This is a genomic window from Domibacillus indicus (assembly GCF_023715895.1).
GTDB classification, from domain to species: domain Bacteria; phylum Bacillota; class Bacilli; order Bacillales; family Domibacillaceae; genus Domibacillus; species Domibacillus indicus_A.
The window spans coordinates 228,418-343,760 of the sequence record NZ_JAMBOO010000003.1; the positions used below are offsets into that span (position 1 = coordinate 228,418).

Here is a 115,343-nt window from a genome sequence, read left to right on the forward strand (position 1 = left end):
GTAGCTGCCCGGATAAAGCTTTACATTGGTGAAGCCCGCCTGCTGCAGGGCTAAAATATTGGGTGTTGCGGATACGCCTGAACCGCAATACACAATAACCGGCTCATCCGGCTCTATTCCGGCAAACCGTACCTGCTGCGCTTCGGCAGGCTTCCACTTGCCGTTTTCCATCGCTTCGGCAAAAAAACGGTTGATCGCACCTGGAATATGGCCTGGCACCCGGTCAAGCGGCTCGGCTTCTCCTAAATAGCGTTCGGGTGCCCTCGAGTCAATTAAAAGCGCTCCCCCTTCTGCAACTTCTTCGGCAGAGGCGATCATACCCGGCTGAAGCTGAAGGGTGAGCTCACCTGTTTTGCGCGCCGGCTGCTTCTTTGTTACCGGCAGTCCTTCGCTTGTCCAAGCAGAAAAGCCGCCGTCTAAAATGCAGGCATGTTTGTGGCCGGCATAAGTCAGAAGCCACCAGAGACGGCCGGCAAACATCGATACGCCATCATCATAAGCAACCACAAACGTGTTATCCGATACACCGCAGCTTTCCATAAACGCCGCAAAAACCGTCATATCCGGCAGCGGATGGCGTCCGCCTCCCTGCCCTTTTTCACCGGATAGATGATGATCTAAATGCGCATAATAAGCGCCTGGAATATGGCTTTCTTCATATAAAGCAGCTCCTTTTGCCGGGCCGGCTAAATCAAACCGGCAGTCAATCACTACCACTTGATCCGGGTTTTGATTCTGCTTCTCTCTCAGCCACTCCGTTGTGACGATCATCCAATCACTCCTTTTTCATTAGCTTTTTTACATGCTCCTTCGGGTCCCAGCAGTTAAACCGGTAATCCGGCTTCGTCTCGAACCCGAGCCGGCTGCATGTATATTTCATTCCGCCTGGCTGTCGTGAGGCTTCGAAATGCCGGCACGTGGCACAGGCGTGAAACCGTGAATTAAGAAATGTCACGAAGAACCTGCTCCCACTCTTCGATATTGCCTGTTTGTTCGAATAGGAGAAGCCACGCGTCAAACTGCTCCGTTACATCAAGGTGCATCGCTTGTTTTAGTTCCTCGGTTTCCTGTTCAATAAACTCGTTCGCACTCATGAACAGCCGGCTTTTTTGTTCGGATAAGTAGCCGTCTGCCAGCTGTTCGATTTGCTCCTGCAGCTTTTGCATCATCATCTGCTTTTCATTTTTCTCAAAAAAGGCTTTTGCATTTTTAAACAGGGACAGCGTACCGGAAAACGGCTCAAGCGGCTGATCCTCAAAAGCTGTTTTAAAATCGGGTACGATAAGCTTTCCAGTTTGAACGTTTGAGAGCAGCAGTTCCGGTTCAATCATGCTGGCTTTGTTTGTCAGCCGTACTTGCTTATCCTGCATCAATTTCGCGCCATGATTTTCTACGCGGATGGATGTGGCACGCATTTCCTGTGCAAGGTCATAGCCGACTGATTGAAGCAGTTCTGCGAGTGCCCGCTGAAGCGCTTTTTTCGTTTCATGCTGGCCGCTCAGCGTAGCTGGATTAAACGATTCCTTGAAGAAATCTGAGAACCGGTAAAAAACACGCTGTTTCACATAATGAACCAGTTCATCGAGCTCCTGCGCCAAGCGTTTTTGTTCTACCTCTGTTGTCTCAGCGTCGATCGCTGCGGTCATTTTGGCCTGCTTCGTTGTTAGTTCTTCCCGCTTCTGCTCTCCTTGATGGACACTTTCTTTGGCAGCGGCAATCAGCTTTTGAAGCTGGCTGACTCCCCGCTCGGCTTCCGCTTCAGCGGATTGAATGGCCATCTGGGCAAGATCGCCCGTTAAAAAGGCACGGAATGATTCTTTAAATGGCTTCATGCCTGACTGCGGATGATCCCACTCGCCTCGCATGGCTTCTTCAACCGCCAGCATGCTTGAGACACCATGCAGCCTTGGAAACCGGATTCCATACTGAAGCAGCTGATCCTGAACATACGCTTTTACATCGTTTAGTTCTTCTTCGTCTGCTGCCAGGTCGATCGCGTTAATCACAAAAAACATCTTATCAAGCTCGAACGCATCTTTTACACGGCCAAGCTGAATTAAAAACTCGCGGTCTGCTTTTGAAAAAGCATGATTGTAATACGTAACAAACAAAATCGCATCGGCATTTTTAATGTATTCAAATGCCACACCCGTATGACGGGCATTGATTGAGTCTGCTCCCGGCGTGTCTACTAGTGTAATGCCAAGCCGTGTAAAATCACAGTCATAATATAAATCGATCGAATTTACAAAACAGCTTTTTTGCTCTTCGGCTACGAACTGGCGGAACAAATCAAGATCAACGCGGAGCGTTCCATCCGGCTGTCCCTTATAATCGTCAAAGCCTGCTGAGAAAGCCCGCAAGAAAGATAAGTGAATTTTTTCTTTTCCTTCTCCTTCATTCGCAGCGAGAACATCCGGCACCATTTGAACCGCTTCTTCAAGAGACGCAGCACTCCGGCCAAACAGGCCAAGAGAGGCATTAACGTCTTGAAGCATCATTTCTTCCGGCTTTAAGTGCACATCGGCTGTCCGGTGGTGATGCTCACTGTCTACCGGGTGAATACGGTTCACAGCGGCCGTTGTCGGGTTGGGCGATACCGGCAGTACCTTTTCACCGAGCAGTGCGTTCGCAAACGATGATTTTCCGGCCGAAAAAGCGCCGAACAGGGCAATCGTATACGTTTGGTTTTCAAGGCGGGCTGCTTTTTGCAGAGCACCATCTACAAACCGGGCAAACCCCGGTATATGATGAAGGCGCTTTGCCATTTGGCGCAGCCTGTTTACAACCGCTTCTTTGTCGCCTGCTGCCAGAAGCTGAGGCTGTTCGGACGCCTCAATGAACTCTACACTGCTTCGTTCTTCTGTCTGCCACTGCTCCACACCGTCATATAAAACCGCTTCTGCATCTTCTGCCCGCCACTTTTCCTGCAGTGTCTGCACAATACGCGGCAGAATCGGATCTTCTTCGGATACGATGCGGCGAAGCAGTGCTTCTCTTTCTTCCCGCTGCTTTTCAAGCTCCTCAAGCGTTTGCTTTGCCTGTAGCCGCTTCGCCCACACTTTATACTCTTTTTCATATTGCCCATATTCACTGTTGAATTGCGCTGTAAGGACAGGCGCTGCTTCTTCTTTCCACGCCTCTGACACAGCGCGAGCACGCTTTTTCACAAGAGACGCAACATCCTCGGCATAATTCAAAACGGCATCTCCCGTTACACCGGCTCCCGGCTTTACGGCATCCACTGCCAAAGAGGCATCTACCGGTACGGAAAGCTCTTCTGCTTTCAAGGCAAGTGCAGAGTCGTCCAGACGGCTTTCTTTCATCCAGGCCGCGCTTACCTGGCGGATGGCCCATTCAAGCTGCGCTTCCGTTTGTTTTTGGATATCTTCTACAAATAAACGAAGGCGCTGCTCCCGCTCTTCTTCCGTTTTCTTTTTCGCAAACAACAAGCCGACTTTAAAGTCCGGACGGGTTGATTCAAGATAGCTGCGCGCCTTTTCACGTGTGGCAGCCGGCATTAAAATCGCATTTTTTAATACATCGTCACGGCTGGCTTCATATTGCTTGAGCCAAAGAGAGGCGTCCCGCTTTTCCATTTCTGAGCGGATGGCTGCTTCTCTTTCCTCAATCGACTGGGAGCCTGCTTCGGCTACAACCGCTTCGAGCGGCTCAGCCGTTTGTTTTTGCTGCTCGGCCAGCCATTCCATATGCTCATGCACCAGGCGGTTCATCATCGTTTCCGCTGACTGCTCCGCCAGCTGCTCCCGGTTTCGGATACTGTCCTGAATCAGTGTCTGCACTTTCTCAAAGTCGTTATACGGAAGAGAACGGTTGCGCAGACTCGTAAAATAAAACGCTTCCGGTTCTACATTCCACGTCGCAAACGAGTCTTTCACTGACTGGCGGAATGCATCAAACGACAATTCTTCTTCCTTGTGCTTATCAATTTGGTTAATAATTAAAAACAGCTTTACGCCATGTGACAAAAGTTCTTTCGTATAAATGAAATTAAGCTCGGATTGAACGTGATTATAATCCATCACATAAAAAACCATATCAGCCAAGTGAAGCGCAGATTCCGTGGAAATACGGTGGGCGTCGTCAGTAGAATCTACTCCGGGCGTATCCATTACCGTTACATCCGGCGGCAGGCTGGAGCCGGCATGCCCGATTTCGATTGAAGCCACTTCATCGCCATCTTTGGCGAACTTTTTAACATGTTTCATATCATAAGGCGCTTTGAATAGGAGCGGCCGCCCATGATGATAATGAATTTTCGCAAAATTTTCTTCAGACGGCTTGATTTTCACGACATTGGCGCTCGTCGGGATCGGACTGGATGGCAGAAGCGCTTCTCCTGTCAGTTCATTAATCATCGTTGATTTTCCAGCTGAAAAATGCCCGCAAAACGCTACAATCAATTCTTTTTCATGCAGCTTGCGCAAAAACAAAGCGGCTTTATCAGCACGCTCCGTGTCCCCATTATGTAAAAACTGCTCATACAAACCGGCGGTGCGTATGCGAATCCCTTCCAGTGTCCGTTCAGCTGTTTGCGTTCCCATATGAACATTCCTTTCGATGCAAAGCGTTTTCTTTTTATTGTATACGATTTTGGCCCAATAAAAAAGGATACAGAGCCCAGCTTCTGCCGGTTTTCTGTACCCTCTGCCACTTTATTTTTTTAAGACAAGCGCTTTGCTTCCTTTTCCAGTATGATCAAGCACATATTTCATCACACCGCCATATGTAACGACTGTTGCGGTAACAAATAACCAGATCATGCAAACGCCCACTTTCTTAATTGATAATAATTTTCATCCTCATTTATATGGTATCACCTTTTAAAAAAGAACTCAACAAAAAAAGATGCTTCTTTAAGCACCTTTCAAAGTCTTTCGCTTTTAGAAAAAAGACGATAAGTGAAACCTGCCGGACTTCGCGTTCCGCGGGCAGTGCGGGAGCCTCCTCGGCTGCGCCTGCGGGGTCTCCCGACTCACTGTACTTCCCGCAGGAGTCTTCGTCCGTCCGGCTTCACTAAGTAGTGTTGAAGATCCATAAGCAAGAACTGAATAGAAATTCTCTCTTTTTAAACAGAAAGATACAACTTTGTGAGCTCTATTCAATCTTGTCGCAAGCCACTTGGCGGTGGGAGGGCAGCTGAGACCAGTGGAGCCGCCAGGCGAAATTCGGCTCAGCGCCTGCCCCATGGAAAGCGGAGCTGCCCGGACGCCGCCGGTCCACCCCATTCATGTGCACGTTCATCAATTTAATTTTTCTACAGTTTGAAAGATGCTTCTTTAAGCGCCTTTTTCAATATTAAGCACAAGCCGGTAATCGCCCGCTTCTTTAAACGAAAGCGGCAGTTCAATGGCCTGTTTAAATCCTGAAATTTTCGAATCGCCTACAATGATCGTTGGCGGTGTAATATCGATCTTGATTCCTTTTGCAGCCAGCGCCACACCCATATTCCCAGCAATCATGTTTACGACTTCGCCCGCAAAGGACTCCACCATTTCACCTTCAATCGGCATACCAAACATTTTCTCGCCAAGGCAGGCAAACGCGTTTTCCGGTCCGTCTAAAATAATACGGCCTGGCAGATCACCGGTAATGCCAATAAATACCCCAATCGCATGGTGGTTAAAAGATCCGTTTAAAAGCGCCGGCCGGCCTACTGTCAGCTCTAATGGAACAATCCCTTTAATTGATTCTACTGCACAGTTAAGCACTTCTTTAATAATCGTATTTTGATCTTGTTGTATCTGCACCACTTTAGCACCCCCATGTGTTCTTTTTATTTCACAAGAAAAGCCATATTTCATCACTTTTTCACCAAGCCATCAGTACTATCGGTCTATTTTTTTATTTGTTTAGACAATTTTATAAAAATAATGTGCATCATCTTAACTTTTGGAAAAAAAAGACGATACACTACTTATATACTATTCATCTAGTCATTATATCTTAAGAATTTGGAGGAATTTAGCATGCGTTTCTTTTTTTGGGCTTTTTACAGCCTCCTGATTTGCTTTGCTGCAAACGGGCTTTTTGTACATCCAGTCAATGCGGCTTCGGTTGTAAAAGGCACTTTTGTGGAAGCAGTCTATGAGTACGTGCAAATGGACGATGAGACAAGTGAAAAACGGCTCACAGGGGTAATTATACAAAATGATCAGGGAAAAACCGCCACATGGGCAATTGATTCAACAGCGGCCTTATCTGTTAATTCAATCGGCGTGACCATTGACGCTTTTAAAACGGGGATGGCCATCGAAGCGACAGTGAACCTTCGCCGGATTAAATCAATGAGCGGCAAGTCTTATGAGGCTCCTGGAGCCATTGACACCCGCGATCGAGCAGTCACCGGCACTATTAACCGGATCGACCCGAATGGAGGGTTTCTTTCAATCCGTTTCGACAACGGCCAAACCAAAACATACTATCTTAACGGCCAGACAGAAGTTTACAAAGGAGCCACTCTTGTTGACTTAAGTGTTTTATATGAAGGTGACCGGGTGAAATTAACCTTTTCTTCTTATAACACTTCTTATATACAGTCCATTGATGTCAATACACAAGGAATCAAAATCGAGCGTTTAGCCAAAGGAACGATTCAAGCGATAGATCCGATTCGCCGTAAACTGACGATTAAGAATGAAACGACATTTAAAGACTGGAAATGGGATGACAAACTTCCACGCCAGACGAGTTATACATACACAGCGAAAACGCCAATCTATATCGGCAATCAGCCGATTGCCATTGATAAAGCCCGCTATTATCAAAACAATGAAGCGTATTTTGTTACCGTGCGGCAGTTTAATAAGGAAGTGGTAGAACGAATTGTGATTAAGAAAACCAATGAGCGGACTTTTTATGAGCCTCTTTCTTCTGTCACTCTGGCTCAAAAAAAGCTGACCCTTCAAAAATCAGGTTCTGTTTCGTATCACACAGGTACCATTCTTATTCGAAACGGACGCATTGTTGATCCCAACAGCCTGCCGTTTAAGGGAGCTGCTTTTGTCGTAACAGACGGGCGGCAAAAAAGCGAATATGCGAACGTTATCCATATTACGAACGATGGCTTTGAAAGTCCGAATCTTGTCAATCATGCTCTTTATTTTGGTCGTATTCATTGGACAAGCGGTTACCAGCTGACTTTATCCAATGCACAAAAACTATCGAAAAATAAATGGACACCTGCTTCAAGCCCTTCTCTTGCATTCAGCAATGACACAGCAAGCGTTGAAGATTTTGGAAAAGGCGTTCTTAAAATTGTGCCGCAGCAGGATGAAGTAAGAGAGCATCTCGGTTCTTACGGATACTTTTATGTAGCAGACGGCCACATTGTCGGCATGCACCTTATTAGTGAAACTGCATTATCTGCAAATCTTGTTTCGGTTGGACGGCTGGAAGCGATAAAGGATCATAAAATAATTATTGTCCGTAACGTAAGCCGCTGGACAAATGGTGCATGGGATCAAGCAGGATTAATTTCAAATATGAACATTGAACAAACGACCTTTATCCGTGATGGACATGTGATTTCAGCAGATGAATTGAACATCCATGACCGGCTGTATATCGTTCACGAGTCCATTGTAAAAGGACGGATTATTCTTGTTAATTAATGATTTTTCAATGAAAGGATGTTTCGATGAATAAGCTATTTGCTTTTACCGCAGCAGTTCTGTTTTCTTTAGCTGCCTCTGTTCTTTTTTCTGGAGCCGCCTCGGCCGCTCCGCTTGATTATAACGGCGGTGTATACAATGAGTATACGTATGAAGAATATGTATTTGTATCCGGCCAGCCTGTTCAGTTCAGCGGAAAAGTAACGATCTCCGAGCGTGAAACAGCCACCCAGCGGACTGAAACGTACCGTTATACCTTAACAGGCCCAGGAGATAAAGATAAGCTGACCCGCAGTGTTTCTTACGTGACGGATATGAATGTAAAAACAGAAAAAAGCCAGACAACGTCTCAAACGTCTGTTAAAAGTTATTCTGAAAAAATCACGATTGGCAGTGAAACATATACACTGGATGATTATCAGCTCTCGCAGGGAACCGTTACCGATAACCGCCCTGCCTCAGACTACTATTCTGGAAATATGGCTGGGCGCAAAACATATAAACTAAAAAGCAATGAAGCGCTCGTCACCATTCATTTCAGCGGCAAAAATGTCGGTTATGAGAATTTCTGGGGTGCGACTGAAACGCAAATGATCGATTCTGAGATTGTAACGAATGAAGGTACTTTCTTTATAACGAGCAAAGTATCCGACAGTAAAACAAAATTTTTGCAATATGAACCGCATGATCCGGACCTATCGAGTTTCACCGGCGGCTACGCTCGTATTAGCGAGCAGTCGATGATCGGTGAATACGCCTATACCCTTCCCGGCAGCAGTATTGAAAAAACCGTTCAAGTCGGCCAGGAAAGAGTTCCGTTAATTGAACGGCTGATTGTGCCTAAATTCCGGGACTTAAATGGACACTGGGCAAAGGAAAATATTGAACAGCTTTATGCCCTCGGTGTATTTGATGATTCAAGTTCCTTTTTCTCGCCAGGCACACAAATGAACCGTTATCCATTTATTGTCGGGGTCATGAAAGCGGCGGATATCCGTGTCCTAGAACAGCCGAAAAAACAAAAAACACCGAGAAAAGCGATTTTCACTGATCTTGACCCGCAGGAAAAAGACTATTTATACATCGAAAGTGCCGTAGCAAAAGGGATTTCTAAAGGATACAGCGCAACAAAGTTCAGCCCAAACAGCGCACTTACCCGGGCCGAAGCAGTGGCCATTTTAATTCGTGCCCTTGGTCTTGAGCACCGTGCGCCAGATCCGGGTTACCATACTGGTTACGTGGATGATTCCTCTATTCCAAAATGGGCCAAGGACAGTGCATATGTCGCAACAGAAATTGGTCTTGTGTATGGTGATTTAAACAACCGTTTTAACCCGGCCAAGCCGATGACAAGAGCAGAAGCATCTGCTCTGACCATTCGATTTCTTCATTTTCTCGAAAAAGATTTAAAGCAGAATTACCGGGATGATATGTTATTTTTCCAATAAGCAAAAAGGTGGCTTTTATGAAGGTATTCACTCAAACCAAACGATTCGTTTTCTTGCTAGCTTTTATCATGATCGGCCTTGTTTCATCCGGATCCGGACAAGCAGCCGTCCCTTTTTCTGATATCAGCTCCAATCACTGGGCCTATACATCTATTAACTGGGCTTATACAAATAAGATTATATCCGGATACTCAAATGGAACATTTGGGCCAAAACGGACTTTGACGGAAGCGGAGTTTCTCGTCATGCTGACCCGGTATGACTGCTCGGATGATACATGGCCGAAAAGCCAGCCCGGCGACCGCCACTGGGCCGCTGCGCAATATGCGTATGCCAAAAGCAAGCATCTTCCGCTTAAAGGCTACAACGATTCAACACTTCGGGACAAGCCGGTTACCCGTGGGCAGGTTGCCCGAATCGTGGCGGCTTTTCATGGTTTCGACTTAAACGAGTATTATGCTGTTCAATATATGTATATAAATCAGCTTTCAAGCGGAAAAACAGGCATTAAAAACTTTGCAGATTATGGAGCGGGCGAGTCATTAAACCGTGCCGAAGCAGCTGTTTTTCTGCATCGCCTTGCTAAGCAGGGCAAATGTGAAATGAAGGGCACAAATGCCAGCCCTTCAGGTAAAGACAACAGTAAATATCCGCTGCCTGCCGATTTTCTCCCGGAAGGAACGGTCACGTTTCCAAATCCTGAAGGTGAAACGCCGCCATCAGGCGGATCTCCTGCTGGCGACTCGCGTCTCCAGGCAGCAGACATTGAAAAAAGAACACTTATTGCCAATGGCATTGATTCAACGTTCATCACCTTGTCGCTCAAAGACTGTTATGGCAACCCCATTTCTTATGATGAGTCTCTTTCTTTTCAAGCTTCGTCAAAATCAGGCGGCATGATTTCTAATGAAGACTATTACGAGCACGAATATTGGCCTGAAGAACCCTACTATTCGGCCGCTTCTTCATCCGCTTACGTACAGACTGACGGTCCGGACGTAACGGTAAAAGTGACAGCACCTGCTTTACCAACAGGAAAAAACGACACCATTTCATTACAGGCTACTGAAGGAACCTCGGTAAATGAAAGAATGGCGTGCTATCGGACGCCGGTTACAGTTGATTTGTCATATGTACCAAAAGCCGAGCTGCAAGTATCTTCAAGCCAGTCTAAGATTGCAGCAAACGGCAATTCAACGGCATACGTAACAGCGAAAATCGTAAAGCCGGGCGGACAGATTATCTCCGATTACAATGGACAGGTCCGCTTTTATTCAGCAAAAGGCGCTCTTTTATCAGCGAGCAATGTTTCATTCTCAAACGGAACCGTGTCCGCATGGGTGACTTCACTGTCTTCTTCTTCACCAGTTGAAGACACCATTTATGCAGAATTGATTCAAACGGACTCGAGATATCAAGCAGTAAACAGCGAAATTAAGTCGACAAAACACAGCATATCGATTTTATATGATCCAGGCCTTTCAACCGTTGAAGGATGCGCAAGAGAAGACTTGGAAGTGGCATTCATTATTGATTCGTCGGGCAGTATGAAACGAAGCGATCCCGAACGGCTGCGTGTGTCTAAGTCACAGGAATTGCTTTCAGTACTAAAGCCCTCATGGAATATAACAACTCATTTTAACAACCGGGGCATGCATTTATACGGGTCAGATCGTTCATGGACAGCTGCAAGCAATAGTTTATTTAATGTTTTTCAATCAGGCGGCACCAATATCGCAGATGGGATGGATGAAGCCTTCAGCCGATTTACAGCCGGCACAAGAAAAGTAGCCATTCTCGTTACAGATGGAAAATCAAATAAACAGCAGGTTCTTAACCAAATAGCTGAAGCCAAAAGACAAGGTATCACAGTTTATACTGTTGGGCTCGGTTCAAAAGAGCAGCTCAATGAAACATTGTTGCAGCAAGTCGCACAGGAAACCGGCGGCCGCTATTTTCATGTAGAAAAAAGCAGCAAGATCAGTACCGCTTACCAGACGATTTTAAGTGATTTGTCCTGCGGCGAGCTTTATCTTGGCTGTTCGCCGTCCGGCACGGTTTTTGCTTCACCGTCACTTCGCCTGACCAAGGATACATTTTATATGGATACGTTTATTGACGAAGGCTGCAGTGAGGTCGAGCGTGTTATCGTCCGCTTCCACGCAGCGGACGGGGACGTCGATTATGACTTGATCTACAGAGGGCAGCGGTATTTCGCTTTGAAAAAAGACAGGTCCGAAATTGATCCGTTAGCATTAGAAGACGAAGGTACTTTTCTTGCCTTTGATAAAGACGGCAATTTGATTGGCAGCCGGACGATCCCAATAATATTAAAATGATAAAAAGGATGCCTTCCTGATGGAGGGCATCCTTTTTTGCTGACTGCTGTCAGCTTTGGTAGTTATGCTGTTTTTCGATTTGTCCATCTTCGTCGTGAATAATAGCCATTGTTCCAGCTTCTTCTGCCATTTTTTTCGCTTCGTCTACTGCTTCGGATTTTGAACCGAACGTGTCATTGGGTTCGTCTTTCCCTTCTGTTTTCACAGCCCATTCACCATCACTGTGAGGAACAACATGAAATCTCGCCTCGTCTGTACCAGCCCGCTCTTCAAAATATTCATTGCGCTCATGGTTCTCAGCCATAAGGAATCCTCCTTTTTGAGATGGTATTTGTATCACGGTATCTTTACCCGGTTCATCAGCTTAAAAACACAAAATATTTCTCTCCGTCACCAAACTCTTCTGTACTTATAGCGGTCTTTAATAAACGCGGCATGATATTTGCCGTGTGAATCTGCTCTCATTAAACTTCTGTAAATATATTCAGGCACCCCTTCATAGTCATAAATACTTTGGTCCTGAAACTCGATTCGAAGAATTTGGTGAAAAGGATTGTATCCGACTCGTTTTAAATGAGAAGAAAAGACATGGGCCATTTCCATTTTCTCTGCCTTCCCTCCTTGCTTTTTTCATCTTAAATAAACGCTGTTGGTTTCTTTAGACTTTCCTTTTTAACGTTTTGTTTAAACAAAAAGCGGCTTCTCTTACTGTTCCATATAAAAAAAGAGCCATCCCGCTCAGGACCGCTCTTTATGCGTTGTAGGCTGCCAGGTATTTTTCTTTCAGCAGGGCGTAACGGCCTATGCTTTCTACAGACCCTTCGGCGCGGGCTGCGTCAAACAACTTGGCAAGCTCATCAGCATTTACACGAATGCCGCTTACATTGATACCATCCAGACTCTTTCCTTTAATTTTCGCCAGTAAAGTTTCGTCACCTTTAATGACCATTTCTTCACCCGTATACAAAATTTCCATTTATCTCTCCCCCTTTTTTAAATTTCAAAAAGCCGGCGAAACATGAAACGCCGTAAAACTGTTTGTTTAATGCAGGTATATCACACAATATCTTCTGCCGTACTGCTCTTTCCAGCGCTTAACACCTGATGCTATTATTGTTTCACCAGCGGCTCATTTCATTCTACATATTCTCCTCGCTGTCACCTTCTGTTTTTGTTTGTTTTGAAAGCAAAAACGAGCCGCCCGCACGGGGCCGCTCAAAAAGATCTGTTATTTAGTTTTTTGTTAATCAGCCATGTCGTCTTATTCAAAATACGCCTATTTTTGACTTGATCATTATCTTATATGATTGTGAGCGTGTTCGTCGTCAAATACATGATTGTCTAGGTACTTATGGAAGAACCATTCACCCGCTGCAACAAGAATGGCTGAAATAAATGCAGCTGTTAAAACATCCCCGCCGTTAATTAAAAGTGATCTGCCCATAAGCGACACAACAAAAAAAGCTAGTATCGCATCTGACACAGAAGCAAGGACGTTTCTTTGAACGTGATCTTCCTTACGCTCGTAGTCATCGCCTTCTTTGTGGAATATAAGCAAATCACCGATGATATACGCGACAACTGAAAGAACGGCACTAATAAGGAGGGTATCACTGAGCTCTCCCTGATAAAATCCAGTAAGTACGATTCCTAAAGTAATCGCAATCATCACAAATTTAATCATAATCGCTTTAACGTGATCCAAAAACATTTCCTCCTTTTTCTTCAATGCTCAGTTAATACCCTCTATAGAAATAATAAACATAGAGTTAATGTTTTTTAATGTTTATGTAAAAAAGTAACAATTTGTCATTAAGCTGTTATCTTTCTCTTCATGCTTTATATAAACTGCAGGTGTTAATGACGTTTCAAGCCGGCATATAAGCTGCGTGCTTCTCGTATATAAACATGCTAGTTAACTACGTTTATATATTTTTATTTTGAATTTTACACATTTTGAGTTTTGTTAATATTTTGTAAAGTTGTGGCAGTCTGGCTTTGACGACGGTTGCTTGAACACTTAAATATAAGGTTTTTTCAGGCAGTCCTCAATCAATAGCTTCAAAGCCAAGCCCATTCTGCTACCGCATTTTCTCTTAATCGGCTGTACAACAGTAAAAGGCCATCCGAAATGCGACTACTTAAATCGTGATTTTATAAATTTTTTCACATTAAAAATTAAATCTCTTCTTCATTGACCGCGTGCATGTGATTTATTCGCTTGATCTTTTTACCACACCCTACTAATCGCTTTTCTGATTTCGTCTTCAAATACGGTATACTTTGAACCGTCTGCTTGATCATCGTCACGGCAATACCATGCAATATCGCGCAGATTTGGCAGGTCCAGCGCTTGAAAATCGTTTCCAACTTCACGTCCGGCTTCGATAATCTTTTGATTAACGCCTTTTTTCAGCGCTGAATAAGACGCAATAGCATAAAGATAATGCGCTTTTGCGGCTTCAATCTCCGCAAGAACTGCCGGCAGCTTCTCCTCATAATCCACAACGGCTTCCTCTTTCGCCCGTTCAAAGATTTCTTTTGCACTGGCTCTTAGTTCCGGCGGAGCGACTGCTTTATCCTGATGTTCCTTCTGTTTCGCTCGATGCTCCGTGATTAAAATGTTCAATGATTTTTTCTCCATATTAAAACTTCTCCTCTATTTATCATTTTCGCAGGTGGAGACCTCTGCCAATGCCCTGCACCTGTATGTACCTAATTGATCGGGTCACTATTCTGCTTTATCCGATGCTTTTGCTTCATTTGGACTTAAACAGCCGTTGATTTCTGTTTTAATTTGCACAAATCCATGCCGCTCAAAACATCGGTCGCCGCTCATATAAACGCAGCACCCTTAGGATTTCTTTGCTGAGGAAAAATAATCGAAAGCCGGCTGAAACGAAAAGGTAAACTCCTTTCATCGTTTAACGTTTTTTTGCATACAAAAAAACGCCACCTTCATTTCTTTTAATCGAAAGAAATGAAGATGACGTCTTTAAAACATGAGAGTTTTTTATTACGAAACTTTGTTTTCTACTACAGAAACCGATGCTTTTTTACGGCCTAATTCGTTAAATACGATATTAAGGATGATCGCCGTCATACTGCCGGCTACAATGCCGTTGCCTGTCAGGATTTGAAGGCCGCCTGGCAGACCTTTAAACAAGTCCGGCACTACTGTTACACCAAGACCCAGACCGACCGAACAAGCAATAATAAGCAAGTTTTCCTGCGCATTCATATCAACGCGGCCGAGCATTTTAACGCCCTGCGCAACAACCATTCCGAACATCGCGACCATCGCGCCGCCTAATACGCTGGATGGAATAATCGTTGTGAAAGCGCCGATTTTGGGTACAAGTCCAAGGATGATTAAAAAGCCGGCTGTATAGAAAATGACGCTGCGTGATTTCACGCCTGAAAGCTGCATAAGTCCGACGTTTTGTGAAAAAGCTGTATACGGAAATGCGTTAAAAATGCCGCCAAGTACAATTGCCAGTCCTTCTGCACGGTATCCTTTGGCTAAATCTTTTTCTTCTACTTTTTTATCACAAATATCTGAAATAGCAAAGTACACGCCTGTTGATTCAACGAGGCTGACCATCGCCACTAAAATCATCGTTAAAATGCCTGTCCATTCAAATGACGGGGTTCCAAAATAAAACGGCTGAATCAAATGGAACCACGAAGCATCCGCGACAGCTGAGAAATCGACTTTGCCCATAAAGAATGCCAGGAGCGTTCCAAACAGCAGTCCAAGCAAAACAGAGATCGACCGGGCAAATCCTTTGAAAAAGCGATACATCACAATAATGACAGCAAGCGTTGCAAACGCAAGCGTAAGATTTTCGGCAGAGCCGAAATCAGGGCTTCCCTGTCCGCCGCCCATATTGTTCATCGCTACTGGGATAAGGGTAACACCAATAATCGTTACAACGGAACCCGTTACGACCGGCGGGAAAAAACGGACAAGCCGGCTGAAAAATGGGGCAATGACCAATACGAAAATACCAGAAGCGATAATCGCGCCGTAAATAGCGGAAACGCCATTTGCCGTCCCGATGGCAATCATCGGGCTGACAGCGGTAAAGGTACAGCCGAGTACAACTGGCAGGCCGATGCCGATCCATTTGCCGCGGTATACTTGAAGAAGCGTGGCAATTCCGCACATAAAAATATCAATTGAGACAAGGTACGTTAACTGAGCCGGCGTCATACCGACCGCTGCGCCTACAATCAGCGGCACAATCACTGCTCCTGCATACATCGCTAACACATGCTGAATACCGAGCGAAGCGGTTTTTAAACGTGTCGGTTTCATTGGTGTACCTCCACTTTAAATTGAATTTTTCCATCATGAAGAGATTCGATTCTGGCAAGTGACTCTACCCGTACGCCTTCTTTTTCCAATAAAGCTCGTCCGTCCTGGAACGACTTTTCAATCACGATGCCGATTCCGGCAATCTTGCTTCCTGCCTGCTTTACAATATCCATTAAGCCAAGCGCTGCCTGGCCGTTTGCCAAAAAGTCGTCAATAATCAGCACTGTATCGTCTTCGCTCAAGAAAGATTGAGAAACCGCAATCCGGTTGGTTGTTTCTTTTGTAAAAGAATATACATCCGCCGTCAGCAAATCATCCGTCATTGTTAAAGACTGGCGCTTGCGTGCAAACACAACCGGCACCCCTAACACAAGGCCGGCCATCACAGATGGAGCAATCCCGCTCGATTCCAATGTGAGAATTTTTGTGATTCCTGCTCCCTCGAACAACCGGGCAAATTCTTCTCCGATTTCTTTCATTAACTGCGGATCAATCTGGTGATTCAAAAACGAATCTACTTTTAAAACGTGCTCAGAAAGCACGCGTCCGTCCTGTTCCATTTTTTCATGAAGACGCTTCATGGTGTAGGTTTCCTCCTTTGATTCGTCTTCAGGCATAAAAAAAGCCTGAAGCGCAACGTATTCCTCAAAAAAGAGTGAACAATGCCTTCAGGCTTCGAACAGACGGGTCCGTTCTCTTGTTCACTCATAGTCGGAGCATTTACGGTGTCCGGTAGAAACTTGCAGGCCGATTCCTGCGATTATATGAGTGAATATGTTTAGTTGATAATCATTATAATAGCATATCATTTGAGAAAATCAATACAAAACACGAACATTTTATTTTTTTGTTTTCTGATTATTCGTTTTCTTTTCACGTACTCTCACCGCAAGGCATTTTATAGAGCAGAAAAAGCCTTTGACCGCAAAATAGTCAAAGGCTTTTTCGATGATTAACTTTCGTGGCGAGGCGGACGTTTGCCCCAGTATTGATAGTAATCACAGCGGATAAATCCGTTAAACAGCTTGCGTTTTTTCGTAGCCGGACGGCCATATACTTCTTCAAATCCTTCATGAGACGTTAATACATAAATGGACCACGTATCGAGCGGCTTAAAAGCACGTCCTAAATCAGCATACAGCTTTTCAACGCCTGGACGGTCGCTGAGGCGTTCTCCGTACGGCGGATTGCCAACAATTACACCATATTCCTTATCGGTTTGAAATTTCGTTGCATCTTCTGTGCGGAACCGGATCAAGTCACCAAGCCCTGCTTCGAACGCGTTCGCTTCGGCAATCCGGGCCATTTTCGGATCTACATCCAGCCCTTCGATATCAAGCGGCTGATCGTAATTCGCTTTATCTTCTGCTTCCGTTCGTACCTCATCCCAAATACTCCCGCCGATCCAGTCCCATCCTTCGGAAATAAATTCTCGGTTAAATCCTGGAGCGATATTCTGGCCGATCAGTGCTGCTTCAATTGGGATGGTACCAGAGCCGCTGAACGGGTCTACAAACGGCTTGTCAGGGTACCAATTTGTCAGCTGGACAAGGGCAGCGGCCAGCGTTTCTTTCAGCGGCGCTTCTCCCTGCCCGGTCCGGTAGCCGCGCTTATGCAGGCCGGCACCGCTTGCATCAATTGTCAAGGTTACTTTATCTTTTAAAAGAGCCACTTCAAGCGGAAAACGCGCTCCTGTTTCAGCCAGCCACGTTTCCACGTGATAAGCGGATTTTAACCGCTCTACGATGGCTTTTTTCACAATCGCCTGGCAGTCAGAAACACTAAACAGGGTAGATTTAACGGACTTCCCTTGTACAGGAAACGAGGCGTCTTTTGGCAGGTAGTCCTCCCAGCGAAGCGCTTTTGTTTTCTCAAAAAGCTCATCAAATGTTTTGGCGTAAAATTCAGCCACAACCACTTTTACACGGTCAGCTGTACGCAGCCACATGTTGCAGCGTGCAATCGCAGAGGCATCTCCTTCGAAATACACTTTTCCATTTTCTGTTCTCGGTTCGTATCCAAGATCTTTTACTTCTTTGGCTACGATGGCTTCAAGTCCCATCGCAGCAGTTGCGATTAATGTATACATAACATCCTCTTTTCGTATCGATTCATTTCGGCCCATCATTTTGTAAAAAAGTGATCAGCTCGGATAAAGAAATCGGTTTTGAATAAAAATAGCCTTGAACGATATCACATGACTCTTCCTGCAGCAGCTCAAATTGACGCTCGTTTTCAACACCCTCGGCCACAACCTTCAAATGAAGGCGATGCGCCATCGTAATAATGGCTTCCACAATTGAAGCATCATCCTCGTCTTCATCCATCAGCTGAATAAAGCTTCGGTCGATTTTCAGCTGGTCAATAGGAAATCGGCGCAAATAACTGAGCGACGAATACCCTGTCCCAAAATCATCAATGGATAACCGAAAGCCGTGCCCTTTTAACTGATCCAGCTTTTGGATTGAAGACTGTGCGTCTGGCATAACGGTACTTTCCGTTAACTCCAGCTCGAGACGCTCCGGCAGAATATTTTCTTCATATAAAATAGCTTGGACGGTTTCCACAAATCCATCCTGTAAAAATTGCAAAGCCGATATATTTACCGCAATCGGTAAATCGGTAAACCCATGTCGGCTCAATGTATGTAAATCACGGCATACCTGCCTTATAATCCATTTTCCAATCGGAATAATCAGGCCGGTTTTTTCTGCCAGCGGAATAAAAACTGCAGGCGGTATATCGCCGTAATGCTTATTATGCCATCGAAGCAGCGCTTCTGCACCCGCTGCTCTTTTAGAAACTGCATCAACCTGCGGCTGATAATGAAGCATCAATTCATTTCGCTCAATGGCACGGCGCAGCTCCATTTCCATGGTCAGGGCTTCTTTCGTTTCCTCATTCATCTCTTCACGGTAAACCGAAAAACGGTTCCGTCCTGTTTGTTTAGAATGGTACATTGCTTTGTCTGCATGCCGAATTAACGTTTCCACGTCACGGCCATCTTCAGGAAAAAAACTGATGCCTATGCTCGCTGAGATATAAATATCCTGCCCTGCAATATGAAAAGGAGTTGAAAAAGAAGAAATAACCGCTTCCGCCAGCTGAAAAGCTTCACGTTCGTGACGGATATGGGTCAGCGTAATAGAAAATTCATCTCCCCCGAGCCTGGCGATCATATCTTTATTGCCAAGCAGCCGTTTCAGGCGGCTGGTTAAATCCATCAGCAGCTCGTCTCCCGCTTTTTGACCGAACGTATCGTTAATTTGTTTGAAACGATCCAAATCAAGTAAAAATACAGCTAATTTTTGATTGTATGTTTGAGAAGTTTCTACAACAGAAGCCATTCGCGTATAATAAGCGTAACGGTTGGCCACTCCCGTTAAAGCATCTTGATGAGCCAGTCTTTGTGCTTCTGCTTCTGCCGAGCGCTGATCGGAAATATCGGTAAAAACACCAATATAGTGTTCCGCTTTTCCCTGGTCATCATGCACGGCCAAAATGGTCAGCCACTCTGGATAAAGCTCACCGTTGCGGCGCCGGTTCCATATTTCACCGCTCCATTGTCCTTTTTGTGTGATGGTTTTCCACATTTGTTCATAAAATGAGCGATTGTGCAGACCCGACTGTAAAAAGCTCGGCTGTTTTCCAATCACTTCTTCTGCTTTGTAGCCAGTCACTACTTGAAACGCTGGATTTACAAATAAAATGGCACCCGTTTTATCCGTAACCATCACGCCTTCACGGATGTTGTGGATGATTAATTCATTAATTTGTTTTGGATAATCCTTCATAAAAAGGAGTCAGCTCCCCCGCCAAATAGAACAAAAGCTCCCCTATAAAGGAGAGCTGTGTTAGTTAGATTTCATAAACCCTGAATAACGTTCTGTAAGCCATGTTTTGTACCATTGTACTACAAACGGCCAGGGTATGGCCTCGTACTCCGGTGGCAATCATCTATCTGCGAAACACCTATATGTTTCACCTTTCCATTCGTTCGTTTTCGTCCGGAAAGTGCCCCTACCAAAATTTGGGTTGCTCACTCACGGGGTTTACCTCGTTCCACCTTTGCCATTTCTAGCAAAGCTACGTCACTGTGGCACTTTCAAGGTATTCACACCATATCCAAGAAGGACGTAGGTGTTTTCCCTGCCGTCAGCAAACTAAATTGCTGCCCTGGCTTATGGTTTCGCCAGGCGTGATCACTACAGGCATCACAGCACTGTGTGAGCATGGACTTTCCTCTGCGAGCTCAAGACTCACAGCGATTACCCAAACGTTATTCGATTTCGTTCCTTATTATAAAAGAAACCGCGAGATTTCGCAATGGTAATTTATTCATTATGGAGACGGTCGCCAAAAACGTGGCGTTCCAAATTCGATAAGCGTTTTAAAATATCGAAATTGGTTGATCCCGGAGCCGGCTGCTGCTGGCGAATTGGCGCTTCCGGAATCGGCTTCCGGGCTGAAATCGTGCTGTTTTCTTTTTTCAAGCGCAAGTTTTCCTGCTGCAGCTCTTCAATTGCCTGCTGAAATACTTCATAGTCTTTTATGACAAGGTCTAAAAATTGATCTACTTCATCCGGGTTATAGCCCCGCATCGATGTTTTAAATTCTTTTTCCAGGATATCTTTTCCTGTTAACTTAAGTTTATCCGACAACATTGCCTTGCACCACCTTCATCGAATCCTGCCTATTTTTTCATTAATTGTTTCAAAAACAGGGTCGTTTGTCAATCGGAAAGCAGGCAGCCAAGAGGTTTTTTCTTTCCTTATAACAATGCGTAAAAACTATCTTTTAAGTTTGTTAATACGAATGCAGTTAAGCCGACAAACACGAAAAATAAAAATAGAATTGCACGATACAACCTGTCATTCACCCCATATTTATAGTTTATCTCAAAAACAACCATTTATCATTTTACGGTGTTTTTAAAAAAGTTACAACTATATGACAGTCATTTTCGGGTTATTTCGACAACTTTTTTTCAAGCCGGCACAAACGGTGTAACAGCGCGGCTTCGACTGCCGGATTTTCCTGCTTTTGCTGCAGGGCCCATTTGGTTTCTCTTACCGCCATCGGAATATCTTTCCACTTATGCTCATACAGCTTGGCCAGCTCAACGGCTGCCTCGATGGAGCGGTCCGCCCCAGCCTGACGGACACGGGTAAACAGCTGCACCGCTTCTTCAAAAGAATGTTCCTTTTTCAGCTGTATCGCAAGCCGGAACGCCGCATCTAAAGCGACGTCATCCCGGCTGCTCTTCGCAGCGTTTTGAAAGGATTCTTTTGCTGCCGCACGGTTTCCCGATGCTTCAAACCACTTCCCTACCTCAAGAGTCGTTTGGTCATCACTTCCTCCTTCTTCATCAAGCACGAGACGGCTGATATGCGTATATAAAGTAATTAAGCTTAAAATGTCGCGCTCGTTGTGCTTCATCACCTGCAGGACACCCTCTGGATCTCCCCGATCGATAAAATCAAAATAAATAATCGGTGCCAGATGGCCGGGAACATCATTCACCCGTTGGAGTCCGAGGTGCTCTTTTTCTACGTTGACAAGCTTAACGGAATCCATTGTATGCTTAAAAAGCCGGCGGGATGCATGATAAAGGTCAAAGTGTCCAAAAGCCGGCAGCGCCGGCACCCGCTCGCGTACAAACGTATGACGTGACTTTACCTGCGGCCAGTCAAATGATTTTCCATTGTATGTGACCAGGGTTGTATAGTCGGTTTCCTGTAGAAATTTCGCATACAGTGCCGTTTCATTGCCTGGAGAAGGAAGAAAAAATTGCTTAACCGTCACTTGATGGTCATGAATGCGCGCGGTTCCAAGTAAAAAAATAACACTTCCTGAACCGCTGAGCCCGGTCGTCTCAATATCAAAGAAGTATAAATCAGATGGATGAAATCCTTTAGCCGACAGTGGATGATGTCCACTAAAAGATGACCACTGTGCTATCGTTTTTTGCGCCTCACTAAATGTATACAAGCCGTGGAGCGTGTCGAGCGGATGGTGCGTTTCACGTGTGATGCAATATTCCCCTTCAAATTCAAACAGCTCGGCTCCCGCTGCCTTCCACGTCTCCCAATGCCGAATCTCTTTTGGTGCTTCCACTTTTTTGGCAGCCGGTTTTTCCCCATCACGTACAATATGCTTTTTCTGCCGCTGCAGCTTTTTCATTAAACTCATTGTTAGCCCCCCTTAAAACCGGTTGAGCAGCTCAATGCTTTTTTGCTTCACATTCATTCCCTCAAACCCCATGCCAACGCAGGAAGGACAGCCGTTTTCACACGGACATCTGCGAATCAAATCAATGGCCGCCGCCTTGACACTGTCGAACCGCTTGTACACATCTTCTGCAAGACCGATGCCGCCCGGATAATGATCATATAAAAAAATAGTCGGCAGTCCTGTATGGGCCGCTTTAATTTGTGAAACGACGTGAATATCACTCCGGTCGCACATTGTGTGGATGGGAACTACATGATGCAGAACGTTCGCAATGCCCATGAGTAAATGTTCCAGTGATTTTTCAGGCTCATCGATTTTAAGCTCTAGCCAGACTGCACTCGTATGAATTTCTTCTTCCGGCAGTGTAATCGGCCCGGAGCCAATGTTTTCGAAAGTCGTCAATTTAATTTTCTTAAAGATGGTCGGCAATATATTCACCGTGACGTCACCGTAATGAACAGAGGAAAGCGACTGCTCCCGCGTCCGGTCTATTTCCAGTACTTTCAGCTGAACCGCCAAATTAGCATCTGTATAATATTCCACATCCACCTGGCGGACGTATGCTTTTTTGTGCTCCCAATCCAGCTTTTCTACTTGAAACTGCACTCCTTCGTGCAAATAAATCGCTTCATCGTGCAAAAGCGTCATCGCGCTGAGCCGGTCCATTTCGCCGATAATCTTTACATTAGCTGTTTCAGTCTGATCAACAATAACGACATTTTCCTGTGCAGCCGAGCGAAGAGAAATATTGGTCGCCGGAAATGATTCATGAGACCAGTGATATTTGCCTCCATTGTAATGAAGAACCCGCTCCTCCTGCAAATATTCCAGGATTTCGCCTACCTCCATCGGGCCGAACAGTTCGTCTTCCCGAAACGGCAGCTCGTACGCTGCGCACTTTAAATGATCAACTAAAATAATTAAATTTTCGGCATTAATGCGGGCTGATTCAGGATTTCGCTCAAAGAAATAATCGGGATTTTGCACGACATACTGGTCAATCGGCGCCGAGCCTGCCACCATAATGATAACTGCTTCCCCATGACGCCGCCCGGCACGGCCGGCCTGCTGCCAGGTGCTTGCAATACTGCCCGGATAGCCGGTCATCACGCAGACCTGCAGCTGTCCAATATCGACACCAAGCTCCAGCGCGTTCGTACTGACCACGCCTAAAATGTCTCCACTTCGAAGCCCCTGCTCAATCGCACGCCGCTCCTTCGGCAAGTAGCCGCCCCGGTAGCCGCGAATCGTTTTCGGGCCGATCTCCCGCTTCACCAGTTCCTGAATATGACTTAAAATCACTTCAACCCGGACCCGGCTTCTCGCAAACACAATCGTTTGAATGTTATTTTTTAAAAATTCCTGCGCCAGGCGGTTTACTTCAACCGTCGCACTACGACGAATATTCAGTGGTTCATTCACAACCGGCGGATTATAAAAAACAAAGTGCTTCCGCCCCCGTGGTGCTCCATTGTTGTCGATCAGCCGCATCGGCCGGTTCGTTAACGCTTCAGCGAGTTCTTTCGGATTGGCAATCGTGGCAGACGTACAAATAAACTGCGGGCTGCTTCCGTAAAAAGCACAAATACGCAGCAAGCGGCGAATCACATTCGCAACATGGCTGCCGAATACACCGCGGTACGTATGCAGTTCATCAATGACGATATATTTTAAGTTCTCAAACAAACTGACCCATTTTGTATGGTTTGGCAAAATAGCCGAATGAAGCATATCCGGATTGGTCATCACAATATGCCCCGCCTGCCGGACTTTTTGGCGGATCGTCGGCGACGTATCTCCATCATAAGTAAAGCTTTTAATATCGGCACCCATTTCGGCAATCATTTCGTTTAATTCACTTTTTTGGTCCTGTGCCAGTGCTTTCGTCGGAAACAAATAAAGAGCCCTGCTTGTTGAATCTTCCGCAATTTTTTGCAGGACCGGCAAATTATAGCAAAGCGTTTTGCCCGAAGCGGTCGGGGTCACTGCTACAATATTTTCTCCTTTTTGCACAGCTTCTAAAGCTGAATATTGGTGGGTGTATAACTCGCGCACTCGGCGTGCTTCCAGTGCCCTTTTCAGCCGTTCATCCAAAAAAGCCGGCATCGGACGTGTTTTTGCTTCTACTGGCTCCAATTCATGCCAGTGGATGACATTTTCATCCTGCCGCAGCTCTTCAATCATCTCTACAAGTGTTTTTTTCCACATTGCCCTGCTGGCACCTCTTTTCCTGCTGCTTTCGATCCTAAAAATCGGTTCTTTTCCTTCTATCTTATCGAACAAACGATCTTTTTAAAAGCAAAAAAAAGAGCGCTTGAACGCGCCCTTTATTCTTCTAAGTTATAATAAAGCGATTCAAGCACATACAGGGCTGAATCTGCCGATTGAATAAACTTTGCCCTTCCTGTCTCAAAAAAGTGGGCGTGAGCACCAACCCGCCGGGCGTTATCAGCTGCCTGGACAATCTGGGCAGCATGCACGTATTTTTGCGGATGCTCTTTTAAATACGAAAGCGCCGCTTGTTCCCAAGCGTCCGCTGCAGCATCTACCTCGTCTGCAAACGGCTTTACGGTTTTGAAAAAATCAGCCGATTCCTTTGTTTGGCGGCCTGCTTCAAAAATAGCTTTCGCTTGTTCGATTAATTCCCGTAATTTTACTGTTTGATCACCTAAAGACACGTTCTACCCTCATTTCATATTGAGCCGGCTGCTGGCTTCAGCGGCATCACTACATCCCCGCACAAAAAGCGTGCTCCTTCTTCCACTAGAAGCAAACGGTTATGAACGCGCTCCGCGTGGATGCGAAAGCCGGCAATTTTGCGGCTTCGTTCGTCTGCCACCCTCATTTTCAATCGCTGCTCAAGCTCCATTGTATCTTTTTCCAATTGTGCCAACTGTTCCATCCACTCTTGCTTTGTCATTCCCGTCACCCCTTTGCTTTGTTGACTAGTAAAATTCGCCGCTGGGAGGAGATCTCCTTCCCGCTTGACAAAACTAGTGAACACACGGCAAAGAAAGCGGCAATCCGACAATTTACGCAAAAGTCATGCCTTTTTTCTTCATTAAAAACTGAAGCGCGCGACGGAACGTTAAGAATGTATGTAAATCCGGACGAATCCGCATGCCGCTTCGCATAAGCTCCTGTGTGAACGCTGGTGTAAATCCGACTAAAAATGTTTCAGCACCCATCAAGTTTAACGAATCAACGAGCTGATCGATAGACTGCCCAAGCAGCTCGGTTTCTTCAATTTCTTTTTTAGTAATGGCCGTAAAGTCAATAATGACGGTTTCTATTTCGTTTTCGTAGCATGCATCCATCAGTGCAGAAATAATAAGCTCAAATCGTTCCTGCGACATTTTCCCGGTCAGCGGTACTAATATCGTTTCTGGGATAATAGACGGAATAATCGGAGCGGACACATCCTTCACTAACTGCTTGTATTCGGCCAGCTCCTTTTTTAAAGCTCGTATTTCTTCTTGAAGAGCTCCAATCTCTTCGGCTTCTCTTTTCATTGCACATCCCCTGCTTTTATCATGATTCTATTTATCTTAATATACTAGCCGAATGACCGTCGCTTTTCAATGTTCTGCTCCCGGAAAAAGGCATAAAGGAATATGTCTTTTCAAACAGGCGATTTGTTCGCTCATGTGGTATGATATTGATTGGATTCAAGAGGAGGGAATGAGATGGCGATCCGCTATCCGAATGGAAAAGAATATACGCAGCCCGCTCAATCGTCCCACGCGAAGCAGCAGAACAAGAATCCTGTTTTTTCAAACCGCGGCATGACGCTTGAAGACGATATTAATGAAACGAATGCGTATTATTTGAGCCAAAATATGGCGGTCATTCACAAAAAACCTGTTCCCGTTCAAATTGTACGGGTCGACTATCCAGCCAGAAGTGCGGCTGTCATTAAGGAAGCTTATTTCAGGCAGGCTTCTACAACGGATTACAATGGGGTTTATAAAGGAAAGTATATTGATTTTGAAGCGAAAGAAACGAACAGTGAAACGTCGTTTCCGCTCAAAAACTTTCACGCCCACCAAATTGCCCACATGAAACAAGTGGACGAGCATGGCGGTATCGCTTTTGTAATTATCCGTTTTTCTAAAACGGACGAGCTCTTTTTTCTGCCGTTTCATGCATTGAATGCTTTCTGGGAACGTATGCATAACGGCGGCCGCAAGTCTATTACAAAAGCAGAGCTCACCAGCTGCAGTACCAAGCTGAAACTGGGCTTTTCTCCGCGCATTCCATTCTTGGATGCCGTGGAAGATGTATACTTTTAATTTTGAAAGTGAGGAAAAGAGACAAATGTCTGGCGAATACAAATCAAGAACTGAAAAGCGGAACCAGCAAAAGAAAAAGCCGGCCCGCGCACAACGAAAAGCAAAACCAGCCAAATCACCTTCGAACAAAAAACGTTCGATTTTCAAACGGGTTTTTCTCGGCCTGCTTTTAGTTGCTTTACTCGTTTTGATCGGTGGTGCAGGACTGTTTGCTTATTACGTAAAAGATACACCGGAAATTGATGAATCACTTTTAAAAGATCCGATTTCATCAAAAATTAATACGGATGATGGCAAACTGCTGACCAATGTTGGTGCAGAGCGCCGTGAATATGTGAAATATGACGATATTCCTGCTTTGGTCCGTGATGCCTTTATCGCAACGGAAGACAGCCGATTCTTTGACCATCACGGAATCGATCCGATGCGCCTTGCCAGTGCAGCAGTGAAAAACGTGACAAACGGCTTTGGCTCACAAGGGGCCAGTACGATTACCCAGCAGGTTGTTAAGATGTCTTTCTTGACAGCTGATAAAACCTTGAAGCGGAAAGCCCAGGAAGCTTATCTTGCCTTTAAACTGGAGCAAAAATACTCCAAAGAAGAAATTTTTGAAATGTATGTTAACAAAATTTATATGTCGGGTACACCTGCGGTAATGGGTGTTAAAGCAGCGGCTGATTACTACTTCGGTAAAGATTTAGATGAATTGACCCTGCCGGAAGCGGCTTATCTTGCGGGAATGCCGCAAAGCCCGAATAATTACAATGCCTTTAACCATCCGGAAAACGCTGAAAAGCGGAAAGACGTCGTTCTCTCTCTTATGAACCAGCATGACAAAATTACTGAATCCGAAATGAATGAAGCACAATCTGAAAACATTACTGATTTCCTTGTTGAAAAACCAGTAAACAAATCAGGTGTCGACAAAGAATATGACGCTTTTGTTGACCAGGTGATTGAAGAAGTCGAAGACATGGGCTACAACGCCTACACAGATGGATTGACGATTGAAACAACGCTTGATAAAGAAGCGCAGGACTTTATGTATGAGCTCTTAAACAGCGATGAGTACATTGACTACCCGAGTGAGCTGTTCCAGGCCGGTATCGTTTTAACAGATACTGAAACCGGCGAGATTCGGGCGATTGGCGGAGGCCGCAACCAGGAAGTCGAGCGCGGCTTCAACTACGCGACCGATAACCGGACACAGCCAGGCTCAACGATTAAGCCTATCTTGGATTATGGCCCAGCAATTGAATATTTAAAATGGTCAACGTATGAACAAGTGGAAGACAGCCCGCTTCAATATACAAATGGCGGTTCTGTTGGAAATGCCGGCGGCTCTTACGCAGGTATGATGTCTATGCGTGATGCGCTCGCCCGTTCAAAAAATACACCGGCCGTCCGAACGTTCCAGGAAGTCGGTTTTGACGATGCTTATGAATTTGCCGGCAAGCTCGGCATCAATTTAAAAAATGAATTTGAATCCTATGCGATTGGCGGAATGGATGGCGACGAAGGTATTTCACCGCTGCAAATGGCCGGCGCTTATGCTGCATTTGGAAACGGCGGTATTTACAACAAACCGCATACGGTTAAACAAATTACACTCGCAGACGGCACAGTCGTCAAAAATGATATTAAATCCGAACCAGCCATGAGCGATTACACGGCTTATATGGTTACGGATATGTTAGAAAGTGTTGTAGACTATGGAACCGGAACGGCAGCGAATATTCCTTCGCTTCATATGGCCGGTAAAACCGGAACAACGAACTACACGCAGGACGAGCGTGAGAAATACGATATTCCGACCAGCGCTTCTCCAGATTCATGGTTTGTCGGCTATACAACGAAATATACAGCGTCCGTTTGGACAGGTTATGAAAAACGCAATGAGTACTTGTCCAAGGAAAGCCAGCAGATTGCAAAACAGCTGTTTAAAGAATTGATGACAAAAGTATCTGAGGACGTAGATACACCTGATTTTGAAAAACCAGACAGCGTCATTGAACTGCCAATTGTCAAAGGATCGAATCCAGCAGTTGTGGCAGGAAGCGGCGCTTCAGACAGCGATGTAACATATGAATTATTTGTCCGCGGCGAACAGCCGAAGCGTTCTGCTCCGAAAAAGGAAGAAGAACCGGAAGAAGATGAGCAGACAGAAGAGGAAGAACAAACTGAAGAAGAAACATCCAGCGGTGAGGTAACGGGCTTATCGGCGACCGCAGACGAGAGTGGAAATATGTCTGTTTCATGGTCCTACAGCGGTGAGGGCAGTCCATCCTTCAGCGTATCAAATGGATCGGAAACACAGTCTATCGGCGGCTTCTCAACCGTCTTTGGCGGCGGACAGCCGGGACAAACATACTCCATCACGGTCACAGCCATCGTAGACGGCCAAAGTGTTGATTCGGCTTCTACATCTGTAACCGTTCCAGGCGGTGAAGTAACAGAACCGGAACCAACAGAACCGGAGCCGACAGAACCGGAACCAACAGAACCGGAACCAGCAGATCCGGAACCAGCAGATCCTGAGCCAGCAGATCCTGAGCCAGCAGATCCTGAGCCAGCAGATCCTGAGCCAGCAGATCCGGCTCCAGTGGATCCTGAGCCAGCAGATCCGGCTCCAGCAGATCCTGAGCCTTCTACTCCACAGCCAAGCACGCCTGCTACAGGTAACAATGGAAATGGAAACGGCAATGGGAACACGAATGGTAATACAAGTGGAAATACCGGCGGAACCGGCACAACGCAAGGCAATGGTTCAGCTGAACCAGCACCTGACGTTCAAACCGAAACCCCATAAAAAATCCCCGATGAGTTTAAACTCATCGGGGATTTTTTATGGCGTAAACAGCGGCGGCTTTTTTCAGCTCTGTCATCAGCTCGATCAGCTGGCGATAAGCCATGTACGTGTAAGGACGGTTATCAATGTAAGTGAACCGCTCCAAAAAATTAATCGGCTTTACCGCAAAATCCGCTTGTTTTTCCTTCCAAAGCGCTGGGGCTGCCGGCTGTCCGTTTACCCAAAACAGCGCCATAAAAAACATGGCCAACAGCGCATCCACTTCTTCTTTTACATCTTTACTGCGTATACGCTGTTTTTCATCAAGTGCCTGTTCCATCTTTGTCCAGGCAGACTCAAGCAGCGGGAGACCACTTTTTTCACTCTCCCACGGTTTTTCTCCGCCCAATTCATATTTAAAATACGGATATACACAAACGGATTCGGGCAGTTCTGCTTCCCTTTCAGTTGAAAAATACCGAAGCTCTTCAGGGATCCTTACTGTCATACACGCGTGCCTCCAAGCTTCATACGTTTTTTTCCTTCCCGGCATATATCAAGCAGCGGACATTCCGGACAGCGAGGTGCCTGCGCTTTACAGTGATAGCGGCCGAAGAAAATCATTCGATGATGTGTATCCGACCATTCTTCCTTTGGAATTTTGCGCATAAGCGTGTTTTCCACTTCGGTTACATTGTCCTTCCAGCGGCAGAAACCGAGCCGCTTAGACACCCTCTCTACATGTGTATCAACCGCGATAGCGGGAACACCAAATGCAACAGAAGCCACGACATTGGCGGTTTTTCGGCCGACACCCGGCAGCTTAACAAGCCGATCCTGTGTGTCAGGGACAATACCACCAAAATCCTCCAGCAGCATCCGCGACATTTTTTGAATGTTTTTCGCTTTGTTTCGGTACAATCCAATGGAGCGGATATCCTGCTCCAGCTCTTCAAGCGGAACCGCTAAATAATCTTCCGGCGTCTTATATTTCTCAAACAGCCCTTTGGTTACTTTGTTGACGAGCGCATCTGTACATTGCGCTGACAGTGCGACTGCTACGACCAGCTCAAACGGATTTTGGTGATTTAATTCGCAGTGTGCGTCCGGAAACATCTCGGCAAATGTATCCAGGCAGCGGCGAATTTGGATTTTGTTCAGCATATTGATCTGTTCTCCTTACTGCTCCAGCCAGTTGTAAAACGGGACGGCATGCTCAGAACGGGAAATTTGTTCGGTTCCAGTTGGTTTACGAAACTTTTTCCCCTGCTCTCGCGCCTGCTCCACCGTTTTAATCCCTTGCTTTTTCCATTCAAATAAAATGCGGTCAATATAGCGGAAGCTCAATTTCATAGACAGAACTGCTTCTCTGAGCGCTGCTTTGATCACAGGCGGCTCATGGCCATCCTGGTCAATCCAGAGCGCCAATGTTTCACATTCAATGGAGGAAAGCGGCCGGCCGAATTCTTCTTCAAATAAACTGTACAAGTCTTTTTCTTCAACCATAGCCTGCTGCACCGACTGGCCCCTCGCATCTGATTCAAAAATGGAAGCCAGCTTGTGCCAAAGAGGTTCCAGCGAATAAAACTCATAGCCGGTCTGGCTGCCCTGTTCGATCGCGACGACCTGCTTTTGAATCAGCTTTTTCACGCAGCCTGCACAGTCAGAAGACGACATCGACATACGGTTCGACAGCTCTTCAAAGCTCGGGAAAGTAATGCCTTTTTGCGCATATGCGTAAATATGCAGCAGTACCATCATTTCCTGTTCATTTAAGGACAGCCGCTTGTAGTTTTCCAACAGAACGTTCGGAATGCTTGTTGCACCCTGTTCCATCCAGCGAATCATCATTTCTTTTTCTTTCATGTTCATTCCACCTCGACCCTTTGCAATGCTTCATATTATACTAGGACACGGAAAAAAAGAAAAGCCGCCCGAATGGACCGCTTTTCTAATCGATATTACCCTTTTTGGTTTGATTTTACATAATCCGCAATGCGCTCAACTGCTTTTTCAAGCAATTCAAGTGATGTCGCATAGGAAAGACGGATATTATCCGGTGTGCCAAAGCCGCTGCCTGGCACTACCGCTACATTTGCTTCTTCAAGCAGTGCTGTCACAAAGTCATCCACATTTGCATGACCTGTCAGGGCCGCTGCTTCTGTTACATTCGGGTACAAATAAAAAGCACCTTGCGGCTTTAAGCATGTAACCCCTGGAATTTCATTTAATTTCGCATGAATAATATTTAAGCGTTCTTCAAACGCTTTTTTCATCACTTCTACAGGCTCCTGCGTGCCTTTATAAGCTGCAATCGCACCGTATTGAGCTGTTGACGTCGGATTAGATGTTGAATGGCTCGCAAGGTCTGTCATCGCTTTGATCACTTGCGCATTACCGGCTGCATATCCGATGCGCCAGCCTGTCATGGAGTGAGATTTTGATACTCCGTTAATCACAATCGTCTGCTCTTTTAATTCAGGAGACAATTGGGCGATCGATACATGCTTGTTGTCGCCGTACACAAGCTTCTCGTAAATTTCATCAGATACGATCCAAATATTATGGCGGAGGGCCACTTCTCCTAACGCTTTCAGCTCATCCGCAGAATAAAGCATGCCTGTTGGGTTAGATGGGGAGTTGATAATCACAGCTTTTGTTTTTTCTGTAATAGCAGCTTCAAGCTGATCCGGTGTAATTTTAAAATCGTTGGATTCTTTTCCGTCAATATAAACCGGAACACCGTCTGCAAGCTTTACCTGCTCCGGATAACTTACCCAGTAAGGTGTCGGGATGATCACTTCATCGCCTTCATTTAAAATCACCTGAAATAAGTTGTAAAGAGCGTGCTTTGCGCCTGTTGTGACAATAATTTCGTTTGCTTTATATGTAATGCCCTGATCCTGCTGGAATTTCTCAATAATCGCATTTTTTAATTCCGCTAAACCGCCAGCCGGTGTGTATTTCGTCTGGCCGCCTTTTAACGATTCATAGGCTGCTTCAATAATATGATCCGGTGTATTAAAGTCCGGCTCCCCCGCTCCAAGGCCAATCACATCTTTACCCTGTGCTTTCAATTCCTTCGCTTTTGCTGTAATCGCCAAGGTTGTTGAAGGGGTTAATGCTTTTACGCGTTCTGCTAATTGTACATCCATGAATCCATTCTCCATTCTGTTAAATGTTTTCAACCTTTTTCCACCATGTACCATCTGTAAAAGACAAATAGTAATAATTCAAGCGGCCGTTTTTATTTTCAAACGTAAACAGCCAGACAGGGGTTTTGCCTTCTAAGCCAAGTGTCAGCGATAAAATGTCTGCATCGCCCGCTTCCTCCTTGAAGAGAGCGCGTGCTTCCTTTTCCGTTACATTGCCTTTGAGCGGCTGGACGATTGGATCGGACTTGCCGTTTTGCTGGAGCCAAACCGCCACATCTTTTCCGCTTTCATCCTTCCCTGTACCCGTATAATACGCTTTTGTGCCGTTATATACGTACACATCGTCGATTTGCGAAAGAGACGCTTTTTCCTGAAGCTGTTCTAAAGCAGCCTCTCTGGCTTTTTCATACGGTTTTTGTGCATTATTATACATTATTGCGACAATAATCGCAATTAGAAGCAAAGGAATTCCGATTATTAATAACCACTTTTTAAAATTTGTTCGCATATTCACCACATCTTCATTACGTTCGGTAAATTGTAAAAACAGCTTTTGTTTGATCTTCCGCATCCAATGCAAGGCCGAACATTAAGTTCTCCCGTTTCAGCGTCCGGTTCAACGTATCGACAAGCTTATACAAATCCCCGTTATTCTCTACTTTCACCGTGGAAAGTACTTCGATCTTTGACTCCATTAAAATCCCTCCTGGCTCAAATTATAGCAGGAATAATAAGCCTTCATACAATTATTTTTCTCCTGGAAGCCACTTTTCGATCAATTCCATTGTGCCGGTGATATCGAGCTCTTTCGCTGGAACATCTGGAATCGATTGAAGAAACGCTTTTCCATAGCGGCTTGATAGGATACGACGATCAAACAGGACTGCTACTCCCCGGTCTGATTCCGTGCGAATCAGCCTGCCAAATCCCTGTCTGAACCTGATGACAGCCTGCGGAAGCGAGTAGGCAGAAAATGCATTTTCCCCTTCCCGCTTCAGCTGCTCGTTTTTCGCCTCGACAAAAGGATCATCCGGCGGAGCAAATGGAAGACGCACGATAAACAGAACAGATAAATCCTCTCCCGGAATATCGATGCCTTCCCACAGAGCGCCGGTTCCAAGTAGAATTGATTTATCATACTGGCGGAAATTTTTAGCCAGACGTGTTACACTGCCGCCTGTGATACCCTGTGCAAAAATTGCGTATTCAGCCAGCAGCTCTGTTTCCCGAATAAAATCGTGTGTTTTCTTTAAAATATCAAACGAAGTAAACAGAACAAGCATGCGTCCGCCTGCTGTTTCTGCGGCCGCAATAATATAATCAGCGACAGCCTGCGCGTATGTGTCCTGATCGGTTTCTTTCACCTCCGGCACATCGTTTGGAATGACAATCCGGCAGTGGTTCGCATAATCAAACGGTGAAGGAATCACGTGTTTCCGGTACGAAAAAGCTTCCAGACCCATTTCCCGTGCAAAGAATTGGAAAGACTGCTCAACTGTCAGCGTAGCGGAAGTAAAAAGGATGTGATGCCGTTCCAATAAATACGACTGAATAAGAGCACCCGGCTGAACGGGCTGTGTCCGCATGGTCAGCGTATTGGACAGTGAGCGTACATCGCCCTCGATCCACACTACTTCTTCTTCATCAGGACGAAACACGAGTTCAAACAGCTGTTGATTCCAGTTTCGGCACCGGTCTAAAAACAAAAGGGCATCATCCACATATAGTTCATCCCGGGCGGAAAGCTGCTTGCGAATATCTTCAATTGGAAGGACTTTCTCTTCTACCACTTCCACTAAACGGGACACCTTATTGTATAAACGTTCAGCGCCATACTCGATTTGCTGCCAGCCGGCCATATTCCGGCTTTTTTCTGTGATGGCGAGCTGGCGCTTCGCATGGTTTATCCGGGATGTCTGCCGTTCAAAAAAAGCAGAAACAACGCCAAGCCATTCTTCTGCCTCCGTTAAAACGGCGGATATAGCAGTCATTATTTTTTCCGACGGCCGCTCTGTAAGACGCTTTGATTCAATTCGATTTAAATGATACAGAAGCCGCCTTTCCTCCGTTGCACCGATTTTTCCCATAAAAAACTTTAAGTCTGCTACTGAAAGCTCCCGGCCAAGCCGTTCTCTTGCCGCTCGTTCGAACCGGTGCGCTTCATCGATTAAAATAAAGCTTCCCGGCACCAAAATCGGCTTTGCCGCCTTCATATCGGCAATTAAAAAGGAATGGTTTGTAACAATAATATCTGCACTGGCCGCTACTTCCTTTGCATACCGGGCAAAGTCATGCTTTCTCCATGCCTGCTTTGCTTTATTCATATAATCGTCTGCCTGGCATACTTCTTTCCAAAATAGGGCGCCGCCTGAAGATAAATTTAATTCATCGCCGTCACCGGTTTCAGTTTCAAGCAGCCAGACAAGCATTTGCATTTTTGTAATAATCCGGTCATAATTCCGCTCTTTTTCACGCAGCGACCGAACAAAGCGGGACAGATCCAGATAGTGGCGCTTTCCCTTTAGTACGGCGGCTTTCACATGAAAAGGCAGAAGGATTTCAAGCTTTGCAAGCTCCCGTTCAAGCAGCTGATGCTGCAGCAGAACCGTATAAGTGGATACAACAACCGGCCGGCCGCTTCGCCGGCTTTCATAAATAGCCGGCAGCAAATAAGCCAGCGACTTGCCGGTCCCGGTTCCGGCTTCAATGACGGTATGCTCTTTGTTTTGAAAAAAGTGCTGCACCGCCTCCATCATTTCCATCTGGCCGGGACGTCTTTGCATGCCGGGAGCACCTGCAAGCAGCTCCCACTTTTCTTCCTCAGTTTGAGGAAACGAGATCGACTCGTCTGCTTTGCGTTTTTCCGGCTGTTTTTTTGTGCGCAGTGCAAGTCCCCGGTACACAGTCCATTCCTCTGGCAGCATTTCTACACGCTGCTTTTTTTCCGCTGCGATACGCGACAGCAGCAAATGAATATCACTTTTCAACCCCGTTGACAGCTTCAGCAATTGTTCAATTGTGACGAGCGGAAGCTCTTCCAGACGGTCGACAAGGTAAATAAACAATTCCGCTGTTGCGCGGGCATCGCTGTCCGCTCGATGCTTCTGCCCGTGGCTCAGACGAAATTGATCGGATAAATCCCCCAGTTTATAGCTGTCCGAGACAGGCAGGACAATTTTTGCAAGCTCTACTGTATCAATAAAAGAACCGGTAAAAGGCGGATAACCAGCCGCCTCCAGTTCGCTGTTTAAAAAAGGCAAGTCAAAAAAAACATTATGGGCCACAAAAACCGAATCGGCCAGCCAATCCCGAAAGCGCTCTGCTTCTTCCTGAAAAAAAGGCGCCTGCTGGACCGCTTCATCCTCAATGCCAGTCAACTCCTGAATAAAAGGAGGAATCGGCATTTCCGGGTTTAAATACGTGCTGAACTGACTTTCAATCCGGCCATTTTCAACTGCCACAAAAGCAGCCTGCATAATACGGCCGCCGCTTGCGTAAGAATGGCCCGTTGTTTCAAAATCTGCCACGGTAAATCGTATATCATTGATCACGGCAAACACACCTTTAAGTAAATTCTTTATCAGTTTACCATAAGAAGAGCAAAAGGTGCCTGCTTATCGGCATCAATTCAAACAAAAGCATCCGCCAGGCGGCTTTTCTCCAACACAACGGAAGCTCACAGGATAAAAGCATCAAATTTGATAAAAAAAAGACCGCTGGATAACCAGTGGTCAATATCCTTACATAATGGTGGAAGCCGGTTCTTGATGAAGCATGTCGGCAATCCGGTTGTCAGCGTCCATAATGAGTACTTTTGGTTTATGCTCTTTTACTTTTTCTTCCGCTACTAGCACATAAGAAATAATAATAACGGTATCACCGGGCTGAACAAGACGCGCCGCTGCACCGTTTAAACAAACGACGCCGCTGCCGCGCTCACCTGGAATAATATATGTTTCCAGACGTGCACCGTTATTATTGTTGACAATCTGCACTTTCTCATTCGGCAGCATGCCTGCTGCATCAAGCAGATCCTCATCGATCGTAATACTGCCGACATAGTTTAAATTGGCCTCGGTCACCGTTGCACGGTGGATTTTTCCGTTCATCATTGTGCGGTACATGGCGCACTTCCTTTCACTGGTAAAATCACATTATCAATTAAACGCGCCTGCTTGTACTGCACAGCTGCGGCTGCAATGATTGTTTTGTTGACCTTCTCAATCGGCTCAAGGGCAGGATAAGATAAAATCTCAAGGTAGTCGATCACTGCTCCTGCCTCTTCTTCCAATACGTAACGCGCTTTTTGCTTTAAGGAAGCGACATCGGTTTCTCCTGCTTCAACGGACTGCTTGATCAGCCCAAGCGCTTTATAGATGGCTGGCGCTTTTTCCCGTTCTTCCGGAAGCAGATATACATTCCGTGAACTTTTTGCGAGGCCGTCCGGCTCTCTCACAGTATCCACACCAATAATTTCGATTGGTACGTTCAGCGCATCCACTAAGCCATGAATCACAGCAAGCTGCTGGGCATCTTTTTTCCCAAAATAAGCACGGTCTGCTTCGGTTAAATGAAACAGCTTCATGACTACCGTTGCCACTCCGTCAAAATGGCCTTCTCGTGAAAGACCGCACAGCGCATTCGTCCGTTTATGAACGGTCAGCGTCACCGCTGGCTCTTCCGGATACATTTCTTCTACTGACGGCAGAAACAAAAGGTCCACGCCCACTTCCCCTGCAAGCCGCGTGTCTCGTTCTTCATCACGGGGATACCGCTCAAAATCTTCATTTGGCCCAAATTGAAGCGGGTTGACAAAAATAGACATCACCACAACCTCATTTTGGCTGCGTGCCTGTCGGGCAAGCGTCAGGTGGCCTTCATGCAAAAAACCCATCGTAGGCACAAAACCAATGGACTTTCCGGCCGATTGAGCCTCCCGTATTTCCTTCTTCAAACCGGAGATCGTACGAACAATTTTCATGAATGGACGCCTCCGTACAAACGATCCAGCTCTTCTTCCTTCATCGTAAAGGTATGCTCTTTGGCTGGAAATGCGCCTGCTTTCACATCTGCTACGTAAGAAGAAACAGCTTGTATGCCGGCTTGGTCAAAATCCGCATAACTTTTCACAAACTTAGCTGTCCGGTCTACTCCATAACGTGTGATGTCATGATACACAAGCACTTGCCCGTCTGTTTCCACACCCGCCCCAATGCCAATAACCGGAATGTGAAGCGCTTGTGCAACCGACTGCGCTACTTGATGCGGTACACATTCAAGCACCAGCATGAACGCTCCGGCCTGCTCCATCGCTTTTGCATCGGCTAACAGCTGCTGCGCGGCTTCAGCTGTTTTCCCCTGTACCTTATAGCCGCCGAGCACACCGACGGACTGCGGCGTAAGCCCCAGATGTGCGCATACCGGCACCCCGGCTGCCGTTAATTCACGGACGCGATCCACAACTTCGCCGGCACCTTCAAGTTTAACGGCGTCGGCACCTCCGTCCTGCATGATGGCACGGGCTGTATTTAACGTTTGTTCTTTGTTTACGTGGTAAGTCATAAACGGCATATCTGTTACGACAAATGTATTGCGGGCGCCCCGCTTAACAGCTTTTGTATGATGAATCATGTCTTCAATTGTCACGTAAACCGTAGATTCATACCCAAGCACGGTCATGCCGAGAGAATCACCTACTAAAATAATGTCTGAACCGCCTGCTTCCGCCTGCTTGGCTGACGGGTAGTCATACGCTGTAATCATCGCGATTTTTTCCTGACCGGCTTTCATCTTAATAAAATCTGCTGTTCGCTTCACGCTGTTTCCTCCTTTTGATCAGAGGAGACGAAACAATAAAAAAGGGTCCTTTTGCTGGAAAGAAGCAGAAGGACCCCGCTGTAAACGGAATAATGTTTCGACCCTCTGTCCCTGTCCATTCGGATCAAGGCAGTGTTTGTCTTGTTATAAAATATGTTTCACTTTCGGAACGCGGTGCAGTTCAATCACATGATACCACCCTTGTTCACGATTATTATAGCAGGCATCCCCTCATTTGACTACCGTTCAATTTCAATGTCCGCTGAGTAGATCGAGTGAATGATGCCTTCTTCATCCTGCAGCTTTAATACGCCTTCTTCTGTAATCCCAATTGCCTTCCCTCGAATCGAGCCGTTCACGGTTCGGGCCGTAATATGACGGCCAATCGAAACGGCAAAGGATTCCCATTTTTCTTTGATCGAGGCAAACCCGTTTTCCACATACTCTTTATAGTAGGTTTCCATATTTTTAAGGATAGCCTGTACAAGCTTAGCGCGGGAGATGGTTTCTCCTTTTTCAATGGCGAGTGAAGTAGCAATGTCTTCAAGCTCAGCCGGAAATGCCTGCTGGTTTACATTCATGCCAATCCCAATAATAATGGAACGGATACGGTCAGCATCCGCTTGAAGTTCTGTTAAAATACCGGTTATTTTTTTTCCGTTCATCAAAAGGTCATTGGGCCACTTGATTTCCGGCGTCAGCCCGGTTACATCTTGAATAGCTTCTGCAACGGCCACAGCCGCAATCAACGTAAACTGCGGCGCTTTCACAGGCGGAAGGTTTGGCTTTAAAATAAGACTCATCCAAATCCCTGTACCCTTAGGAGAATGCCATGCTCTGGTCATGCGGCCGCGCCCTGCTGTTTGCTCTTCCGCAATGACCAGCGTTCCTTCCTCTGATTCTTCCGCGATTTTATGTGCTTCTTTCTGCGTAGATTCTACTGTTTCTTTAAAAATAATTTGTTTACCGAGCTGGTCCGTTTGAAGACCGATTAACAATTCATTTTCACTTACTTTATCAGGCTTCCCTGTAATACGGTAGCCTTTGTTTCGTACTGCTTCAAGCTCAAAGCCTTCCTGCCGCAGTGATTCAATATGCTTCCAGACAGCGGTTCGCGAACAGCCAATGTAGTCAGCCAATGCCTGGCCGGATACAAACTCACCATCTGCTTTTGAAAACACCTCGAGCAGCTTATGCTTTACAGAAGATTGCATGCATGCAGCCACCTTTCAATTTCCGTTCGCTCGTTTGGAACGTCGCGTGCAATGACAGCCCGCTCCGTTCGTTCAAGCACTTCTTTTATCCATGGACCTCTTGGCTTGGACGCCCATTGGATCAAATCATTTCCTGTAATGACGAGATCGTGACGGCTTTTTATCGGAAGCGATTCGAAACGGCTGGCTGCACTTCCGGCATCCAGCTCTTTTCCTCCGGTCAGTGCGTACCCTACAGCCGCGGCGTCAACAGATGACTGGAGTCCGCCTTGAAAAAGCTGCCAATCGGTAACGCCTTTCGCTAAAAACTGAATTAACGTTCGAACACTTCGGCTGATGCTTTTAATTCTTTTTTGCGGAAGCCGCCATTGTGTTAAAAATGGGACCGGATCTTCCTCTGCACACAAGTAAGCTGCCGCTGTCCAAACCTGATCTGCTGTCAGCCCTTCAATCGGAAGGCCTGCCAATCGGGTAAGCGCGGGCTTTTGTCCATCCAGCCCCGGCAGAAATTGATAAAGTCCTGTTTCAATTAATACAGCCACCGCCTGGCGCTTATCGCACCCGCTAAACAGTTTATCCATTTCGTTCAGCTTCCGCTCAACGGCGATGTGACCGAGCAGCGGCGCATGCTCGGTCATCGCTTCCTTCGTATCGTTATCCAAATAAAAAGACAACTGGCTAACGAACCGGGCAGCACGCATCATTCGGAGGGCATCCTCTGAAAAACGTTCGCCTGCACGGCCTACAGTCCGGATTTTTCTCGTTTGGATATCTTCTTTCCCGCCAAAGGGGTCAATCCATTCGCCATTTTTATTCATCGCCATTGCATTCATCGTAAAATCGCGGCGTTTTAAATCCTCATACAGGGAACGGACAAACCGAACCTCGTCCGGCCGCCTGAAATCGGTATAGTCGGATTCAGTCCGAAATGTGGTCACTTCGAATCCAATACCATCATGCAAAACGAGAATGGTCCCATGATCAATACCGACATCGACCGTTTTCCTAAACACTGCTTTTACTTCAGTCGGCACTGCTGATGTGGCAATATCTACATCATGAACAGGACGGCCCAGAAAAAGGTCCCGGACCGCTCCGCCGACAAAAAATGCTTCGAAGCCCGCTTCTTCCAGGCGTGCAATAACCGGCAGCGCCTGGCGAAAAAAAGGATGGTCAATCATAAATGGCTTCCTCCAGCAAGCTGTAATAAATACGTTCATATTGCTTTACAATATCAGATGAATGAAACTGCTCCTGAACGGTTTTTATTGACCGCTGCTTCATCCGTTCATATAAGGCTTCATTTGTCAGCAATTCGATCGCTGCCCCGCTGATCGCTTCGATGTCACCAATGGGGCGGACAAAGCCGTTTTCACCGTCCTCAATCACTTCCGGAATGCCGCCTGCATCCGTTCCAATACACGGCACGCCGCATGCCATTGCCTCAAGAGCGACGAGTCCAAAGCTTTCTTTCTCTGACAGAAGAAGCTTCACATCACTGATCGTGTATAATTCCGCTAAATTGTTTTGCTTTCCAAGATAAAGCACTTGTCCTTCAAGTCCAAGTGATTCGGCCAGCCGGCAGACAACCGTCATCTCCGGCCCATCTCCAACAAGGAGAAGCTTTGCGGGCATTTGCTCAGCAATGTTGGCAAATACTTTTATTACATCTGTGACTCGTTTGACGGCGCGGAAATTCGATACGTGAATGACCACTTTTTCATCGTCTCTAATGCCAAACTCTTTTCTTAAATGGCGGGCCCTTTCAACAGGATGGTATACCCGCTCATCAATAAAGTTGTAGACGGTTTCAATGTGTTTATCCGGATGGATCATCTCTTTTGTCTGCTTCGCAAGCGAGTGAGAAACAGCTGTGACCGCATCCGATTGTTCAATACCGAATTTAATGGCTGGTGCCAGTGCCGAATCTGTGCCAAGCACCGTAATATCTGTTCCATGCAGCGTGGTCACGATTTTTACGTTCGACTTGGCCATCTGCTTGCCCAGAATAGCGCAAACTGCGTGCGGGATTGCATAATGAACGTGTAAAATATCAAGCTTTTCACGCTCAATCACCTCAGCCATTTTGCTTGCGAGGGCAATATCATAAGGCGGGTACTGAAAAACCGAATATTGATTGACTTCCACTTGATGAAAAAAGATATTCGGGTATACCCGATTAAGCCGAAACGGAACAGCCGATGTAATAAAATGAATGGTATGCCCCTGCTCAGCCAGAAGCTTGCCAAGCTCCGTTGCCACGACGCCTGACCCGCCCACAGATGGATAGCATGTAATACCAATGTTTAATCCCATATTTTTCTCCTGCCGATCATTCACTCTGTTCTTCAATAATACCATCAATCAATACGCGTGCTGTTCCAAGGTTTGTTGCAAGCGGAACAGAATATACATCACAAAGACGGACAAGCGCGGTCACGTCCGGCTCATGCGGCTGCGCCGTAAGTGGATCCCGGAAGAAAAAAACAAAATCCATTTCCCCTCGTGCGATACGGGCGCCGATTTCCTGGTCTCCTCCAAGCGGCCCGGATTGAAACCGGTGCACATCAAGTCCTGTTTTTTCCATTACCCGCGTGCCGGTAGTGCCCGTTGCAAAAAGCGTGTGGGCACCAAACACATCTTTATGAAGGTCTACAAATTCGATCAAGTCGTCTTTTTTCTTATCATGTGCAATCAGTGCAATATTCATTAGAATCCCCCATTAATCCAAGATATTTTCGAGACCATACACCAATGTTTTTGTTTTCATGACCGTTTCCACACATACTTTCACACCAGACATAAAGGATGCCCGGTTGTAAGAGTCATGACGGATTGTTAAGGACTCGCCGTCCGCACCAAACAGCACCTGCTGATGTGCAATTAAGCCCGGCAGGCGGACACTATGAATATGCATGCCGTCCATTTCGGCACCGCGTGCGCCTGGAATCGTTTCTTTTTCTTCTGGATGCCCCTGGCGTTTCGGTTCACGCACTTCGCTGATCATGTGCGCTGTTTTCACGGCTGTGCCAGACGGTGCATCAAGCTTTTTATCGTGGTGAAGCTCGATGATTTCTACGTCGCTAAAGTACTTCGCTGCCATCTGGGAAAACTTCATCATCAGAACGGCGCCAATGGCAAAGTTAGGGGCAATAATGCATCCAAGCTCTTTTGAGGCAGAAAGCTCTTTTAGTTCCTCCAGCTGTTCATCGGTAAAGCCCGTTGTCCCTACCACTGGACGAATACCGTGCTCAAGTGCTGTTTTTGTATGTACATAGCCGAATTCAGGTGTTGTTAAATCAATCAATACATCGGCTTGATGCTCTGAGAAGCAGTCCTTTGCGTCTGTATAAATCGGTGCTTTCGAGCCAGAAAACCCGATATCCTCCAGTGTTTCCCCGGCATGTTTTCGGTCCAGGGCTGCCACCAATTCAAATTCTGGTGTATTCATCACCATTTTAACTGCTTCCATTCCCATGCGGCCGCGCGGGCCCGCGATAATAACACGAATACTGCTCATTTTTACTTATCCTCCTCAATTTTGGTCCAGCGGTCTTTGTCTCTTGTCTGGAATTTGTGCATGACCCGGTCGTGTGCCGTCTGCAAATCAATCTCGAGCGAATTTGCCAGGCAAATGGCTACAAACAAAACATCCCCGAGTTCTTCCTCGATCGTTTTCTCTTCTTCGGATGTTTTCTTTGGCTTCTCTCCGTAGTAATGGTTGACTTCACGGGCCAGTTCGCCCATTTCTTCTGTCAGGCGGGCCATCATCGCAAGCGGACTGAAGTAGCCCTCTTTAAACTGGCCGATATAGTCGTCTACTTCTTTTTGCATATCACGCATCGATTTATCCATTTTTTTCACCACTTTCTTTCTTTTATATGTTACATATTATATAGAGGAGGTGCAATTTTTTCTTATTATTCATCACAATAAAAAGGAGAACGTATATGAAAAGCGGCATTAAATCCAAAAATGTATTTTTTATTTTGGTTGGCTCAGCTATTTTTTCATTTGGGCTTGTCCATTTTAACATGCAGAACAATTTAGCGGAGGGCGGTTTTACAGGCATTACCCTGCTATTATACAATTTATTTGAAATTGATCCTTCCTACTCGAATTTACTTCTTAACATTCCCATTTTTTTGATCGGGTGGAAACTGCTCGGCCGTGTCTCTTTTTATTATACGCTGATTGGCACCTTTAGCGTTTCCTTCTTTTTATGGATATTTCAAAACTGGCAATTTCACATCCCACTTCGGGATGACCTGTTTCTTGCCGCTCTGTTTGCAGGAGTTTTTATCGGAGTGGGCCTTGGGATTACGTTCCGGTACGGAGGCACAACAGGAGGCGTCGATATTATTGCGCGGCTTGTACATAAATATTGGCAGATAAGCATGGGCAAAACCATGTTTTTATTTGATGCGGTCGTAATTACAGCTTCCTTTTTAACATATATCAATTACCGGGAAGCGATGTACACGCTCGTTGCCGTTTTTGTCGCAGCACGTGTCATTGACTTTATGCAGGAAGGAGCATACGCGGCGCGCGGCGCGATGATTATCTCTTCTGCTCATGAGGAAATTGCGGACGAAATTAACAAACGAATGGATCGCGGAGTGACGATTTTAAAAGGATATGGCTCTTTCACAAAGCAGGAACGCGATGTTTTATACTGCGTGGTGGGCCGAAATGAGATCGTCCGACTGAAGAATATTATTCATGCAGTGGATCCGCACGCATTTGTTTCGGTGACAGTTGTGCATGATGTATTGGGAGAAGGCTTTACTCTTGATGAAAACAAACAGCCGATTGAACGTTAAAAAGCACCGGGAAATTCCCGGTGCTTCAGGCTGCCCACAAACGCCCGCTTTCGGCGTCACTTGCCAGCTGTGAATGCTCATGACCCCCAAAAAGGTCACTCCGCTTCCCAGCCGGCGGCGTTCCTGGAAAGTCAGACGTTTTCAATCAGCCTGCTTTCTTACTTTGTCTACACTCTCAAAGCACCGGAAAATTCTGGTGCTTTTTGATTAATCGTCGTTTTGAGCCATTCCCGTGTACATTAGTACAAGGCGAAGCAGCTCTAGAACGGCTACAGCAGCCGCTGCTACATAAGTCATGGCAGCCGCATTTAACACTTTGCGCGCCTCGCGTTCCTCATTGTTGCGAATAATGCCAGAAGCAACAATTTGGTCCATGGCCCGGTTTGATGCATTAAACTCCACCGGCAGTGTGATAACTTGAAATAGAACACCAGCAGCCATTAAAATAATCCCGAGCAGGAGCATATTCGTAGCGCTGGCAAAAATGCCAATCATAATGAAAATCCATGACATATTTGAGCTGAAATTCGCAATTGGAACAAGAGCGTGGCGGAAGCGAAGAAACGCATAGCCGACTTTGTCCTGAATAGCGTGTCCCACCTCATGAGCCGCGACAGCCGCTCCAGCAATGGAATGACCATGAAAGTTATTCGGTGACAGGTTCACTGTTTTTGTAATCGGATTGTAATGGTCACTTAAAAACCCGCGTGATTCCACTACTTTTACATGCTGCAGACCATTATCGTCCAAAATGCGGCGTGCTGCTTCTGCACCAGTAATTCCCGTTGAAACGGCTACTTTTGAATACTTATTATACGTGCTTTTCACCTTAAATTGCGCCCAAAGCGGCAGCAAAATCAACAGGATAAAATAAATGATCCAAATCATCTAACTCCCTCTACCTCCGTTGTGTTGTCGTATTTTGTCTTATCTTTATTTTAACGATTTATACCCCCGGGCGTCAAAGATTATGCTTGTTTTTTCGTTCTTCTTTCATGCCTTTGTACTTTTTTCTGCCTGTGTATAAGAACGCTGCCACGATAACCCCGCCCGTGAGTGCAGTGACGTGAATCAGATCTTCTTTTTTCTCAGGATTCATTTCTTCCGCTCCGCTGACTGGTACAAATATGAGAAGGAAACTCCAGATAAATGCGATAACTTTGTCCATTCTCCATCCCCCCGCCCATCTGCTTTTTTCAGTATATGCGCGGAGATGAAGGAATGATGCCGTTTCTCACCACATTAATCGCTTTGAACGTACACACACCCACCATGTGATGAAAATAGAGAGCAGGCTGAGCCAAAATGTAAAATAACCAATTTCCTGAATGTATAAATCAAGCTGTGAATACACAGGATACTGCATAAAAACGTAATCGATCATTTCGTTATGAACAGTCCAGACCGCAGCCACAATCAGGTGAATCGGCTGGACCCGAAAAAATGGGGCATAAAGCAGCCCCTGGACAGCCATGCCCAAATGTGAGGCGACCAGCATCCAGCCAAGCCAGGAGAGATCTCCTGTAACAAAGAGCGTCAGCCCATTCATCACAACGGCCCATATTCCGTATTTAAATAAGGTCATAACAGCGAGCGCCTGCATAAGCCCCCAGTTCCGGCCAATCAAAAGGCCGAATAAGGCGATTGTAAAAAACAAGCTCGCGGTCGGACTGTCAGGCACGAACGGAAGAAAAACAGGATCTGTCTGCTCTAACTGAGGCATGTACCATATGTATCCATAAATCGTTCCAAGTAAATTAATGATAAAAAGCACCCACATAAAGGAGCGGTTTGATAAAAGAAAAAACAGCATATATATGCCTCCATGGAAAAAAAGACTGCCCATCGAGCCGGACAGTCCCGTTCATTTCGTTTTATTTTGCTTCTAGTGTAGAAATAAATTCAGACAGCTTCTTTAAGTCTTCTTCATTTCCTTTATACATTCCCGGCGGCATGGAACCTTTCCCATTTTTCGCGATATCGGCGACTTCTTCCGGTGTCAGCCCGGTGCCGACAAGAGACGGTGCCGCCGATCCTCCTGACAATGTATCACCGTGACAGTTGATACAGCCATTTTCCTGATAAATTTTAAACCCATCAGAGTTTGTGTCGATAGCGGCTTCTTCTACAATTGCCCCCTGCGCTTCCCTTGCTTTCCAGTCTACTGCATTTACAGCTTCCCAGGTTAGGAAAATGACCGCAGCGAGAGAGAGAAGCATAAAGCCCGTTGCAAATGGGCGATCAATGGGGCGGCGCTTTGGACCGCGGTCAATAAACGGTGCCAGCATAAGCCCGCCAAAGGCAAGACCTGGAATAACAAAAGCACCAATAATGTTGTATGGTCCGGATGCGTACGAGTATTTTAAAAGCTGGTATAAAAACAAGAAGTACCAGTCTGGCAGCGGCAGGTAGCCGGTATCTGTCGGATCTGCAACACGCTCAAGCGGTGATGGGTGAGCGATGGTCAAGCATAAATAGCCTATTAAAAACACCGAACCGACCATCCACTCTTTCAAAAGGAAGTTCGGCCAGAAAGCCTCGGTTTTGCCTGGATATTCCGAATAATCTTTCGGAATATTCGGTTTTCGTTCAGCAGGAACCCGCGAGTCTCCGACAAACTTCATTCCTTTTCCACGATGCATTGCGTTCCCCTCCTTTGAATTGGACTGAAATGGGCAAGGCCGATTTTATAATGGACCGGAAATCCCCTGCTTGCGGATCATGATAAAGTGGGCACCCATTAAGCCAAGCAAAGCAGCCGGCAGGAAAAAGACATGAATGGCAAAAAAGCGTGTGAGTGTTTGTGCACCGACAATATCGGGGTGGCCGGCAAGCAGCACTTTTAATTCATGGCCGATCAGCGGCGTGGAAGCGGCAATTTCAATGCCTACCTTGGTAGCAAAAAGTGCTTTCATATCCCAGGGCAGCAGGTAACCGGTAAAACCGAGACCCAGCATCACAAAGAAAATTAAAACACCGACAATCCAGTTTAACTCACGCGGTTTTTTGTAAGCTCCCTGGAAGAAAACACGCAGTGTATGTAAAAACATCATGACAATAACAAGACTTGCACCCCAGTGATGCATGCCGCGTACAATAACGCCAAAAGCGACTTCATTTTGAAGATAGTAAACCGATTCCCATGCATTTTTAATATCCGGCACATAGTACATGGTTAAAAACATTCCGGACAGAATTTGAATGACGGTAACAAAAAACGTCAAGCCGCCAAAACAGTAAACAAATGCCGAGAAGTGATGAGCCGGATTCACGTGCTCAGGTACTTCATGGTCTGCAATATCGCGCCACATCGGCGTAATATCAAGACGTTCATCCACCCAGTCATAAATTTTATTGAGCATATTGTACGCCTCCCTACACGATATTGTTTGCCTGTGGTTTGCCAAGCTGAAGGAGCCCGTCTTTTTCCGCAGTCGGATAGACATCAAGCGGTCTCAACGGCGGTGTATTCGGGACATTTTTTCCGTTTTTTTCATACATGCCGTTATGGCAAGGACAGAAAAACTTGTCTTTGTGACCGCTTCCTTCCCAGCTTACCGTGCAGCCAAGATGCTTGCATATTGGAGACAATGCAACAACCTCGTTTTTATCGTTTTTGTAAACCCAGGCCGTACTTGTGACTTCCGATGTATACCATGCGTCAGTCTGCTCATAAGAAAAGTCAACGCGTACCGGTACATCTGTTAAATCAGCTACCTTTTGTTGTGTAGGATGAAAATCGCCGGCCGCTTCCCCTTTAAGCACCGGATCAACCGCAAAACGAACCATCGGCATGAGCATACCTGCCGCCATGAAACCGCCTACACCAGTGAGAGTGTAATTCAGAAACTGACGTCTTGATACAGGTTGTTTCCCCATACTTTCCCTCCCCCTTATACACTTTGCGTCGCCCGTTGTGGACTAATATATGAACATAAATATAAACTAGGACATTATTATGATAATCTATACCGGATAGCAGGTCAATAACCTCGGGATGAAAACGCTTTTTTATTGTGAAATTTTTCTGAATTATTCAATATTATCTTGCCATTTCTCTACAACCGTCTGAATAAGCTGTTTTGCCTGGTGGGAGATGAGCGAGTGCTTAACTGACTCCTCCATGTCACCAAGGGGGACAGACGGAACCAAAATGACTGAGCCGCCCAGTTCATTTTCCCTCGTACGCCACATGGAATCTGCCGTTAGAAAAAAAACGTGCTTAAACGCTGCTGAGCGTGCTCTTTCTGACCAAAGAGCAGCGTTACCTGCCATTTCCGGTACATAAGCGTACGGCGGTGTTACAACGATCCTTCCTTTAAACTGACGTTCAAGAAAATCAGCCAGCAGTCCAATAAATTCATATTGCTCAGCTGACTGCCTGAACCCTGTTCCAAAATCCAGCGGAACAAGCGGTATAAGAACCGTATCAATATAGTTTTTTTGCTGCTCAACGAGTGCAGCATCTTTCCCATTCCAATTCATTTTATCACCCTCTTTTATCATATAGCGCTTTTCTTCCGGTTGTAAATACAAGGCTATGAAAAAACGCATCCGGTCAGCAGTCGGATGCGTTTGTATGTTCCAATAATTCATTGAGCTGGTCGGTCAGCCGGAAAAAGGTTTCTTTGTCTCCACGGTCGAGCGCCTCGTCAATCTGTTCTTTTAAGCGGTCGCGCTGAAAATCATACACGCTCCATTTTAAAAATTGCTCGGCCAGCTCTTTTTCTTTTTCCGTCAGCCGAACCCGTTTTGGCATAAACGGATTTTCGACCCGTACAGCCGCATATTGATGCGACAAGTGGGCATCTTTGAATTTTAATTCGATAAAGATATCTTCATCTTTATTTAAACGAATATCATGAAAAGACTTTTCTGCATCTGTTGTCATAATGTTGTCTTTAAAAAAGCGAAAAGGTGCGCTGTCCACACAATGAGATGACATAATCATGCCTCTTGGACAGTACTGGGCGTCATCCACAAAATGCACATGTTCCATAAGCTGGTCATGGCTCATTAAATAGTTTAAAATCCAGACAGATTCTCTGCGCTTTAGCTGATAATGATTTAAAAACCAGCGGATAAAATCCTTTTTCTCATGAACGGAAACCGGAGCAGTCATCATCATCACTCCTCTGCCTTTTTTAATAGGTATCTGTATTTAAGCGTTCTACAAGTTCTGACCATTCGTCATTAAGCGGCTCTTCTTTCATTAACTTTTGGAAAATAGAAAGCGCCTGCTGGCGATGTCCGTCCTCAAGCAAGAAATAGCCGTACTCGGCCAGAAACTCTGTATTTTCATTTAAAATCGGATAAAGGTATTCATATAGTTCTGCCGCTTCTTTGTACTCCTCCAGCCGCTCTGCAGCTCTGGCTGCGTCCCACAGCAGCAAAGGCTCTGCACTGCCCGCTTCGCGGAAGACCGAAGCAATTTCAAGCACTCCTTCGTATTCTTCCTTTTTCATCAGCAATGCATTCAGTGCCAGGGCAGCCTCTGTATATTCTGGATCCAGGGCAAGGGACTCACGAAAATGAGCCTCCCCTTCTTCTTCAAGGCCCCGTTTTAAAGCCAGCTTTCCTGCAAGCAAAAACAATTCTTTTTGATACGCATCCCGCGCAATTCCAGAACGGGCCGCTTCAAGAGCCGCTTCTAAATCTTCTTCCATTTCATGCGCGCGTGCTAAGTACAAGTAAACAGAATGATAATCAGGGTCAAGCTCTGCTGCTTCTGTTAACTTCGCTGCGGCCGTTTTGTATTGGCCTGCTTGAAAAGCAGTAAAACCATACATAAACAGGGTATCAATATCTATTTTATCATCAAGGGCCTTCTCGAAGTGAGGCAGGCTTTCTTCAAAAGCACCGCCGGCACTGTATGCTTCTGCCAGGCGCTTTTGAATCGAAATGCCGGCAATCTCCTCCATGCCCGCTTCTTCAAGTTCCTTGTACTGCCGGATGGCTTCTAAAAACTTGCCTTCTTCTAAATACAGCTCCCCAAGTGCAAGCTTAATAACAGGCTCGTCCGGTTCTGCCTGTTGTGCCTGCAGGAGCTTTTGCTCGCTGACTTCATACAGACCCTGCATTTGATATAAATCGGCCAGCACGAGCAGTGATCGCGTATAAAACGGGTCACTATCATCAATCTCGTCTAAAATAAGCATCGCTTCTTCTTCACGGTCAAGTTCTACAAGCGTCTCTGCCAAAAGCAGCGACAGCTCTCCTTCTCCCGGAAAAGAACGCAGCAGCTCTTCAAACAGCTGCCTTGCTTCATCTAAAAAGCCAAGCTGGAGCAGCTGCTCCCCCAGCATAAATTGTTCTTCTGCATCACTAGAGGCGAGCACCTTTTCATATAGGGCAGATGCACCTGCCATATCTCCCTTTTCCAGGTGTGCGATCATATTTTCCGCATTGTTCATGTTTACCGCCTCTTCTTTCTCCGTCTTCGTTTCTTAATTCCTTATTTTAATCAAAGATGGTCAATCGGGCAACTTTTTGGCTTGTACTTCATGTATTCTACTTTGACCGCTATATTCCTTCTTTCCAAAACAGAAAAACGCCCTCATAAAGAGGACGCTCCTTTAACCAGTGTATTCAAATGATCGAAAAATTCAGGATATGAAACGGCAATGGCTTCATGATTCTCAAGTTCTACAGCACCATCTGTCAGCAGAGAGGCGATCGCCATAACCATACCGATTCGATGATCTCCGTGTGAAGAAACGGATCCGCCGTGAAGCGAAGACTTTCCGCGAATAATCATTCCATCATCGGTTGCTTCAATGTCTGCTCCCAGCTTTTTCAGCTCATTTACAACGGTGTCAATACGGTTTGTTTCTTTCACTTTTAATTCTTCCGCATCGCGAATCACCGTTTCGCCTTCCGCCTGCGTCGCAAGCAGGGCAATAATTGGAATTTCATCAATCAGCCGCGGAATAATAGAGCCGCCGATTTCGATTCCTTTTAATTGAGATGTTCTCACGGTAATGGTGCCCATTTCTTCACCTGATTCCGTCGTTTTCTCAATCGTTATATCTGCACCCATTTGCTTCATTACATCAATGATTCCCGTTCTTGTTTCGTTCAAGCCGGTATTTTCGAGCACGACTTCGCTATTCGGCGTAATAGCTGCTGCTACCATAAAAAAGGCAGCTGATGAAATATCTCCCGGTACATACACATCTGTTCCTTGGAATGTCTGGCCGCCATGAACGATAATCCGGTCACCCTCCCGGCGGATCTGGCCGCCAAACTGCTCGATCATTTTTTCAGTATGATCGCGCGTTGCTTCCGGTTCAATGATAACCGATTCTCCATCTGCCTGGAGCGCTGCAAAGATAACGGCTGATTTTACCTGTGCACTCGCAACTGGCAGGCGGTACTCGGTTGTATTCAACTTACGGCCGCGAATGGAAAGCGGCGTGAAACGCCCATTGTCGCGTCCGGCGATATCCGCACCCATGTTTGCAAGAGGCACTGTTACCCGGTCCATTGGACGTTTGCCGATCGATTCATCCCCAATCATCACAGAATGGAATGGGCGTCCGGCTAAAATACCAAGCATTAACCGTGTGGTTGTCCCCGAATTTCCTGTATCTAGGATGGCAGACGGCTCTTGCAGCCCTTCCCACCCTTTTCCGTGGACAATGATTTCTTCATCTGTTTCCTCAATTTGTACGCCAAGCTTGCGGAAGCAGTCAATCGTGCTTAAGCAATCTTCCCCTTTTAAAAAGTGGCGGACTGTTGTTCTTCCTTCTGCGAGCGCTCCGAACATAATGGAACGGTGAGAAATAGACTTGTCACCCGGCACTTCTATACGCCCGCCAAGAGACGGATTAGTAAACGTCAGTTTCATGTTTTGTACCCTCTCTTATGCTAAGAATAAATCATATGTTGTTTTCTGCTCAATGCACTGCTTGGCGCGAAGGCGGTCCCTTTCGCTTTGAAAGCTGATCACCAAAACACCGAACACATCTTCACGTGTTTCAACAATCCGAATGTTGGTAATGCTGATGCGCTCATCCGCCAGATAGCCTGTTAATTCAGAGATGACGCCTGGATAATCCGGCACATCTACGTACATTTCATAGAAAGCAGGAATAGCTCCTTTTGAAGCAGTCGGAAGGCCATCCCGAAATTTTTTCGCGTCGCTAAAATAGTGATAGAGCTTTTCTCCATTTTCTGTTTCCAAAAGAGATAAAACCCCATCCATCTCATCACGCCAGTTGGTTAATAACGAGATGAGCATTTCTTTATTGTGAAGTGAAATATCCCTCCACATTTCCGGGTTTGAGGAAGCAATGCGGGTAATATCCCGGAAACCGCCGGCAGCCAGCCGCTCAATCAACGGATTGTCTTCATTGAATTTTTGAGCCTGGTGCACAAGCGAGGCGGCAATAATATGCGGAAAATGGCTGATTACACCTGTCATTTTATCGTGCTCTTCTGCTGTTACTTCTAGAATGTTTGCCCGCGTGCCTTCCAGCCATTTTCTTAAAATCGCAACGTGTTTTTCTTTCGCGGCGCCCCCTGGCGTCAGCAGGTAAAAGGCATTTTCAAATAACAGCTCTTTTGAAGCAGCGACCCCGCTTTTATGAGAACCTGCCATCGGGTGGCCGCCGATAAACACAACTTCTTTTTCTTCAAGAAGCTTGGCCCGCTCCATGATACGGCTTTTTGTGCTGCCTGTATCCGTTACCAGCACGCCTTCTTTTAGCGGGAGTCCAGCAAGGATCTCAATCATTTCCTCCGTTTTTAAAACCGGCACCGCTAAAATAATTAAATCCGCTCGTTTGGCTCCTTCTTCAAACGAAGAAGCCTTTTCATCTATAATGTTAAGTGCTTCTGCAAGACCCAGTTCGGATTCTCGAACATCAAATCCGATAATATGAGCCTGCTCATGGGCTTTTTTTATCGCTTTTGCAAGAGATCCGCCAATTAAGCCAAGACCGGCAATAAAAACATTTCCTCTCATCGGCGCATCACCTTCTATCTTTTTACAGTTTCAGCCAAAAAGCTTTTCATTGCCTCGATAACACCTTCATTTTGTTCTTTTGATCCCACTGTAACCCGCACCGTTCCCGGAATGCCAAGAGCAGCGCCTGAGCGGACAATATATCCTTTTGACATTAAGTATTCAAACAGCTCGTTGCTGTCACAGTTGAAATCGATCAAAATAAAGTTTGCTTCTGATGGATAGAACGCAAGATTATTTTCACGGCAGAACGCATAAAACTGCTCTAAGCCTTCTTTGTTTGCTATACGGCACTGTTCAATAAACGATTGATCCGACAGAGCCGCTGCTGCTGCCACTTGTCCGACCGAATTTACATTAAACGGTTCACGAACGGGATCAAGCTGTGCGATAAGCGATTCGTCTGCAATTCCATAGCCGACACGGAAAGCAGCTAAGCCGTATACTTTAGAAAACGTGCGCAATACAATCACATTTTTATATTCTTTAATAATGTCCAGTGCATCGTAGTAATCGGACGCTGTTACATATTCGTAGTACGCTTCATCGAGCACAACCAAAACGCCTTCCGGTACCCCGTTTAAAAATCCGCGAAGCTGTACATCCGTAATGTGGACACCTGTTGGATTGTTCGGGCTGCAGAGCCAGACAATAGCCGTATTTTCATCAATGGCTTGAGCCATTTTGTCCAAATCGTGCGCGCCATCCACAAGCTCTACTTCCCGTATTTCGGCACCTTCTACAATGGCATTATGGCGATACTGCGGAAATGAAGGAGTTGGCATAATTGTGTTTTTTCCGGGCTCAAGCATGGCACGGGAAAGCATTAAAATAATTTCGTCCGAGCCATTTCCGAAAATCAGCTGTTTTTCGCTTATGTTTAAGAAAGAAGCAAGCTCCTTGCGAAGACTCGTTGTATAACCATCCGGGTAAATCGCAAATGATTCCGCGTATTCACGGATACTTTTCGTTACTCGTTCCGATGAGCCAAATGGGTTTTCATTGGATGCAAGCTTGACAACGTCCTGCAGGCCATATGCTTTTTTTACTTCATCCGTTGTACGGCCGGGCTGATATGCTTTTAATGTAAGTATTTGTTCTTTCCATTTCATTTTTTTCCGCTCCTTCAGTTTGTTGATTGCTGCAAGTCCGGACGCAGAACGGACGCTCCTTCTAAATAAACGTGCTGAATATCTTTTTGCGCCACTTCTGTGTTCACGTGCATCATAATTCGAATGCAGCGTTCTAAACCGCCTTTGATCGCCAGCTCCTGCATGCACATAACCGGAACGTATTCCCACCCGTTCTGCTCGCGCAGTACCTTGGCTGGAAACATGGCATCTAAATCATTGGTAGCAGATAAAAACGCCGAGCAGACGGTTTCCGGATCAATGTTATTTTGTGCAATCATCTCTTCCATGAGACGTTTTGTTGCTTCTTCCATTAAACGGCTGTCATTTGCTGACACCGTAATGGCTCCACGGATTCCTCTTACCATGTGTCGGACTCCTTTCGAAAGTGCTCGTCAATATGCTGAAGCTCTTCTTTTGTCATTTCTGTTACATACGGCTTGCCTACCTCATTCAGCAAAACAAAACGGACCGTGCCGCCGTATGCTTTTTTGTCGCGGGTCATCACAGCGTAAATGTCTTCAAACGAAAAAACTGTACCGGCTTTTACCGGATATCCCGCTCGCTTCAGCCATGCGGCAAACGAACTGGTATCGAAGGAAAGATCATTTTTAAACTGTGAAGCATAAAGGGCAAAAATCATGCCGCAGGCAACCGCCTCGCCGTGCGCTGTTTTTCCGTAGCCGGACAGCGCCTCTACCGCATGTCCGTATGTATGGCCAAAGTTTAAAAAAGCCCGGACGCCCGTTTCTTTTTCATCTTCTTTTACGATTGCACTTTTAATTTCGATTCCTCTTTGCAGACAATGCTCTAAAAAGGAACCTTTTATATCTTCCGCGCTTTTCACCGACTGCTGAATGTTTTCAAGCAGTGATGGGTCCGCAATGAGAGCATGCTTGATCACTTCCGCAAAACCGCTTCTCGTTTCCTTCTCAGAAAGCGACTTTAAGAAAGCTGTGTCATACACCACCGCCTCCGGCTGATGAAACGCGCCAATCATATTTTTGCCGAGTGGATGATTGATGGCCGTTTTGCCTCCGACAGCACTGTCATGCGCCAATATTGTTGTCGGAACTTGAATAAATGGAATACCACGCATATAACTCGCCGCGCAAAAACCTGCCAGGTCGCCGCAGGCGCCTCCGCCAAATGCGATCACAAGCGAGCGACGGTCAAGCGCTGCTTCAAGCATAGCGGTTAAGCATTGTTCAAAAACAGAAAAGGACTTGGCTGATTCGCCCGCCGGAACGAAATGCCAGTCTGTTGCAAGCGAAGACGGCAGTGCGTCCCGCAGTGCCTCGCCGTGAAGCGCATAAACGGCTTCATCGGCGATGACAAACAAGCGGGTTGGTGCTTTGGGTATATCAAGAATAACGCGGCTGATTTCCTGTACCGCTCCTTCCCCAATGATGACTGGGTAGGTTTTATGAGTCGTTTCAACAAGTACACGGTTCATCATTAAAACTCCCTTGCGTACGCTTCATGTTCCTTTACCTGGCGGATTAAATGATCCATCCGATCACTGTTAAACTGTTCTAAAATAGCGTTAGCCAGCTCCCAGGCAACCGCTGCTTCTGCCACAACCGCCGCTGCAGGAACAGCGCAGGCATCTGAACGCTCAATGCTTGCTGTAAATGGCTCTTTTGTATCGATATCGACACTTTCAAGCGGCTTGTAAAGGGTTGGGATTGGCTTCATAACCCCGCGGACAACGACTGGCATCCCGTTCGTCATACCGCCTTCAAAGCCGCCCAGACGGTTTGTTTTCCGGTAAAAGCCCTGCTGCTCACTCCAGGCAATCTCGTCATGCACTTCGCTGCCGAATTTGCGTGCCGCTTCAAAGCCAATGCCAATTTCTACCCCTTTGAATGCGTTAATGCTGACAATCGCGGCTGCGACCTTCGCATCAAGCTTGCGGTCATAGTGAACATAGCTCCCGACTCCGATCGGCATTCCTTCTGCAATCACTTCCACAACACCGCCGATTGAGTCACCGTTTTTCTTCGCGTTATCAATCGCTTCAATCATTTTTGCTGCTGCTTCTTCATCCAGGCAGCGAACAGATGATGCTTCACTGCGCTCCTGCAGTTCAGCAATCGTTTCAAATTGTACATTTTCAGCACGAATGCCGCCAATTTCGACAACGTGTGAGGCAATTTCTACACCGAGTAGTTTTAACAGCTTTTTGGCTGCTGCCCCTGCGGCTACACGTACAGTTGTTTCACGGGCAGATGAGCGTTCCAATACATTCCGCATATCCCGATGACCGTATTTGATACCGCCATTTAAATCTGCATGTCCAGGACGAGGGCGTGTAATTTTCCGCTTGATCTCCTCCGCTGCTTCCTCGTTTTCAAGTGATTCAATTCCCATGATCTTCGTCCAGTGCTTCCAATCATCATTTTCCACAACCAGCGTGACAGGCGAGCCAAGTGTATATCCGTGTCGGACACCTGATTTGATCGCTACTAAATCTTTTTCTATCTGCATGCGGCGGCCGCGCCCATGCCCTTTCTGGCGGCGAAGCAAATCATGGTTGATGTCTTCTGCAAGAAGCTCCATGCCGGCCGGAAGCCCCTCGATAATCGTTGTTAATTGTGGTCCATGTGATTCTCCAGCTGTTAAATATCTCATTCTCCTGCTCCCTTCAATACGTTAAAGCGGTTATGTACTACTATATCATATTTAAAATTCATTGGAACAGCCGAAACGGCTGTTTTTGAGAATTTTATCACAATTTCTGCGCTGCATGGAGACAAATTTAAAAAAGCCGGCATGCCGGCTTTATACTTTTTTATAAAAAAAGGTATCTTCTACCTGAAAACCGTACCGCTCCGGATTAAATATTTGTTCCGTGCTTCCGACAAACAGGACACCGCCAGGCCGAAGTGCTGCATTAAATTTCCGGTACAGCTCGTCTTTTGCTTCTTCTGTAAAATAAATCATCACATTCCGGCAGACGATCAAGTCGAAGCTGTTTTCAAATCGATCCGACAAAAGATTTTGTTTTTTAAACGTGACCGTCCGTTTAATATCATCAGAAATTTTATAAAAAGCACCTTCCTGTCGAAAATACTTCCTCTTCATAGGTTCCGGCAGTTCAGCGAGCGACCGTTCCGGATAAAGACCCAGCTTTGCTTTTTGAATCACATTTACGTCAAGATCTGTCGCCTGAACAGACACGGAGGCAAGCGGCATATAAGCGGACAAAATCATAGAAAGCGTATAGGGCTCCTCTCCTGTAGAGCAGGCCGCACTCCATACTTTCAGCCGCTTGTTTTCCTTGAGCAGCCGCGGCAGAATTTTTTTCTCTAATACTTCCCATCGCTTGCCATTCCGATAAAATTCTGACACATTGATGGTCATCCGGTCTAAAAATTCATTCATCATCGTTTGATTTGAATTTAATGCGTCAAAAAACGTAGAAAAGGATGGATACCCCTTTTTTTCGTATAAAGACGTCAGTCTTCTTTTCATTTGTGCTTCTTTATATAAACCAAGGTCAATGCCTGTTTTTCGCTTAATCGAGCCGACAAATTGTTCGTAATCCCCCATTGTGCTCATCCTTTCTGTCGATTCGCTTCTTTTTTCTTTATTATAGCTGATCTCGGGAAAAGAAGTGGGAAAAATTTCATAAAAAAAGAGTTTCCAGCCCAGCCGGCTGAAAACTCCAGGAATGATTAGTAGACCCATTCAGAGCCTGATTTTTCGTACGCTGTCAGCTCATTTTCTTGGAAGAAAAGGCTGATTTCACGCTTGGCGCTTTCAGGAGAATCAGAACCATGAATGACATTTTTCCCTACAATAACGCCAAAATCACCGCGAATCGTTGCGGGTGCTGCATCTTTTGGGTTTGTAGACCCCATCATTTGACGAGCAGTCGCAATGACATTTTCACCTTCCCACACCATGGCGAAAACAGGTCCAGAAGTAATAAAATCTACTAATTCACCGAAAAATGGGCGTTCTTTATGTTCCCCGTAGTGCTGTTGAGCTGTTTCAGGTGTTATATGCATCAGCTTTGCAGCCACAAGGCGGAAGCCTTTTTTCTCAAAACGCGACACAATTTCCCCAATCAAACCACGCTGTACTCCATCAGGTTTTACCATTAAGTATGTTTGCTCCATCTTTCACCACTCCTGTGTTATGTATACCGCTTACATGCGGACAAGATGAATCGTAACACTTCTTTTGTAAATTTACAACGCTTTCATGGAAAAAATTAATATTTTCTTTTGCCAATAAAATGGGCAATATCACGTAATGAATTCCGGTGCCGGCCCGGCGGTAATTCTGTTAAAATAGCCAGTGCCCGATCGAGATATCTTCTGCTTAACGCATGAGACTGTTCAATCGCATCGCTGCGCTTTAAGCGGGCAATAATATCATCTATTTCTTCACGGCTTGAATGAGCATGAATAGAAGTAATGCGCGCATGCATGTCACTATCCTGCATCGCATACAAAACAGGAAGCGTAATGTTTCCTTGAAGGAGGTCACCGCCGGCTGGTTTGCCCAGTTCTTTTTCACTTGCTGTAAAGTCGAGAATATCATCGGTAATTTGAAAAGACATCCCTACATTATAGCCGAAATCGTACAGCTTCCGGTGGATCGAAGCCGGAGCGCCCGCTGCAATAGCGCCAAGCTGGCAGCTGGCTGCGATCAAAATAGCCGTTTTTCTCTTGATGCGGCGAAGGTAATCGCGCAGATGCTGATCATACCGGTACTTATCCTGAATTTGAATGATTTCTCCGATACACAGCTCTGTCATCGTATGGGATAGAATCTGGTGAGCTTCTACTTCTTTAATTCTTGTCATAGAGTCAAGCGCAGCGGCAAAAATGTAATTGCCGGCATACATGGCGATCCGGTTATCCCACTCCGCTTTAACCGTGTACTCTCCTCGGCGGATAACGGCATCATCAATAACGTCGTCGTGAACAAGTGAAGCCATGTGAATCAGTTCAAGAGAAGCAGCTGCATATTTCACACGATGAATATCGTAATCACCAAACTTCGCGCCAAGCAGAAGCATTACCGGGCGAATGCGTTTTCCGCCTGCTTGAAGAAGGTGTACAGACGCCTCCTCCAGAATGGACGATGACGAACGAACGGCGTGTTCCAGCTCCTGCTCAATCAAATCGATATCCGCTTTTAACCGCGTATAAATTAGTTTTATGTTCATTTCTTTTCACCCGGCTCTTGGTCTAGTATTATTTGTTTCCGTAATGTGTGGCAGCTACACCGCCTGTGTGAGCTTTAAAACGCACATTTTGAAAGCCGGCCTGCTGAAACATACGGGCAAGCTCTTTCATGTCTGGAAAATGGCGCGCTGATTCCTGCAGCCATGAATATTCCTCATAGCTTTTTGCGAAAAGACGGCCAACCGCCGGCATGATGAAGCGGAAATACAGCTCGTATCCTTCCTTAAAAACAGGCATTTGCGGCTGGCTTGTTTCGAGGCATACGACCATTCCACCTGGTTTTAACACACGGCGCATCTCTGAAAGCACCTGCATATAATCCGGTACATTTCGAAGGCCAAAACCAATCGTCACAAAATCAAACGTATCGTCTTCGAACGGAAGCTCCATTGCGTTGCCGTGAATCAGTTCTACCTGTTCCAAACCGGCGGCCTCTATTTTCTGCCTGCCGACAACGAGCATATTTTCACTGAAATCAAGTCCCTTGACCACTCCATGCGGCCCCACGGCTTCCGCCAGCGCTATTGTCCAATCGCCTGTTCCGCAGCATACATCAAGCGCTTTTGCACCTTTAGGCACATTCATGATTTTCATTGTTTCATTTCGCCAGCGCTTGTGCTGCTGAAAGCTGATAATAGAATTCATTTTATCGTAGTTACCGTATATTTTTTGAAATACACTGTGTACTTTTTCTTCTTTAGATTGCTGCATTTGTCACCCTTCTTCCACGAGCCGAAGCGGCCTGCTGCCAAAAAGGCGGTCGCGCTCCGCTTCAATGACAGCCGCTTTATAGGAATCTATGCTTTCTATACACTTTGTTACATCCGCATGGATCTCTTTAAGCCGCTGCTCGATAACCTCGATGACCTGCTGGTCTGTCTCGTATTGTTGTTTTAATGCTTCAAAAAGAATAAAGGGCTCGTTTTTCTCACGAAGAAGCCGGTCTGCCGTCAAAAGCTGCCGCAGGGCACGAGCCATTATTTCATCTGCACCCTTTTCGATGTGCACGGCGCCAATAATATCGCCTTCAATTACTGCAACAGCGTCTAATATGGCTTCTTTTGTTTCAAGCTGATGCCGATGAAGCGATGTTTTCGCTTCATTCACCCTTTTTACCGCTCCTGCAAGAACGCCTACCCAGTGGACACAGCCCGCTTCTGCAAGGGTCCGGTAATACATCCCGCTAAAATAATCACCCGCTAATACGATCAGCTGGTTTTTTTGTGTGATTTCTTTGGTCACAGACGGAATGGCATCATGTACATCCATTGCCAGCCCAATGAGAACAGCTGCCTGCATCAGCTTCTGCACCTGTTCACTTTTTCTTTCCTCGTCTGTAAATGCCAGCATTAATGCAGATGCCCGAAGCGGGTTTATAACCGGCCTGCCGATCACTTTATCTAAAAAAGGCTGCCGGCATGCCCGATTGATTTCTTCAAGTAGTGTACTCTGTTGCTCCTGCCACTCCTTCATTGTGAAAACCCCTCACTCGCAAATCATTTCAAATCATTTCAAATCGTTTCGTTCCTTTTCATTACGCACACTTAGTATATCACACTCGTGTTCTCATGACGAACGAATGAGCGAAAGCAGCTCGGTCCGAAGCTGGGCGTCATTTTCGTACAAACCACGCGCGGCTGTGGTGACCGTTTTAGCGCCTGGCTTTTTCACCCCGCGCATAGCCATGCACATATGCTCCGCCTGCACAATCACCATTACCCCTTGCGGCTGAAGCATGTCCATAATTGCGTCTGCTACTTCATTTGTAATCCGTTCCTGCAGCTGCGGACGGCGGGCAACCGATTCAACGGCCCGTGCCAGCTTGCTTAATCCGGTCACTTTTCCGCCTTTTGGCATATACGCTACGTGAGCATGGCCGAAAAACGGCACAAGGTGATGCTCACACATCGAGTAAAAAGGAATGTCCTTTACAAGAACAAGCTCTTCATATTGTTCTTCAAATACAGTTTCGAAATAAAATCTTGGATCCACGTGAAGACCTGAAAATGCTTCTTCATACATTTTCGCTACCCGTTTCGGTGTATCTTGAAGACCTTCCCGGTCCGGATTTTCACCAACCGCTTCTAAAATCAGTCGTACGGCCTGCTGAATTTTGGCGTGATCTACTTCAGCCATTTTTATCCACTCCTGTATACATGTATTGCATGTGTAATATTATTTGTACTGCACTTCATCTTAGCATATCGGGTCAACTCTGGGCAAAGTGAAGTGTTCAAAAAAAGAGACTGCCCAATGGGGGCAGTCCCGCTTTAGCCAGAGTAGGCTATGTACTTATTTAACCGCGTCTTTAAGCGCTTTACCCGGTTTAAATGCCGGTACTTTGCTCGCAGCGATTTCGATTTCTTCACCTGTTTGTGGGTTACGTCCTTTACGTGCTGAACGCTCACGCACCTCAAAGTTGCCGAAACCAATCAATTGTACTTTGTCGCCTTTTGCCAATGTTTCTTGGATGGCATCGAAAAGAGCATCAACCGCTTTTGTCGCGTCTTTCTTAGAAAGTTCTGCTGTTTCTGCAACTTCATTGATCAAGTCAGTTTTGTTCATGCCATTCACCTCCTCCCGCATGAGACCCGATAAACATTGTTATATCAATGTTTTACCGTAATTCTGTTAAAAGATTATCACATGTGTTCGGGCATATCAAGCAGAATCCACCTTAAACGGGTATTTTCCCCGGTTTCATCAAAAAAAGACTCCCATTTTGAGAGTCTAGCCCGTTTTAAAGCAGTATCGCAATCATTCCGCCTGAGCCTTCATTGATGATTTTTTCAAGCGTATCTTTTAACTTGCTTCGGGCATGATCAGGCATTAAGGATACTTTCGACTGAATACCGTCCCGGACGATCGAGCTTAAATTACGCCCGAAAATGTCACTGTTCCAAACGGACAGCGGATCATCTTCAAAGTCTTTCATCACGTGATGAACGAGCTCTTCACTTTGTTTTTCTGAGCCGATGATCGGTGAAAATTCCGATTCAACATCTACTTGAATCATGTGAATAGACGGCGCCACTGCTTTCATCCGCACGCCATAACGCGAGCCGTGGCGAATAATTTTTGGTTCTTCCAAGCGCATTTCGTTGATGGACGGAACCGCTACACCGTAGCCGGTCTGCTTGACCATTCTCAGCGCTTCTTCTACCTGCCCGTATTCTTCCTTAATATGAGCATAATCTTGGATAATTTCCAGCAAATGCTCTTTGCCGCGTAATGGTTCCCCAATAATTTCGTTGACGATCTTTTCATACAAGCCATTTGGCGCATTCACGTTGATTTCTGCAATTCCCTGCCCCATATCCATTCCTGTCAACACAGCGGACTCAATATACTCACCGCCGCCAAACTGGTCAACAACACGGTTCACGTCACGTAGCCTTTTAATGTCCTTGACCGTTTCTTTTACCATTTCGTTGTATTTATCCCGAAGCCAATGCGATTCATCCAACGCCATAATCCAGGAAGGAAGATGAACGTTCACTTCATGAACTGGGAATTCAAATAAAGCTTCCTGCAAAACATGCAGCACGTTCGATTCTGTCATCGATTCAACCGACATGGCGAGAACCGGAATATCATATTTTTCGGCCAGCTCCTGCTGCAGCTCTAAAGTCTCCAAATTCTCAGGCCGGGCCGAGTTTATAATCAAGATAAAAGGCTTGCCTACTTCTTTTAATCCTGCAACGGCCCGTTCCTCCGCCTCAATATAAGTATGGCGGCGCAGTTCACCAAATGACCCGTCTGTTGTGACTACTACCCCAATCGTCGAATGCTCTTCAATCACCTTTCTCGTTCCAATATCCGCTGCTTCATCGAACGGAATCGGTTCATCATGCCATGGTGTCTGAATCATCCGTGGACCGTGTTCATCTTCATATCCTTTCGCTTCCGGCACAACATAGCCTACACAGTCTACCAGCCGAATATTGACGAGCACACCGCCCGCCTGCACAGCCGCCGCACGACTCGGAACAAATTTCGGTTCTGTCGTCATAATCGTTTTGCCGGAGGCGCTTTGCGGCAGTTCATCCTGTGCACGGCGCCGTTCCGATTCACTGTCCATGTTCGGCAGCACTAAAAGCTCCATAAACTTCTTTATAAATGTTGATTTCCCCGTTCTGACAGCACCGACAACGCCTAAATAAATATCGCCTTCGGTCCGCTCGGCAATATCCTTAATGACTTCTGTATTTTCCATCAGCAGCCCCCTCCCGTTTCGAACGGCTCGTCCGCCGCCTGCCATACAGTGTATGAGCGTTTTTTTAAATGTATGCAAAAAAAGAAGCCTGCATGTTAAGCAGGCTTCTTTTTTTGCATAAAAACAGGCTCTCCTTGTTCATCGACCGTATAAGGCAATGAAAATGCCGGTACAATGGGAGAAGACTGGATAAGCAGGCTGCGAATATCTTCGCCAGGCGCAGGGAGCTTGTCCAATTTTTGAAGGGCTGTATACAAATCAGCCGAATAATCTACATAAAGCGTTCCGTCACCACTTATGACCAGTGGAAGCCGCCGTCCGGAATACGGACTTGTTACATAAGGCTCTTCTTCAAATCCAAGTTTCTTAAAATCGAGTGAATATACATTATCGGCCAGTGTCTCTTTAAAAGGAGGATACTTTTGGGCAAGAAGGCGGATATTCACGCTTTGAATTTGTTCAGCTATACGCAAATCAATCAGTTTGACGGTTGGATTTTTTTCGACATCTACAAGTACGTACTGGTAAATGCCGCCACTTTCAAATGCATTTCCTGGCGGCTCCGCCATAAAACGAGGTGAGATTTTCCCAAAATCAACCGGATACTTTTCATAAAGATCGGGATTATTTTCCTTTGTTTTAATCGGCAAAATGCCTTCCTCTTCCCTTTGGAATTGATCAACCGCCGTTTGAACGGCTCGTAATTGGTCTTCATACGGCTGTTCATTTTGGCTTAACTTCTCCTCCGGATATAAGCAGCCGCTTAATATGAAAGAGAGCGCTGCCGTCCAAAAAAGAAGCAGGCTGTTTTTCCTTATCATGGTTACTGGTTCACCCCTTCATTAACGAGTCGGGCCGCTCAAAACCACATAAACAACAATAAGCCCGCCGACAATCATGCATATATAAGCGAAAAGTGCGGTTATTCCTTTTAAAAAGCGGTTACGAAACTTGTAACGGCTCATGTAGATTGAAAAAATAGAGACAATCATCAGCCCCATTCCGGCAAATGAAATCCACATTTTCAGCATGGATGGTGACATGGGCGTTCGTCCTTTCCACTAATCCCGCTTTGTATCTAAAATATCGATTAAGTCTTCCAGTTCATGTTTTTTTACACGTGCCATTAAATCATCTACGGCTTTTTTAGGATCCTGCTCTTTAAATAAAATATGATAGAGTGCTTGTGTAATCGGCATTTGCACATCGTATTTTTGAGAAAGCTGATAACCGGCTTTTGTCGTGCGGACTCCTTCCACAACCATTCCCATACTTTCGAGCACTTCATCCAGCTTTTTGCCCTGGCCGAGCATATTTCCAGCCCGCCAGTTTCTTGAATGAACACTTGTGCACGTGACGATTAAATCGCCAATACCGGCAAGGCCCGAGAAGGTAAGCGGATTCGCTCCCATCTTTGTGCCAAGCCGGGCAATTTCCGCCAATCCGCGGGTAATAAGTGCTGCTTTTGCATTGTCTCCATAGCCGAGTCCATCGGAAATTCCAGCTGCAAGCGCGATAATATTTTTTAATGCGCCGCCGATTTCTACACCGATCATGTCTGGATTTGTGTAAACCCGGAAGTTCTGGTTCATAAATAAGTCCTGAATGTGCTGAGCCGCTTCAAGCGAATGAGAAGACACCGCCACGGTTGTTGGATGGCGAAGGCTTACTTCTTCTGCATGGGAAGGGCCTGACAGTACCACTACGTCTTTCAGTGCATTTTTAGGCATTTCCTGCTCAATCATTTCGGAAATGCGGAGCAGTGAATCAGGTTCAATTCCTTTAGACACATGGACAACGGTAACCGGTGATTCAGCCGTCTGAACGATTTGACGTGCCACTTCCCGGATCGCTTTTGTCGGCACAGCAAGCACGACCGTACCGCATCCTTCAAGCGCCTCAGCAAGTGATGTTGTGCCGCGAATAGAGGCAGGCAGTAAAATATCCGGCAAATACCGGCTGTTTGTATGATGCGTATTCAATTCGGCTATCCGCTCTTTATTTTTTGCCCACATGGTCACATCCAGACCGTTATCGGCAAGCACAAGGGCAAGAGCTGTTCCCCAGCTCCCTGCCCCCAGCACTGCAATTTTTTCTGTCATATGAAACACAGCCTTTCCTTCTTATTTTCTTGCGCGCGCAATAATGTGAATCGGCGTTCCTTCAAATGAGAACGCATCACGAATGCGGTTTTCAAGAAAGCGGAGATAAGAGAAATGCATGAGTTCCGGTTCATTGACAAATACAACAAACGTTGGCGGCTTGACCGAAACCTGTGTTGCATAATAAACGCGCAGCCGTTTTCCTTTGTCTGCCGGTGCTGGATTCATCGCCACAGCATCGGTAATGACATCATTCAGCACACTTGATTGAACACGCATCGAGTGGCTTTCACTCGCCCGGTCAATATATGGCATCAATGTATGAATCCGTTTTTTCGTCTTAGCAGACAAAAATACGATAGGCGCATAGTCTAAAAACTGAAAATGACTGCGGATGTTTTCTTCAAATTCACCCATCGTTTTTTCATCTTTCTCAACGGCATCCCATTTATTTACGACAATGACCACAGCCCGCCCTGCTTCATGAGCGTAGCCGGCAATGTGCTTATCCTGCTCACGAATGCCTTCTTCAGCATTTAACACAACTAACACAACGTCGGACCGTTCAATCGCTCTCATCGCCCGCAATACGCTGTATTTTTCAGTCGTCTCATACACTTTTCCGCGTTTTCTCATCCCAGCTGTGTCAATGATCACATACTTTTGGCCATTGTACGTATAGGGAGAGTCAACTGCATCGCGCGTTGTGCCTGCAATATCACTGACAATAACACGGTCTTCACCGAGCAGCGCATTAGTAAGAGACGATTTCCCTACATTCGGACGGCCAATTAATGAAAATTTAATAACATCATCTTCGTACGGTTTATCTTCGCCAGTCGGGAAATGCGATACAACTTCGTCCAGCAAATCTCCAAGTCCAATACCGTGCGAACCGGAAATTGGAAAAACCTCACCGAAACCGAGGGAATAAAAATCATAAATATCCGCCCGCATATCCGGATTATCAATTTTGTTAACGCCAAGTACAATCGGCTTTTTAGACCGGTATAAAATTTTCGCTACTTCTTCATCTGCAGACGTCACGCCTTCACGTCCGTTTACGATAAAAATGATCACATCCGCTTCATCAATGGCAATTTCAGCCTGCTGGCGAATTTGGTCTAGAAAAGGCTCGTCACCCAAGTCAATACCGCCTGTATCAATCAAGTTAAATTCATGCGTCAGCCACTCGCCTGAACTGTAGATACGGTCGCGGGTTACACCCGGCACATCTTCGACAATGGAAATACGCTCACCGGCAATCCGGTTAAAAATCGTTGATTTACCTACGTTTGGCCTTCCAACGATCGCAACAGTCCGTTTCATCATTACATCTTTCCCTTCAATGGTTCACCCAATTTATTCTCAGTACTTCTTTATTTTGTTCAAAAGAAAACCCTTCTACCATGAGAAGGGGTTCAATCAACAATTTATTTTATCATATTTTGGTTATGAATCAAATGGCACCGGCGCGCGGAGAGCAAAACGCTCCGGCTCTAACCCACGGGCCTGCAGCCATTGGCACGTTTCTCCTGATATGATAAGCGGAACGCTGTGAAGATGGGAAATGGACCGAGCACCAAGCGCGCACATCATCATTTTTATATCTGCTTTCATTTGTTCGATATGCTCTACCAGGGCTTCCTGTCCGCTTGTCATCAATACCTTTAGCAGAAAGCCGGACAACCCGGCTGCTGAAGCGCCCAGTGCCAATGATTTCACCACATCATCAGCATATTGCAGACCGCCTGAAGCGATAACAGGACGACCTGGAGCCCCCGAAAGGGTTTCAACAATAGATATAGCAGTCGGAATGCCCCAGTTGTTGAAAAAAGCAAGAGGGCGTGCGGCCCGCTCATTTTCAACAGCAGCAAAGTTTGTTCCGCCAAACCCCGCTGTATCAATTGCTGCCAACGGAAGATGATTTAATAGCCGGGCCGTTTCAGCGCTTATCCCGAAACCGGTTTCTTTTACAATCACCGGTACCTTTACCGTTTCGCAAATAGAAGCAATCCGGTCAACAGCTCCATGAAAATCCCGATCCCCTTCAGGCATCGCAAGTTCCTGAACGACATTTAAATGGATTTGCAGAATATCTGCTTCAATCATCTCACACACGGCACGAGCTTCTTCCACTGATGCCTCCGCTCCGATATTCGCCATCATGATGCCCTTTGGATTGGCTTTCCGGGCGGCTTCAAACGTAGCTCTTTCTTCCGGATGGCGAAGCGCTGACATTTGAGAACCGACAGCCATCGGGATGCCGCATGCTGCGGCTGCTTCTGCTAACTGCGTATTAATGCGCGCTGTCACTTCTCCGCCTCCGCCTGTCATCGCATTCACAAAAATCGGCGAACTCCATTGAAGTCCGCCGATTTCCGTTGATAGCGATATATCTTTGACAGAGGAACCCGGGAGGCTCTGGTGAACAAATTGAATATGATCCAATCCTGTCCGCCGGCTTTGTCCCGTTGACAATGCATAATGAATATGGTCAATCTTACGTTCCGCTCTGCTCAAATTGTCATCACCGTCTTGTTTATTTTAAATCTTTTAGCTGGTCGCCTAAAATATCACCGATTTGGAAGCCTGAGCTTTCTTCCGGTAATTCATAGGAATCAACCGTTTCTTCCGGCTCCGCTTCTTCAAATGATTTCATGCTGAGCGATAAACGATGCTCCTGCTCATTGGCATCCAGCACTTTCACTCTAACAGTCTGTCCTTCTTCCAATACTTCATGAGGAGTGCCAATGTGGCGGTTAGAGATTTGAGAAATATGAACGAGACCTTCTACGCCTGGGAACACTTCTACAAACGCGCCATATGAAACAAGGCGTTTCACTGTACCTTCATGTTCTGATCCAATTGGTGCACGATCTGCGATGTTTTCCCATGGTCCAGGCAGTGTTTCTTTAATAGATAGAGAAATTCGCTCGCTGTCGCGGTCAATAGACAGCACTTTTACTTTTACTTCTTGTCCTTCCGTAAGTACATCGGATGGTTTTTCTACATGCTCATGTGAAAGCTGGGAAATGTGCACGAGTCCATCAACACCGCCGATATCAACAAAAGCGCCGAAATCAGTTAAACGCTGCACTTTTCCATCAATCACATCACCTGCTTGAATGTTTTCAAGCACTTTTTGTTTGTTTTCTGCTTTTTCAATATCCAATACAGCCCGGTGTGAAAGAATTAACCGGTTTTTATCTTGTTCAAGCTCGACGATTTTAAGTTTCATTACGCGACCTTTGTAATCTTCGAAATCTTCAACGAAGTGATCCTCTACGAGTGAAGCCGGAATAAATCCACGGATGCCAAGATCTACGACGAGGCCGCCTTTAACGACTTCTTTAATCTCCGCTTCAAAAATAGCGCCTTCTTCAAATCGTTTTTGCATGTCGTCCCACGCAGTTTCTGCATCGGCTTTGCGTTTTGACAACACATATAGATCATCTTCTTCTTTTGTGACAAGCAGTTCAAGCTCGTCGCCTTCTTTGACGACATCTGATGCTTTTTCTACGTGAAGGCTTGACAGTTCACTGATGGGAATAATACCGTCTTTCTTGCTGTCCGGAATTTCCACCTGGACCTGCTTTTCTTCGACTTTCACAACCGTAGCGCGTACTTTGTCGCCAACGGAGTAGTTATTCACTTCTGCCTGGTTCATATCCTCTGTCATATGTAATCCTCCTCAATACAAACTGCGTCAATTTTAAAAATTCTTACTTCTAACTTCTTACAAATCGCCCAATTTGTCAAGCCGGAAGCTCAGCCCTTATACTCTTTTATTAATTTTGCGATGGCTTCCATTATCGCTTCTGTTGCTTCTTCCGCTGAGGCTTTTCGCTCACGAAGAGAAACCATATCAATCGGCGGTCCATACACAACCTGCAGCGGCTTCCCTAGTTTATACGGGCCGATAATCGCACACGGTACAACTGCTGCATCCGTCCGAAGAGCGAAAAATCCCGCACCGGCAAGTCCCTTCCCTAACTCGCCGTTTTTCGAACGTGTGCCTTCCGGAAAAAGTCCCAGAACTTGTCCTTCTTTTAAAATTTTCAAACCAGTTCGAATGGCTTCCCGGTCACTCATGCCGCGTTTTACCGGAAAAACATTCAGTTCTTTCATTAATTTCCCCATCCACTTCTTTTTAAACAATTCTTCTTTCCCCATAAAGCGAACGGGACGTTTAGAAGTAATGCCTACAATCGGCGGATCGAGATTATCAATGTGGTTTGCACAAAGAAGCACCCCGCCTTCTTTTGGAAAATGCTCATGACCTTTAACATGAATTCGGTAGGCGGGGGTTAAAATAGATTTTACGACTGTTTTAGCGAATGTATAAAAAGTGACCATCTTACTCCCCCGCTCCTGCTGCCGCCATAATCGCCTCAGCTACCTCTTCGATCGACATATGTGTCGTGTCAATTTCAATCGCACCTTCCGCTTTTTTAAGCGGTGACTCTTCCCTCTCTGTATCCATTTTGTCGCGTGCGGCAATCTCTCTTTTTAAATTCTCCAAATCAGATGAAAATCCTTTTTTCAAATTTTCAGCATGGCGGCGCTTTGCCCGCTCATTCACACCAGCCAGCAGAAAAATCTTAACATCTGCTTCCGGAAGCACACTTGTACCAATATCACGCCCATCCATCACAACGCCGCCTCTGGCCGCTAACTGCTGCTGGCGGCGTGTCATGTCACGCCGAACTTCACTGTGACGGGCCACTGCCGAAACATTATTTGTTACTTCGTCTGTCCGAATCACTTCGGTTACGTCTTCTCCATCCACCAGGACAACCTGGCCGTTTTCTCCCTGTTTAAGTGAAATGGTCGTCTCGGCAAGAAGCTTTCCGAGAGCTTCCCCGTCTTCTACATCTATGTCATGTTTAAGCGCTTTATGCGTAATCGCTCTGTACATAGCGCCTGTATCAATATAAATATAAGAAAGCCGTTCTGCCACGATTTTTGCAGCTGTGCTTTTTCCTGCAGCAGCAGGGCCATCAATGGCAATTTGCAGTTGTTTTTCCATGTCGTCACCTCATCCAAAAATTCTTATTCATTTTATCACAGATTGGTTTAGACACAAAAAAGAACCCAAACGATGGGCTCTTTATTATTCCAATCCTTTCCTGCGCAGCCGCAGCTGCTGTTCAAAGCAGAAACGCATTAATATTTGCTGCTCCGCATAAGGGAGGTCTTTAAATTCGAAGGAACCAATGCAGCGTCCGCTTTTTTCATCCTGACGGATACGCACCAGCTCTGCTTTCGCTTCAAAATAGAAGGGTTCAGCCTGCTGAGAGGGGATCACCCCGTATACGGTGGCTTCTGTGCCAGGCTCTGCCTGCACAGAATTCGGCAGTACAATCGCTGCGCCGCCTGCACTAATATCTTCCGTCAGCGAAGAAAAAGGCGGCATTCCGTCAAAGTGGACCGCTGTATCAATCGCTTTTTGGACCCGTACGAATTTTCGGCGCTGTATGCGTACATATTGATTCAAACCCGGGTCCTGCAATACAAGCATAGGAATTTTCTTTTTGACCCGGGCGATTACTTCCGTACGGAATAAAAAAACAGCGGATGAAGCAGCCGGATCAAGGAAACTGACAGCAAGCTGCATTCCTTCCATCAAAAAAACCGCCCGGTTTGTTTGAATACTAACCGGGTAGTCAATAAACAGCTTTCCGTCTTCTATATCGACTACTTTGCATCGATACTCTTCTTTTTTATCTATTTCTTCAAATGGTTCCAGTGTCAGTACGATACCAGGCTGAAGCATTCATATCACTCTCTTTTTTCCTTACTGCGTTTTGTAGGCCAAAACGCTTATTGGAAAAAATTATAAAGGATTTAAGACCTAAATGCAATATGATCTTATTGCCTATAGGCAGCTTCCGCTTCTGATAGTTTTTCGATCCGCTCTTCTTTTCCGTTCTCTGCATTAATAAAGATCCGGTAAGAAGCTGTTCCATTCTCCGCTAAAAATTCATAACACATCTTATCCTTCATTTCTTCATTCGTCACAATCGCTTTTTTTGTTTCCATTACCGTTAATTTCGGATGCAGCTCTTTTTTCGCTTCCTCTTCGCTTAAAGCAGGCTCCTTAATGTTTCGTTCTTTCTTATTTTTCCAGTAGTTTTGTGCTTCAAGACCCGTAACTGCACCTGTATCAAGCGCCACTTTGATCGTCACAGATTCTGGATAAACGAGCGTGTCTTTCACTTTTTTGGTGTAGGTAAAAACACCGGTATGGTCATACTGCGCACTGTTTGTCATAACCATCCCTTCAAATCCGTGCTTTTCTAAAAAATCTTCCGCTTTCTGAGAAGCAGTATACAAACTTATTCGGCTTTTGCCCGGATTTCTATTCACAGTAAACGTTAAAGGATAACCGCCTTTTTTGGTGATATCCATGCTGGCTTCTTCACCGTCTTGTCCTGTAACAGATACGTGATAAAACGGAACGGAAGCTCCTTTTAAACTGCTGTCTACGGACGTAACCTCCGCATCAAACTGAAAATAGTCCTTTGCTTGTTGAGCCGCTTCTTTTTCGGTGATCATAGGCCCTTCCAGCTTTTTGAGCGCATCGTCCGAAACGGATTTTTCCACTTGAGTCGCCCGGAAAGTGTCTGATTCGGAAAACTCGGATGCTTTTCTCTCAATTGTATTAAACCCATCGATAACCGTATTGTCTCTTGGCTCATCTCCGTCAGCCGCTGCATGGGCTACATCTGTCCAGCGCAAATTTTTATCTAATACATTCATTTGTACGGCCCGAAGGTCATTTTGAATATCGGCAGACTGCTTATAAAGAGACTCGAGCTGCTCATATTCTTTATCGGTTAACGGCTGGGTATCCAAGTCCCGCACTGCTGTGTTATAGGTGAAATCACCGCTTTTCCCTAAAAATTCTTCAGTTTTTGAAAACGGCATAAAGCCGAGTGGAAGGCGGCTGATGGCATTGTGCGCTTCAGAGGTAAGGCGCCATACATCTGTCAGTGCAGGTGTTAAATTATCTTTTGAATTCATCGCGAGCGCTTCTCCGGTTCGATCGTGAATCACATCTACCTGGTACACAAGTTCGTGAAATGCCTGCTGATACCCATTCTCCGCTTCGATCGCCAATCTTTCTTTTTCCTGGTGCTGCCTGTATCCCCAAACTGCCGTTACAGCTAAGAGCACAGCGAGTGCGACGGTGATAAATGTCCGCATGTTGATCGCCTCCTATTCGCAAAAAATGTGCTGCCCGATTTTCTTAATTTGCGGCCGTGACCAAATCCAGTCACTTGTAGCGGTGTCTGGATTAAAATAATAAAGTGCTTCGCCCGTCGGATCCCATCCGTTAATAGCGTCCAATACGGCTTCTTTCGCTCTCGGGTTTGGTGTCAGCCAAATTTGCCCGTCTGCTACAGCCGTAAAAGCACCCGGCTCGAAAATAACACCAGAAGCGGTATTCGGAAATGATTCACTGCCAATCCGGTTCAATATAACCGCTGCAACGGCTACCTGGCCCTCATAAGGCTCTCCCCGTGCTTCGCCGTAAACGGCATTCGCCATCAGCTGAATATCATTTTGTGAAAATCCAGTCGGTGTATTCACTGATTGGGCCGACGTTTCGGCTCCACCGTAATACGTAAATGCTTTTCCTTTACGCATTTGGCTTTTTACATGCTGTTCATCGTATTTAGACACCTGTTCAAGTTTTCGTTTCGTAGCTGTCCCTGCCAGCCCGTCTACCGGGAGGCCAAATGATTCCTGGAAGTTTCTTAATGCCCAGTACGTTGACCAGCCAAATACCCCGTCAATTTGATCACGGTAATAACCGGTATATTGAAGCCTTGATTGCAATTCGATGACATCGTCCCCTTCAGCTCCGCGCTGAATCACCTGTCCTGAAAACGCCCCTGCTTGCCCGGATGCAAGCAGCACTACAAGCGTTAGAAAAACTGCAATCTGCTTTTTCCACTTTGTCAATTTCGTTCACCATCCTATCGAAATATACAAGTAGTTTGTCATGCTCCTCCTTTTTTATACGAAAAAAAGAGGCGCCCGGGTTGAGCAGCCTCTTTTACAATTTCAGCTTATGGTATGCATCTGTCAGAATATGTGCTTTTTTTACTTTTTGCATGGCAAACCACCATAAAAACAGCATAAACGGAATCATATAATAAATCCAAGTGCTTTCGATAACCAGAATGTAGTCAAATAACCCGTGAAGCAGAAACGGCACGAAAAAAGCCAGAGCCAGCATTTTCTTTTCTAAATGCCGGTCTCCGAATTTGGCCCGGCTGATATAGTACCCCATAATCGCGCCAAACAGCGCATGGCTTGACACAGGCAGGAGCGCTCTTACAAAAGCATACTCTACTCCATGCGCGATTAAATACAGGACATTTTCTGCCGTAGCAAATCCAAGCGAAACACTCGTTGCATACACAATCCCATCATAAGGCTCATCAAAATGGGTATGCGAATAAATAAGAAAGTACAAAATAAACCATTTCATAAATTCTTCCGGGATAGCGACCGCGCAGAACGCCTGAATAAAGCCTTCATTGACGACTTTTTCCTCTATCAGCACATATTGAAAAAACATAACCGGAAATGTCACCACAATACCGTATAAAAACGCTTTGGCAACCATTGAGATCGGTTCTGTTTCATAGCGATCACGCAAATAAAAAAAGACTAAAAGTGCAAGACCAGGTGCAATCCCTGCTGAAAGAATCGGGATCATCCACGTTCCCTCTTTTCTTTCTGTTTTTTCCATCGTATCATGAGACATAAAGATTGAAAACAAGGAGCATAAAACATGTCGAAAAAACACATTTTACTGCTGCATACCGGCGGAACGATTTCCATGAAAGAAAATGCAGCCGGAAGCGTAGCTCCAGACGGTGCCAACCCTATTGCCGAAGTGGTCCATATCCCCGGGGTTGAAGCACGTTATACGGTAAAAGAACCATTCCAGCTCCCTTCTCCCCACATGAATGTAGAGAAGATGCTTCTGCTGAAACAGGAAATCGAGGCATCTGATGCAGATGGCGTCGTGATCACACACGGCACTGACACGATGGAAGAAACCGCGTTTTTTCTCCACTTAACACTGAATACGGCTATTCCAGTTGTGCTGACAGGTGCGATGCGCTCAAGCAATGAGGCAGGTGCAGACGGCATACCCAATTTAATAGCTGCTGTTAAAACAGCTGCCAGCTGTGATGCGCGCGATAAAGGGGTGCTGGTCGTTATGAATGACAGTATTCACAGTGCTGAATTTGTTACAAAAACCAATTCAGGCAGCCTTGATTCCTTTCAAAGCCGCAACAGCGGGCCCATTGGTACGGTTCTAAAAAGCGGACCCCACTTTTTCTTTGCACCGCTCAAAAGAAAAACATACGCGGTAAAAGAGCTGCATTACCGCGTACCTATTTTAAAAGCATATGCTGGAATGGATGCTTTTTTGATTGAGCAGCTGGCTGCCTGTTGTGATGGAGTCGTCATCGAAGCGATGGGACAGGGGAATGTGCCGCCTGAAGCTGCTAAAGCACTTCTTCCACTGATTCAATCTGGATTTCCAGTCGTCATTACTTCAAGATGTGAAAGTGGAATGGTCCAGCCTGTTTATTCTTATGAAGGCGGAGGAGCTGCCCTCAAAGAAGCAGGTGCTTTTTTTGCCGGCGGCTTAAATGGCCCTAAAGCCCGATTAAAGCTGATTGCCGCCCTATCAGCAGGATATAGGGAGCAGCTGCATCACGTATTTCTATAAAAAAGACGGGGCGTTATGCCCCGTCTTCTTCTTTTTTCCGAATGGCAGCCGCGATTTCACCACCGTGAAAACGGCCATTTTCAATAAAAATTTCATTCGCATTATTGCCAGCAGCAATCACACCCGCAATAAAGATATTTTCAACATTTGTTTCTTTGGTTGCCTCAGTATAAATAGGCCGGCCTGTAATGTCATCAATTTCGACGCCCATTTTTTTTAAAAAGGCATGGTCTGGATGGTAGCCAGTCATGGCAAACACAAAATCGCTTTTAATGGTATGCTCGTCACCATGCACTTCATACGTTAGCGTTTCCCGGTCAATTCTTTTCACGTTCGCGTCAAAAACCATCCCAATCTCACCATTTCGAACGAGTGCTTCGAACTCCGGCAAAATCCAAGGCTTTATGCTTGGAGAATACGTGCTTCCCCGGTAAAGAACCGTTACTCTGGCTCCCGCTTTATGAAGTTCAAGTGCTGCGTCTACTGATGAGTTTTTTCCGCCGATGACGACTGTATCTGTATCGAAGAAAGGGTGGGCTTCTTTAAAGTAATGAAAAACGTGTTCCATTTCTTCTCCGGGGATATTCATATAATTAGGATGATCGTAATATCCTGTTGCAATCACTACATAAGGTGTTTCATATGATCCTTTAGACGTGTATACATGGAAAAGCCCGCTTTCTTGTTTGTCCACACGCTCAACCCGTTCGAACCGGTTGATCCGCAGCTCTTTCCGTTTCACGACTTCCCGGTAATACACAAGTGCCTGGTTTCGATGAGGCTTCCGCTCTTCAATAATAAAAGGCACATCACCAATCGCAAGCTTCTCACTTGAACTGAAAAACGTCTGATGGGTTGGATAGCCATAAATAGCATTCACAACATTTCCTTTTTCAATTACAAGCGGATTTTTGCCTATTTCCTTTAGTGCTATCGCAGCTGCAAGCCCGCATGGCCCGCCGCCCACAATAATACATTCTTCGGTTTTCATCTCATCCGCTCCCGTTCTTTTTCTCTGCTATCCTATTGTAGAAAAAAAGCCAGCTTATTTCAATTAAGCCGCTTATAGACGGCTGTTCATCCACTCGCTCCATTCGCTTTGAGTGGTACCGACGATATACTGGCCGGCATGCTCGGGAATAGGACCTGTCGTTGCTGTACCCCCAACACCAATATGCATGTCAGGGTACGTTTCTTTAATATCCTCTGCAAGCTGCAAAGTCGGCTCCAAATTTTGGTGGAGTGTACAAGAAAGAAAAACGAATCTTGGCTTTACTGTTTGGAGCACTGTAAAGATATCGCCTTCTTTCAGGCTTGCCCCCAGATAAACCACTTCGTAGCCAAGACGTCTGACAAACAAGGTGAAAATCAGCAGGCCGACCTCATGCCATTCATCCGGCCCGCAGACCGCCACTACTTTCGGCAGAACTCCGTTATGAGGGAACGAATGCATAACCATTCCGATACGTGCACGCAAAATAGAGGTGGCAAAGTGTTCATGAGCAGTCGTAATCTTGCCTTCCTCCCAAAGCGTTCCAATTCGAACGAGCAATGAAGCTAAAATATTAATGGTTACGTTATCTATTGTATAAAGCGCAAAAGCTTTGTTGATTAGCTCCTGTGCTTTAACTTCATCGAACCGAAGCAGCGCTTGAAGCAGCTCTTCAGACAGCGCTTCGTGCTGGCTTGTTTCAACATGCTGAAGACTCGTATGAGTATCTTCATGCTGATCGAGAAGAGCGGCGGCCTGGCTGATTGTAAAGCCCTGCTGTACTTTTTCTGAAAGCCACTTCAGCTTTCGAATATGTTCTTCCGTATAAAGCCGGTGCCCTGCTTCATTTCGGACTGGTTCCAAAATGGCATAACGCCGCTCCCATGCACGGAGAGTACCAGGCTGAATCCCGGTTAACGTCGATACCGCTTTTATATTGTATTTCCCTTCAGTCATAAAGCTCTTCCCTTTCCCGGATAGGTTGTACATTTATTATACGAGCCGGCCTGGGACCCGTAAAATTTAAGTCGTCTGCCCTGGCCGGCAAATCGTAATAAGGTGTGTTTCTGCCCTGGCGCCCAGCCGAAGCGGAAGTCCGGTCGTTCCATATCCATTTGATACAAGCATATGAATACCACCCGCGTTTTTCCAGCGGCCTTTCTCATACATCCCCCACGGCCCTAAACGAATCTGGCCGCCATGGGTGTGGCCGCTAAGCAAAACCGCTACCTGGTCCTCTGGCTCAATGATTCGGACGAAAGCGGGATTATGGCTCGCAATAATTTTAAATGCGCTGACTGGAACATTGTGAAAAAGAGCCGCTTTATCACTTTTTCCTTCGCTTAAATCGTCCGTTCCAAGCAAATATACCTCATCCGCCAGTACCGCCCAGCTGTTTTTTAATACTGTTACCTGCCACCGGGCAAGCATAGTCGTTAATTGCTCTATACCTGCTTCGTAATCATTATTGCCCGGCACAAAATAAACTGGTGCAATGGAAGACAGGCGCTTGATATTCTCACGGATACGCTCTTTTTTTACACCGCCTTCGCACAAATCGCCGCCAATAATGACAGCATCCGCGCGGCCTTTAACGGCTGAGATAATAGAAGGATGAACACGGCGGCGATGAATATCGGAAATAAAAAAAAGCGCGAGCGGCGCTTTTTCCGGAAATCGATCATCAGTTACAACCGTTTCTTTTACCTCGTTTCGGAATGCTTCCTTCCACATATATAAACCAGCTGCCGCTAATGGAAGTGCGGCACCTGTCATTAATTGTTTCCACATAACATTTTTCAGTCCTCTTCTGTTGGTTACTGCTCGTTTTGAGCCGTTTCCTGATGCGCATCCTCCGGCTGTTCGTGTACGATTTGGTTCACTGCCGGCTTTTCTTCTTTGAAAGCATACACCGCTAAAAAAGGAGATGCAATAAAAAATACGAGCAGCGCTGTAATGAGTGGAAAATGGTTTCTTTTTTCAGCTTTTTCTTTTACAGGGCGCTGCAGTGTTTCACCTTCTGCCAACACAGGCTCTTTTACTTTTTCAAGCGGCTGCTTATGCTGCTCTGCTATTTCACGATAAGGGTCCTTCATGATTATCGTTCCTCCCATTGGTCATCGTAAAAGAAATTATTTCTATTATACCCGACCAGCTCCAATAACGTAATAGGTTAAAATCCTGGCAACAAACTATTTAGCCGCTCCCGCCAGTCAAGCCGCTCCTCGGATGCTTCGCTCCCGCCGCTCGTTTTGTACGGCGCATGATCAAGCCCACAGCGGTCACAGCACTGCGGCTGCTCAATCGGTTGTTCATCAAACATACGCATGTAAGCGGCACGGCGGCACTCTGTTGACTCAATCCACTGCTTGAGCTCATTTCGCTTGGCCGCTTTTTTGTCCAGGAGGGTCATTCGTGCTTTGCTGATCCATGCTCCTCTTGGTGCGCCGCGTTCATCTGCAGCTTTTGCATAGTGGATCAAAAAGCGTTCCTGGGTTTCCGAAAGCGGCGGCTGTACATCTCGCGGATGAAAGCCGTATTCTGTTACCTGGCGGATCTGCCCTTCATCAGGAAATTCAGATTCTGCGATAAATTCGTGCAGCTTCTCATCTCCGGGTACATACAAAAGAACCGCAATCGCCGGAGCCCCGTCCCGTCCTGCCCGGCCAATCTCCTGTAAATAAGCTTCTATTTGTGACGGCATGTGATAGTGAATAACAAAACGGACATTATCTTTATTGATTCCCATTCCAAATGCGCTTGTCGCACATACCACATCTACATCGCCGTTTAAAAATTGATGCTGAATCAATAAGCGGTCGCCTGCATCCATTCCGCCGTGGTAAAAAGCGGACCGTTTTATACCATGCTGTTTCAAGTAGGAAGCCGCTTCTTCTGCAGCTCTTCTTCCCGAGAAATAAATGATGCCTGGTGTTTTCAAAAAATGCAGCCATTCTAACAGCCGGGTTCTTTTTTGCAGCGGCTCTTCCAGCGTTTCAATTTCAAGTGCGATATTCGGCCGGTTCACAGAAAAAACCCATTCTGCCATATCATCGAGCCAAAGCTTTTCACAAATATCGGCACGGACTCGTTCGTCAGCCGTTGCTGTCAAAGCAAGAGTAAGCGGGCTGCCAAGCGCTGCGCGGGCCTTGCCGAGCAAACTATAATCCGGGCGAAAATCGTATCCCCATTGTGAAATACAATGCGCTTCATCAATCACAAACAAAGCGATTGAAAGAGCACGCAGCGCCTGCATCACATTCGGCATTTGCAGCATTTCCGGTGACAAAAAAATAAACTTGTAACGGTCAAGCCGCAGGAGCGCCGCATTCTTTTCTTTATACTGAAGAAACGAATTCAGCGCAATCACCCGCTTTTCCCCTCTTACTTTTAATTGCTCCACTTGATCCTGCATAAGGGAAAGAAGCGGTGAAACGATCACAACTGAGCCGTTTAACATATACCCGGGAAGCTGATAACAAAGCGACTTGCCTGTTCCGGTAGGCAGCATGCTCAGGGTATGACGCCCGCTCAACAGCGATTCAATTGTTTCCCGCTGCCCAGGACGGAAGGAAGAAAAACCAAATGTCTGGCGCAGATGTTCATCAATGGTCATATTGTTCCCCCGCTTTCCTTCGCTAAAACAAGCCTGATTTCAAAATATGAATGATTTGGCAATTGATCTTTAAGCGGCTTGAGCTGGCGCACGCCGCTTGACCCACCTGCTTTTAATACTTCCGCTTCTTTTTGTTCATCAATAAATGGACGAATGGAAAAGTGAGGATCGTTTAAAGCCAGTTCTACTACATGGTCTTCAATGGTCGCTTTTTTCAATCTTCTTGCAGCCGCCACTTCTTCAATGGTCTTTCCTTTATGTAAATAAGCAGCTGTTTTCCGTGCAGATTCAGTTAAAGGGACGGATACCGTGATATCGCTTAAAAGATGTTTTAAAAGAGGAAGCTGGCTGCCTTTTTCCATGACAGTCTGTACAACAGCATGCAGGCTGTGTAAAAAGCGAAACCAGTATTCTGTCGGTTCCATTTCGAGGATGTCCGCTGTCTGCTGCACCGTTTTGCCTATTTGCGTATATCCGGAAAACCGCAGCAGCAGACAGTCCGGGTGTTCCGGCTGCTCTTCCAGCACAAAACGGATTTCCCGGTGAAGCTCGGCGGCAAGCTGTCCTTTTTCAAAGCCGCTTTCTTTTACAAATTGTTTGACCCATTGCTGTACGCCTTCGTCGCGCGTAATGGGATAATATGTCCGGTCTTTATAAGCAAGGTGTGAGACAACTTGAACAGCCAGCTGGAGACGGCTGAAAAACACAGGCGCAGTGCCTGCCAGCTTCCAGCCTGACAGCTGAGGAAATTCACCCGTCTTCTCAAAAGCGGCTCTCATTTTATTCGTTCCTTCCGCTGTAACAAACAGGCGCTGCCGCTCACCCTGGAGACTGCCGGATGCCTGGAGCCCTTCTACTATCCGGTCAAACAGCTCCATGGTAAGAAACGGTGTGGTTTGAAACCATTTGTCCAGTTTAAACAAATGGGCATCCTGAATAGTCTGGGCCGACTTTTTTCCTTTTAACAAATGAAAAACAGACGAAGCTGTTCGCTCTCCCTCTACTTCTTTCAGCATACAAAGCATCACCGCTTCAAGACATTCCAATTTGTCTCCCACCTTTCTATACAGCGATAGTGTATCACAAAACATGCGTTCCTGTCTTTTCTTTTCGCTTCCCCTTCTGTGTGAAATCCCTTTCATGCAGGATATGGGAAGTTTTTTATTGAAAAGTAAATTAATCAGACTTAAAATGAACAATAGAAGTGTTTTCACATACGCTTACTGACTGATTTTATGGGAGGTTTACATTTTGGCGAAGTATACGATTGTCGATAAAGACACATGTATCGCTTGCGGCGCTTGTGGAGCTGCAGCCCCTGATATCTATGACTATGATGATGAAGGCATTGCATTCGTTATTTTAGACGATAATGAAGGAACGGCTGTTGTCCCTGACGTTCTTGAAGAAGATATGCAGGACGCGTTCGAGGGCTGCCCGACTGATTCAATTAAAATTGCCGACGAGCCATTTGAAGGCGACGCGTTAAAATTCGAATAAATAAAAAATCCGGTTCCTAAAATGGAAACCGGATTTTTTATTACCGCAGACATTTTCTTCTTTGCTTGAAAATGGAGAAAACGGCGTAAAGTACAGCTTGGGCAGTTATGACTGCCTTGGAAGGGTAAAAAAGAAAACAGTGCCATGTCCAAGCCGGCTTTGTACTTTAATTGTCCCGCCGTGGGCCTGAACAATGTTTTTGGCAATCGACAGCCCAAGCCCCGTCCCGCTTCTTCCGCGTGTCCTGGCTTTATCGGCTTTGTAAAACCGCTCGAATACAAAAGGCAGATCTTCCTCTGGTATACCCGCTCCGGAATCTTGAACTTGAATAAGATGAACCTTTTCCTTTATTTCATGCATAACCGTTACCCGTCCGCCCTCTGGTGTGTGGCGAAGAGCGTTGTCAATCAAGTTGGTCAGCACCTGCTCAATCCGGTCTTCGTCAATGGCTACGTTTGTTTCTGCTTTATTCGTTTGTGCAGAAAGGTCGATATTTTTTTCTTTCGCAAGTCCTTGGAACTTGTTGGTGACACGCTGTAAAAATGGTTCGAGCACTGTATCCGTTTTATGAAGCGTAATATGCCCTGCCTGCATGCGGGCAAGATCAAGCAGTTCATTGACGAGACGGCCCATTCGAAGCGATTCTTCATGAATAATTTGGGCGATTTCCCGTTTTTCCTCTTCGGTTGCGGCAATATCATCTACAATGGCCTCGCTGTAGCCCTGCATCATCGAAATAGGGGTCCGAAGCTCATGAGATACGTTGGCAATAAAGTCCTCACGCAGTTTGTCCAGGCGGCGTTCTTCTGTCATATCCCGCACAACCGTAACCGCTCCGCGCACCGAATCGTCATTATAAAGCGGGCTGACAATCATGACATAGGAACGGCCCTGCATCGTTAATTCGCCTTCCTGCTCCGTTTCCGTTTTGACCGCTTCTTGAAATAAATTTTGCAGTAGTGTCGGCGTTTCCGCTTCGATTCCAAGTGCTTTTTTTTCAAAATTCCAGTCATGCAAAAACTGCCGGGCCGGCGGGTTCTTAATTAACACTGCTCCATCCTGATCGAGCGTAATCACACCGTCTGCCATGGAGCTTAAAATGCTCGACAGCTGTTCTTTTTCTTGATTGAGTGCATGAATGTTTCCTTTCAGCTGATAAGCCATTCGGTTAAAAGCAGTCGCAAGTGCTCCAATTTCATCATTTGTTAAAATCGGAACCTTCGTATCAAAATGCCCCTGGGACAGCTCGGTAGCGGCTGTACGCATAGAACGAAGCGGTGCGGTAACACGGCTGGAAAGAAAAAACGCAAACACGGTTGTTAAAATAATGGCGATCCCGGCCGCAATCAGAATGAGCTTCGTTGTCTGTTCCGTCGTTTCTTTCATCACTTCAAGAGACTGATAAATAAATACCGCGCCTGTCTCACCATTTGTCAGCTTAAAAGGCACTCCGACAATAAAGGAATTTTCAAAGCGGCGATCCCCGTCCGCTCCCGCAGCTGTATTAATTTCAGCTTTTACTTTTTCCTCACCGTCGAAAACAGCTGCCAGATTAGGGTTGTCCGTAATGATGCTCTGGCTGATTCTGGACTCTTCCTCTTCAAGCGGGGAGAAATGAAAGGTTTGTTCATTTTCGGCAATGACAATATGGGCCGGTTCATCTACAAGCTCCCAGGCCACTTCCAGCCTCGTTTCTTCATCACCGTAATTTTGAATAACCGTGGCAATTTTTTCGGCCGTATTTTCAAGCTGCTGTTCTACTTGAGCAATATTGTACGTCTCAAAGAACTCCAGCAGTAAAATCGTTAAAAAAGCTAGTACAAAGGAAACGAGAAGCAGGATGGTGATCCATAGCTTCCCGACAACGCTTCTCCATATCTTCATTCATTTCCAACCTCGAATTTATATCCGACGCCCCAAACCGTCACAATCATTTTAGCTGCTTCTTCCGAGACTTTACTCAGTTTTTCACGCAGACGCTTTACGTGGGTGTCGACTGTTCTTAAATCGCCAAAAAATTCATAATGCCATACTTCCTTTAATAAATGCTCACGGTCGAATACTTTATCCGGGGCTTTTGCCAGAAAATAAAGAAGCTCATATTCTTTAGGCGTTAAACTCACTTCTGCATTATCGGCTGTTACCCGGTGCGCATCGTTATCGATCGTTAAATGGTTGTAAACAATCAAGTCTTTTGACTTTGTGTCCGTATGTAAATAAGTGGTTGGAGAGGACCGGCGCAGGAGCGCTTTCACCCGCAGCACAACTTCGCGGGGACTGAACGGCTTCACAATATAATCATCCGTGCCAACCTCAAAGCCTTGAACACGGTTTGCTTCTTCTCCTTTTGCCGTCAGCATAATTACCGGAGTAGCTTTTGTTACACGCAGCTCGCGGCATACCTCAATGCCGTCTTTACCCGGCATCATCAGATCAAGCAAAATGCAGTCATAGTCGTTTTGAAGTGCTTTTTCAAGCGCTTCTTCTCCATTTTCCGCTTCATCGATGGCATAGTTTTCTCGTTCAAGATACATCCGCAGCAGTCTGCGAATACGCTCTTCATCATCTACGACTAAAATGCTCATTTCTTTTTCCAAAAAACATTCCCTCCCATACGCACATTATCTACTATTATAATACAAAAAAAGAGCCCCGCCAAAGGCAAGGGCTAAATTTCTTATGCGTAAGAGTGAAGCCCTGCAATCACAAGGTTCACCGCTACAAGATTAAACATAATAATGCCAAAGCCTACAACAGCAAGCCAGGCTGATTTCTCTCCATGCCAGCCTTTGGACAAACGCAAATGCAAAAAAGCGGCATAGAACAAAAAGGTAATAAGCGCCCATACTTCTTTTGGGTCCCAGCCCCAAAAGCGCGTCCAGGCAATCTGTGCCCAGATCATGGCGAAAATAAGTGCACCGAGTGCAAACACCGGAAAACCAATTAAAACAGACCGGTAACTGATTTCATCCAGTAAATCCGAGCTTACCTGTCGAACAAGCGGCTGTAAAGAAGCAGCCACCCGTTTTCGGGTGATCAAGCGAATCAGCACATATAAGACAATACCGCCGGCAAGCGACCAAATTACGGTATTCAGCTTTTTCGCATTAATAAACGCCGGCACATGGACGACTGGCTCCATTTTTTCTTTTGTGAGAAGAGCACCTTCATTCGGCCCTACAAACGCCGGCAGGGTAAATTCCTGCTTGGCTGCCTGCTCTTCCTTATTGACATACTCAAATTCTGCTTTGTAATCCGCCATGGCAAAACCGGTAGTAAGCAAAATAAACGCAATTACTGAAACGATAAAAAACATGACAGCTTCCAGCCATTTTGTTTTTTTCGTGCTTGTTGTCTGATCAATATTTTTCACGAGAAAAATCATCCCTGCAATAAAGCTGATGGACAGTATTCCCTGCCCCGCTGCCGCCGTTGTTACGTGAATCGCCAGCCAATGACTTTGCAGTGCTGGAATAAGAGGATTAATTTCTCTTGGAAACATGCTGGCATAGGCAATAATAATAATCGCCACCGGCAGTGCAAACAAACCAAGCACCGTTGTTTTGTAAATAAAAAAAAGCAAAATAAAGGCGCCCACAATCATCATCCCGAAGAAAGTGGTGAATTCAAATAAATTACTGACCGGTGCATGACCTGCCGCCGCCCATCTTGTAAAAAAGTATCCCAGCTGTGCCGCGAACCCAATGATGGTTACGGTAATGCCAAGCCTGCCCCACCGATTCAGCGCTTCTCCTTCACGAAGACCTTTTTGACGGATCGACCCGCCAAAAAGAAAGGTTGCAGCTAAATAAAAGAAAAAAGCCGCTTCAAGCAGCGTGCTGCTCGCATCCGCTAAATGGACCATACAACGTGTGCCCCCTTACTCCTTTTGTCTGTCTTCCGGCTCCGGAACGCTTGTCCCTTCCAAAACCGAATGAATTTCCCGTTTCAGGCCATGCCAGTTTTTATTTGTATGGCCTGCTGCATATACCTGGCCGTTCTTTTCACGAATCCACAGACGGCGATGATTCCAATACGAGCCTTGAATCACACCGATCATGAAAATAATGCCGCCCGCTGCCAGAATAGGAAGCGTTAAGTCTTTGCGAATGGTCAGGGCTGAAACATCCCGGGTGTCCAGGCTCTTAAACGCCATTTTAAACGTTGTTTCACCAAGTGGCTCCATTGTATTACGGATTTGGGCAAAGCTCACTTCTCCATCTGGCGTCTCTGGTGTAATCATATTAAATAAAAATGCCGGATTGTTCGGCAGCGGTGATTTTGAGGTCGGTTCCCCTTCTTTTGTAAATCCATCAAAATCTGGATAATAGCCAAGCAGTTCCACTTTATATCCGCCGCCAAGGTCATACTCGGCCTGCTGGTCAAACAAATCAATGACCACTTCCCCGAACTCTTCGCCCGTTTCTTTGTTTGTAAGGGCAAAGTGCATAGCTTTCATCTCATCCTGACGGAAGCTCGTTTGATAAACGGCAAACTGGCCGAACTTCATTGGCTGATTGACTTGGATTGAGTCCTCCTGCACCTTTGTCAGCTCGGGCTCCGCCCCGGGCAGCTCATTGTTTTTATTTCGGTACAATACGGCATCCGTCTGATAATTTTTTGCAACGGTTCCAACGCGGTCAATCGCTTCATTAAATACTTCCGGGTCTTCCCCTGCTTTGTAATTTTGGAGAGTAAACCCGTTATTTTCCACATAATATTCTCCGTTTGTGCCGGGAACTTGAAGGGTTTCTCCTTCTCGAATCCAAAGCAGCTCATCTACATACATTCCGGGCACCGAACGAAGAAGCGCACCAAGCAGAAAAATAATGAGCCCAACGTGATTCACATAAGGCCCCCATCTTGTAAAGCGATTTTTCTCTGCTAAAAGAGCCCCGTTTTCTGTGCGGACGTTATATCTCTTTTTTATCAGGGCTTCTTTTATTTTTTCCCACTCTGCAGGCTCAAGCTTACCCTCCCGCTGAGCAAAAAGGCGCTGCTTTTTCATAAACGTTTCATGCCGGTCGACGCGCTGGTTTTTCAGTGCACGATACAAGGGAACCACGCGGTCGAGGCTGGCAATCACAAGCGACACGCCGAGCGCGGCAACAAGCGCGCTAAACCAGACGGAATTATATAAATCATGAAAACCGATCATGTAATAGAGCTTACCGAATGTGCCGTATACATCCTCATAATAAGTCTCAGCAGAAACGTTGGATGGAATGTAAAACTCCTGCGGCAGGATGGTGCCGAATGAAGCCGCTACGAGCAGCAGCACAATAATCCAGATGCCTACTTTTACGGAGGAAAAGAAATTCCAGACTTTATCAATCAGTGTTTTGTTATAGGTTTGTGAACGGCGTGCGCTTCCCTCATAGCGCATGTCCACAAGCTTGTCCTGCTTTGCTTTTTCCGTCAATGCACGCCCGCACGATTCACATAAAATCGTACCGGCCGGGTTTAGACGGCCGCATTCACACTTCACTTTCCCCATACAAAAACTCCCTTTACGATGATGGTTTTACCCGTTCAAACAGTGCACGCAGCTGATCTTCCTGAACAAGGCCGCCGATGACAATTTGCTCAATCGTGCCATCCGGCTTAATCATAAATGTTGTCGGAAGCGGGTCAACCCCGTACGTATCCATCACTTCTTTTCCCTCATCAATCGCGATTGGGAATGTTAAACCGTACTGTTTGGCGAAGTTTTCAACTTGAAAATCCGATTCGCCTACATTTACCGCTAAAATCTCTACCTGGCCTTCATACTCTTTTGCCAGTTTTTCCATATACGGCATTTCTTTTTTGCACGGTTCGCACCAAGTACCCCAGAAGTTCAAAAACACGCCTTTTCCTTCGTAGTCGGAAAGCTGATGCGTTTGACCGTTTACATCCCTCAGCACGAAATCCGGAGCCCTATCCCCTTCTTCCAGACTGCCGCGGGATTCTTTCGTTAAGTTCGTATAAAGCGTATACATAACCAGTCCAGCCAAAACCGCTAAAATAGCGGTTCGTATAACGAGTCGTTTTTTCTTTTTCTCCATTTGACAGCCTCCAGGCCCGTTTCACTACGCGGGCAGGAATAAACACTATACTTATTATATCATTATTTTTTGCTGTAAAAAGAAAACGGCTTCAATCTTTAAATGTGACATTTTTATGACTAGCGGAGAGAACCTGTTTCAGCCAGCGTACGCAGCTGTTTCACCTCATGGGCCGTCAGCTCGCGATATTCACCCGCATTTAAGCCATGCAGCGTCAGATGAGCAAAACGATCCCGGCGAAGCTTTTGCACCGGATGCCCGATCGCTTCAAACATGCGGCGTACTTGCCGGTTGCGTCCTTCGTGAATGGTAATTTCGAGCAGGGAACGGTTTTTCTTTCGGTCAATTGACAGCTCTTTTATTTTTGCCGGCGCCGTCATTCCGTCCTCTAATTTGATACCGCTCATAAGCCGTTTTAATAAATGGCGCTGCACGATGCCTTCTGTTTTGGCAATATAGGTTTTATCCATTTCATAGCGCGGGTGTGTCATTAAGTTGGCAAATTCACCATCATTTGTGAGCAGCAAAAGCCCCGATGTATCGTAGTCAAGACGCCCCACCGGAAAAATGCGTTCCTCTACTCCAGGGAAAAAGTCCACAACCGTTTTTCTTCCTTTATCATCTGTTACGGCTGAAATAACACCGCGCGGCTTATAAAACAAGTAATACACTTTTCTTTCCCGCTCAAGCGGCACGCCTTCTACCCGCACATCATCGTTTAATCCAACTTTTGTGCCGAGCTCGGTTATTTTCTTTCCGTTAACCGTTACTTTCCCTTCCAGAATAAGCTGTTCCGCTTTTCTGCGCGATGCGATTCCCGCCTGCGCAATTACTTTTTGCAATCGTTCCATCTATTTCACCTCTATAATTGTCTTTTCGTCCATTAAGCATTATGGCACAAATATTCAAAAAGGAAAAGAAAACAAAAAAACGCATTAAAAACGCCTTTAAGCAAGTTATACCATCCGGTTACAATAAAATTCTTTCAGCTCTAACAAATCTTGGATAACGGGCTGCCTGCCTTGCTTTAACACTGCCACACTCCGAAAGCTTTTATGCAAAAGCGGCTTGTGTTCTGTGTGTATAATGCAAAAAAACCTGGCTACAGGAGCCAGGTTGCTGCAAGAACGGAAAAGAAAAACGCAGCCGCATCCGCAAGCAGGCCAATTTTCAAAGCATCACCGGTTTTCTTGATTCCGACAGCCCCGAAGTAGACAGCCAGCACATAAAGAGTGGTGTCAGTGCTGCCCTGCATAATCGCTGCCAGCTTTGCAATGTACGAATCTGCTCCATGCTCCTGCATAATCTGATCCAGCATGGCTAGTGTCGCCGTGCCGGAAATCGGACGCATAAGGGCCAGGGGGACCACATCAGCTGGAATACCGACCAGCGAAAGCAGCGGCGCGAGCCATGAGGCCAGCTCACCGGCAGCACCGGAAGCGCGGAATATCGTCACAGCCGCCATCATAATGACAAGATGCGGAACGATGGACACCCATGTCTGCATGCCTTCTTTTGCTCCGTCTGTCAGTGTTTCGTAAATGTTTACTTTTTTAAAGATCCCTACGCCAATTACCACTGCTACAATAGCCGGCACAAGCCAAACAGCCATTATCGTCTCCTTCTAAAAGCGTAGTAACGGTCAAGCACAATGGCAAAGAAAAAAGACAAAATGGTCGCAGCCAGGGCCGGTATAATAATATCCGTTGGATCTGATGCTCCATTTTTCATTCCAATAGCGATCACAGTGGTAGGGATAAGCGTAATCGCCGCTGTATTAAGCGCTAAAAAGGTAATCATCGAGCGGCTTGCTTTGTCCTCGTCCCCGCTCAGCTTTTTCAGCTCCCGCATCGCTTTAAGACCGATCGGTGTGGCTGCATTACCGAGTCCAAAAAAATTGGCGGCCATATTCGAGGCAATATAGCCAAATACAACATGTCCATCCGGTATTTCCGGGAAAAGCCGGGCTAAAAGCGGCTGGACTGCATCCGCCAGTCCTTTTACCATACCAGCGGCTTCCGCTGTTTTCATCACGCCCGTCCAAAACAAAAGAATTCCGGCGAGTGAAATCGCCAATTCAATGGACTGCCCCATGGACGCGAACAAGGCCTCATTCACCTCGGCCATCGTTCCGTTAATGGCTGCAAAAAGAAACCCGGCCAGGATTAAAAAAGCAAAAGCAATGCTTACCATGCCATCAGCTCCTTTTTCAGCTTTGCCCATAGAGAAGGGTCTGCCCGTTCTTTTGTTTTATAAACCGTGATTGATGTTTGTTTTTCGTTCCCGATCCATAACTCTGCTTTTCCAGTTTGGCCAGACCCTATGACCAGCCGAATGTAAGCAGACTTTTTTTCGTCAGGCGTCATGGGATAGCGGACCTGTTTTTTGGCATAATACAGCTGTTTTTCTCCTGGAACAGTAAAAGGCGTTTTGCCGACAATCATGGTTGGGCTGTACGAATGGAAGCCATAATCAAAAAGAGAAGTATGGTCAATCCAGTCATCCGGTGCATTCAGTGTCACGACCGCTAAAGACATGCCATCCTTTTTGGCTGTTGTGACCAGTGTACGGCCTGCCTTTTTCGTAAAGCCTGTTTTGCCTCCCGTAATGATGCCTCCGCTCCGGACAAGCCGGTGTTTATTTTCCCAAACACGAATCGGTTTGCTTTTTGTTTTGTACAAATCAGTTGAAACAATTTTCCGGTACGTACTGTTTTTCATCGCTTCTGATGTTAAAAGAGCCATATCATAAGCGCTTGAATAGTGGGCCGGATCGTGCAGTCCATGCGGGTTCATAAAAGAAGTGTTCTTCATTCCGATCTCTTTCGCTTTTTTGTTCATTAAAGCGGCAAACTTTTCTGGTGTGCCGCCAACGTATTCACTGATTGCCATGGCAGCATCATTTCCAGAACGAAGCATTAATCCGTATACAAGTTCCTCCAGTTTCATCTTGTCCCCTTTTTCCAAGTAAAGACTAGACCCTTCTACTTGACGGGCGCGATCGCTGATGGCCACTGTTTCATCCAGCCGTCCGGATTCTACTGCAAGCAGCGCGGTCATAATTTTGGTAATGCTCGCAATCGGCCGGCGCACATGTGCCTCTTTTTGGGCTAAAACCCGCCCGCTTTCCATGTCCATCAGCACGGCATTTTGAGCAGAAAGAGATGGTTCTGCTCTTGCAGCTGTCGGCATAACAGAAAGTGCCAGGAGCAGGATGAAAGCGAACAGCCTCTTTTTTTTCATCAGTCCGCTCCTTTCTTTTTTCACTACTATATGAAAAAAGAAAGACGAGCATGACTAATCCTCAAGGGCTTCTTCGAATCGGCCGAAAAACAAGTCGGCTTCCTGCTGCATGGATCCATCGCCCTCTTCAAGCGGCGGCAGATCCTTGATGCTTTTAAGCTGAAAAGCGTCTAAAAATTCAGCAGTAGTCGCATACAAAATAGGCCGGCCCGGGGCATCTGCACGGCCAGCTTCTTCAATGAGCCCCCGCGCGCACAAGGTGGCAATGGGACGCTCTGTTTTCACTCCCCGGATTTCTTCCACTTCGATGCGTGTAACCGGCTGATTGTAAGCAATAATGGCAAGCGTTTCTAATGCTGCCTGAGACAGTGTTTTCGGTGATGGCTTTTCAGCGAGCTTTTGAATAAAAGCTGCATTTTCTTTTTTCGTCATCATCCGGTATTCGTCACCGAATGCGGTGATCACTGTTCCCCTCGCTTCATCTTGTTTCAAAGCTTCCTCCATCGATTGAAGAATGCCTTTGACCTCCTGCACCGGCAAGTCCATGACCTCGGCGATTTGCTCCGCTGTCAGACCTTCGTCTCCTGCTGCAAACAGCAGGCTTTCTATAATGCTGTTATGTTTCATCCTTTATTTCCTCCAGCCGTTACATATAAGTCAGCAAAATTTCCTTCTTGTGAAACAACAATTTCATTTTGCTTCATCAGCTCTAAAATGGCTAAAAAACTAACCACAAGCTCGTTCCGTTCATGAGAGTCAAACAAGTCATCAAAAAGAATGGGCTCTTTTGACAGCCTCAGCTTTTCTTTGAGCAGCTCCATTCTTTTTTCCACTGAAAGCTCTTCCCGGCGGACCGTCGCTCGTGGCGGCACAGCCAGCTTTTTACGGCGGGCCATTTTCTGAAAAGCGCCGAGCATATCAAAAAGGGACACATTGAGCGGCCCTTCTTCATTAGATGAAAAAAGCTGGTCTGCGGGCGGTCTTGAAAAAAGTTTTGTCCGCTCTTCCTCAAGCTCATGAAGACGGCCGGCTGCCTCTTTATACTTTTTATACTCGATTAACCGGCGGGCCAGCTCTTCTCTCGGATCTTCTTCTTCTATAAAATCTTCTTCTTCTGCCGAATGATCCGGCAGCAGTGAACGGCTTTTCATGGCAATTAATGTAGCGGCCATCACTAAATATTCACTGGCTACATCAAGTTCAAGCTGCTGCATTGTATTCACATACAATAAGTATTGATTGGTGATTTCCGATACAGGAATATCGTATATGTCTATTTCAAGCTGCTGGATCAAGTGAAGCAGCAAATCAAGCGGCCCTTCAAAAGAATCAATTTTCACTTTATATTCCATTGGTTGCTCCCCTGTACTTCTTGCATTTTTTACATTCTATTCCCTTCCGCTGGCCATCAGCGTATTCAGACGGCTGCTATTGAGAAAAGAATTAAATCATGATACGCTTACTTCGATTCAACCACTTGAACTGGGGGAAACCGAATGTATTCATATCCAGTGCCTTACCTGGCTTTTTTGGCACATTTTCATATTGACCGTGATTATTTTGAATGCCACGAGCTGCTAGAAGAATATTGGAAAAAAGTAGATGGAACACGTGATTCCGTCTGGGTTGGCTTTATCCAGTGTGCTGTTTTCCTTTATCATTACCGGCGCGGAAACAAAGCCGGCGCACTCCGCATGGCCCAAAAATCAATCTCCTGCTTGATCCGCCGCCAGGAAGCTCTGAGGGAGCTCGGTGTTGATCCTGAGCACTTTCTTCTCCTGATTGAGCAGGCGGCAGACGATGTAAAGGCCGATGTTCCTTTTGAGCCAATTGAGATTCCGATTGCGGATCCACTGCTTCAAAATGAATTGAAGCAGTTTACTGCTGCTTTTGAGCCGGAATCCAATGAACAATTTCTACTCAACAAACACAAACTGCGTGACCGTACGGACGTATTGGATGCCCGCACAGCCGCAATCGCATTGAAAAAAGCCGGTAAGGTGACGAGATAATCGTCCTTTACCGGCTTTCTTTCGTACACTTTTCAAAAAATCGGTTCGTTGCTTCGCTTGGCGCAACAGTCCGGTCCGAAAATAATTTTGTTACAGCGGCAATCATTTCCGTTCCAATTCCTTCATCGCGAAAAGACGGATTGACCGCTATGTGCAATATCTCAGCTCTTGTATCGCTGACGGCTACACCAACCACTCCTACAATGTCCTCGTCCTCTTTCCAAAGAAACAGCTGTCTGCTGTCATCTGCTTCGTAGCTTTCCATCGTTTCGGTCAGCGTCCGCAGCTCTTTTTCGCGAGGCATGTAGGAAAGCAAGCCCATTGCAATTTTTTTAAACGACTTTTTATATCGAATCAGCATTTAAAATCCCTCTTCAATTAGCAGGATTTACCTGCTTGATATCGCCACGTACTTTATCTTACTAAATCTAAAGCCCGACCGCAAGAGGCGATGTTAACCCGCAATAAAAAACCAGTAATACAGTCCCCACCCCAGTGCCAGCACAGTGAATAAAAGGAGCAAAACAACATTGTTTTTCATAATGCCTGCTCCAATTAGTTTGTCTGCGGCAGCCCAAGCGGCAAGTCTAATTTCACTAAATCATCAAATGTCTCACGACGAATGACCAGTCTCGCCTCGCCATTTTCGGCAAATACAACTGGCGGACGCGGAATACGGTTGTAGTTATTCGCCATGGAATACCCATAAGCGCCCGTACAGAACATCGCGAGCAAATCCCCGGCTTCTGCTTTTGGAAGCGGCAGATCCCAAATGAGCATATCACCGGATTCACAGCATTTTCCGGCAATCGATACCGTTTCTTCAACCGGGTCGTTTACACGGTTTGCGAGTACCGCTTCGTATTTCGCTTCATATAAAGCAGGGCGGATATTATCACTCATGCCGCCATCCACAGCTAAATATTTGCGCACATTCGGCACATCTTTCACTGAACCTGTTTTATAAATTGTCACACCTGCGTCACCCACAAGGGAACGGCCCGGTTCAATCCAAATTTCAGGCATACTCATTCCATATTTTTTTGTTTCACTTTGCACTTTGCTGATAATCTCTTCTACATAAGCGGCTGGTTTAAGCGGATCATCCTCAGCGGTATAACGGATACCAAAACCGCCGCCAAGGTTTAATACTTTCGCTTCAAATTCGAGACGATGCTGCCAATCAGCCAATTTTCCGATAATTTTCTCGGCTGCCAAAATAAAGCCGGTTGTTTCAAAAATTTGCGATCCAATATGGCAGTGAAGGCCTAATACGTGGATAAATGGCTTCTCAAGTGCCAGTTTCAATGCTTCTTCCGCTTGTCCATTATTTAAATCAAAGCCAAACTTTGAATCTTCCTGACCCGTTAAAATGTAATCATGCGTATGAGCTTCAATACCCGGCGTAATGCGAAGCAGAATATCCATCACTTGACTGCGGGCTTCACTGATTTCGCCAATAAGCTCTAATTCATGGAAGTTATCGACTACCATACAGCCAATCCCTGCTTCAAAAGCCATTTCGATTTCTTCACGGCTTTTGTTGTTTCCATGAAAATGAATTCGCTCTACCGGAAACCCGGCTCTTTTTGCTGTATATAATTCCCCGCCCGATACAACATCAAGCGAAAGTCCTTCCTGTTCGGCCAGCTGCATCATGGCTATCGAAGCAAATGCCTTGCTCGCATACGCCACCTGCGCTTTGACTCCCAATTTATCAAATGTTTCTTTAAATCCTCTTGCACGCTCACGAATAAGCGCTACGTCATATAAATAAAGCGGTGTGCCGAATTGAGCTGCCGCTTCTACTACGTCAACACCGCCAATTTCTAAATGTCCGCGGTCATTCACAGCTGCTGTCCCATATGTGTGCATATGCATAATCGCCCCGTTCTATTGTCTTTATGCCTTTTACCCGGCATGAGAATAAAAGTACTATATCATACATTCACCCCTCGCTCAATACACGAAATATTCCTATTTACCGTAAATCAGTTCGGTTGATTTCTGGAGTTCCGGTTTGCTCCGGTGCCTGCCGTCTAATGAGGATTGTCCAGAGCGATGAAGCGTCAAAGGGAATCAGCGGCCATAGATAAGGAGCTCCAAACGGTTTTAAACGAACGAGATATACAAACACAAGCATAACCGACACAACAAATCCAATTGGACCAAACAGGGCCGTTCCTGCCAGAATAAAAAGGCGTGTCAATTTATTCGCCAGCCCCAGCTCATAGCTGGGTGTAGAAAACGTGCCAATAGCTGCAAGTGCTGTATACAATATTACCTCAGGCACAAAAAGCCCCGTATCAATAGCCATTTGTCCAATTAACACGGCAGCAACAAGCCCCATAGCAGTTGAAAGCGGCTGCGGCGTATGAATGGCAGCAACTCGCAGCCACTCTATGCCAAGATCGGCAATAAAGATTTGTAAAACAAGGGGGATTTCTGTTGTTTCACGTGGACCGATAAACCAAAGCGCTTCAGGAAGCATGGCGGGATAAGCAGCGAACAGATACCAGAGCGGCAGCAGAAATAAGGACATCCATAAACCGACAAAACGAAGCAGACGGATAAATGTGCCTGCTGCCGGAAGCTGCCTGTATTCTTCCGCATGCTGCATATGCTGCAGAAAAGTAGCCGGCATGATCATAACCGCTGGTGACGTATCGGTGTAAAGGAGGACATGCCCTTCAATTAAATGGGCGGCGGCAATATCCGCTCGTTCAGTATAACGAACAAGAGGGTAGGGGTTATAGTGCTGTTTAATTAAAAATTCTTCTACTGTTTTATCTGCCATAGGGAGCCCGGCTGTTTTAATAGAAGTGACTTCTTTCTTAACCCGCTCAACCAATTCATCGGAAGCTACACCTTCCATGTAGCCGACCGCAATATCCATTTGCGAAACACTTCCCGCTCTCATTATTTCAAACCGAAGCCGGCCATCACGAATTCTTCTTCGCGTAAGAGCGGTGTTCACGATGATATTTTCCACAAAACCGTCACGGGAGCCGCGCACGACTTTTTCTGTATCAGGCTCTGCCGGCTGCCGTCCTGGATAACTTCTTACATCAATGATAAACGCCGTTCCCGGTACTGAAATACCAATCAGTCCCGACATGATCGCAGCCGGCAGCTTTGATGGATCCGTGACTTCTTCGACTGCCTGATGGACAAGATGCTCTTTAACAAGGGCAGCAGTCGTTTTCCCCTCCTTTTTTTCAAGCGCAATCAATGATTCCATAATTTCGATAATAAACCGTGTTTCACAAAGCCCGTTAACGAAATAAATATGGAGCGGCTCCCCTGCTACTGTCAGCCTTCTTATGCCGGTATCAAAACTTTTACCAAGCCCTGCTTCTTTTTCTAAGTAAACATCCATTTCTTCTGGCGAAATCATCGTGCTGCCTCCTTTTACATCGGTGAAAGTAAAATCCATTGAATAAGCGAGCCTGTTATCTTGCCAAGCGCCACAGCCATCATCAGCATGTTCACCTCGGCAAAAACCCCTACTCTCCTGGCTAGTATAGGAAACACATTCAGTACTTCAGTCAGGGCAGCCGCACCCATGCCGATAAACAAGCCGCTGAATAAACCGATAAAGGCAGTTGTAACAGATGGCCAGTGAAAATGCGTATTAAAAATATGCAGAAGTGTTCCTGTAAGTACACCAAGCACCAGTGAAAGCTCGTACAAGTGAATATACGGCTGTGTTTTCGTAGCTGACATCAGCCTCGGGATCACACCAAGGACTGAAATAAACGCCACATACCCGGCACCTGTAGCCAATCCGCCTGCTAGACCTAAAAACAAAACAAAAAGCGTCGCCATGCTACGGCTTTTCCTTTTCATTGGCTGCCAGATAGGCATTGATGTCTTCCTCATACTTAAACATTTCTAAATCAAGCGGGCCCGGCTCTTCATTGAGTCTTTTTTGCCACAGCCGATTAAAAAATAAAATCATCCCGAGCCCCAGCCCTATAGAATAAGGAATTTGAAGCATAAGCGGGTTTTCATTTTTAATGCCTGTTATTTTTTCATATAAAATTGCATGCACTTTCTGCATAGATACGTCCTCATGAAAATTCATAATGGTCAGTGCAGCACCTGTAAACAGCACAAGCCAGACAAATGCTATTTTCCAAAGCGGGGCTCGTGCACGTACAGGCTGCAGACTGACAATCGTTTCTGTATCGCCTGTGATCACCGTTTGCGCATCAGGAAAAACCGTTTTTAATGCTTTCACAACATCTAAAATCGTTACAATGACTACATTGCCTGATGATGGCTTTGCCGTTTTCACAATCAGTTTTTCTAAAATGGGCTTTGCTTCCTGGTCGACTTCGGCTTCAGCCACATCAAAAAAAGAAATGCGCCGTTCGTCGAGGCGAACATGGCGCTTTAAGGTGATGTACACGATTTGACCCATAGCAAGCACCTCCGCTTTTTACGAAGTTTCCCCGTGCCGACTAGGTTTTATTCATATCTGACCGCAGGCTTTTAATAATCTGTTTTTCAAGTCTTGATACTTGAACCTGGGAAATCCCGAGTCTGTTTGCAGTTTCCGACTGCGTGCAGTCTTTGAAAAAACGAAGAAATACGATAAGCTGTTCCCGCTCAGGCAGCTTTTCTATGGCTTCTTTTACAACCAATGAATCAAACCACTTGGCCTCTGGTGCTGCAAGCTGGTCAAGCAGCGTAATAGGTTCTCCTTCATTTTCATAAACGGTTTCATGAATAGAAGCCGGCCGCCGGGAAGATTCTTGGGCCATCATCGCTTCCTCCATCGATATACCAAGCTTTCCGGCCAGTTCCTGTACAGTCGGAGGGCGTCCGCTTTCTACAATAAACGCTTCACGTTCACGCCTCATTTTCCCGGCTGTTTCCTTTAAGCGCCTGCTCACCTTTACTTCCCCGTCATCACGCAAAAACCGCTGAATCTCACCGATAATCATCGGAACCGCGTATGTTGAAAACTTAACGTTATAGGAAAGATCAAACTTGTCAATACATTTAATTAAACCAATACAGCCGATTTGAAATAAATCTTCTGACTCGTGACCACGATTTAAAAATCGATGCACCACCGACCAGACGAGCCGGGTATTCCACTCAACCAGCTTATTGCGCGCTTCCACGTCGCCCTCCTGGCTTTGCCGAATCAGCTCCTTGACTTCACCATCGGTTAACTGTACAGCCTGCTTCATAAGAAATCCGCTCTTTCCTTAAACACAGTTAACACGCTTTCCCGCCAGCCGCTTTCTAAAGCGAACGACTGTACCCGAAGATGTGCTCGATTCCACTTCCAGGAGGTCGGTGAAATGCTCCATAATGGTAAAGCCCATACCGGCTCTTTCCATTTCAGGCTTTGTTGTAAAAAGAGGTTCCTTCGCTTCTTCAATATTTCCGATTCCGCGTCCTTCATCGCGGATAATCACGTCGATTTCTCCGTCCTCAATGGTGGCGCTTATATAAACAATTCCCGCTGGATTACTGTCATATCCATGGATAATAGCGTTTGTAACCGCTTCTGAAACAGCTGTTTTTAATTCTGCTAAATCGTCTACAGTCGGATTGAGTTTTGCTGCAAAAGAAGCAACGGCTACCCGCGAAAATGCTTCGTTTTCTCCCAGTGCGTTAAATGAGATCGTCATTGTGTTTTGCATGAAGATTCCTCCAATCTCCCCAGCGCTTCTTCTTCAGTTTGATCGACATACATAATCTTAAACAGCCCCGAAAGCTGAAACAGGCGTTTCACCTGTGTATTCAATCCACAAACGGTCACACTGCCGCCCATTTCATTTACCTGGCGATAGCGCCCTAAAATCACTCCAAGACCTGAGCTGTCCATGAAAGGCAGACCCGACAAGTTCCAAATCAAGTGCTGCGTTTGATGGCTGTCAATTTGCTGCTCTGTAAATTCCTTAACCTGCTCGGAATAGTAGTGGTCGAGCTCTCCCGTTAATCGAATAATGAGAACTTTTCCTTTCGCTTCTGCTTTCATGGTTACCATCGTCATTCCTCCTTTACATGCTGATATGTTCAATTCTTTTTCAAGGAGTCATTTTCCTCCCCCTTACCAAAACTAGAAAAAAGCTCTTAATTTTCGACAAAAAAAGAGACTGACATTTGTCAGTCCCTGATCACTTTATGAATAAGCGTCGGCCGTTCCACTTTTTCATTCGAAAAACGATATGCCTGCTTTACTTTTTCAATGGAGTCTTTTGGTGTGGCGTTATCCGCGTGGAGCGTAACGAGTACCTCTCCTTTTTGAACGAAGTCACCAATTTTTTTCTTTAATGTAATACCGACAGCATGATTGATTTGATCGTCTTTTGTTGCACGTCCCGCCCCTAAATACATAGCGGCTATCCCAATGGATTCTGCGTCAATTTCAGCTACGAAGCCTTCTTGCTCTGATTCAACCTCAATGTGAAAAGCGGCCTGCGGAAGCTTGGCAGGATCATCAATCATGCCTACATCGCCGCCTTGAGCGATCACAAACTGGCGGAATACTTCGAATGCTTTGCCATTTTCCAGATTCGCCTCAAGTGCATCACGTGCTTCTTTGTAATCGCTGAACGCACCGGCCAGCACTGTCATATGAGAAGCAATTTCAAGCGAGAGGGTCCTGAGGTCTTCTACGTTCTCCCCTTGCAAAATGGCCGCCGCTTCCTTGATTTCATTGGCATTGCCGACTTCAAATCCGAGCGGCTGATTCATATCACTAATAATCGCAACCGTTCTGCGGCCAAGGTTATTGCCGATGGCGACCATTTCTTTTGCTAAAGCCTCGGAGTCCTCCAGCGTTTTCATAAACGCACCAGACCCTGTTTTTACATCTAATACAATACTGTCTGCACCAGACGCAAGCTTTTTACTCATGATGGAGCCGGCAATCAGCGGAATGGCTTCGACTGTTGCTGTTACATCACGCAGAGCGTATAGCTTTTTGTCGGCTGGAGCGAGATTTCCGGTCTGGCCGGCAACAGCAAGCTTATGTTTATTCACATTATCAATAAACTGCTCTTTGGACATTTCAATTTGAAGGCCCGCTATCGCTTCGAGCTTATCAAGCGTGCCCCCGGTATGGCCAAGGCCGCGGCCGGACATTTTTGCTACCGGTACACCTGCTGAAGCAACAAGCGGCCCGACAATAAATGTGACTTTATCTCCGACTCCGCCTGTTGAGTGCTTATCAACTTTATGGCCTTTAATGCCAGACAAATCAATCGTTTCACCTGAATCAACCATCGCTTTTGTTAAAACAGCCGTTTCCTGCGGGGTCATTCCTTGAAAATAAATCGCCATCATAAAAGCAGATGCCTGATAATCCGGAATTTCGCCTTTTGTATAACCTTGAACAAAAAATTGAATTTCCTCGTCTGTCAGTGTCTGTCCGTTACGCTTTTTATGAATTACGTCCACCATTCTCATTCATCCATCACACCTTTACAAAGATTGAACAATCTCCTTCACGTAAGCAAGAAATTCCGCGCGTACTTTTTCTGTTGTTTCAATTACTTCGTCATGTGCCAGAGGCTGGTCTAAAATACCAGCTGCCATGTTGGAAATACAGGAAATACCGAGTACATTCATGCCGCTGTGACGGGCTGCAATCACTTCCGGCACTGTAGACATGCCGACCGCATCCGCGCCGAGAACACGTGCCATACGCACTTCGGCCGGTGTTTCATAAACTGGACCCGTATTGCCTGCATAAACGCCCTCTCGAACGTTCAAGCCAATCTGCTCCGCTGCTTTTTTTGCCAGTTCTCTTAGTTCCCGGCTGTAAGCAACGGACATATCCGGAAAACGAACGCCAAGACGTGAATCATTTTTGCCGATCAGCGGGTTTCCGCCCATTAAATTTAAATGATCTGATATGAGCATTAAGTCGCCCGGCTCAAACGATTCATTTACGCCGCCCGCTGCATTCGTCACGATAATTGTTTCGATGCCAAGTGCTTTCATCACGCGTACGGGAAATGTCACTTCTTGAAATGAATAACCTTCATAATAATGGAAGCGTCCTTTCATTGCTGCAACCGTTTTTCCGGATAAAGTTCCAATGACAAGTTCTCCGGCGTGGCCTTCTACTGTTGAAACCGGGAAGTGTGGAATGGTTTCATATGGAATCGAAACAGCGTTCTCCACTTCGTCCGCCAATACGCCGAGACCAGATCCTAAAATCAATCCGATTTCTGGTGTGACATTTAGTTTTTCTTTTAAAAATCCGGCAGCTTCTTCAATATGTTGAATGTTCATGTTAATTCCCCCATAAAACTATTTCCGTGCTCTGGCATTTTGACATTAAAGTTGCCCGCAACCGATGCGCCAACATCCGCAAATGTTTTGCGAAGAGGCAGCTCGCGGCCTTCGGCAAACGCTTTTGAATAAACGAGCAGCGGTACAAATTCGCGTGTATGATCGGTTCCATGATGAACAGGGTCATTGCCATGGTCCGCCGTTAAAATAAGCAGATCCTGTTCAGTCAGTTTTTCTAAAAGCTCTGGCAGCCGCGCATCAAATTCCTCGAGCGCCTTGCCATAACCCTCTGGGTCCCGGCGGTGTCCAAAAAGAGCGTCAAAGTCAACCAGGTTCAAAAAAGACAAGCCGGTAAAGTCTTTTTCCGCCGTTTGAATAAACTTATCCATTCCATCCATGTTTGATACAGTTCGAATGGCTTCGGTAACGCCTTCCCCGTCATAAATATCAGAAATTTTCCCTACTGCAATTACATCTAATCCGGCATCCTTCAATTCATTCATGACCGTGCGGCCAAATGGCTTCAGTGCATAGTCATGCCGGTTAGCCGTTCGTTTAAACTGCCCTGGTTCGCCGACAAACGGGCGGGCAATCACGCGGCCGACCATATAATCACCGGTTTTGGTCATTTCACGCGCCGTTTCACAGATACGATACAGCTCATCAAGTGGCACGATGTCCTCGTGAGCAGCAATTTGCAAAACGGAATCTGCTGATGTATACACGATCAGGGCCCCGGTTTTCATATGCTCTTCTCCAAGCTCATCTAAAATTTCGGTACCGCTGGCCGGCTTGTTTCCGATAATTTTGCGCCCTGATTTTTCTTCCAATTCTTCAATCAGTGAAGCAGGAAACCCATCCGGAAACACCTGGAAAGGCGTATCGATACGCAGCCCCATGATTTCCCAGTGTCCTGTCATAGTGTCTTTTCCGTTTGATGCTTCCTGCATTTTCGTCCAAAAAGCCGCCGGATGGTCCGCTTTTGGGATACCTTGAATTTCTTTAATATTCGACAAGCCAAGCGCTGCCATATTCGGCATATTGAGCCCGTTCATTTTTTCGGCAATATGCCCAAGCGTATCAGCGCCCTCGTCTCCAAAAGCAGAAGCATCCGGTGCTTCCCCAATACCTACTGAGTCGAGAACGATTAAGTGAATCCGTTTAAATGAATGATTCATCTGGCCGCTTCTCCCTTCTAATCACATTCTTCTTTATTTTTACCCAGACTGCCGGATAAATCATGCTTTGCCTGGTAATTGTCAGAAGTCTGACTTCTCGTTTCTAGTATAATCCATTTCATTATAAAAAACAAAAAGCGCCTGACCTTCTTCAGGCGCGGGGATGAAACTGGCTGTATACATCTTTTAGTCTTGTTTTCGTTACATGTGTGTAGATCTGCGTGGTCGAGATATCGGCATGGCCGAGCATTTCCTGGACAGCCCGCAGATCCGCTCCGTTTTCAAGCAGGTGGGTCGCAAACGAGTGACGAATCGTATGAGGCGTAAGCTCTTTTTCAATGGTGGCTTTTTTCGCCATCGCTTTAATCACCTTCCAAAACCCCTGCCGCGTCAGCCGCTGTCCATAATGATTCAAAAACAAAGCTTCATCGCGCCGCTTCGGTGATACAAGCTTGGGGCGGCCCTCCTGCAAGTATCGTTCAATGGCGCCTAGTGCATGACTGCCGGCCGGGATAATTCTTTCCTTGCCGCCTTTTCCTGTACAGCGCACAAATCCCATTGTTAAATGAACGTCTTCTTTGTTTAAAGCCGTTAATTCACTGACCCGCAGTCCCGATGCATACATCAGTTCAATCATTGCTTTATCCCGCATGCCAAGAGGCGTCGTAGTATCCGGTGCTGCGAGCAGTGCTTCCGTTTCATCCATATTTAACACTTTTGGAAGCGTACGGCCCGACTTTGGTGTTTCAATATGATGTGTCGGATCATGCGTACTAATCCGGTCTTGAATTAAAAAGTGATGAAAAGAGCGGATCGTGGAAATATGGCGTGCAATCGTCTTCGATGACTTTCCCTGATCCCTCAGCTGCTCTAAAAAATGCAAAATATGCAGCCGGGTGATATCCGGTATTTTCACTTGCTCTACTTTTTCTATGTATTCTGTATAATAGCGAAGATCACGCCGGTATGCTGAAATGGTATTATCAGAAAGTCCTTTTTCTACAAGTGAAAAATGCAGGAAATCATTTACATAGTCATTCATCTGCCTGCCTCCTTCATGATAAAAAAACCTTTCGACTTGGATCGAAAGGTTTTATTCTACATGCTGCTTTTCTAAATCTTCCTGCTCATCTTCCTGCTGCTTTGAATGGCATCTGCTGCAAATACCGTGGAAAGTTAAGCGGTGGTCTTTAATTTTAAAATTCCATCTGCTTTCCACAATGGCTTCCACATCATCAAGCAAATCTTCTTGAATTTCATCCACTGCTCCACACTCGATGCAAACAAGATGGTGGTGAAAGTGCGCAGCGCCTTCCTGACGAAGATCATAGCGGGAGACACCATCTCCAAAATTTATTTTATCAACAACTTTAAGTTCGTTTAGTAATTCAAGCGTTCTGTAGACTGTGGCCAACCCAATTTCAGGAGCTTTTTCTTTAACGAGGAGGTACACGTCTTCAGCACTTAAGTGGTCCTCTTCATGCTCAAGAAGAACACGCACAGTAGCTTCACGCTGCGGTGTTAATTTGTAGCTTGCCGCATGCAGCTGTTTTTTTATTCGGTCAATCCGGCTTTCCATATTTGTTCCCTCCCTCGCCGATGTATTCCCTATTATAACAAAAGGCATCAATGAATCAAAAGAATTTATTTACGAGAATATTCATAAATTGGCTTGAAATAAACGCCTCTGTTAAAGACGCAAGCAAAATAGCCGCCGCTCCTGCTGCAGCGTACCCTATATAAGAAAAAACACTTTTGGTAACCGGAAGAGGCATTGTCTGCCGGGTTGTAATTTTTTGCACGAGACGGATCGAGCAGGATGCCGACATCACAGCGGTAAAAAGAAAAACGGGAATGAGAATCAGATTTTGCGGCAAAATGGCCAGAAGCGATAGAAAGAGCCCGTCCCATTTCATTTGCTGGATAAGAAAGCCAACAGAAAACCCTGTTACAGCTCCTTTAATAAAAAGAAGAATAAAAATAAGCGGCAGTCCGATAATCGAAATGCCGGCGACCCACATCGCCCCTGTAAACTTTATGTTATGAATTAAGCTCTCCACAAAAAGATCAGTCGGGTTGGCAACAGTTCCAGACGAAGACTGGCCGAAAAACTCTTTTACATACGTGTACAGCTCCGATTTCTGCACCGGTTCCATGCTGTTGACTGTAATGGCTCCGAATGCTGTTCCCGTCATAAACAATACGGCTGAAAACAAATATAGTGCGGCTCTTTTTTGAATGTGTTCGATGATGGCAGTCCACATAAATGGAGGCCCCCCTCTCTTTTCGCACTATATGAGAGGGGGGCCTTTATTATGCCAGGCCGTTTAAGCGGATATATTGCAGTGCCCAAAGTGTTTTGGCATCAAAAATACGTTCGTTTTTCGCCAGTTCCTCTGCTTCTTCCAGCGTGACTTCGAGCAGGTCTACAAACTCATCTTCATCTGCTACAAGTCCACCCTCAACCTTTTGAAGCTGCTCCGCTAAAAAAACATGTACAAGTTCATCGGCAAATCCCGGCGATGTGTAAAACGATTGAACAGGCCGGATACTGCCTGGACGATAGCCTGTTTCTTCTTCCAGCTCCCGCGCGGCACAAAGAGACGGCTCTTCTCCTGGCTCCAGCTTTCCTGCCGGCACTTCAACGAGCGGGCGCTCCAGTGCTTTCCGGTATTGTTCTACCAAAATGATTTTCTTTTCATCTGTAATCGCAATCACACAAACCGCACCCGGATGTTTAATTAATTCTCGTTTTGAGTGCTTTCCATCCGGCAGTACAACCTCATCCACTCGTACCTGTATCACTTTTCCGCTGAAAATCGATTCGCTTTTCGTTGTTTTCTCTTCAAATTTGTGCATAAAGGTTCCTCTTTTCTATTTTTTTCTTCCATATGTTACACTGTACAAAAAAGGAAGGTGATGCAAATTGAATAAACGTGAAATTGGGAAATCTGGTATTTACGCCAGCGAGCTGGGTCTTGGATGCATGTCCATCGGCACCGAAGAAAAGCAGGCAGAAACGCTTTTAAAAACAGCTCTAGATGAAGGCATCACCTATTTTGATACAGCTGATTTATACGACTTTGGTGTCAATGAACAGCTGGTCGGCAAAACATTGCACGCAGTTCGTGACCAGGTCGTGATCGCGACAAAAGCAGGCAACCGCTGGACCGAGTCGAAAGACAACTGGACGTGGGATGCCTCAAAGGCATACATAAAAGAAGCAGCCAAACAAAGTTTAAAACGGCTCAGTATTGACTATATTGATTTGTACCAGCTGCACGGCGGCACCCTTGAAGATCCTATTGATGAGACAATCGAAGCGTTTGAGGAATTAAAAGCAGAAGGGCTGATCCGCGCTTATGGTATTTCCTCCATTCGACCGACTGTGATCAATGAATATGTAAAAAGATCGAATCTTTCAAGTGTCATGATGCAGTACAGCATACTGGACCGCCGTCCTGAAGTACAGGCGCTTCCTATTTTAGCAGAGAATGGCGTCACTGTCGCCGCACGCGGTCCGGTGGCCTTCGGACTTTTAACCAGCCACTGGCGTGAAAAGCTTTCAAAGGCGGCAAAAAAAGGGGTTAACTGGTACAGTGAGCCGGAACTCGAATCGGTGCTGTCAACACTTGAGAAAAACGTGCCGGAAGGACGCACATTAAACGGGCTTGCTTTCCGCTATGTGCTCGGTCATCCAGCTGCTGCTACTGTTGTGGCCGGGGCAAGCTCCGTTGAGCAGCTGAAAGAAAATGCCCGTGCCGTACGGGAAGCAGCGCTGACGGAGGAAGAATACAAATGGATACAAGATATCTCAAAAACAGCCGACTACGACGCGCATCGGCTGTAAAAAAAGGTCTGGCCGCCAGTGTTTCTGCGGTGCTGGCTATAGCAGGAACCGGCCTTTATTTGTCCCAGCGGATTTTGTATATCGCCAAAAAAGCGGAAGAAGCGGTTGCAGAACGGGAAACGAAAGCCGGGCGATTCGACCTTGAGCTATACAGGCAGCTTCCAAAAGAGGAAGTGTGGGTCCGTTCTATAGACGGTACCCGTTTAAAAAGTGTTTTTATTACGCCCAATCCCGGCCGTCCATATGTGATCTTCTGCCATGGAGTCACAGAGCATAAAATCAACTCCGTAAAATATATGAATGTATTTTTAAAACGCGGCTTTAACGCAATTCTTTTTGACCACCGCCGGCATGGAGAGTCTGAGGGGTCTTTTACAAGCTATGGTCATTTTGAAAAGCATGATTTAAAAGCCGTCATCGATGAATTGATCCGCCGGGAAGGTGAGGGTATCCGCTTTGGCATCCATGGGGAATCAATGGGTGCCGTTACGCTTTTACTTTATGCCGGCACGGTAGAAGACAAAGCTTCTTTTTATATAGCCGATTGTCCGTTTTCAGATTTTCGGCAGCAGGTGCGCCATCAAATGAAAAGGGAGCTCGGTTTTTCTCCTCCCTTTTTTATGACGATTGCTGAATGGGCCGTTTGGCTGCGTGGGCGTTATAAAATGACGGAGCTGTCTCCGCTTGAAGCGATTCAATCCATCGAGAAGCCGGTTCTTTTTATTCACAGCAAAGAAGATGACTTTATCCTTCCTGATATGACAGAAGCGCTGTTTGAAGCAAAAAGGGGGCCGAAACAGCTCTTTATGGCCGAAACAGGCGGACACGCTCAATCTTATAATGAAAATCCAGAAGAATATGAAGAAGCCATTGATCGCTTTCTGGCAGAGTTTGATTTATATCCATCATAAAAAGGAGCCGGTTTGGCTCCTTCGAGACTGTCGACAAAGTCGTCAGTCTTTTTTATAAAAGTTTTCACCGCCGAAAATGGGCAGGAGACTTTTCAAGAAACATTGCTTCTTAAAAAGAGCCGATAGGGAAAGCCGGCCGGACTACGCTTTCCACGGGCAGTGCGGGAGCCTCCTCGGCGCACGCGCCTGTGGGGTCTCCCGACTCACTGTGCATCCCGCAGGAGTCTTCGTCCGGCCGGCTTCCCCATTTGTTTCGAAAAATCAGTAAAGAGGGCATCTCTATATGCGCTTTTACCGCTTTGCTGATGGGTCATGTGTATCTGTTAAGCTGTATGTTGTTCAACCACACAAGCGGCTCTCATCCCAGCCGCCTGCACGACTTACATAAAAAAGAAACGAAAGAAATCCTTTGGTAATCGCTTTTATCTGTCTACAATCTGAAAGGAGCCGAATCGGCTCCTTTTTATTTTTTGAAAAAAGCGTTTTTCCCCAGTTTTTCAACTGCGTTTGGAAACAAGGAATGAATGCGGCTGCCTGCGGCCATCCAGCGCGGAACATTCACTTCCCGCACCGGCCGTCCGATGATGGCAATCGTTTTTTCGGCTACTTTTTTTGGGTCCAGCATAAAACGGCCGGCATTTTTTACGTACGTGCCTTCCGGGTCGGCCTGATCAAAAAACGGCGTCGCAATCGGGCCGGGATTAATGGCCGTCACCAGCACCCCGGCCCGGCTCATTTCCATTCTCAGGCTGTTCGTGTAACCGAGTACTGCATGTTTTGTTGCTGCATAAACGGCTGACTTTGGCGTAGCCATCTTGCCGGCTTGTGACGCAATATTGATAATATGACCGCTCCGGCGCGCCATCATGTGCGGAATAACCAGTTCACAGCACGTAATCAGCCCGCTCACATTTACATCAAGCATCTGCTTGGTTTCCTCCGCCTTCGCTTCATGTGCCCAGGTAAAAAAACCGACTCCCGCGTTGTTAATCAGTACATCAACCGTGCCTATTTGTTTAAATACCTCTTCCATTCTCTGCCTGTCCGCCACATCCGCTTCAAACACGCGGACAGAGACGCCCTGTCCGTTCAGCTCCTTCTGCAGCTTCTTTAACCGGTCCAGCCGTCTTGCAAGAAGCACAAGACGGTATCCTTTTGCTCTGGCAGCCCTCGCAAGTTCTGCACCAAGTCCGGATGAAGCACCTGTGATCACCACAACTTTTTTTTGATTACGCTCCATAGTAATAAATCGCTCCGTCCTCTGCCCGATCTGCACGAATACTTCCCTGCTGGAGCAAATAATCGACTTGTCCGGCTGTTTCGGACAGCGTTAAGCCGGTTTGTTTTTCATATACTTCCGGAAACAGCTGGATACACAGCTCAAACATAGTCATAGGCCGGCTTTGAAGCATGGATAAAACAAGCATAGCCCGTTCGTGCTGCCGTTCAAAGCGGCGCTGAAGCAACGGCTTGATCGATGAAAGATCATTTCCATGCCCTGTCATCACATGGCTGATATCCAGATCCATTATTTTTTTCAATGAATGATGATACTGAAGCAGTGACTTGCTTCGTTCCCCTCCCACCTCCATTGGCGGTTCAATCAAAGGATTGGACGAAACAGTTTTTAGTATATGGTCTCCGGCCAGAAGGAGGCCGTCCTTTTCCCGGTAAAAAACAATATGGCTCTGTGCATGGCCCGGCGTTTCAAACACACGAAAATCCGGCAGGCCCGGTACAGTATCTCCCTCTTTTAAAAAACCGCTGAGCCGGCTCCTCTGGGATCCAAAAGGCAATGTTTTTTCCATATTCGCTGCCATTTCGTATTTGTCTGCCGGAATACCAAACTCTTTGAAAAGAGCAAGGAAAAACACTTTGCGCCATTGCATAAAGGGCTCATTATAGGAAAGCCAGTTTTTGGCGTACTCATGACCATATATATGGACGTTAAATTGATCTAAAAGCCCGATATGGTCAGGGTGATGGTGGGTTAAAACCACTTGTTCAATGTCCGAAACCTCGTAGCCGGCGTTTTTCAATCCCGCTTTTAAGGCGGCGTCTGCTTCTTCCGTACGAATACCCGCATCGATCAGGGTCAGCCTGTCTCCTTTTACAACATATGTATTGACATCACCGATTGGAAAAGGGGTTGGCACGGTTATTTTTACAATATCCTTATACATTTCAATCGCCATTTTTTCACCTCATTCTTGCTTATGTACTCATTGTTCTATTTCATGCAGCGTTTCAGAAAGGAATTGTCACTCCCTTTATCCTCTCCTCTTGACAGATGGGTGATTATTCCGCATAATCACTTGAAAAGTCAAAATGTTTAGGCAATGGGAGGAATGAAATTGAAAACTGTTTTTATCGGCGCGGGCTCTATGGCAGAAGCCCTCATCGCTGGAGCTCTGCAAAGCGGTGCATTAACGGCTGACCATACATATGTAACCAATAAAGCCAACGATGCCAGGCTGCGGCAGCTCGCGGATGAATTCGGGGTTCAAACCGGCTATGAAGCCGGCGCCGCTGTGCGGGATGCTGACCTGGTTGTGCTGGCTATGAAGCCGAAAGATGCAGAAGCCGGCCTGTTAAGCATTCAGCCTTTTATTCAGGAGAATTCGGTTATCGTCAGTTTACTTGCTGGTGTCAGCCTTGACTTTATTGAGGAAACGATCGGCAAGCCGTGCGCCATTATCCGCTCGATGCCTAATACGTCCGCTGCAGTCAGAAAATCCGCTACGGCGATTGCCCTGAACCGCTTTGTTACAGAAGAACAGCATGCTGCTGCCATTCATTTATTTTCGGCTATCGGTACCGCGATTACGGTCGATGAATCGAAAATGGATGCTGTAACGGCTGTTTCTGGAAGCGGCCCTGCTTACTTCTATTATGTAGCAGAAGCGATCCAGCAGGCTGGCGAAGATCTTGGCCTGGACCATGATACAACGAAGGAGCTGCTCATGCAGACACTGCTCGGCGCTGCCAGCATGTTCTCCAAACATGACGGCCAGGCCGCTGCCCTCCGAAAAGCCATTACAAGTCCTGGCGGCACAACCGAAGCGGCTGTGCGCACATTTGATGAATTTCGGGTAAAACAGGCGATTGAAGCAGGCGTTAAAGAAGCGGCTGTCCAGTCAAAGCGCCTTGGCAATGCTTATATCCGCTAATCAATCGCAACTTCCAGGAAATCATGTGCAATCACAACAGATGGGAACCGTTCAGCCGCTTCCTTTACAAGCTGCTGTTCTTCTTCTTTCGTATAGCGGGAGCTGATATGGGTCAGGCATAGTTTTTTCGCTCCAGCCCGTTCCGCTGTTTCGGCCGCCTGTTTCGTGGTTGAATGAAAATAATCACGGGCCATCTTTTCACTTTTCGCATCAAACGTCGCTTCATGAACAAGTACGTTTGCATTGCGGGCCAGCCGGACGGCACTTTCACACTGTCTTGTATCACCCAGGACAGTGATGATTTTTCCCGGCTGCGGGCCGCTTGTGTATGGAGCTGGGTCAATAACCCGCCCATCCGGGAGGGTAACCGTCTGTCCTTCTTTTATTTTTTTATAAACAGGGCCCGGTGGAATCCCCTCCTCGCGCAGCTTCTCAACAAGCAGTTCGCCCGGCTTTTCCTTTTCAGCAAATCGGTAGCCGTATGAATCAATTCCGTGATCAAGCTTTTCGGCTGTTACAAGCATGTGGCTGTCTTCAAAAACAGGCCCTTCTTGAATTTCTTCGATTAATAGAGGGTACTGTAAATGAGTATTGCTGACTAAAAGAGCTGTTTCAATAAAAGCTCTTATGCCGGACGGCCCATACACGGTTAACGGTTCCGTCCCGCCTTGAAATGAACGGCTGCCAAGCAATCCAGGCAGTCCAAAAAGGTGATCGCCGTGCAAATGCGTAATGAAAATTTTCTCTATGCGGCGCGGCTTTAAGCTCGTATGTAAAATTTGATGCTGTGTGGCTTCACCGCAGTCAATCAGCCAGACTGCACCGCGCTCATTCAGCATTTTCAGGGCGATGGACGTAACATTACGTCGTTTTCCAGGAACGCCAGCCCCGGTACCAAGAAATAAAAGTTCGATCAGAAACACTCCTTTGTTTATCTTCTTTTGACATATATGTATCATAAACAAAAATACTTGTCACTTTCACTGTTTTGTGAAAAAATGCAATAGTATAAAAATGAAAACTCAAAAGCGGGGTTACTATCGTGAAACAATTCGAAACACCATCAGCGCTGACAATCCTGTTCGGCGCAACAGGAGACTTGGCTAAAAGAAAATTATATCCGTCCCTTTATCGTCTTTACCGGAAAGGACATTTAGCTTCGGGCTTTGCCGTGATCGGAACAGCACGCCGCCCATGGGACAATGAAGTGTTCCGCGAACACGTAAAAGAATCCGTCATGAAATCCACTCCTCTTCATGACCAAATAGATGAATTTATTTCACACTTTTATTATCTGCCGCACGATGTATCGGATTCCGAGTCGTATGCTGAATTGCGGATACTCGCCGACGAGCTTGACCAAACTTATGCTCTTGGCGGCAATCGTCTTTTTTACCTGGCGATGGCACCAGAATTTTTTGGAACAATCGCCGATCATTTAAAAGCAGACGGTTTAACGGATACAGAAGGCTTTGGACGTCTTGTGATTGAAAAGCCATTTGGCCATGATCTTCCTTCTGCTCAAGAGCTGAATGCCCAAATTCGTCAATCATTTGATGAAAAAGACATTTACCGAATTGATCATTATCTTGGCAAGGAAATGGTGCAGAACATCGAAACGATCCGTTTTGCCAACGCGCTGTTTGAACCGCTTTGGAATAACCGATATATTTCAAATATTCAAATTACATCCAGCGAAACGCTCGGTGTGGAAGAGCGCGGCGGTTATTATGAAACAAGCGGCGCATTAAAAGACATGGTTCAAAACCATATGCTGCAAATGGTAGCCCTTCTTGCTATGGAACCGCCAATCAGCCTTCAGGATGAAGAAATCCGGCTGGAAAAAGTTCGGGCTTTCCGTTCTATGCGTCCGTTAACGCCTGAAACGGTCAATGATTATTTTGTCCGCGGCCAGTACGGTCCAAATGAAGGTGAACTTCTTCTTGGTTACCGCCAGGAGAGCAATGTGGATCCCCAGTCCAATACAGAAACATATGTAGCTGGAAAAATCATGTTTGATAATTTCCGCTGGGCGGGTGTGCCATTTTATATCCGCACAGGAAAACGGATGCCGATGAAATCGACAAAAATTGTGGTTCAGTTCAAAGATATCCCAATGAACCTGTATTATCGTCCGGATGATCAGGAATTGGAGCCAAACCTGCTCGTTATTCATATTCAGCCGGAAGAGGGTATTACGCTTCACTTGAATGCAAAGCGTGCCGGCCATCAGCTGGAAACAACACCGGTTAAGCTTAGCTACGCAAACAACGGCGTTGATATTATGAATACACCTGAAGCATATGAAAAGCTCATTCATGATGCCATGCGCGGTGATTCAACGAACTTCACGCATTGGGACGAAGTATCTCTTTCCTGGAGCTTTGTGGATGTCATTTCAAAAGCATGGCGTGAGGAAAAAGCTTCGTTTCCAAATTACGCGGCTAACACGAAAGGACCACAGGCAGCCGATGCACTCCTTGAGAAAGACGGCTTCTTCTGGTGGCCGCTGAACATGCTTGATGTAGATGTATGTAACTAATCTTGCTTATGAAGACGCCTTTTAAAAGGCGTCTTTTTTCATGCCCATATCGATGTCGGTCTTTACGGTCAAACAGCGCCCGCCATTGCGTTCATTTTCTTATACTATACTATAAAGGTACCGTAAAACTATTATATTTCTTTATTTTTTATGAATGAGCTCATGTATGAAGGTGCTTATCCCTTTTGTGAGAGAGACCTTTTGCATGCGATGAGTAAAAAATAAAGACGCGGCAAGGCTGCATTATTCATAACAGCGTGGCTCCTTTCCCGCTCTCATTCAACTATTTTAGGAAAGCAAAATGAGTTTCCCTCACTTTTCACCAGCAAAAATTCATCACAAAAAAGCCTCCTTTAAAAAATCGTTGAAGAGCTCTTATACAAGCAAAAAGCAGCTGCCCGTTTCGGCAGCTGCTTTTTTTATTCTGCTGTAATTTCCACAATAGCGACCGCCATTTCGGCAAGCTTGACTAGTTCTTTTACCGGCATTTTTTCATTCACTGTATGAATATCTTCGTATCCGACAGCCAGGTTGACAGTTGGAATGCCAAAACCGGCAATGACATTGGCGTCGCTTCCGCCGCCGCTTGTTAAAAGCTCGGATGGCCGGCCGATTTTTGCGGCAGCTTTTTGTGCTACTTGTACAACATGATCGTCAGCACCAAATTTAAAGCCTGGATACATGACTTCAATTTCTACTTCTGCACGTCCGCCCATTTCGGCTGCCACTTCTTCAAAAGCGGCTTTCATTTTACCCGCCTGCTCCTCCATTTTATCCGGTACAAGCGAACGGGCTTCCGCCAAAATTTTAACATAATCACAAACAATATTGGTTGCCTGTCCGCCTTCAAAGCGGCCAATATTCGCAGTCGTTTCCTCGTCAATCCGGCCAAGAGGCATGCGCGCAATCGCTTTAGCAGCCATTGTGATCGCTGAGACACCTTTTTCAGGTGCTACACCGGCGTGCGCTGTTTTCCCGTATACATGCGCCGTAATTTTGGCCTGCGTCGGTGCGGCTATAATAATGTTGCCGACATCCCCGTCACTATCAAGAGCAAACCCGTATTTAGCTTTGATAAAAGATGGATCAAGCACTTTCGCTCCTACAAGCCCGGACTCTTCCCCGACGGTAATGATAAATTGAATGTCTCCGTGCTCGATATTACGCTCTTTGAGCTGACGGATCATTTCAAACATGGCCGCAAGCCCGGCTTTATCATCCGCTCCTAAAATGGTTGTGCCATCTGTTTTGACGATGCCGTTCTCTACCACAGGCTTTACCCCGTTGGCCGGAACCACTGTATCCATATGAGAGGTAAAATAAATCGGGTCAACGCCCGGTTTATTTCCCGTCAGGGTACAAATTAAATTGCCGGCTCCATGTCCTGTTTTTGCCGCTGCCTCGTCTTCATGAACATCCAAGCCAAGGTCTTCAAATTTCTTTTTAAGCAGCTGGGCAATCACCTGTTCATGCTTTGTTTCCGAATCTGTTTGTACAAGTTCTAAAAATTCATTTACTAAACGTTCTTCATTCATCGCGCAGCACCTCCACATTTTCTCACTTTTTCATTATAAACATTTCAAACGGAAAAATCAGCCAGCACGCGCTGCAGCGCCGTTTATAAAGGCATGTTTCCATGTTTTTTCTTTGGCCGGTCCTCTTGTTTTGTCCGCATCATACCAAGCGCTTGAATCAATTTAATGCGTGTTTCGCGCGGATCAATGATATCATCCACGATCCCATGGGCAGCCGCCACATAAGGGTGGGCGAATTTTCTGCGGTACTCTTCTATTTTCGCCTGACGGGCCGCTTCCGGATTTGGACTTTCGGCAATTTCACGGGCAAAAATAATATTTGCAGCTCCTTCAGGCCCCATAACGGCAATTTCCGCATTCGGCCAGGCAAATACGAGGTCAGCGCCAATGGACTTTGAATTAAGGGCAACATAAGCACCGCCGTACGCTTTTCTTAAAATCACTGTAATTTTCGGCACGGTCGCTTCTGAATAAGCGTACAAAATTTTGGCACCGTGGCGGATAATTCCGCCCAGCTCCTGCTTCACACCCGGAAAAAAGCCTGAAACATCTTCAAATGTAATAAGGGGAATATTAAACGAATCACAAAAGCGGATAAACCGGGCTGCTTTATCAGATGAATCGATATCGAGCCCTCCTGCCATACATTTTGGCTGATTGCAGACAAGGCCGACCGCTTCTCCTTTTATTCTGGCAAAGCCGACTACAATGTTTTTGGCGAATTCTTTTTGAACTTCCATAAAAGAGCCTGTATCGACAACTTGGCTGACAACGAGGCGCACATCATATGGACGAAGCCCGTCAAATGGCACTATATCCGCCAAGTCGTCTCGGTAATCGCTTTCATCTTTTACTGCAGAAAGAGGTGTTTTTTGATGATTGTTCTGAGGGAGATAGGTTAATAATGTGCGCACGCCTTCTATTACTTCTTCTTCTGTACGGCCGCGAAAATGGGCATTGCCGCTGACGGTGTTATGTACCCTCGCCCCGCCTAAATCTTCGGCCGAGATTTTTTCACCTGTTACCGTTTCAA

Annotated in this window: 120 protein-coding genes, 1 other RNA gene and 1 riboswitch (2 of these 122 only partly in view); of the genes, 13 read left to right on the forward strand and 108 right to left on the reverse strand. The window is 46.1% G+C overall.

Features of this window, described 5'->3' with window-relative positions:
• The 4 genes from M3221_RS07440 to M3221_RS07455 all read right to left on the reverse strand — a co-directional run.
• Positions 1-771, reverse strand: partial view of a sulfurtransferase gene (locus M3221_RS07440; protein ID WP_251270874.1) — the 5' portion only. 57 nt of this gene lie to the left of the window's left edge; 771 of the gene's 828 nt are visible here — the first part of the coding sequence; it begins with the start codon at positions 769-771; its stop codon lies off the left edge, out of view.
• A 4-nt stretch (positions 772-775) separates the two neighbouring features.
• Positions 776-955, reverse strand: coding sequence for a hypothetical protein (locus M3221_RS07445; protein WP_242233663.1), 180 nt, complete (start codon positions 953-955; stop codon positions 776-778).
• Entirely contained in the window at positions 942-4,565 is a 3,624-nt protein-coding gene (locus tag M3221_RS07450) for a dynamin family protein (protein WP_251270875.1), read from the reverse strand. The genes M3221_RS07445 and M3221_RS07450 overlap by 14 nt, the downstream gene beginning before the upstream one ends.
• Before the next feature lie 735 nt (positions 4,566-5,300).
• On the reverse strand, positions 5,301-5,771 hold the full coding sequence (locus M3221_RS07455; protein ID WP_251270876.1) for a chemotaxis protein CheX: 471 nt from the start codon (positions 5,769-5,771) through the stop codon (positions 5,301-5,303).
• A 219-nt stretch (positions 5,772-5,990) separates the two neighbouring features.
• Here M3221_RS07455 and M3221_RS07460 point away from each other — a divergent pair, with 219 nt between their 5' ends.
• The 3 genes from M3221_RS07460 to M3221_RS07470 are packed head-to-tail and all read left to right on the forward strand — an operon-like array spanning position 5,991 to position 11,421.
• Complete coding sequence (locus M3221_RS07460) at positions 5,991-7,634, forward strand: hypothetical protein (RefSeq protein WP_251270877.1); 1,644 nt, start codon at positions 5,991-5,993, stop codon at positions 7,632-7,634.
• A 26-nt stretch (positions 7,635-7,660) separates the two neighbouring features.
• Positions 7,661-9,082, forward strand: a complete 1,422-nt coding sequence (locus tag M3221_RS07465; RefSeq protein WP_251270878.1) for an S-layer homology domain-containing protein — start codon at positions 7,661-7,663, stop codon at positions 9,080-9,082.
• Positions 9,083-9,099: 17 nt separating this feature from the next.
• Positions 9,100-11,421 carry a VWA domain-containing protein gene (locus M3221_RS07470; protein WP_251270879.1) on the forward strand — a complete coding sequence of 774 codons (2,322 nt, stop codon included), beginning with the start codon at positions 9,100-9,102 and terminating at the stop codon, positions 11,419-11,421.
• A 49-nt stretch (positions 11,422-11,470) separates the two neighbouring features.
• On the opposite strand, the gene M3221_RS07475 is transcribed toward M3221_RS07470, so the two are convergent.
• From M3221_RS07475 to M3221_RS07550, 16 genes are all read right to left on the reverse strand, one after another.
• Positions 11,471-11,725, reverse strand: coding sequence for a DUF2188 domain-containing protein (locus tag M3221_RS07475; protein ID WP_251270880.1), 255 nt, complete (start codon positions 11,723-11,725; stop codon positions 11,471-11,473).
• A gap of 86 nt (positions 11,726-11,811) precedes the next feature.
• Positions 11,812-12,024, reverse strand: a complete 213-nt coding sequence (locus M3221_RS07480) for a KTSC domain-containing protein (protein ID WP_251270881.1) — start codon at positions 12,022-12,024, stop codon at positions 11,812-11,814.
• Between the two features lie 148 nt (positions 12,025-12,172).
• Positions 12,173-12,397 carry a hypothetical protein gene (locus M3221_RS07485; protein WP_251270882.1) on the reverse strand — a complete coding sequence of 75 codons (225 nt, stop codon included), beginning with the start codon at positions 12,395-12,397 and terminating at the stop codon, positions 12,173-12,175.
• 318 nt (positions 12,398-12,715) lie between these two features.
• Positions 12,716-13,126 (reverse strand): DUF2512 family protein, encoded by a 411-nt coding sequence (locus M3221_RS07490; RefSeq protein ID WP_251270883.1) that lies wholly within the window; start codon positions 13,124-13,126, stop codon positions 12,716-12,718.
• 525 nt (positions 13,127-13,651) lie between these two features.
• Entirely contained in the window at positions 13,652-14,065 is a 414-nt protein-coding gene (locus tag M3221_RS07495) for a hypothetical protein (protein WP_251270884.1), read from the reverse strand.
• A gap of 372 nt (positions 14,066-14,437) precedes the next feature.
• Complete coding sequence (locus M3221_RS07500) at positions 14,438-15,742, reverse strand: nucleobase:cation symporter-2 family protein (RefSeq protein ID WP_251270885.1); 1,305 nt, start codon at positions 15,740-15,742, stop codon at positions 14,438-14,440.
• Positions 15,739-16,323 carry a xanthine phosphoribosyltransferase gene (locus M3221_RS07505; RefSeq protein ID WP_251270886.1) on the reverse strand — a complete coding sequence of 195 codons (585 nt, stop codon included), beginning with the start codon at positions 16,321-16,323 and terminating at the stop codon, positions 15,739-15,741. The genes M3221_RS07500 and M3221_RS07505 overlap by 4 nt, the downstream gene beginning before the upstream one ends.
• Positions 16,324-16,430: 107 nt before the next feature.
• A riboswitch (purine riboswitch) is annotated at positions 16,431-16,530 on the reverse strand.
• A 164-nt stretch (positions 16,531-16,694) separates the two neighbouring features.
• Positions 16,695-17,831: a THUMP domain-containing class I SAM-dependent RNA methyltransferase gene (locus tag M3221_RS07510; RefSeq protein ID WP_251270887.1), complete on the reverse strand. Its 1,137-nt coding sequence runs from the start codon at positions 17,829-17,831 to the stop codon at positions 16,695-16,697.
• 22 nt (positions 17,832-17,853) lie between these two features.
• The gene (locus M3221_RS07515) at positions 17,854-19,536 is read right to left on the reverse strand and encodes a putative bifunctional diguanylate cyclase/phosphodiesterase (protein ID WP_251270888.1); all 1,683 of its coding nucleotides are present in this window, start codon (positions 19,534-19,536) and stop codon (positions 17,854-17,856) included.
• Between the two features lie 90 nt (positions 19,537-19,626).
• Positions 19,627-20,022: RNase P RNA component class B (rnpB, locus tag M3221_RS07520), an RNA gene on the reverse strand.
• 54 nt (positions 20,023-20,076) lie between these two features.
• Positions 20,077-20,406: a cell division regulator GpsB gene (gene gpsB / locus M3221_RS07525; RefSeq protein ID WP_242233649.1), complete on the reverse strand. Its 330-nt coding sequence runs from the start codon at positions 20,404-20,406 to the stop codon at positions 20,077-20,079.
• Positions 20,407-20,710: 304 nt separating this feature from the next.
• Positions 20,711-21,934, reverse strand: a complete 1,224-nt coding sequence (locus tag M3221_RS07530) for a ribonuclease H-like domain-containing protein (protein ID WP_251270889.1) — start codon at positions 21,932-21,934, stop codon at positions 20,711-20,713.
• A gap of 12 nt (positions 21,935-21,946) precedes the next feature.
• On the reverse strand, positions 21,947-24,184 hold the full coding sequence (locus M3221_RS07535; protein ID WP_251270890.1) for a DEAD/DEAH box helicase: 2,238 nt from the start codon (positions 24,182-24,184) through the stop codon (positions 21,947-21,949).
• A 119-nt stretch (positions 24,185-24,303) separates the two neighbouring features.
• Positions 24,304-24,654 (reverse strand): DUF1798 family protein, encoded by a 351-nt coding sequence (locus M3221_RS07540; RefSeq protein ID WP_251270891.1) that lies wholly within the window; start codon positions 24,652-24,654, stop codon positions 24,304-24,306.
• A 14-nt stretch (positions 24,655-24,668) separates the two neighbouring features.
• Positions 24,669-24,896 carry a hypothetical protein gene (locus M3221_RS07545; RefSeq protein ID WP_251270892.1) on the reverse strand — a complete coding sequence of 76 codons (228 nt, stop codon included), beginning with the start codon at positions 24,894-24,896 and terminating at the stop codon, positions 24,669-24,671.
• A 112-nt stretch (positions 24,897-25,008) separates the two neighbouring features.
• Positions 25,009-25,488: an STAS domain-containing protein gene (locus M3221_RS07550; protein ID WP_251270893.1), complete on the reverse strand. Its 480-nt coding sequence runs from the start codon at positions 25,486-25,488 to the stop codon at positions 25,009-25,011.
• A gap of 174 nt (positions 25,489-25,662) precedes the next feature.
• Here M3221_RS07550 and recU point away from each other — a divergent pair, with 174 nt between their 5' ends.
• A complete protein-coding gene (gene recU / locus M3221_RS07555) occupies positions 25,663-26,268 on the forward strand; it encodes a Holliday junction resolvase RecU (protein ID WP_251270894.1) in 606 nt (201 codons plus the stop codon).
• A 25-nt stretch (positions 26,269-26,293) separates the two neighbouring features.
• Positions 26,294-29,077: a transglycosylase domain-containing protein gene (locus M3221_RS07560; RefSeq protein WP_251270895.1), complete on the forward strand. Its 2,784-nt coding sequence runs from the start codon at positions 26,294-26,296 to the stop codon at positions 29,075-29,077.
• Positions 29,078-29,099: 22 nt separating this feature from the next.
• Here the strand turns inward: M3221_RS07560 and M3221_RS07565 are convergent, their stop codons facing one another.
• The 16 genes from M3221_RS07565 to M3221_RS07640 form a co-directional block, all read right to left on the reverse strand.
• Positions 29,100-29,564: a YpoC family protein gene (locus M3221_RS07565; protein ID WP_251270896.1), complete on the reverse strand. Its 465-nt coding sequence runs from the start codon at positions 29,562-29,564 to the stop codon at positions 29,100-29,102.
• A complete protein-coding gene (gene nth, locus M3221_RS07570) occupies positions 29,561-30,220 on the reverse strand; it encodes an endonuclease III (protein WP_242233640.1) in 660 nt (219 codons plus the stop codon). Before nth ends, M3221_RS07565 begins: the two co-directional genes overlap by 4 nt.
• A gap of 15 nt (positions 30,221-30,235) precedes the next feature.
• Positions 30,236-30,922, reverse strand: a complete 687-nt coding sequence (locus tag M3221_RS07575; protein WP_251270897.1) for a DnaD domain-containing protein — start codon at positions 30,920-30,922, stop codon at positions 30,236-30,238.
• 95 nt (positions 30,923-31,017) lie between these two features.
• Positions 31,018-32,211: a pyridoxal phosphate-dependent aminotransferase gene (locus M3221_RS07580; RefSeq protein WP_251270898.1), complete on the reverse strand. Its 1,194-nt coding sequence runs from the start codon at positions 32,209-32,211 to the stop codon at positions 31,018-31,020.
• A gap of 19 nt (positions 32,212-32,230) precedes the next feature.
• The gene (locus M3221_RS07585) at positions 32,231-32,719 is read right to left on the reverse strand and encodes a cell wall elongation regulator TseB-like domain-containing protein (protein WP_251270899.1); all 489 of its coding nucleotides are present in this window, start codon (positions 32,717-32,719) and stop codon (positions 32,231-32,233) included.
• 16 nt (positions 32,720-32,735) lie between these two features.
• The gene (locus M3221_RS07590) at positions 32,736-32,906 is read right to left on the reverse strand and encodes a YpmA family protein (protein WP_242233636.1); all 171 of its coding nucleotides are present in this window, start codon (positions 32,904-32,906) and stop codon (positions 32,736-32,738) included.
• 51 nt (positions 32,907-32,957) lie between these two features.
• Entirely contained in the window at positions 32,958-35,762 is a 2,805-nt protein-coding gene (gene dinG / locus M3221_RS07595) for an ATP-dependent DNA helicase DinG (RefSeq protein ID WP_251270900.1), read from the reverse strand.
• A gap of 189 nt (positions 35,763-35,951) precedes the next feature.
• Complete coding sequence (gene panD / locus M3221_RS07600) at positions 35,952-36,335, reverse strand: aspartate 1-decarboxylase (protein ID WP_242233633.1); 384 nt, start codon at positions 36,333-36,335, stop codon at positions 35,952-35,954.
• Positions 36,320-37,192 (reverse strand): pantoate--beta-alanine ligase, encoded by an 873-nt coding sequence (gene panC / locus M3221_RS07605; protein WP_251270901.1) that lies wholly within the window; start codon positions 37,190-37,192, stop codon positions 36,320-36,322. The genes panD and panC overlap by 16 nt, the downstream gene beginning before the upstream one ends.
• Positions 37,189-38,028: a 3-methyl-2-oxobutanoate hydroxymethyltransferase gene (panB, locus tag M3221_RS07610; protein WP_251270902.1), complete on the reverse strand. Its 840-nt coding sequence runs from the start codon at positions 38,026-38,028 to the stop codon at positions 37,189-37,191. Before panB ends, panC begins: the two co-directional genes overlap by 4 nt.
• A 239-nt stretch (positions 38,029-38,267) precedes the next feature.
• The gene (locus M3221_RS07615; RefSeq protein ID WP_251270903.1) at positions 38,268-39,242 is read right to left on the reverse strand and encodes a biotin--[acetyl-CoA-carboxylase] ligase; all 975 of its coding nucleotides are present in this window, start codon (positions 39,240-39,242) and stop codon (positions 38,268-38,270) included.
• The gene (locus tag M3221_RS07620) at positions 39,227-40,423 is read right to left on the reverse strand and encodes a CCA tRNA nucleotidyltransferase (RefSeq protein ID WP_251270904.1); all 1,197 of its coding nucleotides are present in this window, start codon (positions 40,421-40,423) and stop codon (positions 39,227-39,229) included. Before M3221_RS07620 ends, M3221_RS07615 begins: the two co-directional genes overlap by 16 nt.
• Positions 40,416-41,558: an N-acetyl-alpha-D-glucosaminyl L-malate synthase BshA gene (gene bshA, locus M3221_RS07625; RefSeq protein WP_251270905.1), complete on the reverse strand. Its 1,143-nt coding sequence runs from the start codon at positions 41,556-41,558 to the stop codon at positions 40,416-40,418. The genes M3221_RS07620 and bshA overlap by 8 nt, the downstream gene beginning before the upstream one ends.
• Positions 41,559-41,574: 16 nt before the next feature.
• Entirely contained in the window at positions 41,575-41,952 is a 378-nt protein-coding gene (locus tag M3221_RS07630) for a methylglyoxal synthase (RefSeq protein ID WP_251270906.1), read from the reverse strand.
• 12 nt (positions 41,953-41,964) lie between these two features.
• On the reverse strand, positions 41,965-42,762 hold the full coding sequence (gene dapB, locus M3221_RS07635) for a 4-hydroxy-tetrahydrodipicolinate reductase (RefSeq protein WP_251270907.1): 798 nt from the start codon (positions 42,760-42,762) through the stop codon (positions 41,965-41,967).
• Positions 42,763-42,764: 2 nt separating this feature from the next.
• Positions 42,765-43,097 carry a nucleotide pyrophosphohydrolase gene (locus M3221_RS07640; RefSeq protein ID WP_251270908.1) on the reverse strand — a complete coding sequence of 111 codons (333 nt, stop codon included), beginning with the start codon at positions 43,095-43,097 and terminating at the stop codon, positions 42,765-42,767.
• Between the two features lie 95 nt (positions 43,098-43,192).
• Between M3221_RS07640 and M3221_RS07645 the strand changes: the two genes are divergently transcribed.
• Positions 43,193-44,065, forward strand: a complete 873-nt coding sequence (locus M3221_RS07645; protein WP_251270909.1) for a YitT family protein — start codon at positions 43,193-43,195, stop codon at positions 44,063-44,065.
• Positions 44,066-44,272: 207 nt separating this feature from the next.
• Here M3221_RS07645 and M3221_RS07650 read toward each other — a convergent pair whose 3' ends face one another.
• The 35 genes from M3221_RS07650 to prsW form a co-directional block, all read right to left on the reverse strand.
• Positions 44,273-44,953: a zinc metallopeptidase gene (locus tag M3221_RS07650; RefSeq protein ID WP_251270910.1), complete on the reverse strand. Its 681-nt coding sequence runs from the start codon at positions 44,951-44,953 to the stop codon at positions 44,273-44,275.
• A 73-nt stretch (positions 44,954-45,026) separates the two neighbouring features.
• Positions 45,027-45,233 carry a sporulation protein YpjB gene (locus M3221_RS07655; RefSeq protein ID WP_251270911.1) on the reverse strand — a complete coding sequence of 69 codons (207 nt, stop codon included), beginning with the start codon at positions 45,231-45,233 and terminating at the stop codon, positions 45,027-45,029.
• A gap of 66 nt (positions 45,234-45,299) precedes the next feature.
• Positions 45,300-45,884: a lipoprotein heptaprenylglyceryl N-acetyltransferase LhaT gene (lhaT, locus tag M3221_RS07660; RefSeq protein WP_396120264.1), complete on the reverse strand. Its 585-nt coding sequence runs from the start codon at positions 45,882-45,884 to the stop codon at positions 45,300-45,302.
• Positions 45,885-45,939: 55 nt separating this feature from the next.
• A complete protein-coding gene (locus M3221_RS07665; protein ID WP_242233620.1) occupies positions 45,940-46,707 on the reverse strand; it encodes a menaquinol-cytochrome c reductase cytochrome b/c subunit in 768 nt (255 codons plus the stop codon).
• Positions 46,708-46,752: 45 nt separating this feature from the next.
• Positions 46,753-47,427 (reverse strand): menaquinol-cytochrome c reductase cytochrome b subunit, encoded by a 675-nt coding sequence (gene qcrB, locus M3221_RS07670; RefSeq protein ID WP_046173709.1) that lies wholly within the window; start codon positions 47,425-47,427, stop codon positions 46,753-46,755.
• Positions 47,428-47,440: 13 nt separating this feature from the next.
• Complete coding sequence (locus M3221_RS07675) at positions 47,441-47,944, reverse strand: QcrA and Rieske domain-containing protein (RefSeq protein ID WP_251270913.1); 504 nt, start codon at positions 47,942-47,944, stop codon at positions 47,441-47,443.
• A gap of 153 nt (positions 47,945-48,097) precedes the next feature.
• On the reverse strand, positions 48,098-48,550 hold the full coding sequence (locus M3221_RS07680; RefSeq protein ID WP_251270914.1) for a YpiF family protein: 453 nt from the start codon (positions 48,548-48,550) through the stop codon (positions 48,098-48,100).
• A 73-nt stretch (positions 48,551-48,623) separates the two neighbouring features.
• Positions 48,624-49,187 carry a ReoY family proteolytic degradation factor gene (locus tag M3221_RS07685; protein WP_251270915.1) on the reverse strand — a complete coding sequence of 188 codons (564 nt, stop codon included), beginning with the start codon at positions 49,185-49,187 and terminating at the stop codon, positions 48,624-48,626.
• Between the two features lie 22 nt (positions 49,188-49,209).
• On the reverse strand, positions 49,210-50,478 hold the full coding sequence (locus M3221_RS07690) for a tetratricopeptide repeat protein (protein ID WP_251270916.1): 1,269 nt from the start codon (positions 50,476-50,478) through the stop codon (positions 49,210-49,212).
• A gap of 143 nt (positions 50,479-50,621) precedes the next feature.
• A complete protein-coding gene (gene aroA / locus M3221_RS07695) occupies positions 50,622-51,914 on the reverse strand; it encodes a 3-phosphoshikimate 1-carboxyvinyltransferase (protein ID WP_251270917.1) in 1,293 nt (430 codons plus the stop codon).
• Positions 51,915-51,929: 15 nt separating this feature from the next.
• Entirely contained in the window at positions 51,930-53,033 is a 1,104-nt protein-coding gene (locus tag M3221_RS07700; RefSeq protein WP_251270918.1) for a prephenate dehydrogenase, read from the reverse strand.
• A 14-nt stretch (positions 53,034-53,047) separates the two neighbouring features.
• A complete protein-coding gene (gene hisC / locus M3221_RS07705) occupies positions 53,048-54,145 on the reverse strand; it encodes a histidinol-phosphate transaminase (RefSeq protein ID WP_251270919.1) in 1,098 nt (365 codons plus the stop codon).
• 14 nt (positions 54,146-54,159) lie between these two features.
• Positions 54,160-54,531 (reverse strand): chorismate mutase, encoded by a 372-nt coding sequence (gene aroH, locus M3221_RS07710; RefSeq protein ID WP_251270920.1) that lies wholly within the window; start codon positions 54,529-54,531, stop codon positions 54,160-54,162.
• On the reverse strand, positions 54,525-55,622 hold the full coding sequence (aroB, locus tag M3221_RS07715; RefSeq protein WP_251270921.1) for a 3-dehydroquinate synthase: 1,098 nt from the start codon (positions 55,620-55,622) through the stop codon (positions 54,525-54,527). The genes aroH and aroB overlap by 7 nt, the downstream gene beginning before the upstream one ends.
• Positions 55,622-56,797: a chorismate synthase gene (gene aroC, locus M3221_RS07720; protein ID WP_251270922.1), complete on the reverse strand. Its 1,176-nt coding sequence runs from the start codon at positions 56,795-56,797 to the stop codon at positions 55,622-55,624. The genes aroB and aroC overlap by 1 nt, the downstream gene beginning before the upstream one ends.
• 150 nt (positions 56,798-56,947) lie before the next feature.
• Positions 56,948-57,718 carry a CheR family methyltransferase gene (locus tag M3221_RS07725; RefSeq protein ID WP_251270923.1) on the reverse strand — a complete coding sequence of 257 codons (771 nt, stop codon included), beginning with the start codon at positions 57,716-57,718 and terminating at the stop codon, positions 56,948-56,950.
• A gap of 125 nt (positions 57,719-57,843) precedes the next feature.
• Complete coding sequence (ndk, locus tag M3221_RS07730; RefSeq protein ID WP_251270924.1) at positions 57,844-58,290, reverse strand: nucleoside-diphosphate kinase; 447 nt, start codon at positions 58,288-58,290, stop codon at positions 57,844-57,846.
• A gap of 95 nt (positions 58,291-58,385) precedes the next feature.
• The gene (gene hepT / locus M3221_RS07735) at positions 58,386-59,348 is read right to left on the reverse strand and encodes a heptaprenyl diphosphate synthase component II (protein ID WP_251270925.1); all 963 of its coding nucleotides are present in this window, start codon (positions 59,346-59,348) and stop codon (positions 58,386-58,388) included.
• 28 nt (positions 59,349-59,376) lie between these two features.
• A complete protein-coding gene (locus tag M3221_RS07740) occupies positions 59,377-60,078 on the reverse strand; it encodes a demethylmenaquinone methyltransferase (RefSeq protein WP_251270926.1) in 702 nt (233 codons plus the stop codon).
• A 3-nt stretch (positions 60,079-60,081) separates the two neighbouring features.
• On the reverse strand, positions 60,082-60,840 hold the full coding sequence (locus M3221_RS07745; protein ID WP_251270927.1) for a heptaprenyl diphosphate synthase component 1: 759 nt from the start codon (positions 60,838-60,840) through the stop codon (positions 60,082-60,084).
• A 93-nt stretch (positions 60,841-60,933) separates the two neighbouring features.
• Positions 60,934-61,503 carry a GTP cyclohydrolase I FolE gene (gene folE, locus M3221_RS07750; protein WP_242233604.1) on the reverse strand — a complete coding sequence of 190 codons (570 nt, stop codon included), beginning with the start codon at positions 61,501-61,503 and terminating at the stop codon, positions 60,934-60,936.
• A 156-nt stretch (positions 61,504-61,659) separates the two neighbouring features.
• Positions 61,660-61,932 (reverse strand): HU family DNA-binding protein, encoded by a 273-nt coding sequence (locus M3221_RS07755; RefSeq protein WP_242233603.1) that lies wholly within the window; start codon positions 61,930-61,932, stop codon positions 61,660-61,662.
• Between the two features lie 175 nt (positions 61,933-62,107).
• The gene (gene spoIVA, locus M3221_RS07760; RefSeq protein ID WP_242233602.1) at positions 62,108-63,583 is read right to left on the reverse strand and encodes a stage IV sporulation protein A; all 1,476 of its coding nucleotides are present in this window, start codon (positions 63,581-63,583) and stop codon (positions 62,108-62,110) included.
• 95 nt (positions 63,584-63,678) lie between these two features.
• Entirely contained in the window at positions 63,679-64,404 is a 726-nt protein-coding gene (locus tag M3221_RS07765; RefSeq protein WP_251270928.1) for a hypothetical protein, read from the reverse strand.
• 21 nt (positions 64,405-64,425) lie between these two features.
• The gene (locus tag M3221_RS07770) at positions 64,426-64,626 is read right to left on the reverse strand and encodes a DUF2768 domain-containing protein (protein WP_242233600.1); all 201 of its coding nucleotides are present in this window, start codon (positions 64,624-64,626) and stop codon (positions 64,426-64,428) included.
• A gap of 18 nt (positions 64,627-64,644) precedes the next feature.
• Positions 64,645-65,685, reverse strand: coding sequence for an NAD(P)H-dependent glycerol-3-phosphate dehydrogenase (locus tag M3221_RS07775; RefSeq protein ID WP_251270929.1), 1,041 nt, complete (start codon positions 65,683-65,685; stop codon positions 64,645-64,647).
• Between the two features lie 21 nt (positions 65,686-65,706).
• Complete coding sequence (der, locus tag M3221_RS07780; RefSeq protein WP_251270930.1) at positions 65,707-67,017, reverse strand: ribosome biogenesis GTPase Der; 1,311 nt, start codon at positions 67,015-67,017, stop codon at positions 65,707-65,709.
• A gap of 120 nt (positions 67,018-67,137) precedes the next feature.
• Positions 67,138-68,208, reverse strand: a complete 1,071-nt coding sequence (gene fni / locus M3221_RS07785) for a type 2 isopentenyl-diphosphate Delta-isomerase (protein WP_251270931.1) — start codon at positions 68,206-68,208, stop codon at positions 67,138-67,140.
• A gap of 19 nt (positions 68,209-68,227) precedes the next feature.
• Positions 68,228-69,367, reverse strand: a complete 1,140-nt coding sequence (gene rpsA / locus M3221_RS07790; protein ID WP_251270932.1) for a 30S ribosomal protein S1 — start codon at positions 69,365-69,367, stop codon at positions 68,228-68,230.
• A gap of 89 nt (positions 69,368-69,456) precedes the next feature.
• Positions 69,457-70,044, reverse strand: a complete 588-nt coding sequence (locus tag M3221_RS07795) for a lysophospholipid acyltransferase family protein (RefSeq protein WP_251270933.1) — start codon at positions 70,042-70,044, stop codon at positions 69,457-69,459.
• Position 70,045: 1 nt separating this feature from the next.
• Complete coding sequence (cmk, locus tag M3221_RS07800) at positions 70,046-70,717, reverse strand: (d)CMP kinase (protein ID WP_251270934.1); 672 nt, start codon at positions 70,715-70,717, stop codon at positions 70,046-70,048.
• Positions 70,718-70,801: 84 nt separating this feature from the next.
• A complete protein-coding gene (locus M3221_RS07805) occupies positions 70,802-71,464 on the reverse strand; it encodes a flagellar brake protein (protein WP_251270935.1) in 663 nt (220 codons plus the stop codon).
• Between the two features lie 95 nt (positions 71,465-71,559).
• The gene (gene ypeB / locus M3221_RS07810) at positions 71,560-72,897 is read right to left on the reverse strand and encodes a germination protein YpeB (protein WP_251270936.1); all 1,338 of its coding nucleotides are present in this window, start codon (positions 72,895-72,897) and stop codon (positions 71,560-71,562) included.
• A 12-nt stretch (positions 72,898-72,909) separates the two neighbouring features.
• A complete protein-coding gene (gene sleB, locus M3221_RS07815; protein WP_251270937.1) occupies positions 72,910-73,659 on the reverse strand; it encodes a spore cortex-lytic enzyme in 750 nt (249 codons plus the stop codon).
• 94 nt (positions 73,660-73,753) lie between these two features.
• Positions 73,754-74,422 (reverse strand): glutamic-type intramembrane protease PrsW, encoded by a 669-nt coding sequence (gene prsW, locus M3221_RS07820; protein ID WP_251270938.1) that lies wholly within the window; start codon positions 74,420-74,422, stop codon positions 73,754-73,756.
• A gap of 75 nt (positions 74,423-74,497) precedes the next feature.
• Here prsW and M3221_RS07825 point away from each other — a divergent pair, with 75 nt between their 5' ends.
• Positions 74,498-75,451 (forward strand): asparaginase, encoded by a 954-nt coding sequence (locus M3221_RS07825; protein WP_251270939.1) that lies wholly within the window; start codon positions 74,498-74,500, stop codon positions 75,449-75,451.
• Positions 75,452-75,464: 13 nt separating this feature from the next.
• Here M3221_RS07825 and M3221_RS07830 read toward each other — a convergent pair whose 3' ends face one another.
• The 6 genes from M3221_RS07830 to M3221_RS07855 all read right to left on the reverse strand — a co-directional run bounded on the left by M3221_RS07830 (position 75,465) and on the right by M3221_RS07855 (position 81,104).
• Positions 75,465-76,442, reverse strand: a complete 978-nt coding sequence (locus tag M3221_RS07830; RefSeq protein ID WP_251270940.1) for a YpdA family putative bacillithiol disulfide reductase — start codon at positions 76,440-76,442, stop codon at positions 75,465-75,467.
• A gap of 72 nt (positions 76,443-76,514) precedes the next feature.
• A complete protein-coding gene (locus M3221_RS07835; protein WP_251270941.1) occupies positions 76,515-77,399 on the reverse strand; it encodes a MerR family transcriptional regulator in 885 nt (294 codons plus the stop codon).
• Between the two features lie 66 nt (positions 77,400-77,465).
• A complete protein-coding gene (locus M3221_RS07840; RefSeq protein WP_251270942.1) occupies positions 77,466-78,233 on the reverse strand; it encodes a metallophosphoesterase in 768 nt (255 codons plus the stop codon).
• A 26-nt stretch (positions 78,234-78,259) separates the two neighbouring features.
• Entirely contained in the window at positions 78,260-78,538 is a 279-nt protein-coding gene (locus M3221_RS07845) for a hypothetical protein (protein WP_242233586.1), read from the reverse strand.
• 77 nt (positions 78,539-78,615) lie between these two features.
• Positions 78,616-80,058, reverse strand: a complete 1,443-nt coding sequence (locus M3221_RS07850) for a RecQ family ATP-dependent DNA helicase (RefSeq protein WP_251270943.1) — start codon at positions 80,056-80,058, stop codon at positions 78,616-78,618.
• Positions 80,055-81,104, reverse strand: coding sequence for a YpbB family protein (locus tag M3221_RS07855; protein ID WP_251270944.1), 1,050 nt, complete (start codon positions 81,102-81,104; stop codon positions 80,055-80,057). Before M3221_RS07855 ends, M3221_RS07850 begins: the two co-directional genes overlap by 4 nt.
• A gap of 205 nt (positions 81,105-81,309) precedes the next feature.
• Between M3221_RS07855 and M3221_RS07860 the strand changes: the two genes are divergently transcribed.
• The gene (locus M3221_RS07860) at positions 81,310-81,558 is read left to right on the forward strand and encodes a ferredoxin (RefSeq protein ID WP_242233583.1); all 249 of its coding nucleotides are present in this window, start codon (positions 81,310-81,312) and stop codon (positions 81,556-81,558) included.
• 105 nt (positions 81,559-81,663) lie between these two features.
• Here the strand turns inward: M3221_RS07860 and M3221_RS07865 are convergent, their stop codons facing one another.
• From M3221_RS07865 to M3221_RS07915, 11 genes are all read right to left on the reverse strand, one after another.
• On the reverse strand, positions 81,664-83,442 hold the full coding sequence (locus M3221_RS07865) for an ATP-binding protein (protein WP_251270945.1): 1,779 nt from the start codon (positions 83,440-83,442) through the stop codon (positions 81,664-81,666).
• Complete coding sequence (locus M3221_RS07870) at positions 83,439-84,155, reverse strand: response regulator transcription factor (RefSeq protein ID WP_285879575.1); 717 nt, start codon at positions 84,153-84,155, stop codon at positions 83,439-83,441. Before M3221_RS07870 ends, M3221_RS07865 begins: the two co-directional genes overlap by 4 nt.
• Before the next feature lie 80 nt (positions 84,156-84,235).
• Positions 84,236-85,423, reverse strand: a complete 1,188-nt coding sequence (gene ccsB / locus M3221_RS07875; RefSeq protein WP_251270946.1) for a c-type cytochrome biogenesis protein CcsB — start codon at positions 85,421-85,423, stop codon at positions 84,236-84,238.
• 15 nt (positions 85,424-85,438) lie between these two features.
• Positions 85,439-87,055 (reverse strand): cytochrome c biogenesis protein ResB, encoded by a 1,617-nt coding sequence (resB, locus tag M3221_RS07880; protein WP_251270947.1) that lies wholly within the window; start codon positions 87,053-87,055, stop codon positions 85,439-85,441.
• Positions 87,056-87,068: 13 nt separating this feature from the next.
• Positions 87,069-87,605 carry a thiol-disulfide oxidoreductase ResA gene (gene resA, locus M3221_RS07885; RefSeq protein WP_251270948.1) on the reverse strand — a complete coding sequence of 179 codons (537 nt, stop codon included), beginning with the start codon at positions 87,603-87,605 and terminating at the stop codon, positions 87,069-87,071.
• Positions 87,606-87,724: 119 nt separating this feature from the next.
• Entirely contained in the window at positions 87,725-88,456 is a 732-nt protein-coding gene (locus M3221_RS07890; protein ID WP_251270949.1) for a pseudouridine synthase, read from the reverse strand.
• 251 nt (positions 88,457-88,707) lie between these two features.
• Positions 88,708-89,217, reverse strand: a complete 510-nt coding sequence (locus M3221_RS07895) for a spore maturation protein (protein WP_242233576.1) — start codon at positions 89,215-89,217, stop codon at positions 88,708-88,710.
• On the reverse strand, positions 89,217-89,798 hold the full coding sequence (locus M3221_RS07900; protein ID WP_251270950.1) for a nucleoside recognition domain-containing protein: 582 nt from the start codon (positions 89,796-89,798) through the stop codon (positions 89,217-89,219). Before M3221_RS07900 ends, M3221_RS07895 begins: the two co-directional genes overlap by 1 nt.
• Positions 89,792-90,847, reverse strand: a complete 1,056-nt coding sequence (locus tag M3221_RS07905; protein WP_251270951.1) for a D-alanyl-D-alanine carboxypeptidase family protein — start codon at positions 90,845-90,847, stop codon at positions 89,792-89,794. Before M3221_RS07905 ends, M3221_RS07900 begins: the two co-directional genes overlap by 7 nt.
• A 54-nt stretch (positions 90,848-90,901) precedes the next feature.
• Complete coding sequence (scpB, locus tag M3221_RS07910) at positions 90,902-91,474, reverse strand: SMC-Scp complex subunit ScpB (protein WP_251270952.1); 573 nt, start codon at positions 91,472-91,474, stop codon at positions 90,902-90,904.
• The gene (locus M3221_RS07915; protein WP_251270953.1) at positions 91,471-92,199 is read right to left on the reverse strand and encodes a segregation/condensation protein A; all 729 of its coding nucleotides are present in this window, start codon (positions 92,197-92,199) and stop codon (positions 91,471-91,473) included. The genes scpB and M3221_RS07915 overlap by 4 nt, the downstream gene beginning before the upstream one ends.
• Before the next feature lie 144 nt (positions 92,200-92,343).
• On the opposite strand from M3221_RS07915, the gene M3221_RS07920 reads away from it, so the two are divergent.
• Entirely contained in the window at positions 92,344-92,859 is a 516-nt protein-coding gene (locus M3221_RS07920; RefSeq protein WP_251270954.1) for a DUF309 domain-containing protein, read from the forward strand.
• 7 nt (positions 92,860-92,866) lie between these two features.
• Here M3221_RS07920 and M3221_RS07925 read toward each other — a convergent pair whose 3' ends face one another.
• From M3221_RS07925 to M3221_RS08000, 15 genes are all read right to left on the reverse strand, one after another.
• Positions 92,867-93,220 carry a GNAT family N-acetyltransferase gene (locus tag M3221_RS07925; protein WP_251270955.1) on the reverse strand — a complete coding sequence of 118 codons (354 nt, stop codon included), beginning with the start codon at positions 93,218-93,220 and terminating at the stop codon, positions 92,867-92,869.
• A 194-nt stretch (positions 93,221-93,414) separates the two neighbouring features.
• Positions 93,415-94,734 (reverse strand): diaminopimelate decarboxylase, encoded by a 1,320-nt coding sequence (gene lysA, locus M3221_RS07930; RefSeq protein WP_251270956.1) that lies wholly within the window; start codon positions 94,732-94,734, stop codon positions 93,415-93,417.
• Between the two features lie 106 nt (positions 94,735-94,840).
• Positions 94,841-96,256 carry a spore germination protein gene (locus M3221_RS07935; RefSeq protein WP_251270957.1) on the reverse strand — a complete coding sequence of 472 codons (1,416 nt, stop codon included), beginning with the start codon at positions 96,254-96,256 and terminating at the stop codon, positions 94,841-94,843.
• Positions 96,257-96,270: 14 nt separating this feature from the next.
• A complete protein-coding gene (locus tag M3221_RS07940; RefSeq protein WP_251270958.1) occupies positions 96,271-96,687 on the reverse strand; it encodes a stage V sporulation protein AB in 417 nt (138 codons plus the stop codon).
• Between the two features lies 1 nt (position 96,688).
• Positions 96,689-97,285 (reverse strand): stage V sporulation protein AA, encoded by a 597-nt coding sequence (locus M3221_RS26265; RefSeq protein ID WP_285879585.1) that lies wholly within the window; start codon positions 97,283-97,285, stop codon positions 96,689-96,691.
• Between the two features lie 40 nt (positions 97,286-97,325).
• On the reverse strand, positions 97,326-98,063 hold the full coding sequence (gene sigF, locus M3221_RS07955; protein WP_251270959.1) for an RNA polymerase sporulation sigma factor SigF: 738 nt from the start codon (positions 98,061-98,063) through the stop codon (positions 97,326-97,328).
• 18 nt (positions 98,064-98,081) lie between these two features.
• Positions 98,082-98,522, reverse strand: a complete 441-nt coding sequence (spoIIAB, locus tag M3221_RS07960; RefSeq protein WP_251270960.1) for an anti-sigma F factor — start codon at positions 98,520-98,522, stop codon at positions 98,082-98,084.
• On the reverse strand, positions 98,507-98,869 hold the full coding sequence (gene spoIIAA, locus M3221_RS07965; RefSeq protein WP_242233565.1) for an anti-sigma F factor antagonist: 363 nt from the start codon (positions 98,867-98,869) through the stop codon (positions 98,507-98,509). Before spoIIAA ends, spoIIAB begins: the two co-directional genes overlap by 16 nt.
• A gap of 119 nt (positions 98,870-98,988) precedes the next feature.
• Entirely contained in the window at positions 98,989-100,293 is a 1,305-nt protein-coding gene (locus tag M3221_RS07970; protein WP_251270961.1) for a pyrimidine-nucleoside phosphorylase, read from the reverse strand.
• 15 nt (positions 100,294-100,308) lie between these two features.
• The gene (locus M3221_RS07975) at positions 100,309-101,124 is read right to left on the reverse strand and encodes a purine-nucleoside phosphorylase (RefSeq protein ID WP_251270962.1); all 816 of its coding nucleotides are present in this window, start codon (positions 101,122-101,124) and stop codon (positions 100,309-100,311) included.
• Complete coding sequence (deoB, locus tag M3221_RS07980; protein ID WP_251270963.1) at positions 101,121-102,302, reverse strand: phosphopentomutase; 1,182 nt, start codon at positions 102,300-102,302, stop codon at positions 101,121-101,123. Before deoB ends, M3221_RS07975 begins: the two co-directional genes overlap by 4 nt.
• Before the next feature lie 151 nt (positions 102,303-102,453).
• Positions 102,454-103,344, reverse strand: a complete 891-nt coding sequence (xerD, locus tag M3221_RS07985; protein WP_251270964.1) for a site-specific tyrosine recombinase XerD — start codon at positions 103,342-103,344, stop codon at positions 102,454-102,456.
• A gap of 51 nt (positions 103,345-103,395) precedes the next feature.
• Entirely contained in the window at positions 103,396-103,881 is a 486-nt protein-coding gene (fur, locus tag M3221_RS07990; RefSeq protein WP_242233560.1) for a ferric iron uptake transcriptional regulator, read from the reverse strand.
• A gap of 55 nt (positions 103,882-103,936) precedes the next feature.
• Positions 103,937-104,566: a stage II sporulation protein M gene (spoIIM, locus tag M3221_RS07995; protein WP_251270965.1), complete on the reverse strand. Its 630-nt coding sequence runs from the start codon at positions 104,564-104,566 to the stop codon at positions 103,937-103,939.
• A gap of 49 nt (positions 104,567-104,615) precedes the next feature.
• Complete coding sequence (locus M3221_RS08000; RefSeq protein ID WP_251270966.1) at positions 104,616-105,161, reverse strand: NUDIX hydrolase; 546 nt, start codon at positions 105,159-105,161, stop codon at positions 104,616-104,618.
• A gap of 67 nt (positions 105,162-105,228) precedes the next feature.
• Here M3221_RS08000 and M3221_RS08005 point away from each other — a divergent pair, with 67 nt between their 5' ends.
• Together M3221_RS08005 and M3221_RS08010 are read left to right on the forward strand one after the other, a co-directional pair.
• Entirely contained in the window at positions 105,229-106,152 is a 924-nt protein-coding gene (locus M3221_RS08005; protein ID WP_251270967.1) for an aldo/keto reductase, read from the forward strand.
• Positions 106,101-107,063, forward strand: a complete 963-nt coding sequence (locus M3221_RS08010) for an alpha/beta hydrolase (protein WP_251270968.1) — start codon at positions 106,101-106,103, stop codon at positions 107,061-107,063. Before M3221_RS08005 ends, M3221_RS08010 begins: the two co-directional genes overlap by 52 nt.
• Before the next feature lie 463 nt (positions 107,064-107,526).
• Here the strand turns inward: M3221_RS08010 and M3221_RS08015 are convergent, their stop codons facing one another.
• A complete protein-coding gene (locus M3221_RS08015; protein WP_251270969.1) occupies positions 107,527-108,303 on the reverse strand; it encodes an SDR family NAD(P)-dependent oxidoreductase in 777 nt (258 codons plus the stop codon).
• Positions 108,293-109,258, reverse strand: a complete 966-nt coding sequence (locus tag M3221_RS08020; protein ID WP_251270970.1) for an MBL fold metallo-hydrolase — start codon at positions 109,256-109,258, stop codon at positions 108,293-108,295. Before M3221_RS08020 ends, M3221_RS08015 begins: the two co-directional genes overlap by 11 nt.
• Positions 109,259-109,411: 153 nt before the next feature.
• Between M3221_RS08020 and proC the strand changes: the two genes are divergently transcribed.
• On the forward strand, positions 109,412-110,233 hold the full coding sequence (gene proC, locus M3221_RS08025) for a pyrroline-5-carboxylate reductase (RefSeq protein ID WP_251270971.1): 822 nt from the start codon (positions 109,412-109,414) through the stop codon (positions 110,231-110,233).
• Here the strand turns inward: proC and rnz are convergent.
• On the reverse strand, positions 110,230-111,147 hold the full coding sequence (gene rnz / locus M3221_RS08030; protein ID WP_251271124.1) for a ribonuclease Z: 918 nt from the start codon (positions 111,145-111,147) through the stop codon (positions 110,230-110,232). The two genes, proC and rnz, sit on opposite strands and share 4 nt — an antisense overlap.
• Before the next feature lie 128 nt (positions 111,148-111,275).
• Here rnz and zwf point away from each other — a divergent pair, with 128 nt between their 5' ends.
• On the forward strand, positions 111,276-112,775 hold the full coding sequence (gene zwf, locus M3221_RS08035; RefSeq protein WP_251270972.1) for a glucose-6-phosphate dehydrogenase: 1,500 nt from the start codon (positions 111,276-111,278) through the stop codon (positions 112,773-112,775).
• 419 nt (positions 112,776-113,194) lie between these two features.
• Here the strand turns inward: zwf and M3221_RS08040 are convergent, their stop codons facing one another.
• Positions 113,195-114,310 (reverse strand): M20/M25/M40 family metallo-hydrolase, encoded by a 1,116-nt coding sequence (locus M3221_RS08040; protein ID WP_251270973.1) that lies wholly within the window; start codon positions 114,308-114,310, stop codon positions 113,195-113,197.
• An 83-nt stretch (positions 114,311-114,393) separates the two neighbouring features.
• Positions 114,394-115,343 carry the 3' portion of an acyl-CoA carboxylase subunit beta gene (locus M3221_RS08045; RefSeq protein ID WP_251270974.1) on the reverse strand. It continues 601 nt past the right edge of the window, so 950 of the gene's 1,551 nt are visible here — the last part of the coding sequence; the start codon falls outside the window, past its right edge; its stop codon occupies positions 114,394-114,396.

Bases quoted from the DNA above. Each gene is read 5' to 3' on its own strand.
- M3221_RS07975 (WP_251270962.1), bottom strand. From the start codon at position 101,124: ATGAACATTCAACATATTGAAGAAGCTGCCGGATTTTTAAAAGAAAAA.
- aroH (WP_251270920.1), bottom strand. From the start codon at position 54,531: ATGGTAAGAGGAATCCGTGGAGCCATTACGGTGTCAGCAAATGACAGC.
- M3221_RS07480 (WP_251270881.1), bottom strand. From the start codon at position 12,024: ATGGAAATGGCCCATGTCTTTTCTTCTCATTTAAAACGAGTCGGATAC.
- rpsA (WP_251270932.1), bottom strand. From the start codon at position 69,367: ATGACAGAGGATATGAACCAGGCAGAAGTGAATAACTACTCCGTTGGC.
- M3221_RS07590 (WP_242233636.1), bottom strand. From the start codon at position 32,906: ATGGAGTCAAAGATCGAAGTACTTTCCACGGTGAAAGTAGAGAATAAC.
- ndk (WP_251270924.1), bottom strand. From the start codon at position 58,290: ATGGAGCAAACATACTTAATGGTAAAACCTGATGGAGTACAGCGTGGT.
- M3221_RS07850 (WP_251270943.1), bottom strand. From the start codon at position 80,058: ATGACCATTGATGAACATCTGCGCCAGACATTTGGTTTTTCTTCCTTC.
- M3221_RS07895 (WP_242233576.1), bottom strand. From the start codon at position 89,217: ATGGCTGTTTGGCTTGTGCCGGCTATTGTAGCAGTGGTAATTGGCGTA.
- M3221_RS07825 (WP_251270939.1), top strand. From the start codon at position 74,498: ATGTCGAAAAAACACATTTTACTGCTGCATACCGGCGGAACGATTTCC.
- M3221_RS07890 (WP_251270949.1), bottom strand. From the start codon at position 88,456: ATGGAACGATTGCAAAAAGTAATTGCGCAGGCGGGAATCGCATCGCGC.
- ccsB (WP_251270946.1), bottom strand. From the start codon at position 85,423: ATGGTCCATTTAGCGGATGCGAGCAGCACGCTGCTTGAAGCGGCTTTT.
- M3221_RS07535 (WP_251270890.1), bottom strand. From the start codon at position 24,184: ATGTGGAAAAAAACACTTGTAGAGATGATTGAAGAGCTGCGGCAGGAT.
- M3221_RS07925 (WP_251270955.1), bottom strand. From the start codon at position 93,220: ATGCTGATTCGATATAAAAAGTCGTTTAAAAAAATTGCAATGGGCTTG.
- nth (WP_242233640.1), bottom strand. From the start codon at position 30,220: ATGCTGAACAAAATCCAAATTCGCCGCTGCCTGGATACATTTGCCGAG.
- M3221_RS07450 (WP_251270875.1), bottom strand. From the start codon at position 4,565: ATGGGAACGCAAACAGCTGAACGGACACTGGAAGGGATTCGCATACGC.
- M3221_RS07550 (WP_251270893.1), bottom strand. From the start codon at position 25,488: ATGAAAAGAGAAGCCGAAGAGATTGGAGCTCTTCAAGAAGAAATACGA.
- M3221_RS07615 (WP_251270903.1), bottom strand. From the start codon at position 39,242: ATGCAATCTTCTGTAAAGCATAAGCTGCTCGAGGTGTTTTCAAAAGCA.
- M3221_RS07510 (WP_251270887.1), bottom strand. From the start codon at position 17,831: ATGTATACATTAATCGCAACTGCTGCGATGGGACTTGAAGCCATCGTA.
- lysA (WP_251270956.1), bottom strand. From the start codon at position 94,734: ATGCACACATATGGGACAGCAGCTGTGAATGACCGCGGACATTTAGAA.
- M3221_RS07865 (WP_251270945.1), bottom strand. From the start codon at position 83,442: ATGAAGATATGGAGAAGCGTTGTCGGGAAGCTATGGATCACCATCCTG.
- M3221_RS07575 (WP_251270897.1), bottom strand. From the start codon at position 30,922: ATGAAAGAAAAAGAAATGATGATTCGCTGGATGGAACAGGGTGCAACA.
- M3221_RS07755 (WP_242233603.1), bottom strand. From the start codon at position 61,932: ATGAACAAAACTGACTTGATCAATGAAGTTGCAGAAACAGCAGAACTT.
- M3221_RS07690 (WP_251270916.1), bottom strand. From the start codon at position 50,478: ATGAACAATGCGGAAAATATGATCGCACACCTGGAAAAGGGAGATATG.
- M3221_RS07560 (WP_251270895.1), top strand. From the start codon at position 26,294: ATGTCTGGCGAATACAAATCAAGAACTGAAAAGCGGAACCAGCAAAAG.
- M3221_RS07650 (WP_251270910.1), bottom strand. From the start codon at position 44,953: ATGATTTGGATCATTTATTTTATCCTGTTGATTTTGCTGCCGCTTTGG.
- spoIIAB (WP_251270960.1), bottom strand. From the start codon at position 98,522: ATGCAAAACACAATGACGATCTCATTTAACGCACTGGGAGAAAACGAA.
- cmk (WP_251270934.1), bottom strand. From the start codon at position 70,717: ATGGAAAAACAACTGCAAATTGCCATTGATGGCCCTGCTGCTGCAGGA.
- aroC (WP_251270922.1), bottom strand. From the start codon at position 56,797: ATGAGATATTTAACAGCTGGAGAATCACATGGACCACAATTAACAACG.
- M3221_RS07500 (WP_251270885.1), bottom strand. From the start codon at position 15,742: ATGAAACCGACACGTTTAAAAACCGCTTCGCTCGGTATTCAGCATGTG.
- M3221_RS07935 (WP_251270957.1), bottom strand. From the start codon at position 96,256: ATGATTTCGCCAGAAGAAATGGATGTTTACTTAGAAAAAGAAGCAGGG.
- M3221_RS07465 (WP_251270878.1), top strand. From the start codon at position 7,661: ATGAATAAGCTATTTGCTTTTACCGCAGCAGTTCTGTTTTCTTTAGCT.
- M3221_RS08020 (WP_251270970.1), bottom strand. From the start codon at position 109,258: ATGGCGATTGAAATGTATAAGGATATTGTAAAAATAACCGTGCCAACC.
- M3221_RS07565 (WP_251270896.1), bottom strand. From the start codon at position 29,564: ATGACAGTAAGGATCCCTGAAGAGCTTCGGTATTTTTCAACTGAAAGG.
- hepT (WP_251270925.1), bottom strand. From the start codon at position 59,348: ATGAACATAAAACTAATTTATACGCGGTTAAAAGCGGATATCGATTTG.
- M3221_RS07545 (WP_251270892.1), bottom strand. From the start codon at position 24,896: ATGACAAAGCAAGAGTGGATGGAACAGTTGGCACAATTGGAAAAAGAT.
- deoB (WP_251270963.1), bottom strand. From the start codon at position 102,302: ATGAATCATTCATTTAAACGGATTCACTTAATCGTTCTCGACTCAGTA.
- M3221_RS07530 (WP_251270889.1), bottom strand. From the start codon at position 21,934: ATGAGTTTAATGAAAAAGCTGCAGCGGCAGAAAAAGCATATTGTACGT.
- M3221_RS07775 (WP_251270929.1), bottom strand. From the start codon at position 65,685: ATGACAGAAAAAATTGCAGTGCTGGGGGCAGGGAGCTGGGGAACAGCT.
- M3221_RS26265 (WP_285879585.1), bottom strand. From the start codon at position 97,285: ATGGGTCAAATCGTGTACATCACCTTAAAGCGCCATGTTCGCCTCGAC.
- M3221_RS07505 (WP_251270886.1), bottom strand. From the start codon at position 16,323: ATGAAGCGTCTTCATGAAAAAATGGAACAGGACGGACGCGTGCTTTCT.
- M3221_RS07630 (WP_251270906.1), bottom strand. From the start codon at position 41,952: ATGAATATTGCACTGATTGCACATGATAAGAAAAAAGACGACTTGATC.
- gpsB (WP_242233649.1), bottom strand. From the start codon at position 20,406: ATGTTGTCGGATAAACTTAAGTTAACAGGAAAAGATATCCTGGAAAAA.
- M3221_RS08015 (WP_251270969.1), bottom strand. From the start codon at position 108,303: ATGGAGCGTAATCAAAAAAAAGTTGTGGTGATCACAGGTGCTTCATCC.
- M3221_RS07835 (WP_251270941.1), bottom strand. From the start codon at position 77,399: ATGACTGAAGGGAAATACAATATAAAAGCGGTATCGACGTTAACCGGG.
- M3221_RS07680 (WP_251270914.1), bottom strand. From the start codon at position 48,550: ATGAATTGGAATGGGAAAGATGCTGCACTCGTTGAGCAGCAAAAAAAC.
- M3221_RS07580 (WP_251270898.1), bottom strand. From the start codon at position 32,211: ATGGATGTACAATTAGCAGAACGCGTAAAAGCATTAACCCCTTCAACA.
- xerD (WP_251270964.1), bottom strand. From the start codon at position 103,344: ATGAATGACTATGTAAATGATTTCCTGCATTTTTCACTTGTAGAAAAA.
- M3221_RS07795 (WP_251270933.1), bottom strand. From the start codon at position 70,044: ATGGTCACTTTTTATACATTCGCTAAAACAGTCGTAAAATCTATTTTA.
- M3221_RS07920 (WP_251270954.1), top strand. From the start codon at position 92,344: ATGTATTCATATCCAGTGCCTTACCTGGCTTTTTTGGCACATTTTCAT.
- M3221_RS07900 (WP_251270950.1), bottom strand. From the start codon at position 89,798: ATGGTAAGCATTGCTTTTGCTTTTTTAATCCTGGCCGGGTTTCTTTTT.
- ypeB (WP_251270936.1), bottom strand. From the start codon at position 72,897: ATGCGGACATTTATCACCGTCGCACTCGCTGTGCTCTTAGCTGTAACG.
- M3221_RS07700 (WP_251270918.1), bottom strand. From the start codon at position 53,033: ATGAGAGGAAATGTTTTTATTGCCGGTCTTGGCTTAATTGGCGGATCT.
- M3221_RS07685 (WP_251270915.1), bottom strand. From the start codon at position 49,187: ATGACTGCTCCGGTTTCCGTTCATGAGAAAAAGGATTTTATCCGCTGG.
- aroB (WP_251270921.1), bottom strand. From the start codon at position 55,622: ATGATGAACCGTGTACTTGTTGAAACGACTCATAAAACCTACCCAGTC.
- qcrB (WP_046173709.1), bottom strand. From the start codon at position 47,427: ATGCTCAATAAAATTTATGACTGGGTGGATGAACGTCTTGATATTACG.
- scpB (WP_251270952.1), bottom strand. From the start codon at position 91,474: ATGAAACATAACAGCATTATAGAAAGCCTGCTGTTTGCAGCAGGAGAC.
- spoIIAA (WP_242233565.1), bottom strand. From the start codon at position 98,869: ATGGTAACCATGAAAGCAGAAGCGAAAGGAAAAGTTCTCATTATTCGA.
- M3221_RS07765 (WP_251270928.1), bottom strand. From the start codon at position 64,404: ATGATAAGGAAAAACAGCCTGCTTCTTTTTTGGACGGCAGCGCTCTCT.
- M3221_RS08040 (WP_251270973.1), bottom strand. From the start codon at position 114,310: ATGAATGAAGAACGTTTAGTAAATGAATTTTTAGAACTTGTACAAACA.
- M3221_RS07845 (WP_242233586.1), bottom strand. From the start codon at position 78,538: ATGAAGGACCCTTATCGTGAAATAGCAGAGCAGCATAAGCAGCCGCTT.
- spoIVA (WP_242233602.1), bottom strand. From the start codon at position 63,583: ATGGAAAATACAGAAGTCATTAAGGATATTGCCGAGCGGACCGAAGGC.
- folE (WP_242233604.1), bottom strand. From the start codon at position 61,503: ATGGCTGAAGTAGATCACGCCAAAATTCAGCAGGCCGTACGACTGATT.
- resA (WP_251270948.1), bottom strand. From the start codon at position 87,605: ATGGAGAAAAAGAAAAAACGACTCGTTATACGAACCGCTATTTTAGCG.
- proC (WP_251270971.1), top strand. From the start codon at position 109,412: ATGAAATTGAAAACTGTTTTTATCGGCGCGGGCTCTATGGCAGAAGCC.
- M3221_RS07460 (WP_251270877.1), top strand. From the start codon at position 5,991: ATGCGTTTCTTTTTTTGGGCTTTTTACAGCCTCCTGATTTGCTTTGCT.
- der (WP_251270930.1), bottom strand. From the start codon at position 67,017: ATGATGAAACGGACTGTTGCGATCGTTGGAAGGCCAAACGTAGGTAAA.
- M3221_RS07805 (WP_251270935.1), bottom strand. From the start codon at position 71,464: ATGCTTCAGCCTGGTATCGTACTGACACTGGAACCATTTGAAGAAATA.
- M3221_RS07915 (WP_251270953.1), bottom strand. From the start codon at position 92,199: ATGGAATATAAAGTGAAAATTGATTCTTTTGAAGGGCCGCTTGATTTG.
- M3221_RS07740 (WP_251270926.1), bottom strand. From the start codon at position 60,078: ATGCAGCAATCTAAAGAAGAAAAAGTACACAGTGTATTTCAAAAAATA.
- hisC (WP_251270919.1), bottom strand. From the start codon at position 54,145: ATGAAATGGAAAGAACAAATACTTACATTAAAAGCATATCAGCCCGGC.
- M3221_RS07640 (WP_251270908.1), bottom strand. From the start codon at position 43,097: ATGGATAAATCGATGCGTGATATGCAAAAAGAAGTAGACGACTATATC.
- M3221_RS07665 (WP_242233620.1), bottom strand. From the start codon at position 46,707: ATGCATCGTGGAAAAGGAATGAAGTTTGTCGGAGACTCGCGGGTTCCT.
- panC (WP_251270901.1), bottom strand. From the start codon at position 37,192: ATGAAAATTGTTCGTACGATCTCCGGTTTGAAGAAGGAAATACGGGAG.
- bshA (WP_251270905.1), bottom strand. From the start codon at position 41,558: ATGGGATTAAACATTGGTATTACATGCTATCCATCTGTGGGCGGGTCA.
- M3221_RS08010 (WP_251270968.1), top strand. From the start codon at position 106,101: ATGGATACAAGATATCTCAAAAACAGCCGACTACGACGCGCATCGGCT.
- M3221_RS07585 (WP_251270899.1), bottom strand. From the start codon at position 32,719: ATGCGAACAAATTTTAAAAAGTGGTTATTAATAATCGGAATTCCTTTG.
- panD (WP_242233633.1), bottom strand. From the start codon at position 36,335: ATGTACCGCACAATGATGAACGGAAAAATCCACCGTGCAACGGTGACC.
- resB (WP_251270947.1), bottom strand. From the start codon at position 87,055: ATGGGGAAAGTGAAGTGTGAATGCGGCCGTCTAAACCCGGCCGGTACG.
- M3221_RS07940 (WP_251270958.1), bottom strand. From the start codon at position 96,687: ATGGCGACGCTTTTTGTTTTGTTTTTAGGTCTAGCAGGCGGATTGGCT.
- M3221_RS07645 (WP_251270909.1), top strand. From the start codon at position 43,193: ATGAAAAGCGGCATTAAATCCAAAAATGTATTTTTTATTTTGGTTGGC.
- recU (WP_251270894.1), top strand. From the start codon at position 25,663: ATGGCGATCCGCTATCCGAATGGAAAAGAATATACGCAGCCCGCTCAA.
- M3221_RS07970 (WP_251270961.1), bottom strand. From the start codon at position 100,293: ATGAGAATGGTGGACGTAATTCATAAAAAGCGTAACGGACAGACACTG.
- sigF (WP_251270959.1), bottom strand. From the start codon at position 98,063: ATGAAGCAGGCTGTACAGTTAACCGATGGTGAAGTCAAGGAGCTGATT.
- M3221_RS07495 (WP_251270884.1), bottom strand. From the start codon at position 14,065: ATGGAGAAAAAATCATTGAACATTTTAATCACGGAGCATCGAGCGAAA.
- spoIIM (WP_251270965.1), bottom strand. From the start codon at position 104,566: ATGTGGACTGCCATCATCGAACACATTCAAAAAAGAGCCGCACTATAT.
- M3221_RS07830 (WP_251270940.1), bottom strand. From the start codon at position 76,442: ATGAAAACCGAAGAATGTATTATTGTGGGCGGCGGGCCATGCGGGCTT.
- M3221_RS07675 (WP_251270913.1), bottom strand. From the start codon at position 47,944: ATGGGGAAACAACCTGTATCAAGACGTCAGTTTCTGAATTACACTCTC.
- M3221_RS07840 (WP_251270942.1), bottom strand. From the start codon at position 78,233: ATGTGGAAACAATTAATGACAGGTGCCGCACTTCCATTAGCGGCAGCT.
- M3221_RS08000 (WP_251270966.1), bottom strand. From the start codon at position 105,161: ATGCACAAATTTGAAGAGAAAACAACGAAAAGCGAATCGATTTTCAGC.
- M3221_RS07485 (WP_251270882.1), bottom strand. From the start codon at position 12,397: ATGGAAATTTTGTATACGGGTGAAGAAATGGTCATTAAAGGTGACGAA.
- M3221_RS07620 (WP_251270904.1), bottom strand. From the start codon at position 40,423: ATGATTGACCATCCTTTTTTTCGCCAGGCGCTGCCGGTTATTGCACGC.
- M3221_RS07475 (WP_251270880.1), bottom strand. From the start codon at position 11,725: ATGGCTGAGAACCATGAGCGCAATGAATATTTTGAAGAGCGGGCTGGT.
- M3221_RS07655 (WP_251270911.1), bottom strand. From the start codon at position 45,233: ATGGACAAAGTTATCGCATTTATCTGGAGTTTCCTTCTCATATTTGTA.
- M3221_RS07470 (WP_251270879.1), top strand. From the start codon at position 9,100: ATGAAGGTATTCACTCAAACCAAACGATTCGTTTTCTTGCTAGCTTTT.
- fur (WP_242233560.1), bottom strand. From the start codon at position 103,881: ATGGAAAGCCGGATTGACCGAATAAAAAAACAGCTGCATGCGGCAAGC.
- M3221_RS07770 (WP_242233600.1), bottom strand. From the start codon at position 64,626: ATGTCACCATCCATGCTGAAAATGTGGATTTCATTTGCCGGAATGGGG.
- aroA (WP_251270917.1), bottom strand. From the start codon at position 51,914: ATGAAACTGACGTTTACTAATCCGTCTCTTGGCGGGCGTATAGAAGTG.
- M3221_RS07905 (WP_251270951.1), bottom strand. From the start codon at position 90,847: ATGAAAAAAAAGAGGCTGTTCGCTTTCATCCTGCTCCTGGCACTTTCT.
- M3221_RS07515 (WP_251270888.1), bottom strand. From the start codon at position 19,536: ATGAAGGATTATCCAAAACAAATTAATGAATTAATCATCCACAACATC.
- prsW (WP_251270938.1), bottom strand. From the start codon at position 74,422: ATGATCCCGATTCTTTCAGCAGGGATTGCACCTGGTCTTGCACTTTTA.
- M3221_RS07745 (WP_251270927.1), bottom strand. From the start codon at position 60,840: ATGAAGGAGTGGCAGGAGCAACAGAGTACACTACTTGAAGAAATCAAT.
- dapB (WP_251270907.1), bottom strand. From the start codon at position 42,762: ATGAGCAGTATTCGTGTTATTATCGCGGGCCCGCGCGGCCGCATGGGA.
- M3221_RS07725 (WP_251270923.1), bottom strand. From the start codon at position 57,718: ATGGGGGATTACGAACAATTTGTCGGCTCGATTAAGCGAAAAACAGGC.